Genomic DNA, 115,343 nt, shown 5'->3' with positions numbered 1-115,343 from the left:
CGTCATCGTCGCCGCCACCGAGCACCAGCTCGACCGCGACCTCTACGACGGCCGCAAGGAGTTCGTCGACTCGGATCTGGATACGGACGCCGAGCAGAATTCCGCGAAAGTACTGACCGGTATCAACGCGGCCGTAACGGCCGGCGGTGCCAAAGTAGCTGTAACCATTGGTGGAAGTGAAATTGATACGGCTACCAACGCACCTACCCAGCTCAACACAACACAGAACAATTCGGCCTCGCAATCCACCGTCAATGCGAAAGAAACCACGACTGCAAACGCCGCTGAAGTTCAGCCTTCAACCTCAGAGCAATCCACGGCCTCGAGCTCCGCAGCCTTCCCTTCCTCGCTGAACCTCTCCGAGGCCAGCAACCTGCTGAGCTTCTCCCCATCCGCCGCGCTGGACGGCCAAAGCGACGACACCTGCGGCCTGCGTTCGTCGAGCAATAAGGACGAAGGCAAATCCGAATAATCGGATATCACTAAATTCCATCAATTAACAGAAATGCCGTATCAGTGACGCTTATTTCAACGTCGCCGATACGGCATTCTATGTATTAATCATTATTTATATTTCTTGGTAAGCCAAGCAAGCTACCACCAACTCAGCCATGGGGCTGGGTTTCGGGCGGGATCACCGACTTGTAGGGCTTGTCCTTGAATTGCTTGGCGTAGGCGTCCTTTGCGGCCTGCAGAAGCTTGGGGTCGGTGAGGGCGTCATAGGCGGTCAGGGCGATGGTCTTGGCGGCCTGCACGAGGCCCTTGTGCGCCACGCTGGACTGGCCGTTAGCCACCCACTGCCAAGAGTGTGCGGGCGTGCCCAGCGGTTCGAAACCGCCGTAATACTGGGCGGTCGGGGTGCACCAGCTCACGTCGCCGACGTCGGTGGACGCCTGACCCTTGGTGTCGGTGGTGTAGATGAGCGGGAACTTCGGCAGCGCCATGCTGGAATGGGCCATCTTGCTCGCTTCTTCGTCACTCAGGGCAGGATTTGCAGCCTTCAGACGTTCGGCAAGCGGGCCTTCGAAGCCCTTGGGATTGTTGGCCTGAATCTCGCCCTCGAACTTGAGCTCGTCGGCCGTGAGCTTCAGCGGGCCAACCAGATCGAGGTTCTTGTCCATGTCCGCGCTCAGCGGGTGGTTCGGCACATAATTGGCGCAGGCGGAATCGAAGTCGATCTTGAGCTCGGTATCCGTCATCATCGCGGCGCCTTTGGCGATCTTGACCACGCGGTCGTAGATATCCTTGGCCTGCTCCAGATACGGGGCGCGCACAAAGAAGTAAAGGGTTGCCGTGGGGTGCACGACGTTGGCGGACTCGCCGCCCGCGTCGAGATAGGCGTAATGGATACGCGCGGCATCGATGATGTGCTCACGCAGGAACTGCACGCCCACCGTCATCAGCGTAGCGGCGTCAAGCGCATCGCGCCCCTGTTCGGGAGCGGCGGCGGCATGGGCGGCGACACCTTTGAAGCTGAAGTTGGCCTGCATCACGGCAAGGCCCGAACCGCCAGCGACAGCGGTGGTGTCGGAAGGATGCCAGGTAAATGCGGCGTCAACGTCGTCAAACACACCGGCACGGGCCATGAACGCCTTGCCATAGCCGCTTTCCTCTGCCGGACAGCCGAAGAGCTTCAGCGTGCCCTTAAGGTTCTTTTCTTCCATCAGCGTCTTCAACGCAACAGCCGCGCCCAGAGCACCGGTGCCGAGCACGTTGTGGCCGCAGCCCTGCCCTGCTCCGCCGGGAACCACCGGCTTGCGGTTTGGATTGCCGGCCTCCTGGCTCAGATTGCCCAAAGCATCGTACTCAGCGGTGATGCCGATGACCGGCTTGCCCGAACCGTACGTGGCGATGTAGGCATAGTCCATGCCAGCCACGCCCTTTTGAATGTCAAAGCCCTCTTTTTCGAGCACGTTGTAATGCTGCGCGACGGACTTCGGAACGGTGAAACGCGTTTCGGGCGTCTCCCAGATACGATCCGACGCCTCAATGAACTCGCCTTTCTTGTCATCGACGATATCCATGATGCGTTGTTTATTGCTGTCAATTGCCATAGAAACGCTTCCTTTCGGGACCATGATTGATTTCTATGAGATGGCATCTGTCGTATACGTGGGCACGAACCGAATCCCCTGACGCTGCCGTCGTCGACTATCACTCAAGTGAAACAATCGATTCTTACACGATAAGCGCGTTTAATTACGATTCGTTAACATGCCCACATGCCGGAACAGCAGAGGTGCAGATTCAGGTATTCGTGCAGATAGATTTGAAAGAATCGCACAAATGGGCGCAAATTATCAGGAACAAATACGCGAGAGAAGCTGAAAATCATTCGTCGGCTTCCACCGAACGTGCTGAAAATTTCCGCAACAATCCGGCAGATGGCGAATGGCGCAGGCCGGTTCTTCCCCAAACACATTGAACCGACAACGCAAAAAGGCCGACCGACAGGCCGCCGAAATTAGTGGGGTTGGCACCAATGCGGTTACCTGTCGGCCGACCTTATAGGGAAAACCGTTAAAGACCGTCGTTACCGACGATCAGCGTTATTGTCAGGCACGCTTGCGTTCGACAAGCTTGATCGCGACGGCAAGGCCAGCGAACAACGCCATGACAACAGCTACCACGGAGACAGCGGCGCCGGTCGTGGCCAATCCGGAGTTGCTGCCTGCAGCGGCTCCATTGGCCTGGGGCTGAGCAGCCGTCGGCTGAGCTTGGTTGTTCTGAGCCGCGGACGCATTGCGGACCAAAGCGGACTGCGCATCCTCGAGCTGGACATATTCATAGGTGTAATCGTCAACGTCGTTATCGCGCAGCAAATCAGACTGCTGCGGGTTAAGGGCATCCTTGGCGTACTTGAGGGCGCCAGCGAAGACCTTCCACGAATCAGCGGTGTAATCGCCCTGCTGAAGCTTGTCGGCCTGAGCAACCAAAGCGGTCAAATCGGCCTTGGTCTTCACGGTGGCGGGCACATCCGCACCGGTCTTCTGGCCGGCAACCGGGGTCTTCAAATCGGCAATATCCGCGCTCAGATAGATGTCGGCGTTATCGACTTCGGATTGTGCAGCGGCATTGTTACCCAGCACGGACTTGGCATAGGGCAAGGAGAAACTCGACATGAGATACCAAGAGAACTCGCCGTAATCGGAAGCCTTGAGCCCGGAAGCCTTGGCGACATCAGCCTTGAGCTTGGCGATGTTGACCAGAGCGCCGACCTTCGCGTTGAGGGTGTTCACTTCGGCATCAAGCTCGGCTTGGGTTGCGTCAGCCTTGTCGAGCAGGGTCTTGGCAGCGGTGCGCTCGGCGTCAAACGCAGGCCAGGCCACGGAAGCGAAATCGGCCTGATTGTAATCCTTCACCTTATCGTAGGCGGTGCGCAGCGCGGCCTTCTTATCGACCGGAGCAGGAGCGGGAGCCGCCGGCGCCGAAATGGTCGGCAGCAAGTTCTGGTCAAGATTGTATGTATCGGCATACAAATCATCAAACGCCCTGGTCATATCTATGTCGTCGCCACCCTCACCAAGAGTCCAGGAGGCATGGGTTCTTGAACCATCGAACCTATCCCACTGATCTTGCGTAGCCGACGGGTAACTTGCCTGAGCGACATCCTTTACCTTGTTATAAAAAGCCTGAAGATTTGCAGCATTCTGCATAGGCGCATCAGCCTTGAGTTCATTGGCCTTGGGCGACTGCAGCAATCCCAACTCCAAATCAGTCTTGATTGAGTTGGCAGTATCGGTGATGTCTTTTTGATCCTTGGCACCACCAATATTGAGCTGGCCATCCTTGGAGGGGTCCAGTTTGGGCTGGGCTTTATTGATATCGTTCAAAAGCGACAGCCAAGAATACTGACTATACTGGCCTAACTTGCCGGCGTTGCTATCGCGCAATGTAATCAGATTGTTATACTGCGTCTGCAGCTCAGAACGATCGTAATTGGCCTGCGCCGATACCACTGGGGCAGGGCCGGCAGGGGGCTCAGCCGCGTTGGCGAAACCGATGCCCGCGAACAATGTGCATACTGCTGCGAATGACGCAACGGCAATCTTCCTTGACTTCTTCATATTTCGTTCCTTTTTGCAGCGAACTCTCAACCATTAAATCTTATGCTTATCGATAATAATTTGTCCAATCGGAATAAAACATCTTCACATTATGGAATATTTTTTAATACCTTTAATTAAACATATGCCACAAAGCTTTCTCTTGACTAGCATTAGACGCCAAGCTCATTGTATGGAAAATGAATTGCAAACCACCCTTATTTCGCAGCGTTTCCCTATCGCCGCTATCGGCGTCGAGCAATTAACTCGATTCCGATGATCTTTAGACAGTCCTCTTAGGGTCCTGCAATAATGAGACAAATACGATACGTTTAACGATTTATATCAACTTCAGAAAACAATCCGGGAACCGACAACGACAACCTAGCCCAGCTTTGCCGCCAACGCAGCAAAACTATGTTACATAACGATATTGTGGGGTTTAAAGACCCCAAACGAAAGGCGGCCGACGATGCGCAACATCAGGATCGGAGTAGTAGAGGACGAACCCGCCGCATGCCAGAAAGTACTCGACTACCTCAACCGGTATCAAGATGAAAACAATGAAAACTTCACCGTCTCCGTCTTCGACGACGGAGCCAAAATCGTGGAGGGATACCGGCCGATCTACGATATCCTGCTTCTCGATATCGAAATGAAACAGATGGACGGCATGGAGGCGGCACGGCGGATACGCAAAATCGACAGCAGCGTTGTGATCGTCTTCATCACCAACGCTTCGCAATATGCCATCAACGGCTACGAGGTGCAGGCGCTTTCCTACCTCTTGAAACCGGTGCCGTACTTTGCGTTCAGCCAGGAAATCAAACGCTCGATCGAGACCGTGCAGCGGCAGGCCGACGATTCGATGCTCTTCGAGGCCGGGTCGCAGCGCACGCGCATTGAGCTCAAATCCATCGTCTACATCGAATCGATCCGACACACCATCATCATCCACACGCTCGACGGCAAGCTTTCCGTGACCTCGACGCTGAAGGAACTCGAAGCGCAACTTGCCGAGCACGATTTCTTCCGTTCCAATTCCTGCTACCTCGTCAATCTGCGGCACGTCACCGGCATCGAGGACCAGGACTGCATCATGAGCAACGGTGAGCGCCTGCGCGTCAGCCGGCCTCGCAAGAAGGCGTTCGTCGCCGCATTGGCGAACTATATCAATGGCGGTCTGCAATGAGCATGCCCGGCCACACCGCAAACCCAGACACCAGCGGCTGCTCTACCATGCGCCTTTCCGACGATAAAGTCAGAAATATGCAAACGCCATACAAGCTCGCGGGGCGCGACTGGAGAGGTAACAGATGAACACGATCACCAATGCATTGCCCAACATTCCACGGCTCTACACCGGCATTTGCGAATGGCTGGCCTGCGTGGTCTACCTGCTGGTCATCTACCGGCGCGCGCCGAAATGGCGGAGCATACTCGTGGCCGCGATTGGGCTGCCGGCGATCATCGGAATCCAATATTTTGACGGGGCGATGAGTCTTGATTTCTGGATTTTCGGCATGCTACTCGCGGTGGCGGGGATGTATCTGGTCATTTTCCTCGGTGCTCAAACCACGCCGCGCGAAGGCCTTTACGTCACCACACGCGCCTTTGTACTCGCGGAACTCGTGGCCTCGCTGCACTGGCAAATCGCCACGTTCATCGGTTTCAACAAACACAGCCGCGATCGCGGTTCCGTTTCGGGGCTCGACCTGCGCACGGCGATCTTGGCCACGGTGATCTATCTGATCGGATTCGGTCTGGCCTGGGCCATCGAACGGCACAATTTCGAACGGGACCGGCCGACGAATCCCAGCCGCACCGCCGTGGCCGGTTCCATCATCATCACCATCGTGACGTTTGCGATGAGCAACCTGAGTTTCGTCTCGACCAACACGCCCTTCTCCGGATCCGTGGGGCAGGAGATCTTCTATATTCGCACGCTCGTTGATTTGTGTGGCTATGTCATTCTCGGATCGCAGCAGGAACAATCGAGAGTGACACGTGCGAACGTCGAGCTCAATTCCATCGACGCCAAATTGCAAAGTGAGCACCAGGAATACCTGCAATCCAAGGAAAACATCGAGTCGTTGGGGCGCATTGCCCACGATTTGAAGCACCAAATCACCGCATTGCGAGCCGAAGTCGACCCCGATCATGCGGCTGCCGGCTTCGAACAGCTCGAGGCTTCGGTGCAGGAATACAGCGCACAGGAGCACACCGGCAATTCCGTGCTCGACGTCATTCTGACCTCGAAGGTGAAGGCGTGCGCACAGCAAGGTATTACACTTACGACAGTGGCAGACGGCAAGCTGCTAAGTGACATGAGCTCGATGGATATCGCCACGCTTTTCGGCAACGCGCTCGACAACGCCATCGAGGCGGCCTCGCAGGTCAAGGAACCGGAACGGCGGCTTATCAAGCTCGCGCTATACGCACATGGACAATTCACAGTCATCCGTGTCGAAAACTACTACGAATCCGCCTTGGAAACCGACGCCCAAGGCGAGCTGCGCACCACCAAAACCGATCAACGCGCCCACGGCTACGGCGTGAAATCAATCAAGCACATCGCCGGCCTCTACCACGGCAACGTCACCATCAAGGCCCGCGACCACTGGTTCATCCTGACCGTTTTGCTGCCGCGGTGAATCAGGCGTAAGTATCTGCACAGAATTCCGTGGAATCAGATCACGGTCATTTGACTGTGTGATGACAATGTTTGGGCGAAAAATCGCCAATCACGTTTTCTGTCGACCAGCCTTCGTAATCGGTAAAACCGAGATCAAAAATTTTGCAATCAACCATGCCGACGAATAATCAAATCCTCTTGTAAACCCGTTGGCGGCTTTTGGGCTTGCCGATGGGTTCGACCTTCTGTTCCTGAATCAACCTACGAAGTTCGCGGCGGACCGTTTCTACCGATTTGCCCGTCTGCCCTGCCAACTCACGGGTGGATATGGCGTCATTTTTAGGTATCAACGCCAGCAATTGACCATCAGCACGAATCTGCCGTTTTGTAGCGGACGGAACCGAAGTGTCTTGCGGCTCCGAGTCGGATTCGGAATCTATCGAGAACCTATTAAAGTAATCCTCCAGATCCTCCTTGCTTACTGGCTCTTGCACATCATCTACAGATAATCGCTGAGTTGCCGACGTAGATAACCGATGAGTCGGCGCTTTAGTAGGCCTTCGATGAATTGCCATGCGCTCAATCACGATATCCTGACGCCAGAATATGACCTTGAACCAATCCGCGGAGGCCCTGAACTCCAGCCTCAACCCATTCGTTTTCTTCGTTTCCCGCTTCACCAAAGGTATTCCCGCCCCTTGGCCTTCTACGGTCGTTCCGTCCCCACGGGAAAACGGCACATCCTGCATCAATTGAATCAACGCGGTATTGCGGCATTTCGATTGGCCATCATCGATGTTCTCAAGCGTTTTGCCGCCCCAAAGACCGCCCGGATTGGTGACTTCCACACGGTCAGGTGACTGTGTGAAATGACCGTCATCGTATGGTCAATGACCGTCACACTGCTCATCGACAGCGCCGACGGAATATCCCGATAACACACAAGTCGGCAAATAGGTTATCCACAATGGCGGAATTCCGCCAATCGTGTTTTCCTATCTACCGACTTGCATCGCTTTATAACGTCAGCACCGCACTTAGCGGCACCACGGCCCATTTACTTTTCAGCCTTGTCGCCCTTCTTGGCGGGGGCGATCCACCACTTCAGCAGCGGATAGCTGATGATGACGGCCAGCAGCGTGTTGACCACTGAGGCGAGGGTGGAGGAAATGGCGTCGTTCCAGCCAAAGCCCTTGCACAGCGTGGTGATGTAGCCGGGCAGAAGCAGGCCGCAGACCACGATGATGACGGCAAGAATCGCGTATTTCCAAGCCGCCGACTTGAAGCTGGCGTCAGACTTGAATACCCACTTCATCTGCACCACGAAGTTGACGGATTGCGCGAGGATTTCGGCGATGAGGAAGGTGAGGAAGCCGCCGAGGCCGTTGGAACTGGGCTTCGAGTAGTTGAAAATGAGGAAGCTGAACGGCTGGGTCATGTGCAGGGCGTGCACGAACAGGGCCGTCAGCACCCATACAGCCACGAAACGCGTGATGGTCGAGATGTTCGAAAGCACATTGAACTTGATGAATTCCCACAGGTTCGGATACTTGTTGATCAGGCGCTTGCAGGCGGCGATGAAGCCTGTGCCGTCGTTGGCCGCGGTCGCAGCAGTTTTATCAGATTGGGATACGTCCTTGGAGACCGACCTAAGGGTGCGGACGGAAGACTCAGTCACGCTTCCAGCAACCACAGAACCATTGACATCCCCAGCTTTATCAGCCCCTCCGCCAAGCTTGGCAAGGCCAGTGTCCCCCAGATTCTGTGCGTTGATTGGTGTCTGTGCAGATTGCTTGCTCATTTGTTTTCAAGCTCCTTCGCTATACGCTTGTTGGCCGAGATATTGCGGAAATAACCAGCGATGAACGAGCCGATACCGCGGAAGGTGTGGCCGTTCGCGATCTTGACGACGGCCTGAACCATCGCCGAATCAATCATGCCCTGCGTCATCTTGCACATCGCGCGCGGCGGCATGTTGAGGATGAAGAGCATATTGAGATCCGGCTGGCCGGTCTTCTGTCGGGTTTTGGCCTCGCGCCTGGCAAGCGTTTTGGCGACCGTGCGGGCTACGAATCCACGGGAATCCGCCCACGATGAGATCGGGTCGTTCTCGCCGAAAACGGTGGTCTTGCCGGGCGCGACAACGCCATGGCCGAAGAGAGCGGTCATTTCGTTGTCGGTGACGTCCTTGACCTGCCCCTTGAGATAGTGGCCAAGCACCGGATTCGGCGGGCACAAATCAATGTCGCCTTGAATCATCTGAGTGACGGAAAACGGCAGGTTCTCAACGCTGTCACCGACCAGAATCTCACGTTCGCCGGTCTCGGTTTTCCATGTGCCGGGCACGACGTCGTAATGACGGAACGTATAGCAATCGAATGGGATCGTGACCGTCTTGGTCTCATGAGCGTCAAGGAAGACCTTCCTAAAGCCTTTGAGCTCACGGTCGGGGCGCATCGCGCCTCCCTTCGGGCCGCGGACATACATCTGGGCGACGGTGGCGCCGGGGACATCAGAATCATTGGTGACGGTGAACGTGACGCCTTTTTCGTCGCTAGACAAGCCCGAATAGGTGAACGTGCTATAGCTCAGGCCATAACCGAACGGGAAGCGTACGGGCACGCCGGCGGTCTCGTAATAGCGATAGCCGACGAACGGGCCTTCGCGGTAGATGGCGTCGCGACCGATGGCCGGGTACCAGCCGGAGCTGGGGGCGTCCTCATATTTGAGCGGCCAGGTTTCGGCGAGATGGCCGGACGGATTGACCGCTCCGGTGAGCACACGCGCCGCGGCGGAAGCCCCGGCCTGGCCGGAAAGCCCTATATAAAGGAGCGCGGAAACGTCATCGAACCACGGCAATTCGACGGGGGAACCAGAGACCAGCACGATAACCACCGGCTTGCCAGTAGCTGTCAGCGCCTTCACCAGCTCGTTCTGGCCTTGCGGAATGGCCATGGTGGAACGATCGAGCCCCTCGGATTCGCTGCGTTCGTCAAGGCCGACGACGGCAATAATCACATCGGTGGTGTCGGCAGCGGCCAATGCGACGGCATCCTCGACCAGGACGCTGTTCTTGCCGCCGTGACGCTCGTAGCCCTGCTGGTAACCGGCGACTTCGACACCATCGATCTTCTTGAGCTCGTCAAGCAGGTTTTCTTCCCTCGTCGCGTTGACCTTAGATGAGCCAGAGCCTTGGAAACGCGCTGTTTTTGCCATGTCGCCGATCACCGCGACGCGAGTACCATGTTGCAACGGCAAAACGTGGGTGGAAGGCTCCACACCAGCCGCCAAAGTTGGATCAGCTGAATTAATCCGATTATCCGAATCCGATACGGAACCCATGGCCTTCCCGTCACTTGCAGCACTTGACGGTTTGACCTGCCTTTGAGTGTCAGCTTTCTGACCGGCGCCGCCCGCCACATCATCGGCTTGCGAAATACCATCGTTCGATTTGTTTGCATTACCAGTATTGGCACTTGACAAGCCGGATACCACATCGTTCTTGAGCAGCACAGCGGTATTTTCAGCGACATGACGGGCAACCTTGTGATGATCTTCGGCAATGTCATCGCTCAACAAATCATCGCGGCCGACACCGTTGAAACGCGTGCGTTCCGCAAGTTTGGCGACTTCATCAGCACGGACATTGAGATCAGCTTCGGACAACGTTCCGGCCTTGACCGCGCCGACCAGCTCGCGCACGGAAGTGTATCCAGGTGCCGGCATTTCCAGCGTTCCCCCGGCCTTCACCGCGGCGACGGCGGAGTTTGAACCGCCCCAATCGGAGATGACCGCACCATCGAATCCCCACTCCTGACGCAGGATTTCAGTGAGCAGATGCTTGTTTTCATGGGCGTATGTGCCGTTGATCTGATTGTACGAGGTCATGATGGCCCAGGGACGTGCCTCACGGATCATAATTTCGAAGCCAGTCAGGTACAGCTCGCGCAACGTACGTTCGTCGACCACAGAATTGGAGGCCTGCCGACGCAGCTCCTGACTGTTGGCCGCGAAATGCTTGGGGCAGGAGGCGATGCCGTTGCTTTGAATCCCCTTGACAAGGCCCGCCGCCATGTGCCCCGCAACCTGCGGATCTTCGGAATAATACTCGAAATTACGGCCGCAAAGCGGATTGCGCTTGATGTTCAGGCCGGGCCCAAGCAGCACATTGACATCGAGGTCGTGCGCCTCGCGCCCCAGCGCCTTCCCCACTTCCTCGGCGAGCGCCGGGTCCCAAGAATTGGCCACAGTACCGGAGGTAGGAAAACAGGTCGCAGGTTTAGACGCCCCGATACCAAGGTGATCGCCCGCACCGAGCTGACGACGCACGCCGTTGGGGCCATCGCTCATCACGAAACTCGGAATTCCGGCCCGTTCATTGCCGCGCGAGTCCCATTCGGACGCGCCGGAAAGCAACGCCGCCTTCTCCGTAACCGAAAGCTCTTCAAGTTTCATGATTCTCCTTACACAAAATTTTTATTATGCCGTCATCCCACTTTGGCTTTGAGCTCGCCCGCTTTTCAGCACAGCGCCAGTAGCACATATATGCTGCACCGCACAGCCTTTGCCGCACTGCATACGATCCACTACTGGCATTCCTATTAAATCAATAATTCAACTCACCCTACCTGTCGGTAACCTAAGTTGTCGTTTCGTTCGCACAAATGGCGTTCTCTCAATGTGTTGCGATTAAGATGCCTGAACAGAATGGGCAGTATCCGCATACATATAGGATATTCGCCCATCCCGTTCAGGTTTCTGTTCAATGTCGCTTATCAATCTGGTCGGCTGTTAACCGATCAGCCAGCTATCAGCCCCGGCGCCGTGAACGAGAAAGCGCCAAGCTGATTCCGGCAATGGCAACTGCAGCCACCACAACTGCGATAACACCCAGCACACCGGCACCGGTCCGGGCCAACGGAGTTTTCGACTCTGCAGCGGACTTCTGAGCCTGATCGCCATTGTTCTTCGCATTGTCCGATTCTCCAGGATTCTGTGAAGGAGCGGATACCGGGGCTTTATTGCCGCTATTGTCCGATCCCCCAGGCTCCTGGCCATTGCTATTGCTGACTGCAGGAGCAAGGACGAACTTGCTATACGGCATAAGGGTTACAGGCCCGACCAGTCCGTATGCCTGCGTATCTCCATTATGCTGCTCTGCGGTCACCTGATTACGCAACGTCGTCGCCACAGTGACATCGATGGAATTATCGCCCTTCGTCAACAGCTTGGTGACATCCCAAATGCGCCCTGCCACAGAGTCAGGAGCCACTTGCTTACCATTGACAGACACCGAGATGGCAGCATTGTCGACTTCTCCCAGATTCAGCCGAACACCACGATCAGAAGCTATCCAATCGTCGCCCAAGTTAAAGGTCGTATGATAGGTGCCCACACCGGAAACCGTCTGCAAACCGGAGATCTTACGCCAGTCACCCAACGGAGCCTTACCGTCGAATACCTGCTTCTTGCCATCTGACCCCCAACGTTCCACCTTGAGGTTCCAATCGGTCAACGAACGCGAAGCGGGGAGCTTGGCATCAGGTTGTGAACCTTGGCTGCCGTCGCTCAAGGTATACGACAGGGCCGTAACAGGCCCAGTCGGAGACTGAGGCTGGACATCACGCTCGAATTGGAGTGAACCGTCGCTCTGAGCTTCGACGCGATCGGCGTTGCTCTGCGTGACATGGCGGGTTGGCGCCGCGTGCTTGGCCACGGCGATGACTGCAGTCTCACGGCCAGACAATTTCACAGGCACTTCAGTACGGCCACTTTGCGTATGATAGCTGGCCATAGGAGCAATGTTGCCATCCCACAAATTGTAGGTATATGGAGAGCCGTTGCCGACGAATCCGGCATCGAATGAAACCGGGGAACCAGACGCATTGTAGAGATAGTAGTAGTCGGCTGCATCAGTGCTTCGACGTTGCGTATACACGCGGCTCGGAGTGGACCATTGTGCAGCAGGCTGTGCGCCAATAGCTCTCAAGCCATTGATCGTGGAAGCCTGGTTCGGTACCTGCGTCACATTCGGCAGGGCAAGCATGGAAGCAACCGCAGCCTTGACCCTTGCGTCATCAGAAGAGGCATTGGCATAGGAAATGCCAGCAGCAGGCGTGGAGCCTACGAAAACGACGCCTAAACCAGCCTTAGCATGTGCAAGAATGGACTCAGCCACATCGGCCGGCATCGAACGCTGATCAATCACCAAGGTCTTGTAGGAAGGGCCATTCGGATAGAGTGTAGCGGTGCCCTTTCCGGCAGCATTATCGCGAATGCCGTCCGGATCGACGTATTCAATGGTGAAGCCTTGATCTTCCATGGACTGTGCGTCATAGTAGGACTTCATCTTCGCCGGACGAGCAGGCGTTGCCGCTGACGGCAGGAATGCATCAGGCTCATACACCGCGACATCAACCTGCGGCTTTCCTGTTTGCAGAACCATCGTTCCACGGCCCCAATAATCATTGAGCGGCTTGAAGGAATTCCACTGTGGGAACGTCTTGGAATTCCAAGATTCGCCCACAAGCGACCCAAACGCAGCGTCACCAGGCCACTTAGCCGAATCAGTCTGATAGCTTGTGCCGTGCAGAATCGGACGAGTGGTACCAGCGGCCCATTCCTTGTCCATGATGCCCTTGTAGTCGGCCAGGGTACGCACATACGTACCAGGCTGGGCTCCAAGTTCGTCGGAGATCTCGTTGCTGCCGCCCTGATGCGAACCACTGGCGACGAAACGATGGTGATCAAGTGCAAACCGCCAAGTATCAGGCGTCGATTCGAGATCATAAGGCACCACATCGCCGGCGTTGAAGGACTCATCGTCAGCCAGGCCACCGTGCTCGGCCACACTACGTGCCGAACGAATGGTATTGAGATCCATACCGAACGCAGGCTGCGCACGATACTTCACTCCAAGCTGCTTAGCCAGATTAGACATAGGGGTGAGGTGCTCATCGATATAGAGGTCGGAAATCAGCTCATAGTAATCGTTACGCAGACGCTCGCCGTTGCCGTTCGAAAGATCGAAATCAGCAGTCGGACGCGTGTCGGGAACCCAGTAATGGTTCATACCCTGTTGATACATCAATGGCAGATACTTGGTAATGTCATAACCACGACGGGTCTTGAACTGTTGAGCCATGGCGTCATCCCAGAACAGGCCTTCGGCGTCGATTTCAAGCGAATCTTCAAAGGCCGAGTAGCCGACCTTCGCAAAATCAGCCTTGGCCTTCGGCGAGAACTGTTCCTTCTCGACATAGTCGATGGCCTTTTCAATCGCCTCATGGTTGAAGTGATCATGGGCCTTCTTCTTCGAACTCCGTTGCCAGAACCCGAACAGAATCCAGTTGCCGTCAGTCGGGGCAGTCCAGTCAATGGAGCCTGCAGATGCCTGTGAAGTCAGGTCGATCAGCGAATCCGGATCAAGAACAGTACTGGTGGTTGGAGGGGTGTTCACCGTCGTGACCGCAGGCCCTGGCTTGACTACCTTGGCCGCCGTGACGGCGACCAGCTTGCCACCACGGGTGTTGGTCGGGTCGTCATAAGGCTTCGGCACCGCAGCGTTAAACGTCGCACCAGCGGCCACATCCGTACGCCCATATTGCAGCTCCTGCAAATCAAGATTGGTACCCTTGGACGTATTCGGCGTGCTTAACGGCCATCCGGCACCGAGCGTAGTGTCCACTTGGATTCCAAGCTTTTGGCCTTCCTCAAGCGCGGCTTCAAAATTCTTGCGCTGCGTTTCAGTTGCCCAATACTGATCGCCATACGCAATTTCGACACGGCCGAAACCGGCCTTGGCAATGGCGTCAAGCTGCTGACGAGTCTGGTCCTCGCTCAGATTGCCATGCTTGTCATGCAGGAAAGAGAACTCCGAACCGAACCACCAACGTGTGCCCGGACGGGCATTTGCCGGAGGATTATTGAAATCCGCTTTGCTTATCATGCCGTTGGGCAATACAAACGTATTGTCAGAAGGCGCCGCAGTAGCCGATCCCCCCAAACCAAAAGCAGGCACGAACATCGCAACAGCCGCAACAGCCGCTGTCACGCTTTTCGGCACCCTGCCAGATTTCCGTGGCTTACGATGCACTACATTATGCATATCGTAACTTCTTTCTGTCTATTTTTGTTTCTAAAAAACCGACAGACCCTGCAACCCGGCATAAACACCAAGGAAGAATCGAATCTGTCGGCACACTTTCGATAGTGACGCTGCGGTAACTTGCACGGTTGCCGCAGACACCTGTAACAACAAATCAAATCAATAATCAGGATATTGAATTTGCCATCACGTTTTAGGAATTCACAACTCAAACATTTGAGATGTTGCTGGCGACGGGTGAAAATCCCAGCCCGTCACCAGCAATCACCAAATTTCACTAAGGTCAGCAATAAACCTCTCTGGCCTTATATCTCACCTCTATTCCTTATGATCGTCACTTGCGTCAACGGAGACAGTGGCCTCCCCGCTTTTACGACGACGCATGTACCGCATGATGGTAAGAACCTCGAGGCCGATAACCAAGACAGCCGTCACGGCCCAGACCACATACATGGCCACACGCCATGCAGGAACCGGATCCTTCGGCTCGCCCTTCTCATATACCCAGCTGTTAACCGTGGTGTAGAGGATGTTCTTGGTAGCCTGACGCATCGCGATGACCGAAGTCGCGGACTTGTCGGAGATGTGGTTATTGACATTCATGGTCGCAAGCATTGCGTCATTACCATTACGGATCTCGCGGTTGCCTTCCTGGAAGATCTCGGAGCTGCCGTAATAATCCGTGATGACAAAGCCGTGGAAGCCCCATTCATCGCGCAACACCTTATTCAGCAATGCCGAATTCGCGCCGCAATAGGTCGGGCCGATGTAATCGAATGCCGACATGGCACCGCTCGCTCCACCGTCCTTTACGCTCATTTCAAACACCTTGAGGTAGATCTCACGGATCGACTGCTCATTGGCCCATTCGCAAAGCATGTTCAGACGGTTGGTCTCCTGCTCGTTCATGGCAAAATGCTTCATGAAGGAATAGACACCATGCTGCTTCGCAGCCTTGATTTCCGTAGAAGCCAAGACACCCGAAATAAGCGGATCTTCCGAGAAGTACTCGAAGTCACGGCCGCCGAACGCGGAACGATGAATATTCATGGAAGGCCCATACCAACCGGAGATATGCATCTCACGAGCCATTTCACCGAATATATCACCATACTGGCGAGCCAGATCGCGATTCCATGTGCACGCCATAGAAGTGGCCGTCGGGAAACCGATCGATCCGGTCTTGGTGAAGTTGTTGTTCAAAGCGGCAGGACCATCGGCATCGGTCATTTGGACCTTGCCGATCGACTTAATCGCAGGGGTGTTGTAGCCAGCCATAGCGATGAGGTTGTCCATATCGCCAAACGTCAGCTGGTCAAGCAGCTTGTCCCATTGAGGATCGTCGTAGGACTTACCACGCAGAGCAGCCAGACGAATGTTGTTCTTCGCGCCGGTGGTAGGCATCTTGTCGCTGGACTTGTTGTGATCCGCGACCTTGTAATTGCCATTGTTGACGAACTTGGCCTTGTTCTTGTCGCTCATCGCCAATGACGCAGGACGAGCGGTCGCCTGGGCATAGTTCGCAAAGTGGCCGGCACGCGAAAGATAGTTGACATCGCTGGCCGCGTCATCGAACTGATTGGTCGCAGCAACCTTGTCACCGCTATGCGTATTCGACTTCGTATTATACGTAATGGTTGAAGGAATGTTCACCGTTTGAGAATCAACGACGTGATGGGAATCGGACTGCAGAGAAATGCCGTAGTCGCCCTTCTCCAACACATAAGACTTGGCCTTCTTCTGATCGTAGGAAGCCATATCGGAATCCTTGAAGGAAATCTTGACAGTTTGCGAGGCACCCGGCTTGATATCTTTCGTCTTCGCGAATGCAGCCAGATTCGTTGAGGCCTTCTCGATGCCACCTTCGGTGTACGGAGGATCGTAATAGACTTCGACGGCGTCCTTACCGGCCTTGTTGCCAGTGTTCTTCACCGTGACGTCGAACGAGATCTTGCCATCGCTATGGGAGACTTTGCCCATCTTCTGCTCGAACTTGGTGTAGCTCAGGCCATAGCCGAACGGATACTGCACCACGTCGTCGTAATTGATAAGGCCTTCTTTGGAAGCGGTCTCATAGAAGCGATAACCGACGTAAATGCCTTCCACATAGTTGACAAAACTCGGGGTCAGCGTCTGCTTGAACAGCGAGCTGGTCCTCTGGAATTCAGGTACGTTATTGTAGGTGAAGTCACCAAAGTTGTTGAAGTACGGAGTCTTCTTCAGATCCTTGACAAACGTATCCGGGGTCTTTCCGGAAGGATTGGTCTTACCGGCGAGAACATCACCAAGAGCTGTGAAACCGGTCTGACCGGCAGGAGGGCACCACACAACCGACTTGATTTGCGGGTATTCCTTCAGAAAATCAAACTGTAGCGCGTTGGCACCGTTATAGACGAAAGTGACCTTTGAGAAGTTCTTGGTAACCATTCCCAGCAGATCTTTTTCGGTCTTGCTGAGTTGCAGGAAATGCTGACCAGACTGGAAATCCTTGTAATCCTTGGAATTATCCTTATGGCTGGCGGTCTTCGCCGACATGTCGGTCGGCAGATCAGAACCCTCACCACCGGTTCGGGCGATGACTACAACGGCCTGATCGGAGAATTTCTTTGCGTTGTCAATGACTCCGCTGGGATATTGGGCAACAGGCACCTCAGGCAAAGACCAATCGGAATGGAACATACCGACTTCAGGCCGCTTCGTGCCATAGCTCGTATACAGCTTGGAAAGTTCGGAATTGGTCTTCAATCCAGCCTTTTGCATACCCTCAAGCATGGAGACCTTCGGATACTGCTTGGACATTGAACCTGAGCCCGAACCTCCATAGATCGGATTGGTCGACGACCAACCGAATACATTGACGTTCTTATTTGACATCGGCAGGTTGGAATCGTTGTTCTGCAGGAGTGTAACAGCTTCCTGCTCTACGGTTTCAGCCAGTTTATTGGCTTTTGTGACAGTGGCAGACGTCAACTCATATTTCTTGGCAGAAGTATTGTTGAGCAATGTCTGCATTGGCCCGACCAGCATCATCGAAACCGAAACGACGATACCGATCAACACAACAAGCCACGACTCGCTGTGTACCAGTTTCCGCGTCCCCACATTCTGCACGGTCTTTTTATTGACCGCAAAACTGATGATGATCGCAGCAACAAGCAGCACACCGATGACTACCAGATATGGTATTAACGAGTGCAAGACTGCGATAACATCAGACATCTGAATCTTCAGCATGTTTCAGTCCTCTCCTTTGTTTCCTCGTACATGAGATCTAGGCAATCGACAACTTTGCCGAAATGTCATATAATCTGCCGATTCTTCCGAAGCGAAGAACTGCCAAATCACTGGCTCATGTTCACTTTCATTGTGCCGAGGAACCTGTGAACTTTCCACAGTTCCACTTAGCCTGTCATTTTTTACGCACATTTTGCCGAGAATTATAGTATTGACTATTTTTTAAAAGTGCATGTCCCAATTTAGATTCAGTATGCCCAAAAAGATTCCAAGTTCTAGAAATAATTAAGCAGTTACGGCACAATCTCCTTAATGTTTAAAAAGGTCACTTATTTTTTTGAACAGGACTTTGTATTCTTTAAATAGGATAATTTATTACTATCAATAAAACGGCTTTCGCGAATATTGTAACGGCAACACCATTAGGTTACGCACTCCCTCCACCCAAGTAGTATTAGAAACATGAGCGACTTGAACGCGTTGGACCTGGAGCCTGGGGAAATTGTCGGCGGATACACGCTGATCTCTCGGCTGGGCGGCGGCGCGATGGGCTCGGTCTGGCGGGTACGCGACGACGGCGGGCAAGTCTACGCCATGAAGATTTTGCGGGATTCGCTCAAAGACGATAGCGAAACCGGCGGGGAAAATTACAACACCGGCGACGAAAACGGCAATTACAATAATACAAATAATCCTTATGCCAACAATTCCGGCGAAGAATCCAGCAACCCGGCAGCACAACACCATCACCACAGCCACGATCCGCACGTCACGGCCCGCGAGCGCATGCGGCGCGAGGCGGTGGCCATGCGCAAAATCCACCATCCAGGCGTCTGCGCCATCGTCGACATGGAGCTTGACGACTCCCTCGCCTTCATCGTCACGGAACTGATCGAGGGCAAGAACCTGCGCGACGATGTGGCGGCGAACGGTCGGTACGTCGGCGACGATTTGCAACGTCTGGCCGCCAAACTCATCGATGCCGTGCGAGCGGTGCACGCCCAAGGCATCATTCACCGCGACATCAAGCCGACGAACGTCATGGTTTCGGCCTCCGGTCCGGTTCTGGTAGATTTCGGCATCGCCATGACCGCCGGCGAAAGCCACGTCACGCGCACCGGCCTGGTGATGGGCACACCCGGCTTCATCGCCCCGGAAATCATCGATGGCGCGGAAAGCAACGAGGCCACCGACTGGTGGTCGCTCGCCAGCGTCATCGCCTTCGCCGCCACTGGCCGGCCCGTCTTCGGCAGCAAGCCGATGATGGCTGTGCTCGAGCGCGAGGCAAGCGGCAACGCCAATCTTTCCGGTCTTCCATCAAATACACGAGAGGCCCTAAGCCGTGCGTTGGACCCCGACCCGGCGAAACGTTGCAGCCCGGATGAATTGCTGAAAGCCATCACGCTCGATGCGCTGAATCCATTCGAAAACGGCGAGCTGGATGACGACGGAAGCGGCACTATCGGAATCATCAATAATGGTGCGACCGGGCTCAACAGCGGATTGGGCAATAGCTATGGCAACGGCGATAGCGGTAGCGACAACAACAGCTACGGCGGCAACAGCGCCAACAAAGCAAATAGAAACAACCACAACGGCATCGACAACAGCACTCAGGCGGCGATGCCCCCTTTTGGCCAAATCCTTCCGCGTAACCGGCAGTCGCAATTCCAAAGTTCTTCTTCCGCGACCAATACAGATATTCCCAGCAATCCGCGAGCTTCATGGACCGATGACATTCCTACGTTTGCCGCGCCGGACAGTCAGGCCGACGCAGAACCGGCGGCGCGACAACCCCGCCAAATCCGTGGTTCGACGCGAGCGATGCCGGTTGCCTCTGCCGCAAGCGCGCAAGCCGGAACGTCAAACGGCCTATGTGGCCATAACCAACCATCAACAAAGCCAGCGATCCGAGGTACCGCTGCTTCGAGTGAAGAAGCGACCGAAACTCTACCAGCCCCTTCGCTCCAAGACCTGACTGCGACTTCCGCAGTGACGCAAAACAGCAGAGACGACGGCGGCGCGACGGCCACATTGCCGCTCGACACCGCCCCAGCACAAAACCTCGATCCGACTTCACCGCTGCCCGCCTCGGCCTTATCAGCCACACAGGCCGCGGAAGATGGCACCATGCCGCTTGCCCTCGCCCCGACCACGCAGATGCAGCAACCCGGTTTATCCCGGCAACAGGCCCAGCCCACACCTTACGACGCAAACGCTCCTTATATATATGGTCAGTCGAGCGCGCAGGCAGAGTCCCTGCCACAATCCACACTCCAAGCGTCAGAACCGGCGGAGAACTTCGCAAATCTCGAAAGCCCAGCGAACGCAAGACGTGGCAAACTTCTGTCACGTTCCATACTGCCGCTGTGCCTTCTGACGATTCCACTTGCGCTGCTTTCAGCGACCATACCCGTGGTTTCGATATGCTGCGCGATCGTCCTGATTTGGTTCTTCCTGACGCTCGGATACAGCGAAGAAGCACAACTCGATCGCGAGGCTCGCCATAACGGTATCCGCAAAGGCGGCGACGTGGCCCTGCGCGCGGTAAGCCTGCCTTGGCACTTGGTTGAAGCGTTGCTTTTCACCATCCCGCGCGCATTACTGCTCTTCGTCATCGCCGGCGTGGGGCCGGTGGTGGTCAATCTCGTCTCAGGATTTCCTACGCACATGGTCACGTTGGCGATTGGCTCATGGCATATGCCTTTGCCCCTACCCGCCGACTTTTCGCTTTCGTATTCGAGCCTGTCGCTGGCGATATTCATGGTCGTCGCCTGGCTACTCACCGTTTTCGGCCCCAAAACAAAGGTGCTGCGCATCGGTGCCGGCCGCCTAAGAGGAGCCCATTACCCTGCTGAATCCCATACGCCACAACGAAAGACTTCCCTGCTCGGTCAAGGCGGCCAAGGGGGAAACGAATATCTTGGTTCAGCGGACGAAGCCGACGATACCGACGAGGCAGGGGACTTCGACGGCGGCAATGCCAAGAAGCGGCATCACACCGGTCGCTGGACGCTGTGGGCCATATGGGCGATTGTCACGATCCTGGCGCTGGTATTGTTGCTTTCCAATCATCAAATCAATTGGATTCCCCTCCCCACGCCACAGCTATGAACTTATGCGCGAAGGCACATATCCAAACCCGATCATTCAAAAAGTGCAACCCCGCAATTCCGCCATTCCCTGTTTAAATACCCTCGTTTGGGTGTGTGCGAATTTTGACATATGTTCCAAAAGCGCAAGACCTGTTCACCAGAAGACTATTTCATCCACCCATAAGGGCAAAATGTATTCAATATGAAGTTTGCTTGAGTACACTTGCTACTTTGGTCACCATAACGTCGGGAAACCGGCGATTGACATCATTTTGCAATACAAAGAGGGGCACATGGCACAGCAGGGCAATAAGAAAGCGCAAAAACGCCAGACACGGGCGAGACGCAGGGCTGAGGAAGAGGCGCTGCAAAAGGCACGTGAAGAAGCCGCGGCCAAGGAACGCAAGCAGCAGACCATCATCGGTGCCATCGTCGTCGCCGTCATCGTGGCACTTGTCGCCGTCATTGCCATAGTCGCCGTGCGGTCGATCCACAAAAAGGCGGAAGCCGACAAGGTTACCGCCGACGCCTCGTATACTGCATTGCAAAACGTGAAGGTCAAGCCCGAGTTCGCCGATGACAAGGGCGGCATCCTGATTTCCAAAGACGGTTACGGTAAGAAAATCGCCAAAGTGCCGACCGTCGAGTTCTATATGGATCCCCTTTGCCCCGGTTGCGGCTCGCTGCATCGCCAGGTCGACACTGACCTTGACAAGCTGGTGGACTCCGGCCAGATCAACCTTGTCTATCACTTCATGAACTTCCTTGATCCGGATTCGACCGACCAGTATTCCACCCGCGCCACAGGGGCCGTACTTTACGTTTCCAGCCACGACCCGAGCACCCAGCACCTGCTCGATTTCGTCAGCAATCTTTACAAGAAGGACTTCCAGCCCGGAGAAGGCCCTGATTACAAACCGACCAGCAACGCCCAGATCAAGGCACAGGCGATTGCCGCTGGCGTTCCCCAAGACGTCATCGACAAGGCGTTCGGCGGCACATACAACAAGTGGCTCGAAGCCACCTACAATTACACCATCAAGCGCAAGGATCTGCAGAACGATTCCGGGCAGATGAGCACTCCGACCGTCACCATCAACGGCAAGCTCATGAATATGTCCGAGGTCACCCAGTCGGGGCTCACCCAGCAGCAGGCGATCCTGAAATCGCTGGGCATCAGCGAATCGCAGGTCGGCAAAGAAGGTGTCTTGCCGAAGATCGGCACGGGGGCGCCAAAGCCTCTGAAGTAAAAACAGCGGGCTGATTCGCTGAAGGCCGGCGGCAGATTCGAACGTGATCTGTCGCCGGCCTTTTGCTATGCGAATATTGCCGAATGCCCTCTTCGTCGGGGATTCCTACCAGAAAGCTTCATTAGACCAACCTTGTTGGATAGCTCTGCCAAAAGGAATCAACACCAGATGTGTCAGGCGGAGGGTTGGGACTTGGGGAATGTAGGACTGCCGTTCGAACCGATGGCCGGCTGTGCGCCAACCCTGCCGATGGCTTCGTTGCTCAAACCGATCGACTGCAGAATCGCCACCTTATAGGTGAGTCCGATATCGCTGATCCCTGAAATATCAAGCATTTTGCCGTTGATGACGACGACGGGGGTCGTGAGTTTGCCTTTGAACTGACCGGCTATATCCTTGAGCTCCGGGCGGCGCAACGTATATTGCGCGGCGGCGGCAAGCCAAGGTTCGTATTCATTGCCGAACGCTTTGGCCGCAATACCTGCAGGCACGCCCGACGTAACGGCTTGCTGCTGGAGCTGTGCGTTGCTTACCGGCTTGTAGTTGGCTGCCTCTTCGGGCTGAAAACTATCAGAATGGATATTGGTAAGGAAATCCAAAAGATGATCTGGATTGGGATCGTAGCTTGAGATATAGGCAATGGCATTATCAGCACGTGACGAATAGTGATCGGTTGACATACTGTCGAGGAACGTCACCGGATGAACCTCAAGATTGATCTGACCGGAGTCCAGCAACGCGCGGAACGTCGAATCCATTTGCTGGTGAAGTACTGCGCATCCGGGACACATCGGGTCGGTATAGAGTTCAATGGTCGGGGCGTTCGGCGCCTTCTTGCCGTAACCGACTTTCGAGAAGAGGATACCACCCTTATCGTTAGTGTACTTGGGCTTCAGCTTGACTTTTTGCAGGCTGCTATACGCCTGATCCTCAGTGATGTTCTGCGCCGCATTGCGCTTGGCAATGGAATGATAACTAACCAATCCGATTACCACGATGAAAACCATGACGACAATGAAGGCAATAAACCCGACAATACGGCGCTGCCTGCGTTCCTTGGCTTGCTGGGCCTTGCGGGATTGGATCAGCAAGTCCCCCGCATCGGCACCACCATACCAAGAAGTGGCCGCCTGGGCGTAGCCATTGCCTGTATGCCGAGCCATACCCCATCCTCATCTGTCATTATTTGCGCTAGCAATGCTGTCCACTGGCCGACGCAATGAGTGTACCGACCTGTCACGTATTAACATTGCCACTCTCAACAAGTTGTATGGCATCCCCCCAAAAAGTGCAACACCAACCACAATGTGCGAGAAGCAGCTTTTAAAGGATATAACACTTGTTAAAATGCAGCCGAATTATGCATCGCTTAGCGGAATCGTTTTGCACAAAACGAAAGCATAATTCGTATGACGTAAAATTATTTTCTCCTGTTTAATTGTCTTTTATTAACAATCAGCAGCTATCAATATTCACTACAGGTAGCCAAACGATGTCTACGTATAACATTTCACCTTTTTAATTCTTCTCTCCTTTGTTTTTGGCCGTGATACATATCACACAACTGACCCTATTCTACATGCTTCCAACTTTTTAGCGAAATCGACACTTATGACTAAATTCTCACAGCTTTGCATATTGGCCTAATCGAGACATGCTGCTAAAATAAGAGTCTGTCTGGTTTTGTCGGATACGATTGAAGCCAACGCCTCCTTAGCTCAGATGGCCAGAGCGGCCGCCTTGTAAGCGGCAGGTCGTCGGTTCGATCCCGACAGGAGGCTCACCGGTACGATGTTGCGGTGACAGACGATGTAATTGTTTTGTAGTTGAAGTTGTTTGTGCAGTAGTTGTTCGCGGTTGAGGCGGGCAGTGCGCTTCAATCGAAGCAGTAATGAACTGATGTAAGGCCCACGAAGGTGGGTTGTGTGCGTTGTGGCGGTTCGTAAACCTTACGTCCACAACGTTTCCGGCGTGAAGGAGGCGCCGACGGTATTACTCTTGCTCGAGTAAGTAAGCGTTGTCTCCTCTTCTATATGAGGGCAACGTCCAAGGGCGAAACTTCCCCCAATTTGCTTCGCCCTTTAGGGGCGGGAATATCCCCTTCTCTCCCGCCCCTTTTCCCTTTTTCAAAGCCTTTAGCCCCAAGGGAGAAGCATCTTTTTTTTCGGTCTGCTTTAACGCTTTCCCTACGGCATTCATTGCGTGTGACAACTATCGATGCACTTTCTTTGCAAAATCTTGACTCTATAGCCTAATTACGTATTGCACCCTTTAAGGTTGACCCGATAGACTATAGACTTGGATCGAACACAGGCATGGTAAGCATGCCGGAATTGCTTCAGGGGGTTTGGATGGCACGTCGATGGACTCCACGACGTTTTGTCACTTTGCGCAGGATTCGCGTTGCGATTTGCGTGGCGGCGGTGTTGCTGGTCAGCATCATCTTTTTCGCGATCACCGCGCGTAAAACGGTGGCCTTGACGGTCAACGGGGAGACCAAAACCGTCACGACCTATTCCGCAAGCGTGCCCAGATTCCTTGAGTCGCAAGGCGTCAAAACGAAAACGCACGATTTCATCGATTCCTCAAACGACAAGGCCGGTCTCGTCAATCACGACGTGGTCACCGTGCACAGCGCCTACCAGACCACTATCAACATCGAAGGTCAGGATGTCCCCTTCTGGACCTACGCCACCAGCGCCGACCAACTCCTCGGCTTCTTCAAAGCGGGCGATCAGAACGCGGCGAAAGTCTCGGTGAACGTCGGCAACGTCTACAACCAGCTAACCGGCGGCTTCGTCATCAACAAGGCCGGTCCGGTTACGGTGATCGCCGATGGCAAAACCTCGATTGCACCAAACGGCAAGCTCACGGCTGCCTCGATCCTCGATTCCAAGAACATCACCATCGGCAAGGACGATCGCGTCAGCGTCAGCGAAGACAACGGGCAGACCATCCTGCGCGTCCAGCGCGTCACCCACGGCCAAGAAACGAAGAACGTCGTGTTGCCGTTCTCGACGCGAACCGTGGTCGATGCCAGCCTGCAGCCCGGACAAAGCGAGGTCCGCCAGGCCGGCCAAAACGGCAACAAGGAACAGATTTACGACGTCACCTACGTCGACGGTCAGGTCGAGACCTCAACGCTCAAGTCCGAGACCGTTACGCAAGTTCCCGTCGATCAGATTGTGGCTGTAGGGCCTGCGGCACCGGCCCCAACGCCTGCGCCCGCACCTTCGACAGGTACCGGTACCGGCGCGGACAGCGGTAATAGCGGCGATGATAATAACGGCGGGTCCAGCAGCAACAACGGTACCGGCTCTGAGGCAAACAGCGGATCAAGCAGCAGCAACGATTCAAGCAAAGACAAGACCGACAACTCGAACAAGAACCAGGACAAGGATTCCAGCAAGGATAATTCCAACAACCTGACGCCATCCATCCCAGCACCTTCAACTCCGTCGCAACAGCCCAGCCAGCCGACGACCCCGTCCAAGCCAGCACAGAAGCCGCAACAGCCCAGCCAACCATCGCAGCCTTCGGTCCCTGCCCCCGCTCCGACTCCCGCCCCAACGCCTGCACCTTCTCCCACACCTTCCGGTCTTTGGCATCCAACACCAGAAGCGGCACAAATCTATGCCCAGGGGGCAGCAGCGCAATATGGATGGACCGGGCAGCAGTGGAAGGATCTGGTAACTCTTTGGAATAAAGAGTCTGGCTGGCGCTGGAACGCAGGGAGTCCTTACGCACCATATGCTTATGGCATTCCGCAGTCCATGACGTACACCAATTACAACGGCATACCAAATTACAACTCGATGCAGGAATATGGCTCAGATTGGCGCGATAACGGAGCTACACAAATCGCATGGGGCTTGAACTATATCAAAACCCACCTCAACTACGGCAATCCTTCGCACACCTTAGAGATATGGTATTCAAGATGTCCCGCCAATACACCAGGCGTTGGCGGCTGGTATTAAATCATTGAAATTCAGGTCCGAACCGACATCAGCATTCAGGTCGGCGCAAACCCAAGGTACATTCAAGCTAGCTTCCAGTCATGTACTACGCATTCAAATCACCGGCAAACTGCCGCCGGCAATATGCTGCAGCACAGCCAACGATAATTGAAAATCTCGTGTTTTCATTACAAACGTCAGCTGCAGTTAACCTTCACCTTCCCGAATCCAAAAGTGTCAGATATAACTTACTTTCCCCTACTTATCATACGAAATGTAAGTTATACCTGACACTTTTGCTATTTTCATCATCAAATTTCAGGTGTAGCTAAAACTTATAGATATAAAACACAAAATATCAGTTATATCTTACGATTTCGTATTTATTCGCGAAAATATCAGTTATAACTTACACTTTAATGATTTTATGCTAAAGTGTCAGTTATAACTTACAGTTTGGAGCATCACTATGAACCATAAGACCGCCGTCCTCCGACCCCGATATCTCGCCGAGCTCAAACCCTTCATCGGAACGGAACAGGTCAAGGTGCTTCAAGGTGTCCGCCGTTGCGGCAAATCCACCATCCTCCGCATGATCTGCGACGAATTGGTCGCTAATGACGTGCCAAAAAGCAACATTTACTACAAGCGTTTCGACGAATTCGGCCTGCCTATGCGCAAGACCGGGGATGAGCTGACCCAAGAACTCTCGAAAGCCTTCGAACACAGCGACCCCAGCAAGACGATGTACGTCTTCCTCGATGAGATTCAGGAAGTCGACCAATGGGAAAAGGTCGTGCGTGGCCTGCATACGCGAGAGAACACCGACGTCTATATCACCGGTTCCAACGCGGCCCTACTTTCGAGCGATCTCGCGACGCTGCTTGCAGGACGAACCATCACTTTCAACATCTACCCGCTTTCATTCGCCGAATACCTTGATTTTGTCAACCATTTCAAAGAAACCAGCGCCAAAGCGCTCGCCGAAAAATCAACCGATGATCTGTTTTTGGAATACTTACGTTTCGGCGGCATGCCAAGCCTCTTCTCGCTTCAATCCTGGAACCCCGAAATCATCGCGCGCGAATTGGATTCGATTTACAACACGGTCATCCTGCGCGACGTAGCCGAACGGCTCGGCATCCGCGACATCGCACTGCTCAACCGCCTGGTTTCCTATCTGTTCTCCACCTCCGGCAACCTTTTCTCCACCCGCAAGATCGTAGGAGCACTGGTGAGCGCCGGAAGGAAAACTTCAGCGGAAACGGTGGAAAACTATATCGCCGCACTCAGCCAAGCGTTCATTATCAATGGAGTTTCACAAACCGGCCTTCGCGGCAAAAAAGCGCTAACCCCACTGCGCAAGTTCTATCCGGTCGATACCGGTTTGCGCAACATGGCCAATGATTTTTCAGCCAAACAAGACCTCGGTTTCCAACTCGAAAACGTGGTGTGCAACGAGCTGCTGCGTCGCGGCTGGAAGGTGGAAGTCGGCACCGACGGGAAAACCGAAGTCGATTTCGTGGCACGAAAACATGAAAGAATGGAATATTTCCAAGTTACGGAAACCATGCTCGGCTCTGATGTTCGCACCCGAGAGCTGGCGCCGTTGCAGGCTTTGCGCGACTCGTTCCCCAAGACGGTGCTGACGCTGGATCATTTCTCCACAAGTACCACCGAAGACGGCATCAATATCGTCAATATCATCGACTGGTTGACCAAAAGCAATAAGCCTCGCCATGCCTACGAGTAATTTAAGGAATATGAACAAGCAAGCAACGAGGAATATGCCTGCGGCATCTGAAACGTTTCCAGCAAACGGCAGCAAACACACAGCGGTAACAAGAAACAATGCGACGTCGGCTAGTCAGACGGATGACCAGTCTCATAACGGTCACTTGCTGGGAGCGGGAGATATCCGCCGCATCGCCGCCGAGGCCGGCATCAGCCCGACCAAGAAATTCGGGCAGAATTTCGTCATCGATCCGGGCACCGTGCGACGTATCGTGCGCGAGGCCGGCGTCACCGCGCAGACGCGAGTGCTCGAAGTCGGGCCGGGTCTGGGTTCGCTCACCTTGGCATTGCTGGAAACCGGCGCTGCCGTCACCGCCGTGGAAATCGATCCGGCGCTGGCCAAACGTCTGCCGGAAACCATTGCCGAATTCATGCCGGAGGCGTCCGACAGATTAACCGTGATCAACGCCGACGCGATGAGCCTAAGCCCGGGAACGCTGCCGAAGTTCGCGCCGGATTATGTGCCGAAAAACCACAACAACAATGATTTGCCTACCGTAATCGCGACAAATTCGAGTACAGAAAACGTCAACAATAATGCATCGGAATCCGCAGATGCACAGGCAAATACAAATACAAATGCAAATGCCACACATAACGACCAATCAGCGTCAACCACCACGGAACAGGCCGGGTCGGCATCAACCACCAACGATGAGTCGACATCAGATCACGCGCACAGTGCCGACAACAACAACCCCTTTACACTTGTTTCCAATTTGCCATACAACGTGGCGACGCCAATATTGCTGACGTTGCTCGAACGCTTCGAGAACCTCGATCATTTCCTGGTCATGGTGCAAAAGGAGGTGGCCGACCGGCTCGCCGCCAAGCCAGGCTCCAAGACCTACGGCACCCCAAGCGTGAAACTGGCGTGGTACGGCCAAGCCGAGCGCGTCGGGCTCGTCGGCCGCAATGTCTTCTGGCCCGCGCCGAACGTCGATTCCGCGCTGGTTTCGTTTACGCGCTACGCCGATAACGACGACAACGCTGCGACGCCACACAACGTTGAAGAGAACTCTGGCAGTCGTAAGTCCGACGAACCAGGCAACGAGAATCCGCAATCCAAGAGCATTTTGTCTCAGCCCGTTTCATCCAAACCTATTTCTCCTATACCCGCAAAAGCCAACCGCGAGAAGGTCTTCCAGCTTATTGATGCGGCTTTCGGCCAGCGACGCAAGACGTTGCATGCGGCACTGAAAAAGCTGGTTCCGGCGGAAACATTCGAGGCCGCGGGCATCGATCCGACCAGACGCGGCGAAACGCTGACCATCGAAGAATTCGCAGCCCTCGCAGAGGCAGTCGAGAGCTAACTGTTCTGCCTTCCATATTATTAATCGCTAAATATCACCACAAATAAACGGTTTACAAAGAACCGCTCGCGAGAAACCGACACAAATCGCGACGCCAGCGGCGAACGCCGACACCCGTTGCGCGTCACACTCTCACGGTAGAGTAAAAAGGTCGATATTTCGCCAAATCTTCCGCGCATCGCTTGAGTTTCATGCGCTTGCAGGAAACGGGCACGGGTTGACAGGAACGAACAATGCAGCAAATTAGTGATGAACGACAGGCACGCAAGCAGTATGTGCATCATCGTCAGATGCGCGTATTCTCAACGCTTGCAGTCATTCTGGTCATTGCTCTTATCGTCTCGTTCTTCGTCTTCTTCCACACCATCGGCAAAAGCAACGCCGGCGTGCCACAGGCCCAAACGAATTTCGGCGCCCCCTTGGTCTGCGCTTCCGACAACCCGGACAAAAGCCCGGCAACCTACGTACAGAACAATAAGGTAGAAGTTGCCGTGCTCAATGGCACCAATTCGGTCGGTTTCGCGAAGGCGGTCGGCGAGGCTCTGCAAAACCGCAATTTCAAGGTGACACAAGTCAGCAGTCTTACCACAACCGACAAGACCAATAAGACCGATAAAAAAGCCGGTAAAGCGGAACGGACCACCATTTATTACGGGAAGAGCAACATCCGCGGGGCTTACACCTTGTATGCCAACTTCCCGGACGCGAAATTGGTGATGGACAACAGGCAGGACGCGCTCGTAAGCGTGGTCCTCGGCTCGACATTCAACGATCTGACCAAAAAAGAATCCGTCCCTGCCGCCGACACCAAAATCAAAAACATCCAGGGCTGCACGCTACCCAGCAAAGTCGACGCCGCAAAGCTTCCGGCCGACATCACGCGCACCCAGCAATAGAATCAGGCGGTTAATCCCTCTTCCGCGGCCCAACGCTTGAGCTCGGCGACGGCCGTGGCGTGGTCGGCGGGGCCGTGATCCAGGCGGTAATCGAGCATGTGCTTGTAGGCTTGGCCGACTTGTGGACCAGGCTTGATGCCGAGGATTTCGATGATTTCGTTGCCGTTGACGTCCGGGCGAATCGCGTCGAAGTCCTCCTGCTCCTTAAGCTCCTTGACGCGGGCTTCCAGCTCGTCCATCGCATCCGAAAACATCAGCGCCTTGCGCTTGTTCTGCGTGGTGGCATCGGCGCGGGTCAGGCGGTTCAGGCGCTCGTACAAGTGTCCGGAATCCTTGACATACCGGCGAACGGCCGAGTCCGTCCAAGGTTCATCGACGTAGCCGTGGAAACGCAGGTGCAGGTTCACCAACTCGCTGACGTCAGAGACGATATGGTGGTCGAAACGCAGCGCTTTCAGGCGCTTGCGCACCATTTTGGCACCCACCGCGTCGTGATGGTGGAAGCTCACCTTGCCGTGCGGCTCGAAACGACGCGTGGCGGGCTTGCCGATGTCGTGCAACAGCGCGGCCAAACGCAACGTCAGGTCGGGGGCCGGCACAGGCCCGTCGGGCCCAGTTTCCAGCGCAATCGCACGGTCGAGCACCATCAGCGTGTGCTCGAACACATCCTTGTGACGGTGATGCTCGTCAATTTCCAACTTCAGCGCAGGAATCTCAGGTAATACAATATCGGCCAAGCCGGAATCGACCAGCGCCTCGATGCCCTCGTGCGGGCGCTCGGAAAGCAACAGCTTGGTGATCTCGTCACGCACGCGCTCGGCGGAGACGATGGAAATGCGGTCGACCATATCGGTGATGGCCTCGGCGGTGTCCGGCTCGATGCGGAAGCCAAGCTGGGCGACGAACCGCACCGCGCGCATCATACGCAATGGGTCGTCTTCGAAGGATTGGCGCGGGTCTACGGGCGTGCGCAAAATGCCTTTGGCCAAATCGTTGGCCCCGCCGAACGGGTCGACGAATTCAAGGTCAGGCACACGCAGAGCCATGGCGTTGACGGTGAAATCGCGCCGCGAAAGGTCACCTTCCAGCGAGTCCCCGTAACTCACTTCTGGTTTGCGGGAATCAGGGTCGTATTTGTCGGAGCGGTACGTGGTGACTTCCACCTTGACCTCGGTGCCATCCTTACGCCGCCGCATCGCGCCCAACGTGCCGAATTTGCGACCCATATCCCAAAAGCCATCGTGGCCGAAACGTTTCAGGATCGGCTCGAACTGCTCAGGCCGCGCGGAAGTGCAGAAATCGAGGTCGTGGCTTTTGCGGTGCAGCAGCAGGTCACGCACGGGCCCGCCCACCAGCGAAAGCTCATACCCCTGCTCGGCGAACATGCGCCCCAGCTCAATGGCCTCAGGCCACACCTCAAACTCCACGATTTGCCTCCAACGTTCGAATTTCACGCGCCTTCCAGCATACCGTCACCGTTGCCCCCGCAATTAGCCGCATCATTTATTCGTTTTCACCTATTCGACAATAATATCAAATTTACTTAAAAGTATCGAGAAACAATAAGGAAAAGACTAAATTCATATCCATGTTGCATTGTATTATATGGTTTAAGTGTGGGTTTCCGGCAAGGTATAGAGCAGTACACCGGTTGACCGATGGCGGGAATCACTATGCACCAGTAAGTAGAGATATGAGAGACAACAACCGTATACGGAGACGAATGATGCGTGCAGCTTTTAGGGCTATAGTTATTGGCATTGCTTGTGCACTTGCCTTTAGCCCCGTATTGACGCAGGCGGCACAACCCGGCACGAACGTCTCCGAAACGGACAATCCGGAAAAAACAATACAGACAGCGCCACAAACCCAACCGGCGATACCGCCGCATCCGCAAACGCAGACAACCACATCAACGCCCCTACCAGCGACGCTTCAAAACCAGCTTCCGGCACCTCAAAGTCTTCAAACACCGAAGCATCTGGGCAAGACACAGAAAACAGCACCAAACCGTCCCCCTGTATCGGCCAGCCAGCCCCAAGACGATCAACTAGACAAGTCCAATGACGCCGCTACCGCAATACCCACCCCCCAAGAAGATTCCACCGAGCAACCCACTGTCGGCCCGCAAACCTCATGCACAGCCACAACTCCAGCGACATGGGGCACCGCAACATGGTTCATTGACTCAAGTTGCATCCTCCACATCTCCGGCGGCAAATCGCCAGACATCCGTCCAGCCACAGGAACAGCCAATATCCCTTGGGACCAACATAACCTAAACCACAGGAACATCACAAAAATTAGCATTGAAGGTAATCTGACCATAACCGCCACAAAAGAAGCAGAACCTGACCGTTCCAACAGCGACGGAGTGTTCAGCGCGATGGGTAACTTAAGCCAGTTTTCGATTGTCCCCGGCAAGACCCTCTCATTGGAAGACACAGCTGCATCATGTATGTTTTACTACTGTGACAAGCTCACCAGCATTGATGCATCAAACTTCAACACCAGCAACGCCACCACCATGAGCAACATGTTCTTCAACGTCACCGGACTCACCAACCTTGACGTCTCCAACTTCAACACCAGCAGCGCCACCAACATGAGCCGCATGTTCGGCAGCTGCAGCAGACTCACCAGCCTCAACCTCTCCAACTTCAACACCACAAAAGTCACGAACATGAACCGCATGTTCATTAACATGGGCGGACTCACCAACCTTGACGTCTCCAGCTTCGACACCAGCAGCGTCACCGACATGAACAGCATATTCGGCAACTGCAGCCGACTCACCAGCCTTGACGTCTCCAGCTTCGACACCAGCAGCGTCACCGACATGAACAGCATATTCTACGGCTGCAGCGGACTCACCAGCCTCAACCTCTCCAACTTCGACACCAGCAGCGTCACCGACATGGGCTACATGTTCAGCGGCTGCAGCGGACTCACCAGCCTCAACCTCTCCAACTTCGACACCAGCAGCGTCACCGACATGGGCTACATGTTCTACGGCTGCAGCGGACTCACCAGCCTCAACCTCTCCAACTTCGACACCAGCAGCGTCACCAACATGGGCAACATGTTCCAAGACTGCAGCGGACTCACCAGCCTCAACCTCTCCAACTTCGACACTAGCAGCGTCACCAACATGGGCAGCATGTTCAGCGGCTGCAGCGGACTCACCAGCCTCAACCTCTCCAACTTCGACACCAGCAGCGCAACCAACATGAACAGCATGTTCAGCGGCTGCAGCGGACTCACCAGCCTCAACCTCTCCAACTTCGACACCAGCAAGATTTATACTAAATTTTATAAGATGGACGGGGTTTTTAATGGCGCAAATAATCTCATTCGTTTAGAGCTCGGTCCGAATACGATGCTGCCGAGCAACAACAAAACCAATTTGCGAAGCGGCACTTGGACGCGATTGCCGGGAGGGGTAAACCCTACATGGAGAGGCACCGAAGAACAGCTCGCCGCCGAAACGACGAACGGGCGCGCTCAGGGTGTTTATGTGTTGCAAACAGGGACGTTCACATTTACCTACAATCTCAATGATGCCACCGCCGGAACGACACCGCCTACAGCTAACGGGACAGCAGGAGTCAACGCAATCATAATCCCACTACTTAGGGGAATAACCAGGACTGGTTACAAGGCCATCGGATGGAATACAGCGGCGGACGGAAACGGCACAGATTATACTCCTGGGATTTCAATATACCCGCAAGCGGGCGACACCACCCTATATGTGAAGTGGAAAGATGCCACCGTACCTGTCATCGATATGCAAGGTAAGACGTTATTCCTCATCAATACTCCGGTTTCCGGCATCGTCTATAAAAAGCAAGGCGGACCAGCGGAGCAAGGCGTCACCATTAAGGCTGTATGGTCTGATGGCAGCGCATCCAGCCTCACCACCACCGATTCTGATGGCAAGTGGTCAATTAACAATACAGGACATGCTTCAGGCACCACGGTGATCATTACCGCTACCGACTCCGCAGGCAACGTCAGTAGCCCCGTCACTGTCACCGTCACTGATCACATAGCACCGCCGACAGTCGCAAGTATCCCGCTCACGGGCGGGCACTGGCAAGACTTCCTGGCGGCGCTTATCGTCCTTGGCATCATCGCCTCGTGCATTACTTCCGTTTTACTCAATCGCAACAGGTACAGGAACCGTTAATTTTAAGCAATACACTCCGTTTCCTGATGCCTCTAATGGGTCACCCCTGCCACTCTTCGCATGTTTTTAATCGGAATTATGTATGTCTGGAGGCAGGATTGACCCGTTAGAGGGATCAACGAAGCACAAATAATGAAGTAACGGTCATCTCTTAATGGCAGCAAACGACAGCAACCGTTGCTGTCGCCGAATACACGTAAAGCCACACCAATCCCGTCAACCCGATTCAGGCCGGTTTTGTGCCCTTTGTAATCCCGTTACCCTACCTGCACATCCTTCTGAGTAAGCTGGAGTGTATGATAACGCCCGCAGACCTGGCTCGCATGATAGCCAATGCCTCGGGTGACCATGCCCAAAACGGGCACAAAGAAGACAAACTGCTTTATACCTCCCAGTCCGAGGAACATATCGTCCGTTTCATCGAACCGGACGGGGCGCCGACGCCGAGGATGATGCCGCATCACCGCAGCGTCCACGGCCCGACCAAATTCGCCACGCTCGACGCCCAGGAACTGCCGGTGGCCCGCGAGTATTCAGCCGGCGGCTTGATTTTCGACGACCGCAACCGCGTCGCGCTCATCGCCCGCCATTCGCGCAGCGGTCACCTTGAGTGGTGCCTGCCGAAAGGGCATATCGAAAAGGGCGAGACACCGGAGGAAACCGCAGTACGCGAGGTACACGAGGAGACCGGTATATTGGGCGAGGTCGTCGATTCCATCGCCACCATCGACTATTGGTTCACCGGCCAGTCCGAGCGCGTCCACAAGCTGGTCCATCACTTTGCATTACGCCAGATTGGCGGCCACCTGACAGTGGAGGGCGACCCTGATCATGAGGCCGAAGACGCCATTTGGGTGGATTTCGATGACCTTGACAATGTGCTGAGCTATCCTAACGAACGTAAAATCGCGTGGCTTTACGCCAAGAAACTGAACAGGCAGGCAGAAGGTTGAACCACTGGCACTCCTGCGTCCCCGACGGCAATACGCACCACGAGCAATCGCCCATCTCCACCCGGATTTCGGCGATTGTTTCGTCCGTCGTCGCCTTGGTGTGCGCGTGCGCGCTGATGTTCTCGCCGAACGCAGCGATCGCGGTGGATTCCACGGCAACCAATCCGCCTACCGATACCACTACGAATACGACGCCAGCCAATCCAGGGAATTCAGGCACATCACCTACTCCGGCCAACCCTTCCACGCCAAGTGATTCTTCCAACACCGAACCGGCCAAGCCGGCGACGCCAGCCCAGCCTGCGCCTACACAGCAGAATACGCCGGGCAAAACCGGAACCACGCTTCAGCAGACTTCCCCTTCAACGCGATCCTCAAACCCCAGTACCTCGTCTTCGTCATCTTCCTCAAATTCGTCGTCCTCGTCTTCTTCTTCGTCGTCTCGAAAGTCAACGCAGTCCAACAACAGCAGCAATAACAATGACAACAGCAATTCCCAAAGCGACACGACCTCCGCTACCGCTGCCAAAAACAGCAAAAAGGCGCGAGACGACGCCGAAGTCACCATTATCGCTTCGACGCCCGTAGTCACGGCCACTTCGGGCTACCACCTCAAGGCCACCATCAAAAACACCAGCAACGACACCATCGTCCAAGGCACGTTTACGGTAAGCGCCAACGATTATTACACGTTCGCCTCCCGCTCGGAGTTACAGCAATGGGCCCAGGGAAATTCGCGGATCCAAGTTCCCAACCAGCTGGGTCAGGTCCCGGTACCGCAAATCGAGAAAGACGAGAAGGTCAGCGTTTCCATCGACATGAACTCTGACCAGCCAAGCTTGAAAAACATGCTTTCCTGGGGTCCGAAACCGGTGCGCATCGATTATTCGTTCCCCGAAAATACGACCAGCGATGACGGAACGAAATCGAATTCCCAGACAACGTACGTCAACACCACCCACACGTTCCTCACCCGTTCCAGCGATGGCCTTAACACCGCCAACACCCCGCCAATGGACATCACGATGGTCATGCCGCTGACCGGTGACAACTGGCAGGTCGACAACGATAAACTCAATAAATTCTTGACCACGGGGGATAGCGACGTCGCAAAAACCCCTACGACCACAAGCGGCACCGCGCAAAACGGCAATGACAACAGCGCTGGCAACGATGCCATCGTCAATTCCATGCTGACCAACGCCACCGGTGGCAACGACAAAAAAAATTCAGGTACGCACAAACTTTCCCAGACCGCCGAGCAATTGGTGACCAAGCATCCGGGACTGCAGGTCATCGCCGATCCGACGTTGGCGCAAAACCTTGCCATACCGCCGAAATCTGCCGGCATTATGCAACCCGGCAATTTCGATATCACCACATACTCCGCATTGAACGACGAGTCCTCGTATGAAAAAGCCGGGGCCGCCACCAAAACGTGGACTGCTGATGCTTCGATCAAACAATACCGTAAGGCGCTGGGAGACCCGAACGCGAATCCGACCGCCTACGCTTGGCCCGGACGCGGACAATGGACCATGGATTCATTGCAAACGGCCAAGCAGCAGGGGTATTCCACCGTCATCGCCCCCGAACCCAGCAGCACCGCCGACAGCACCAATTCCACCATCCACACGGGCAAATACACCATCCGCACTTCCGCCGGCGACGTCACTGTGTTCACCGCGCAGGACGAGCTGAGCAGGCTGGCCGAGGGCAAGGCCACCGATAAAAGCGTGGACGGCGAATCGAGCGCAGCCGGCAGATTGGCGCGGTTCATGGCACAAAGCGCGTTCTATCAGATGGAAAGCCCCTACGCCACGCGCAACCTGCTGGTCTGCTTCGGCACTTCCGCCGTCAATTCCGAAAACAATGCCCAGGAAGCCGACACCCTGATGCAGACGCTGGAACAGGCACCTTGGCTCAGCCTGCGCAACCTCAGTGAACTCGACCAGGCCAAAACCTACCTTTCCGGCCAACGTGCCGCGAACATGGTGCCGGATTCGTCTGACATCCACGCCTCGTCGTTGCGGCTCATCAAGCAGACGCTTTCCAGCCTCGTTGCCAGCAAAAACGACGTCGACCGGTTCAATTCCTCCATTCTTGACCAGTCCTCAGAGGACTCGTCCACAGAAGCGGGGACGTCAGGAAAGTCGAACAAATCGGATAAATCCGGCGATTCCAACAAGTTCGGCGGTGCGGGAGATTTTGGTGGAGGGGGCGCATCGGGAGATTTCAATAACACTGACAAACCCGGTACATCAACCGATGCCAATGGAACCAATGGCGCTTCGACACCGCAAAATCAAAAGAGCAATCAATCCGGCAATACAAGTAACCCGGGAAAATCGTCGCCGTCGTCATCCTCAAATACCAATAACGGCAGCGGCGGGGCCAATGGCAACTCCAATAACCCCAAAGGCAGCAAGACGGACACCGGCGACGCGCAGGCCCTCGCCCGCCAAGACGCGGACGCCACCGCGAAACGCTCGAAAGACGGCTGCGATTGGATCGACGCCATCACCTCATTGCACAACGCCATCGCGCTACATGCGCTTTCCGCCAGCGACGCCCTCGCCAAAAACATGAGCGCGAGCGCCCAAAACCTGGCCAACCAGCTGATGAACGGCGTCGCGATCACGCCTTCGGAATCCATTACCGTTTTAAGCGAGTCTGCGAAAATGCCGGTGACGGTAAGCAACAATCACCCTTACCCCGTCACGGTGAAAATCTCGTCGCTTTCTAACTCAATGGAAATCGTCACGACGCGATTCGTCACCCTTTCCATCCCCGCCCGAAGCGAAGCGCAAACCACGTTCAACGTGCGCGTTTCGACGTCCGGCACAGCCATAGCGCACCTGACGCTCACCGACCGCAAGGGAGACGCGTTCTCCACCCCGCAGTCGACACGCATCACCAGCACCTTGCGCTTGAGCGACATGAGCGGCATCATTTTCATAGCCATCGCGCTGGTCCTGGGGGTTATCGGCCTTTGGCGCCAATTCAACCGTAAGAAAGATCCTGACGAATGAGTTCTTCTGTAGGTCACAATTCCATGGTCATGGCCGTGGGCACCGCGGCAAGCCGCGTCACCGGCCAGATCCGCACGATTCTGCTGGCGGCCGCCCTCGGCACCACAGGTCTTGCGGCGAACGCCTACCAGGCGGGTTCCACCATTCCGCAGGTCGTCTTCACGCTGGTTTCCGGCGGCATCTTCAACGCCGTGCTCGTTCCGCAGATCGTGCGGACGCTCAAGGCCAAGGACGCCGAAGACCGGCTCAACAAGCTCATCACCTTCGCCATCGTGCTGCTGGCCGGCATCACCGCCCTGGTCGCGGCGCTCACCCCCCTGCTCGTGAAGCTTTACGTGCACGCGGGGCCGGATATGATGGCACTTTCCACCTCGTTCACCTTCTGGTGCGTCCCGCAGATCTTCTTCTACGGGCTTTACACGGTCATCGGCCAGATTCTGGCGGCGAAAGACCACTTCGGCACCTACGCCTGGAGCTCGGTGGGCGCCAACGTCATCAGCTGCATCGGCTTCACCGTGTTCATTCTGATGTTCGGCCGCGCAAGCCACCAGCCGCTGGGCTATTGGACGCCGGACAAGATGGCCCTGACCGCCGGCACATGGACGCTCGGCGTGGCCTTCCAAGCGCTGATCCTGTTCGTTCCGCTTTTCCGCATCGGCATCCATTACCGCCCGAGCTGGGGCGTCCGCGGCATCGGCCTGCGCTCGATGGGTCCGGTGGCGGCATGGAGCCTCGGCATCGTCCTCGTCGGCCAGATCGCCAACATCATCAATACCCGTCAGCTGACCAGCGCCCCCGAAAAGGCCGCCGCGGCGCAGCATATCAGCCAGTTCGATATCGCCGGCAACGCCTCGTACCAGAACGCCTACACCATTTACATCCTGCCGTATTCGCTGATCGCCGTCTCGGTGGCCACGGCCGTCTTCCCGAAAATCGCCAAGGCCATCGCCGATCACGACATTCCCGGCGCACGCAACGACCTGAGCGAATCACTGCGCAACGTGTGGCTGATGATGGCGTTCTTCACGGCCGTCTTCGTGGTCATACCCACGCCGATCGCCCTGGCGCTGCTGCCGAGCGTAAGCGTCAAAGAAGCCATACTGATGGCCGGACCGATGAGCCTTTTGTCGCTGAGCCTGCCGATTTCCTCGGCCTACCTGCTCATCCAGCGCACGTTCTACGCCTTCGAGGACGGCTATCACCCGTTCCTCTTCATTGTATTACAGAACGGCATCCAGGTCGCGATCCTGCTGATCGGCGGGCTGTTCATCTCGCCGTTCAACTGGGCCTCGCTGATGGCGTTCTCGATCTCGTTCAGCTACGTCGGCGCGTTCCCTCTGCTGCTGGTGATGATTCGCAAACGTTTCAACGACGACATCGACGGCAAACGTATTACGGCAACCTATACCAAAGGCATCGTCGCCGCGCTGGTCGCCATTGCCGGCGGCCTGCTCCTGCGCTACCCGGTCTACGCGCTGTTCCACGCCGATATCGACCCCGGTTCGGGCGTGCGCGGCGGCCACATGAACTGGTTCCAGGCCGTGGGCGTCTGCTGCGTGCTCGCCATCGTGATCGTCGTGCTCTATATCGGTACACTGTGGGTGCTTCGCACGCGCGAACTGATGCCGATCGCCCGCTCATTGGCCGGCAAGCTCGGCATCAAGCTCCCCGGCGGCGCAAACGCCGGAAATACGGAACACACAGCCGACGACACCAACGCCACCGACAGCACCGAAGCGATCGAAGACGCCGGAATCCCCGAAAACTTCGGCATACCCGATCCGCCAGATACGCCCGAAACCGGTGATTCCACAACGGATGGCTCCGAAACGGACGATTCTGAAACCGACAGGTCCAAATCGGATAGCACTGGAATGCCGGCAAGCGTTGAAAACCAGAAGCCTAACAATCACAACCTATTCCCGGATTCCGAAATACCCGACGATCTGACGTTCCCGACTCTTCCTGAAGATCGCGAAACCAAGAACTAAGAAACCTTGCGATATTCAGTCAAGCGGCCGGAATGTGCCAAATCGACACGAAATCTTGCCAAAAAACTTTTGCCCCGGCTACGGCCATGGATAGAATGAAACAGGCGGTTTGTACCGTCTGATAATTATTTGTGTTCGTTGCGTAGGGTCGGGGATATTATGAAGCCACAGCTGGGAGATATCGTCATCAGCAGATATACGTTGGTGTCGCCGCTGCGTAGCGTACCCGGCCTTGAAGCGTGGAAGGCCAACGACCGCATCCTCGCGCGGGATTGCCAGCTGCTCATCGTCACCGACAAGGCCGCGATCCCCAGTTTCGAAGCCATCGCCTCGACGCTCACTCTTTCACGCAACCCGCACTTCACGCAGGTCATCCAGATGCAGCATGTCGGCGACATTCCCGTGCTGATCACGCGCCTTGATCAGGGGCTTTCGCTCAATAATTTCATCGGCCACGGCACCCGCAAACTCGGCTATGAAGCCATGCGTTCCATCCTTGCGGAAACCGCCGATGGACTCGAAACCCTGCTTCACGACGACCTGAAAATGAGCGCCTTGAGCACCGACATCGTGCGCATCACCTCAAAGGGCGTGCAAATCGCCGATGCCCCCGTCGAGGCCATGTTCGTCAGCAATCCGGACACACGGAACCTAAGCCCTGAAATGCTGGCGGTGCATGAGCTGGCGGCGCTGCTTTACTCGATGCTCACGGGGGAATGGACCGCCGAGGTCAAGAACTTCGATCTTTCGCGGCTTCCCGAAGACACTCCGGAAGAGTTCCACATCATCTGCGAGCGCGGGCTGACCATCAAGGACGCCGACAGCAGACCGAGCCTTTCCATGGTTTCGCTGGCCGAACTTGTGGCCCTGCTAGGGTCGGTCAAACCACTGACCGAACTTCCCGGAAGCGAGCTGAAACGGCCCACTTCCGATGGCGAGGCTTCGATTTTGCGACTTGCGCTACGCAGGCCGCGGAACGGCAATATCCTTGATTTTCCGCAAAATCTTTCGACCAACCAATTGCAATTCCGTGCACGTCAGGCGGCCAGTGCAGCCGAATCGGCAGTAGCGGTGGCAGGAGCGGCCGGAGCGGCCGGAGCTGGTGCCAGCGCCTTGGCTGCCGCCGCGGCGCAAAAGCCCACTGCTGCTGCGGCGGCTTCCGCCAACGGTTCGAAAGCAACGTCTTCACTTTCCGTTCCGGCATCACCCAATGCGGGTAAAGCGGATTCTTCCGACCAGCCAAAGAGCGACGGCACAGACGACAACCAGCCTTCTGGTAATACATCTGACGAAACGACAGTGATGCCTCCGCAAAAGGGTTCAGCGGCTTCGCCGGCATCACAATCGTCGTTAGTATCTCCGGTATCTCCGGTATCTCCGGCATCGTCAGCCAGTAGCAATCCTTCAGGCGCCACGGTCGTAATCCAACCGAATGCATCAGCGAACACCAATGCCAATCCCGCCTCCCAGACCGCAAATCCGGAAGAATCCGTGGACGACAAGGCCGCGAAGTGGTGGCGTCAGCGCAACAAGACCCGCAACGACGGCTCAGGCAATTCGCCCGACGATATCAGCAACGCCGCAGCCCCCCGCATGGATTTGCACGACCTGACGGCCGCGGAAATGGCAGATGCCTTTAAGTCGTTCGATTCGACGGCCGACGATTCTATTTTCCCGGATTTCGATCCGAATGCCGTCCAGACCACCAACCCGACGATGCAATTCGACTTTGCCATGAAGGGCAATAACGCCACCAGCCTGCGCGACGGCACCCCCGGCAACCATACCGAGGCCACAGGCCGTATCCCGCTGCTCGACACCAATGGAAATTTCATCGAGCCCGGACATGAATCCGCACAGGCGCTTCAGGCGGAGCAGGAAGCCATCAACGCCGCCAATCCGGTGATTACCCCTCCCAGCTTCACACCGCAGCAAAAGGCCGAGCAGACAACCAACACATCCAGCGACGACATCGCCGACACCCCGCTTTTGGGCAAGCTGACCACCAAAGCCGTGGCCATTATCGCCGTCATCGTGCTGATTATCGCGGCCGCAGGCATCGCCGCATACGAACTTATCGGCCACAGCAGCAGCGGTGGATCCTACCAGCAGTCCAGCTCCGACCCGTGGCCCAACATGAATCTGAACAAAGTGCCGTTCGGGGCCCAAGGCAACGGAAGCACTGCCGAAGAGCAGAACAATGGCTCAAGCAAGCAAAACGGGGGCACTTCGTCGCAGCAGTCTTCCGGAAGCACTTCATCGCAATCCGGGGCGACGCCGAAGGTGACCAACGCCGACAAGATCGCCAACGCCGTGCCCGCACCTTCGATTCCGGTGAACAATACCCCGCTGATCATCGACAAGCAGGAGTTCTACCGTCAACCCGCAGGCCAGAACGGCCTTGCGTATTACATGCACGTAAGCCAGCCGTCCACCGTCACCCGCTTCGTCGTCCAGATCCGCACGTCCGGCGGCACCGGCTACCTGATCGCCAACACCACCCAGGACCCGAGCGCCGGCCAGCAGGTCGCGCAGTTCACCTTCGACCAAAGCGGCACCACCGAAGTCAAGTTCTCCAAGCCCGTCAATTCGCAGGACTTCCTGCTTTGGGTCCCGATGGACTCCCTGCCCAACCACTCCCTCTACATCAACCACGTCCAGCTGTTCTAGAAGTTTGCTCGTGAAACATTTACCTTTCGAATCTCGGATATCTTCAAGTAAGGCATGGCCACATATAACAACTATCTGACCAAAATAAAATGCGAAGAACTTAAGAGAATTCCAGTTGTTGCAAAATTCGCAGCAACTGTCACAAACAACCGTTTGTTGGATACTGTTGGTCGCACATCGGCCGGATACGTCCAATTACCGGTCGCATATCGGACTCTAGCGGACGCAGCTTGGTCAAAAACGTCCGATGTCAGACGCAAATTTCTACCTGTCGGTCGCGAACATCCGATACACTTAATATTTATATGATAAATCGGTCGCGCCCGAAGCCTTTACTTCGGCCGCGACCGATAAGCGGCCGACGCAAGGATGGCAGTCATGTTCGATTCTAAATCGTTGAGCCACTCAGACAAAGGCAACGGGACCACCGCGCTGGATCAGATGCCGCTGGAAAAATTCTCGTTGGACGACCTCGACAAAGGCACCATCAACGCGTATCGCAACACCATGAGCGCCGCACGTCCCAACCACCCTTGGCTTTCGCTCGATACCGACGAGTTCCTGCTACGGCTGGGAACGAGCGCCAAAGGCGAGGACAATAAACCGCACCCAACCCGCGCAGGCCTTCTGATGTTCGGCAAGGAATGGATGATCACACGTGAATTCCCGTACTTTTTCCTCGACTACAGGGAGCAGTTGGGCGGAACCAGCCGTTGGGACCACAGAATAGTCAGTGGCGACGGGGAATGGAGCGGTAATCTCTATGATTTCTGGCTGCGCGTCTGGCAAAGGCTGACCCAATCCGTGCCAAGGCCCTTCATGGTCGATACCGAGTTGCGCCGGGTCGACGACACCCCTCTGCACCTTGCCTTGCGCGAGGCGTTTGCCAACACCCTCATCCACGCCGATTATTACATGCGCGGCAACACCGTCATCGTTTTGCAAAAAGACAAGATCACATTCGCCAATCCCGGCGGCCTGCGAATCCCGGCCGATGTGGCCATGGCCGGCGGTATTTCGGATTCCCGCAACCCCACGCTGCTGAAGATGTTCTCACTCATTTCCATCGCCGAACGCGCAGGCAGCGGCTTCGACGCCATGCGCGCAGGCTGCGATTGGGCTGGCCTTCCCCACCCACGATTGACGGAATCGTTCGACCCGGACCGCACCGAACTTGCGTTCACGCTGAAAACGGTCGGAAATAATAGCCACGCTCTAGGCAAGAGTAAAGCTGAAAATCTTAATATCGAAAAATCCACGGCCGACGCTGATATCCATACCCAACCATCCCACCTTGATGGCGATTCCCCGACTCCTATCTCCGCAGCAGCCAGCGCTCAGATACAAAAGGGCAATGAACAGGACACCATTCTTGCCTATCTCAGTGCGCACAACGACATCACCCGTGCCCAGACACAGCAATTAATCGGTTCAGGGCCGACAAAAGCCAAGGGAATCCTACGCAAGCTCGTCACAGACGGCGTTCTGCTCCGCACCGGTAAAGGAGCAACCACACGCTACACATTGAGCACCAGTCTCTAAGCCATTTCGCCGTTGTCATCACTTGTTACCGGGCGCAAAACAATCATCGGCGCCACAGACACGAACACTATCGTTGGCGATTCCGAAATCTCACTCATTCGAACCGGGCAAAAGTGCCGCCTAGCCCCGGACGCCGTATTCATCGGTATAAATCGTCCACGGCGACGAACCTGAACCAATAGGCAATACAGTTGCGCTATTCTTCTCATCGAGAAGGGCATTGGCACAAAGACTCACGAGGCTTCAGACCAGGCACCAAATCCCTTCATTCTGAGGCATTTTTAACGCAGTTAAGCATATGGTGATAATTCCTTGGCGTAAGACATAGTTGTATTGCTGAAACGGTATTCTTGATTCTGTATGGTTTATTAGACGCAGTGTTGGGTGTGGCTTTACAAAAGGGGTATCAGGATGTCGTCGTGGCGCAACGGTATTACAAGCAAGATCGCGGTCGTGCTCACCGCGCTCGCGCTTCTCTCCGCCAATGCCCCCGCGCCTGAATCCAGCATCCCCGACACCCAGATCGACTCAGCTCAATCCACAACCCCTGCAACCCCGGCGCCCTCCCAGCCGCAGGAACCGCCGCAGACTGCGGAGCACTCAAAGACTCCGAACACCACGGCGCCCGGCACAAAACCGGCAAAGCCCGCTCCGGCCAATGAGCCGCAACCTTCCAAGAAGCACCACGTTGAGACCCGCGACAGTATAGGCCCGCAGGACGGAACCTGCAGCGCAACGCCAGGTGACCATAAATGGCCAGAAAGTGGCGGCACTGACCCACTTCATTGGAACGAAACGGTCGTAGGCAACGACTGTGTGCTTACTTTTACGAGTGGCACTGTGCCCTATCATGCAGACACGTCGACTTCGACCGCGGTCCCGTGGGACCATGACAACAGCGTCACCACCGTCAACGTGAACAATGGCGTCAGCGTCTCCGAACGAGGCGGACGCTATCTGTTCGCCAGGATGAGCAAGCTCAAGACCGCCAACGTCGCCAACCTCGACACCAGCCAGACCAAAGACATGTTTGCGCTGTTCTGGCAGGACCCCGCCCTCACCACCATCAACGGACTCGACCAATGGAACACCAGCAACGTCATCAACATGGACAGCATGTTCAGCGGCACGACTGTTCTCAAGACCATCGGCAACCCAGGACTCGACATCCCTGCCTCCGCGACCCAGGCCAACATGTACGCCGGTTCGGGTCTCACCTGCCACCAGGCCGGCCGGCATCACTGGACCGACAACACCTACACCCTCGACTGGCAGGAGGCACCAGACGAGAGCGACAGCACACAATGCACCATGACCTTCACCGGCGGGACCGCACCCTATCATGCAGACACGTCGACTTCGACCGCGGTCCCGTGGGACCATGACAACAGCGTCACCACCGTCAACGTGAACAATGGCGTCAGCGTCTCCGAACGAGGCGGACGCTATCTGTTCGCCAGGATGAGCAAGCTCAAGACCGCCAACGTCGCCAACCTCGACACCAGCCAGACCAAAGACATGTTTGCGCTGTTCTGGCAGGACCCCGCCCTCACCACCATCAACGGACTCGACCAATGGAACACCAGCAACGTCACCAACATGCGCTATCTTTTCTCCAGCGTCCCCAACGTCACCGCCATCACTGGCATCAACGGCTGGAACACCTCCCAAGTCACCGACATGGGTTACATGTTTGACAGGGACACCAAACTCACCACGCTTGATCTCATCTACTGGGACACTACTCAGATCACATACATGGACCAGATGCTCCCGGCGAACCTGAATGCCCTCCGCCTCGGCAAGAAGACCACGCTCAAGAACGCCGCCGGCAACAATGCCTTCGCCAACGTTGGTACATACACTTGGGCCGACAAGAGCGGGATAAGCAGCCCGACATGGAGCGGCAACACCGCTCAACTGGCCACTCGCGCCGCGGGCACCAGCCCCGCCGGAGAATACATCGTTAACGGCTTTAGCTACACGTTCCCGACCGCCTGCACCCAGCCCGGCAGCCACACCTGGGGCACGCTCACCTGGAGCGAGACGTTCGAGGGCGAGGGCGAGAACGTGGAATGCGTGCTCAGCCTCGACTCCGGCACCGTGCCCAACCACAACGGAGGCATCCTGAACACCTACGTCCCATGGACCGGCGACAACGTCACCAAGGCCACCGTCAAGACCGGCGTCAAGCTCGCGCCCAACACCGGCCAGACCACCAACACCAGCGGCAGCTACCTTTTTGCCAATATGCCAAAACTCAAAAGCGCCGACGTCGGTAATCTGACAACCACAGGCAACACCAGCATGGAAGGCATGTTCTACAAAACCCCAAATCTTGAAACCCTCACGGGAACGGAAAACTGGGACACTTCCAGCGTCAAAAACATGAAAAGCACCTTCAACAACACTAATCTCGCCAAGATCAATGTCTCGAATTGGAACACTCACAACGTCACCAGCATGAACGTTATGTTCACTAACTGCAGCGAACTCACACAAATAACCGGCATAGGCGACTTGGACACTTCTTCTGTCCGCAACATGGGCGCTATGTTCTCCAGCGACTACAAACTCACCAGCCTGGACCTCAACAACTGGAACACCACACAGGTCAACAACATGAGCTACATGTTCTACGGCGACTACAAACTCACCAGTCTGGACCTCAACAACTGGAACACAGCAAGCATCACAAACACCGCAGCTGTGAACATGATGCTCCCGCAGAACCTGCAGGCCCTCCGCCTCGGCAAGAAGACCAAACTCAAGAAGGACCCATCGAACTCCGCATTCTCCTCCGTGAGCCAGCCCGGCACATGGGTGGACAAGAGCGGGAGCCACAACGATCCCTGGACCCTCAACCCGGCCTGGAGCGGCAGCACTGACCAGTTGGCCGCACGCGCCGCGACCGACAGCCCGATGGGCGAGTACGTCATCTCCAGCGTCACCTACTCGTTCCCAACCGCGTGCACGCAGCCCGGCAGCCACACCTGGGACACGCACACCGGCAACACGCTGACCTGGAGTGAGACGCTCACCGGCGAGGGCGAGAACGCCGAATGCGTACTCAGCCTCGACTCCGGCACCGTGCCTGAAAACTCCGCGGGCACCACCGTGACCACCGGGGTTCCCTGGAGCGACGACAGCGTCACCAAGGCCACCGTCAAGACCGGCGTCAAGCTCGCCCCCAACACCAGCGAGACCACCTACGCCGGAGGCGCCTTCCTGTTCGGCAGGCTCCCCAGGGTCAAGACCATCGACGTCACCAACCTCGCCACCGCCGGCAACACTAGCATGCAGGGCATGTTCTGGGAAGACCCGGCGCTCACCACCATCACCGGGCTCAAAGGCTTCGACACCAGCAAGGTCACCAACATGAACAGCACTTTCAACGTCACCAGCCTCGCCAGCCTCGATGTCAGTGATTGGCACACCGGCAACGTCACCGACATGAACGGCATCTTCGGCAACAACCCCAACCTCTCCACCATCACGGGCATCGACAGATGGGACACCGACAAATGGGACACCGAGAAGGTCACCGACATGGGCAACATGTTCGCCAACGACACCAGGCTCAGCACCCTCGACCTCAACAGCTGGGACACCACCAGCGTCACCAGCATGGACGGCATGCTTCCGCCGAACCTCAAGGCTCTGCGCCTCGGCAAGAAGACCACGCTCTCCAACACCACAAACAACAAGGCCTTCGCCAACGTCAGCCAGTCCGGCACTTGGGCCGACAAAAGCGGGATGAGCAGCCCAGCATGGAGCGGCAACACCGACGCACTGGCCACACGCGCCGCAACCGCCGACCCAGCGGGAGCGTACATCATCAGCACCTTCAACTACACGTTCCCTCCGCTACCCTTCACCGCGCTGCCTTTCACCGGCCTCACGCGCCGGCAGCTCCTACGCGGACTGCTCATCCTCGCAGCCGGCGTACTCGCCCTTGTGCTCGCGGCGGCCGTCCACCGCGCACGCGATCGCCGCGCCGACAGCCACTGACAAGACCATGAAGTCAATTAGCTCAAACCCGTAAACAACAACTCAATCGACTTCCGAATTTTAAAGTTCATAACATAGGCACAACAACGCTCCGCTTCCAGAAAGAAAACCAGAGTATTCATGACGATTCGTTGCAATAAAGTAACTATATAAATTCCAGAGCACCAAGGAGGTAGCATGGACACTGTAACGATGAACATGACGTTCGACGCCAGCACCTACAACCGCGCTGTCGAGCAAAAGAACCACGCCAGAGAGGATCTTCTTGCTGAAATCCGCGAATACGTGCAGGAATTTGTCACCCGCTCCGCCGAAGGTGGCGACATGCGCACCGACACGATATGCAAGACGCCTGACGAGACTCGTGACTTTTTCAACAACATTTTCGCAGAGGAATCCGGAAAATCTCGAAGTCAAGAAAATGAATTACGATAGTTTTTATTCTAAAATACAGTATTTACGATTACAGTAATCGTGATTACAGTATTTTTAGATTAAGGTAATCACGATTAAGGTAATCTGGGTTACCCTATTTTTTATCCCATGCCTAGCAATGTATATATCCAATTCCAAAACGCCGCTAAACCAGCTCAGGACTTCATACAACGCCCACTGCCGCGAACCGCCGAAAGCGTGTTGAAGCGGTGCTGTTTTTAGGCGGACGATTGCGCGGTGACGGATGGCGACTAAAGTTTTCTCTTATATTCGTTAGTCGCGCGAAATCTGTTTGGAAGGCGGCGCTCGTTTGAGGCGGGGCCGCAACCGAAGAAAGGGATGGTTGATGTCCGAAACCAAGAACATTTCCGGAAAACCGAACGAAGGCAAGGGTGACGGGTTCAAGGCGACCACGAGCGCTGCAGCCGACGCCGCGAAAGTCGCGAACGCCAAAGCGATGAAGCCGACAGGCCAAGCGGCACAGACGGCAAGCGGCTCAACGACCGACGGAACAAAGACAACCAGCGCAACGGCTTCGGGAGCGAAATCGGCAGACGCAAAAGCCACCGAATCCAAGGTCTTCAAGAACGATCCGTGGTACGGTTCCTACGCGGCCCGCGCCGACAACATGCGCGCCTCCGAAATCCGTGCGCTTTTCGCCACGGCCTCGCGTCCGGACGTGGTCTCGCTGGCCGGCGGCATGCCCTACCTCGAATACCTGCCGTTCAAAGAACTTTCGCAGCTTATCGCCAAGATGCTTGTGGACAAGGGCGACGTGGCCTGGCAGTACGGCTCGGCGCAGGGCGACCCGCATCTGCGCGAGGACGTATTGCAAATTATGGCACTTGAGGGCATCAAGGACGTGCAGCCCGACGACGTGGTGATCTCCAACGGTTCGCAGAACGCCATCGATTTGGTCACGCGCATCATGTGCGACCCGGGCGACGTCGTGATTGCCGAAGCCCCGAATTACGTGGGCGCGCTCGGCGTCTTCTCGTCCTTCCAGGTCGACGTGGTCAACGCGCAGACCGACAAAGACGGGCTTATCCCCGAATCGTTCGAAGAGACCATCAAGGCCCAACGCAAGGCCGGCAAAAAGGTCAAGTTCCTCTATACCGTCCCCAATTTCCATAATCCCGCCGGCGTGACCATGAGCGTCGAGCGCCGCCCACGCATCATCGAGATCGCGCGCAAATACCACGTGCTTATCGTCGAAGACAACCCTTACGGCCTGCTCGGTTTCGACGGCCAGACCTACCCCGCGCTGCGTTCGATGGATTCCGAAAACGTCGTCTATCTTTCCAGCTTCTCCAAGATCATCGCGCCGGGCATGCGCATCGCGTGGATCGTGGCGCCTCCGGGAATCCGCAAGAAGCTCATCCTGGCCAACGAGGCGTCGATCCTCTGCCCGCCGAACATGAGCCAGATGACCATCACCACCTACCTCGACAACTTCGACTGGAAGAACCAGATCAGCCAGTACCGCGGCATGTACAAGGAACGTTGCGACACCATGGACGCGGCGCTGCGCGAGTACTTGCCGTACTGCTCGTGGAACAAGCCCAAGGGCGGCTTCTACATCTGGCTGAAGATCCCCGAGGGCCTCAATTCCAAGGAAATGCTGCCTCGAGCCATCACCGCGAAAGTCGCCTACGTGGCCGGCACCGGCTTCTATCTCGACGGCAGCGGCACGCACCACATGCGCCTTTCGTTCTGCTATCCGACGCCGGACAAGATCACGCTTGGCATCAAGCGTCTCGCGGGCGTGATGAACAACGAGCTCAAGACCGCCGAACTCTTCGGCACCGCCAAGGCCGACGCAGATGCACGCCGCGCCGACAGCACCACCGAGAAAGACTGAAGGAGCGTTAATCATGGCAAAGCACATCAAGACCACGAAACATACAGCCGCAACGCAAGACCGTGCTTCCATCGACCGCGCCGCAACCAAGGTGCTTGTCATCTGCGGCGGTATGAGCCACGAGCGCGACGTCTCGCTTTCCAGCGGCCATCGCGTCGGCGGCTACCTTGAGGAAGCCGGCTGGAATGTTGCCATACACGACATGGACAGCGAGTTGCTGCCATACCTGAGCAATCCCGAAACCCGCCCCGACATCGTCTGGCCGCTGCTGCACGGGGCCAACGGCGAGGACGGCTCGATCCGCGACATCCTTGAAATGGAAGGCCTGCCCTACATCGGCTCGCGCGCGAAAGCCTCGCGCACCGCCTGGAGCAAGCCCATCGCCAAGAATGTGGTGCGCAAGCTCGGCGGGCTTTCAACCCCCGTTTCGGTGGCGCTCCCCGAATCGACATTCCGCGAGCTTGGTGCAAAGAAAGTGGTTGATCTGCTGGTCGATTCGCTGAAGTTGCCGCTGTTCGTCAAGCCGACGCAGGGCGGCTCGGCGATGGGTTGCACCCGCGTCGACAAGGCCTCGGAACTGCCGCAGGCGATGGTCAACAGCTTCGCATATGGCGACGTCGCGCTGGTGGAGAAGGCCGTCACCGGCACTGAGATTTCGGTATCCGTGCTGGAAATCGACGGGGAACCGCTCGTCCTGCCGCCGCTGGAAGTGGCCACGCCCGACGGCGAATACGATTATGAGGCCCGTGTGACCCCCGGCCCCACGGATTTCTACGTTCCCGCGCGCCTGCCGCAAGACGTTCTCGAAGCGGCACAGGAAGCGGCGCTCACCGCGCACAACACCTTGAGCCTGCGCGACATCTCCCGCACCGACTTCATCGTCGACGAATCCGGCACCCCGCAGTTCCTCGAATCGAACGTGGCCCCCGGCATGACCGCGACCTCGCAGCTTCCGCAGGCCGCCATCGCCGCCGGTTACAGCCTGGCCGACCTCTACTCGCAGCTGGTCGAGTCTGTTCTGTGCCAGCATCGCGCGGATAAGTAGGGGATACGCGGCTCAACGACAAAAGGAATACGTAACTTTTCGGTGGCAGGTATCAGTGTCCCACCACCGAAATGAGTAAGTCTCAGCAAGCAGAAACAATCTCCTGACAACCGGCATAGATAGGTCAGTCCCTACTGGCGGGCTTATGTCGTTTTCCGCCGACAAACCCACGGCAATATGTGCAACTTGAATATGTCTGAAGACATCCAGGTTGCACATATTTGCGTATTACGTTAGAAATATACGCTTTATCACTTCATAAATGCGCCTATACGAAAACCGCGGAATCCAGCTGCCCCGTCTGGCGGAGCAATTGAATCAGCCATTGCGGCGTCAACAGCACCGCCAACGCAATGAGCACCACGACGATAATCCCGCCATAGACCAGCATCCGCACCCACAACGGACGGCGACGCAGCGCAGGCACCCCGTCCAACAGCAGCCACGTGAGCAACAGACCGGTGATGAATCCGCCGACATGCGCCTGCCATGCCACATGCGGCACGAACAGCGGCATCGCCAAATCGACGACGATCCACACCACCATCGCACGGATATCGGTGTGCGTGCGACGAAAAACAAGTAGCATCATCGCGAAAAGCCCAAACAGTGCACCGGATGCGCCGTATGCGGACATCGCCCAATTATTGGCGAAATGGCTGTAGACGATCAGGCCCTCGGACGCGCCAAGCCCGCAAATCATATAGACCGCGAGGAAGCACCAGTGGCCGAGCAGCCCCTCCAGATACGGCCCTATGGCGATGAGCGTGAGCATATTGCCCAACACATGCAGGACGTTCGGGTCGTGCATGAACATCGAGGTGAACCACATCCAAGGCTTCATGAGCGCCAAGCCGGATGTGAACGACCCGTTAAAGATCATATCGGCGAACAGACTTGGCGAGATGTATTTTAAAAGCACTTCGACAAGCCATACCGCGGCACAAGCAATGACAATCGCCCACGTGATCACTGGGCCGCCGGATTGCCATTGGTATCTGACTTTCTGGTACCAGTGCCCGGCGCCGCCATGTTCATTGCTCATTTTTCCATTTTATCGATTGAAGCATACAAAGACAGCCAAGCCGACGTTCGTTTTCGTTGAGTTTTCAAGCTTTATCGAAGCTCACCATTTACTTTTCGCTGCGGATAAGTATTGCTCGGTATCGATGCTATACGCCATTGGTATCGGCTTTTTCTCTGTTTCCGCTTCAACTTTCGCGTCAGTGACCTTGATTCCGTTCCACACAAACCGGCAGGCCCAACGTTCCAAAATCGTGGCGGCGATATCAAGAAACCTTGATTCCACCTTCGCAAAACCTCGATTGCCATATCAAGAAACCTTGAAGTTTTCGTTTTTCGTGGGTTTTCCACTCAATTGTCACAAAACATCGGCTAGGATAGAAACAACGTTGGCTTGGACGCGCAAGCCGGCACATATGAAAGGAGCCGTCATGGAGAACAAGTCTTCTAACGGTTGGAAGTTCTTTGCGCTGCTCTTCGGCGGTCTGCTTGCTGCAGTCGTCGGTCTGTATATGTATAAGCAGCAGAACCCCGACTATGATCCGTGGGAAGAGCCGTGGGAAAACAGCTCTTCGCCAGTCGATTTGGGTCTTGATAAGGAAGCCGATCCGAAGCCTGAAGAGGGCCCGGAAGCCACTACCGCCTGATTTATAACGAATAAAAGGGGGTCGATTATGGTCGGCTCCCTTTTTTCTATGCCTTTTATCGGTGCAGCGAACAGGCTCACGTTTTTTCGCAGGGTCGTATTTTTACGAGTCTATTACGATAATACGAATATATTTGAATCCAACAAACCTTACCATTCCAACGGTTAATGCTATCCGCAAATCATTTATGATTATCGCAAATTAATAGCCAAAATCATATTTTCCCGACGTTCTAAAAAATATGAGCCGGCCCTATATACAATGACGCTATGGCAGCAATACGGGAACAGGACATTTCGAAGGGTATGGCAGCGCTCGATCAATGGCGCAAAGCGGCGGAAGCACGTCGGGGCGAGCCGCTTGAGGCACGACTTGCGTTTTCACCCAATGATCTGCCGCGCAACACTTGGGCGATGGCCGTGCGATATTCGCTGTATTTATTGGAGAACAAGGCCCCTGGCCCTGGCGTCGAAGTGCGCGTGGCACCATGGGGGGCAGTGAAAATCCTCGACGGCCCTAAATCAGACCCGCACAATCTCACCCCGCCCGACGTCATCGAACTTGACCCAGACGTGTGGCTGCGGCTTGCGTGCGGCCTGACCTCATGGACCGAGGAGAAGGACGCCGGCCGTATCAGCGCGATAGGCGAGCGCGATGATTTAACCGCGCTGTTGCCGCTGGACTGAGAATCGCGTGGCCGTTTTTGCCCCCCACCCAAAAAGTGGCCGCATAAACGCACTGCTCACGTATATATGCATTAAAGGGATTCGCAAAATTCCGATATTTTTACCAGCTGAGCAAAAATCGCCTGCATAAATATATGGACACTTTTCTGGTGAGGCCCCAAAAGTGTCCACGACATCAAGCATCAAACCTGGAAATCGAGGCCAATCCGGTCGGAAAGCCAGCGCGCGAACCACGAAATCACGTAATTGATGAGCACATAGATAATCGAGGTCACCAAATAGACCGGCAGCAGGCTGTTGTAGTTGGCAATGAGCACTTTCGTGTTCTGCATCATCTCGGGATAGGTGACCACGTAGCCGAAGGTCGTGTCCTTGACCACGACGACGAGCTGGGCGACCATAGTCGGCACCACAATGCGGAACATCTGCGGCAGGACGATGGATTGGTACATCTGCCAGCGGGTGAGGCCCAGCGAAAGCGCGGCCTCCTTCTGGCCAATCGGCACAGCCTCAACGCCCGAACGGAAGACCTCGGCGAGCACGGCTGAGGCGTAGCTGGCCACGGGAATGACGACCATCCAGTAGGTGCTCATATGGATGCCGAACTGCGCCGGCACGAGGAAGAAGAAGTAAATGAAGAGCAGGGTCGGGGTTCCGCGCACGAACTCGATGACGGCGGTGGAAAGCCAGCGGATCGGCGCGAAGCCGGACAGGCGCCCGAACGTCAGCACCAGGCCGCACACCAACCCGATCGCGCCTGCGCCAAACGCCGCACGCAACGTGCCGACGAGACCCATTCCGAGGAATCTCCAGACCTTCGGGTCGCCGAAAAGACTCCAATACATGGGCTCGAATTGCCCATTGATATACAACCGATAAACCACCCACGCAAGCAGTGCCGCCAGCGCGACGGCAGCCACGGCGGTGCCCACGGCGATGCGGCGCTTGGTACGCGGCCCACCAGCCTCGAACAGCGCGGCCTCGGTGGGACTCAACGATTTCGATTTCACCGACATAGCGCCACCTTCTTCTCGAGGAACCGGCCGAACGCGGCAATCACCAAGCCCGTGCACACATAGAACATCGCGGCGACGAAGAAGGTGGGGATGCCGAGCGCATCTTTGGTGTTGATCTGGTTGACCAGGCCCGTGAGCTCAGTGTGGGCCAGGGGCACCATCGCGCCGGTCGAAGAGCTGACAATCACCGAGATGAAGAGAGTGACCATCGGCTGCACCACCGTGCGCAGCGCCTGTGGCATGATGATGGAGGTGACGATATCGAAAAACGTGAGGCCCAGCGACCGGGCGGCCTCCACTTGGCCTGGATCGATGGCGTTGATGCCGCTGCGCAGGGCGTCGCAGCCGAACGCAGAGGCCACGAGAATGAGCGTGACGATGACGCTGGGCTCATAGTCGATCACCACGCCGACCTCGGGCAACGCGAAGACGATGAAGATAAGCAGCGAAAGCACCGGGATGTTGCGAAAGACCTCGACGTAGAACGAGACCGCGGCGCGCAGCGGGGGAATGGGGCTGACGCGCAGCATGGTGAGCACGAACGCGAGCGCCAGGCCGCCGACGAACGAAAGCACGCCGATGCGCAGCGCGACCCCGTAGCTGGAGACGTACTGCCAGCCGTAGTGGACGAGGAGGTAAACCAGCGACCCCCATAACGATTGATGTGTGGCCATATCCGCCCTTCTTCACCGTGCCCGGCACGACGTCGGCGATGTTTCGGTTCGCGCGTGAACCTGTTCCCACATATTGTCTTCACGTATCGAGCCACTTATTCCATTATGCGCCGACGCGCACCCGAGCCTGCGCTCACTCCTTGGCGATGGCGGGAGGCGTCGGCACCTTGGTGACGCCGGTGCGCTCGCCCACGGTGAGCTTCCAGAGTTTGGCCCATGTGCCATCAGCCTCGATCTTCTGCAGCCAGGCGTTGACGAACGCGGCGCCGTCGGAGCCCTTGGGCAGGCCGATGCCGTACTCGTCCTTGTCGCCGAAGGGCTTGCCGGCGAGCTTCAAAGCCTGCGGTTCCTTCGCGATATCGCCGAGCACAAGCGACTGGTCGACCACGTAGGCGTCGATGCGGCCCTGCTTGAGGGCCTGCACAAGCTCGGCGTCGGTCTGGAACTCCTGTGCGCTGGCCTTGGGCACCAACTTCTTGACGATGGCCGGGCCGGTGGAACCGGCCTGCACGCCGACCTTCTTGCCCGCCAAGTCGGAGACGGAATTGATGGTCTTATTGGTGGACTTGACGAGGATCGCCTGTTGGCTGGTGAGGTAGGGGCCGGCAAAATCGATCTTCTGCTGGCGAGCCGGATTGATCGAATACGTGGCGAAAACCGTGTTGACGGTGCCGTTCTGCAAGACGGCCTCGCGAGTGGAGGAGTCGACCACACTCACCGAGGTCTTCGCGTCACCCAGGATGTAGCGGGCAAGCAGCTGGGAGAGGCCCGCGTCGAAGCCGCGCACCTTGTTGTCGTCGGGACTTTGCAACGAGAACAGCGCCGAGGACTTCACACCGCCGACCTTCAGCACACCCTGATCCTTGACGGCCTTGGCCCACTTGTTGGCATTGACGGTAGAGCCGCTTGCTACCTCGCCGGAATTCACGAGCTTGTCATAGGCCTTGGTATCGAGCGGCTTGCCCGTGGTCTGCGCCGGCGCCGAACTCTTGGCCGGCGCGGAACTGGTGCCACCGCAGCCCGAAAGCGCGATGCCCAACGCGGCCACTGCCGCCAACAAGCCAATCGTTGCCTTTTTCCTGGATTTCGAAAGCACCATGTGCCCTCCCCCATTCTTCCTTATCGCTTATCGTCGCGGATCCGGCGCAACCACACCAGACCGCCACATATACCCCTTCGGGGCGCGACGCCCGCCACCCGCTCGTCTCCAACTCGGCTCCACTGTGCTTCACTTCGCTTGGATTGGCTCGGTTCCGCTGGATTTGGGGAAAAGATGGCTGATGTCGCACACCGGTCGTGGCTCAAGTCTAAACGCCGCGGCCGCATCAATCTAGGAGAAATTATCGCAAAGGATATCGCGAATAGTTATGACGCTTCATCGAATGGTTGCAATCACAGTCAAACCCGCGTACGATCGCGTCCGCAACGCAAGTCACGGCGCTTAGCCATCAGCGAATTACAGAGACGCGACAGGGTCGGTTAGAGGCTGAACGAGTCCGATAAGAGGATATCCAGGCACTCCCGATAACGCTGGTATCCTCGACATCCCAGATTTCCCCGACATCGCTAAAGTCCCTCGAATACAAAAATCCGCGCGCCAACGAAAATGTGGTCACGCGGAAATACCAAGTCTACTGTTGCTGTTTCAGCTCTGCCTTTAGGCCTTGCCTTCCTTGGGCTTCGGCTTACGCAAAGCGCTCGGGACAGGCATATGAATCGGCTTGTGCGGCTTGGGCATAGCGACTTTCTTTGCGGCCGAACCGGACTTGTCATCGCTGGAAGCCTTGGCTGCAGCTTCGGCGGCCCACTTGGCGTAATCGTCCAAATCGTCATCGGCAACCGGCAAATCCTCATGCTGATCCACGTCATCTGTATGCGCGTTTTCGCCGGCCTCGTCATGAGTGCGCGAATATTCCTTCTCGACCTCATCGAACGGGTCCGCCGAACCACTGCCCGGCTCCTGCGCACCTAACTCTTTGGCCAGCTCGTCATAATCGGTATCGGTTGTCAAATACTTCAGCTTACGGGCCATTTTCTTTTGTTTAGCCTTTTGACGTCCGCGGCCCATTTGACCCCCCGAATTATTTTCAGTCGCAATTAATCCATCAATATGTAGGATACCACCCCATCCGTCACGTTTCATTGTCGGCTCAGACTTTTACCATAAAAACAAGATTTCAAGCCATTTTCAAAACACGGTAAACGATTGAGGGCGGGCCATGGCGGACACAGCGAACAGCGCGGAAACCGAACAAGTGACGGCAGCGGGCAATGAGATAAGCGCAAGCTTTCTCGAGGCGAAGAAGCGTTCCGACGCGGTTCTGGCCAAGCTTGAGAAGGATCCGGGCAAGTTCACCATGCTCACCGGCGACCGCCCGACCGGACGCCTGCACCTTGGCCACTATTTCGGCTCGATCCGCGAGCGCGTCGCGATGCAGAACAAGGGCGTGCACACCAACGTGCTCATCGCCGATTACCAGGTCATCACCGACCGCGACACCACTGAGCATATCCAAGACAACACACTGAACATGGTGTTGGATTATCTCGCCGCCGGCATCGATCCGAACAAGACCATGATTTTCGCACATTCCGCAATTCCGTGCGAAAACCAGCTGATGCTGCCGTTCCTTTCATTGGTCACCGAGGCCGAACTGCTGCGCAACCCGACCGTCAAGGCCGAGGCCGAGGCGAGCGGCCACGCGCTGACCGGACTTTTGCTGACCTACCCTGTCCATCAGGCCTGCGACATCCTCTTCTGCAAGGCCAACGTCGTGCCGATCGGCAAAGACAATCTACCGCACGTCGAGATCACACGCACCATCGCGCGCCGCTTCAACGAGCGTTACGCCAAGAAGAACCCGGTATTCCCTGAACCGACGGCCATTCTTTCCGATGCGCCCGAAATTCCAGGGCTCGACGGCCGCAAGATGAGCAAGTCCTACGGCAATTCCATCATGCTCGGCGCCACCGCGGAGGAAACCGCCAAGCTCATCAAGAAGAGCCCGACCGATTCCGAGCGCCGTATTACATTTGATCCGGTCAACCGTCCGCAGGTTTCCGCGCTGCTGACCACCGCAGGCCTCGTCACCGACCGCGATCCGAAGGATATCGCCGAGGAAATCGGCGACGCCGGAGCTGGGGCCTTGAAGCAGTATGTCATCAAGTCCGTCAACGAGTTCCTTGCTCCGCACCGCGAGCGCCGCGCCGAACTGGCCAAAGACATGGATTCAATCCGCGATATCATCCACGACGGCAACAGGCGCGCCAACGCCATCGCCGAGGAAACCCTCGACCAGGTCCGCGAGGCCATGGGCATGAAATACTGAGCGGTTTACTGACTGATAACTCGTCAACTGTCAAAAGGTCGGTCGATACGAAATCCGTCAATGGCGGAAACGGCCATTCGCCAAATCGTATCGACCGACCTTTTGACAAAGTTGCAGACGCACAAGTCGGTAAATAGGAAATCAGGAATGGCGGAAAATGGCCGCTCTCAAAAACCTATCTGCCGACTTGTGGTTTCCCAACAAACCCGTCACACGTCGTAGCGCCAGGATTTGTCGGTGATCACGCGGGCCATCGCCAGGCCGATGGGCAGGCAGAGGATGACCATAAAGGCGCGGAAAGTCCAGTCGAGAGCGTTTGCAGTGTCGAACTGGCCGAGGTAGAACATCGCGCGGTACATATAGAGGCCGGGCACCATGATGACGATGGCCGGCACGGTCAGGCAGATACGCGGGTAGCCGAGGTAGGGTGGCAGGAAGCCGTGGCGAACCGACGAGCGCCAAAGTGAGGCGAGCAGGCCGGCGAGCATCGCGCCCAGGAACGCGGCGGCCTCCGGCGGCATGCCCATATCGACCACCGTCAGGCGCAGGGTGTCGGTGATCGCGCCGATGACGGCCGCGGTGAAGCACATGCGTTGCGGGGAATTGAAGAGCACCGAGAAGCCCCAAACCCCGCCGAACGCGGTGAGCGCGCGCAGGCCGGCGTTGACCCACGGATTGAGGCCGAGCGGCTCGAAACCTTGCGGATTCAAGTGGACGATAGCCGCGACCATCCAGCCGGCGAGCGTGGCCATCAGGATGAGCGCCATCGTGTAGACCAAGCGCTGGATGCCGCTTGGGAGGTCCATTTTGGCGATGTCAAGACCGCCGGTGATCAGCGGGAAACCGGGGATGACGAAGAGCATGGCGCCGATGTAGGCGGTGTCGTGCCGAAGCGCAACCGGGTCGATGAAACCGATCAGTCGTAACGTGCCGATGCAGGCGAACGCGGCCGCAGCGACGGCGACGAACGTGACGAAGAACTGATTGAGATGATAGGCGAAAAGCCGCCTGCGAACCCACTGGCCGATGCCCGCGCCCACGAACGCGCCGATCATATCGAACGGGCCGCCGCCGAGCAGGAAAACGAAGGACGCGCACGCCACAGCCGCCGCGAGTCCCGAGAACCACGGCGCGTACAGCGGTTTACGGTGCTGGATAAGGCTCAGCCTCTCGTGCGCCTGCCGTACGGTGATGCCGTGGCTGGCCTTTGCCTTTGCTGCTGCTTTGGATTTTGCCGCAACTTGAGGCTTGGAACTTGCCGATTCCGTTGTGGCAGAAGGGCTGGCAGCAGCAACCTGCTCGGCGGCGACGTCCTCGCGCGTCTTGCCGATATGCTCGAAATGCTCTGCGTACTGGCCTTTCGGCGGGCGGAAACCGCGCTTTTTGACGCGCTTGACGGCCTTGTCGTGAACGCGCCTGCGCTTTTCAAGTTCGCGATGGGCCTTTTGCGTGGCCAGCAGCACCGAACGCCGGGCCTCCGGGTTGTCGAGCTGCTGCACCACTTCGGCGGAAACCGTGGGCTGGGCATGATACATCGTTCCCGGCTCGCCGATATTGACGCTGAACCAATCCGCGAAATGCTCAAGGAGCCAGATACGCTCCGTATTGACTCCGGTCGTCGGCAAATCGACAACCTGCGTGATCCTGCTGACGCCGTCGCTGCACGAGGCTTCCATGTCGGTCAGGTTGACATTGGCCCGAACATGCACACCAAGCGGGAAACCGATGCGGTGCATCATCTCGTGGACGCGAAAACTTCCGGTGCCTGCGCCGAGATCGAGCAGCCCGACCCGCACGATGATGCTCGCCTTCGCCGCGATGCCCGCGTCGACCACCGGAGTATCCCAATCCCGCTCGATGTCGGCGGTATCCAACGGCATGTAATGCGTCAGCCGGTCGTGCACCTTGGCCCGATGGTCGGCGCGAGCGCCGGAACCAGCAGCACCGCCTCTGCCGCCGCTTTCGTCAATGGAAGCCACCGCCTCGGCCACACGCCGGTATTCCTCGGAATCGGATTCATCCAGATCGCCAAAGATGTCTTCAAGCCTGGAATCACCTTCGTCCTCATCGTCGCCGCTGTTCACCGTTTTCTCGATATCCTCGGCCACCACTTGCATGCCGTCCTGCCGGCCATCAGATTCAAAGAAACCACCGCGATCATCCGCGTCTGCCACATTATTTTCCTTAACCACTTCACCTTTCGCGTTACTGACGGCATTTACGCTGACCACGGTTCCGGGTTTACCATTTGCACCGGCGTTGTCGTCAATCGAGTCTGCATCCTTCATTGCCATACCGCTTCCCCCATCGTTCTTCTCATGTCTTCCCAGGCGTCTTTCACGCCCAATAAGCCGAGTTCTCTACGCTCATGCTTCATTGGAATTTAACAGATGTTGACAAACCACATAAAATTTGGCATATCTCGATACATCATTTTTAGCACGCTCGCCCTAAATTTATTCACGGCATCAATGCACGATAATCATTGTCAAACGGACTAAATTCTTTATTTTGTGACGATGATTGATAATCCCCAAACCGGCTTCATACCAATGATTTTAAAACCTGAACCACGCCAGACGACCAACGACAAAATAAAATCAACGCCAGAAGCGCGATGTCAGGACTCCTGCCGCAAACCGCAAGATGGCTGGAACTCTGACAGACGTTCCAATAACGAAGATAATCCGTCCGAAATATGGCTATTGTCGACTTTCACTACAGAAATGTCGGTCAGGTCGCCCTACAATCAAGTCGTACTCGCCAAGCAATGGCTTTGGGTTCGCAACAGATGGCACCACAACCGCGGAGGAGCCGCGGAATGCCGACAGATCGAACAACCGGACGCTTGGTTTGAAGGAGGTCTGAATGGCTAAAAGTACCAAAAATAATCAGCCAGACAACAATCAACCGATCACGCAGCCCGATGCCGCACTGTTCACTTCCGGAGTAGGAACCAAAGGCCCCGAGGAACGTGATCTTCCCCAAACGTTGAAAGACGATCTCGCACTCTGCCTTGAGATTCTGCGCACCGTGCTCGGGGAATACGACAAGGATCTGCTCTCCACGTTCGATACCGTCCGCGGCTACGCCGTCAAGGCGAGCGCCGAACACTATGCGGAGACCATCGGCAAGGAACACCCCAAGGAAGACAACCTCGAGAAGGCCGAAAAGGTCATCGACGCGCTGAACGTGCATCAGGCGCAACTGCTTGCGCGCGCGCTCACCACCTACTTCCATCTGGCGAATCTGTGCGAGGAGAACTACCGTGTCTCCGTGCTGCACAAGCGCGAGGCGAACGTAAGCGAAGACGCCGCGACCGATCCCGTCAATGAACTGACGGGCGCCTACCACCAGCTCATCAACGAAATGGGCCCGGCCAAGGCCAAGAAGCTTTTGAACAAGCTCGAGTTCCACCCCGTCTTCACCGCGCACCCCACCGAGGCCCGTCGCAAGGCCGTCGAGGGCAAGATCCGCCGCATCGCAACGCTTCTGAGCGCCGGCAAGCTCTTGGGCGGGTCCGACAAGAAGGAAAACTACCGTCGTCTGTACAACGAGATCGACGCGCTCTTCCGCACCTCGCCGATCGGCGCCAAAAAGCCGACACCGGTGGAGGAAGCCGATACCATCATCGACATCTTCGACAACACGCTGTTCGACACCATCCCGCAGGTCTATCGCCGCTTCGACGATTGGATCCTGGGCGACCAGGCCGGAATCGCGGAACCGCAGTGCCCCGCGTTCTTCCATCCAGGCTCCTGGATCGGCACCGACCGCGACGGCAACCCGAACGTCACCGCCAAAGTCAGCCGCGCCGTGGCCCGCAAGTTCAGCGACCACGCCATCGAAGCGCTTGAAAAGGCGACACGCACGGCAGGCACCAACCTCACGATGGAAACCGTCACCACGCCTCCGAGCGACGAACTCGTCAACCTCTGGAGCCACCAAAAGGAAATGAGCGAGCGCCTGACCGACAAGGCCGCCGCCACTTCCTCGAACGAGCTGCACCGCGCGGTCATGCTGGTCATGGCCGACCGTCTGCATTACACCGTGGTGCGCGACGCCGACCTGATGTACAAGAGCTGCGATGACTTCATCGCCGACCTCAAGATCGTCCAGCGTTCGCTGGCGGCCGCCGGCGACAAACGTGCGGCCTACGGCCCCATTCAGGACGTCATCTGGAAGGCACAGACCTTCGGATTCCACCTCGTGGAGACCGAATTCCGCCAGCACTCGCTCGTCCATTCCCGCGCTTTGGAGGACATCCGCGAGCACGGCCTGCACGGCGAACGCGGCGAACTGCAGCCGATGACGCACGAAGTGCTCGACACCTTCCGCGCACTCGGCGCCATCCAGAAGCGCAACGGCCAGAAGGCCGCCCGCCGCTATATCATCTCCTTCACCAAGTCCGCGCAGAACATCCGCGACGTCTACGAACTCAACCGCATGGCGTTCTCGAATCCTGAGGACGTGCCGACCATCGACGTCATCCCGCTGTTTGAGCAGCTGCAGGATCTACAGAACTGCGTCGACGTGCTTGACGAAATGATCAAGATTCCCGAAGTTCAGGCTCGTTTGAAGGCCACCGGTGGCAAGCTCGAGGTCATGCTCGGCTACTCCGATTCCTCCAAGGACGCCGGCCCCACCACCGCGACGCTCGCGCTGCATTCGGCGCAAGGACGCATCGCGGAATGGGCCAAGAAGAACAACATCGATCTGACACTCTTCCACGGACGCGGTGGCGCTGTCGGTCGTGGTGGCGGCCCCGCAAACCGTGCGGTACTCGCGCAGCCTGCCGGCTCCGTCAACTGCCGTTTCAAGCTCACCGAACAAGGCGAAAGCATTTTCGCCCGCTACGGCAATCAGGCACTGGCCATTCGCCACGTCGAATCCGTGGCCGCGGCGACACTGCTGCAGTCGGCTCCGAGCATGGAGAAGACGAACACCGAAATGACCAAGAAGTACTGGGGCATGGCAGAGAAGCTCGACGAATCGGCGCATAACCGCTTCCTCGATCTGCTCAACACCCCCGACTTCACGCCGTGGTTCTCCACTGTCACGCCGCTCACCGAAATCGGCCTGCTGCCAATCGGTTCCCGCCCTGCCAAGCGTGGTCTCGGCGCCAAGTCGCTTGATGACCTGCGCACGATTCCGTGGGTATTCTCCTGGGCTCAGGCGCGCATCAACCTCGCCGCCTGGTACGGTCTGGGAACCGCATGCGAAGATTTTGGCGATCTCAAGACACTGCGCAATGCCTACAAGGAATGGCCGGTATTCTCCACGTTCATCGACAACATCGAGATGTCGCTGGCCAAGACCGACGAGCGCATCGCCAAGATGTACTTGGCACTCGGCGACCGCGACGACCTGCGCGACAAGGTGTTGAACGAGATGGAGCTCACCCGCAAGTGGGTGCTCGCCATCGTCGGCGACCAATGGCCACTGCAGCACCGCCACGTGCTCGGTCAGGCTGTCCGCGTGCGTTCGCCGTACGTCGACATCCTTTCCGTCATTCAGGTGCTCGCCCTGCGCAGCCAGCGCGAACTGCAGAAGAAGCATGATGCGGAGGCCGCCAAGGCGAGGGCGAACGGCGAGGCTCCCGCGAACGCAGGTGCCGTTGCCCCGAAGAAGACGGACAACGATGAGCTGGCCCGCGATCAACAGCGCGGCGGCTTCACCTATCTCATCCTCTGCACGGTCTCCGGCGTCGCCGCCGGCCTGCAGAACACCGGCTGAGTTTTGTAGCTACTTTAGTTAAGAGAGCGCCGCAGACGTTTGTGAATCATTATTGGTTCGATATTCGTCCGCGACGTTTTCTTATGTTCTGTTTCTCTCCCAAATCAGTGAAAATGTGTAAGAAACTGCCCAAAATAGCAGTGAAAGCGTGCACAAATAGCTATATTACCTTATGAAAGTGTGCATAATTTAAGTTATTACTGTCTGGAAACGTGTAGAATATAGATAGATTTTGGCATAAAAACGTGCAATGGTCACGCAGAAACGTTGGAACGATGCGGAAACAGCATGAAACGACAATTGATGACAAAATTGGCTGAGTGGAAAGACAGCCCACAGCGCAAGCCGCTGGTACTTGACGGCGCCCGCCAGACCGGCAAAACATGGCTTGCCCAGGAATTCGGACACACTCATTTCAAGCATCTTGCCTACGTTTCACTCCAAGATAACGAAGCAATGGAAACACTATTCGAAGGCTCATTGCTTCCGGAACGTCTCATTCCCGGCATCGCACTGGCCGCCGGCACGAAAATCGACCCGAGCGATACCTTAATCGTGCTTGATGAGGTTCAGGAAGTGCCGCGCGCGGTGGAATCGTTGAAATACTTCGCCGAGCAAGCACCAGAATATCCAATCATCGCGACCGGTTCGACGCTTGGTATCACCATCCATCGCAACGTCTCGTTCCCCGTGGGCAAAGTCGATATGCTGCGTCTCTATCCACTCACGTTCCGAGAGTTTCTCGATGCCTGTGGCCAAGTCGAGCTGTTGCAGATTCTCGACAATGCCGACACCGATATGATGACGGTATTCCACGAGAAGTTCATGGAGTTTCTGAAATATTATGTGGTCGTTGGCGGCATGCCTGAAGCCGTACAGACTTTCGTCAATACTTATCCGGGGGTTGATTTCGCTGCCATTACACGAATCCAAGCCGCGATTGAACACGGTTACCGAAGCGATTTCTCGAAATATCCTGACGATATGCCACAAGGTTTTCCGCTGCGGCTGACGCAATTGTGGGATTCTCTGCCTCGCCAACTTTCGCACGAAAACAAGAAATTCGCGTATAGCGCCATCAAGAAGGGTGCGCGAGGACGTGAATATGATCTTGCGATTCAGCGTCTACAGGATTCGTCACTTGTCACGAAAATCCCGCGAGTGCAAAACGTCGAATACCCTCTCGCCATGTTCGAGGACCAATCCGCCTTCAAACTGTTCGTGCTTGACGTAGGTCTATTACGAGAAATGAGCGGCATCGCACCGCAAGTCATCCTCAACGGCGATGAGGTGTTCCGCACTGCCAAAGGCGCACTGGCCGAGCAACTTGTCTGCCAGGAACTCGTCACGGCCGGGTTCACGCCATATTACTGGACCGACACCAACGCCACTCACAAGCTCGACTTCATCATCCAACTTGCCGACAAAGTCGTACCCATCGAAGTAAAAGCCGGCACGAACCTCACCGCCGCCAGCCTCAAATACGCAATGAAAAAATTCGGTTTGCCGTCCGCCATCTGTTTCTCGTCTCTCGCCCCGCGTCACGACGGTGCTATCTACGACCTGCCGCTTTACGCAGTGAGTACCATTAAACAAACAACTCTATAAATTATGCAATCACATCGCCGTAAAAATCGTATCCCAATACGGATGATCAAGGAGAGAACCGAATGGCAATGAAGCAAACGAATCAGCTCATAGTTTTAGGGAATGGTTTCGACATAGCTTGCGGTTTAAATTCTGCATATGCCAATTTCTTTCATGATCGATATAGCCTCCATAAATGGAACCTACAAAAAGACGATGATGAGACCGAAGCCGAAATGAATTTAGTTGATGGAATGATTTCCCTTGATAATGAAGGATTAAACGAAAGTTTCTGGGATATCGACGGGCAACCCACGATATGGGATATTCTTTTCCTTCTTGATTACAAATCAAATTACAAAAACAATAAAAAACTTACAGATATCAACTGGGATGACATCGAAAGTTCCATTGATCGTTTTCTGAATTTTTGGATTTCAAGTCACGAAGATTTTTTGACTAGTGCAAATAACAAATCTGGAATAAATTGGACCGTTGCTAACTGGATTAATGCAATTCAAGCCAACCTGATTAATTTGATTCAAGCCAACCAGTTTAACCCATTTCAAAATAAATCTAATTTTTTTATATTTGAATCTCAACTAGCTTCATGTCTTAAAGACTTTATCCTAGAACACAGCTCTATTTCTGATTGCTCGTTTACAGATTTTCTTAAAGAGCTGAAGCACGAGCTTAATCAATTGGAATCCGACTTTGGCAAGTATCTTACGACGTACGCCTTCACAAATCATCCGGGCCAATATAGCGAAAATTCAAGTGCCATACTTCAACATATTTTTACTACGAATCATCAAAAATACATTAATACAGCTAAAAAATTGTTGGCCGAACTTATAGAGGAAGACACCAAAACATTATACTTGCTTAATAATTCAATTCTATCGTTTAATTACACAACGCCATTTGACGAATCCGATACGATTCGCAATATTCATGGGTCAACAAAAGAACCTATTTTTGGTATTGATTCAATAGATTCAAGCACAGATACAGATAAGACCATAACTGATGAAAGAAACATGTTCACTAAAAACTTTCGCGTATTAGAGCTGCACACAAGTCAACGATACGAAAAGATTCTTCACCCAGATGGAGGCAATCAGCCCCTTGATTTCATTAAATTCTTTGGACATTCTCTAGGTGACGCTGATTACTCGTATTTCCGTACACTATTTGACGATGTAGATTTATATGACGGCAACACTGCACTTATGTTCTTATACACTAAAGGTGCCAATGCGGCTGAACTCAATGCCAACGTTGCACATCTCATCAACAAATACGCGTTAAGTCTTCCAGAACCAAAACAACAAGTAAACCTTATGACCAAATTAACTATAGAAGGAAGGCTTAATATCAGGGAAATTCCTCAACCCTAGCTCTACGAACGGTAAAAGTATCTGCGTTACTGAATCAGCCTGTTTTACACGACAAGCTGAGCAGCGTCATCCAGCGTAAGCAAGCGGCCAAAACGGGTGTTGAGAGGTTGGTCGCCGCCGTAAACGACGATGCGGCGGTCGGTCGGGAGGCCGATGGTTTCACCTAGCTCGTCGCCCCTTGCGAAGGCATGCAAATCGTAGGTGGCAGAAGCCTTGACCTCGACCAGATACTGGACTTCGCCGCCTTTTTCGATAATCAGGTCGATTTCTTTTTGGTTGGCGTCACGCCAGAAATAGAGGGTCGGCTTGCGGCCACGCACATAATATTCCTTGGCGACTGCGTTGATCACCGTGTTCTCGAAGAGCGGCCCACGGTACTTGCTCAGCGCGAGGCTTTCCGGCGAATCGATGCCCAACAGGTAGGCGGCCAGCCCGGTGTCGTAGAAGTACAATTTCGGGGTCTTGACCAAACGTTTGCCATAATTCTTGTAATACGGATAAATTCGATAGACAATGAAACTGGATTCGAGCACGGAAAGCCAGTCCTCGACCGTTTTTCTGTCAATCTCGCAAGCCTTGGCCAACGCCGAGTAATTAAGCAGCTCGCCGTCGCGCACCGCGCATTGCACCAAGAAGTTCTCGAATGCCGCCAACTTGCGCACGCCGAGCTCGGCCCGGACGTCGCGCTCAAGGTAGGTGTTGATATAGTTCGGAAAATAATCGGCCGGCTTGATTTTGGAATCGTAGAGCCGTGGATATCCGCCTCGCCACATCCATTCGTCCATCGGACCAGGGTCTCTGCCCGCGTCCTTGAGTTCCGCTCGGGAGAACGGCATAAGGTAAAGCAGCGCGACACGACCGGCAAGCGATTGCGAAATGGAGTTCATCAACAGGAAATTTTGCGAGCCGGAAAGAATGAATTGCCCAGGTTCCTGCTGACGTTCGTCGACGATGCCCTGAAGGTACGAGAAAAGTTGCGGCACACGTTGAGCTTCGTCGAAAATGACGTGATTGCCATACTGGCTGAAGAACGTGTCGGGATCGGTCTGCGCGAGTGCCCGTAGTTTCGGGTTTTCAAGCGAAACGTATGTGTAGTCGCTGAAGACCTCGCGCAGCAAAGTAGTTTTACCTGTTTGCCGCGCACCCGTAAGAGAAATGACGGGAAATTGTTCGGCAAGTTCCCGCATTTTCGTCGTAATTTTCCGAGGAACCATCTCCGTACTGACTTTACTCATAATCGGCCTATTCTCAACGATTACTAGCACCTATTCCATAATTAGCATAGGTACTACTACCCAATTAACATAGACCCTACTCCACAATTAACACAAAGTCTATTCCACAATTAGCATAGGTACTACTACCCAATTAACATAGACCCTACTCCACAATTAATACAAAAAGACCTCCGCCGGAATCAGCCGGGGAGGTCTTGAGAATGGTCAGACGAAATCCGGTGAACGGACTTCGCAAGTCAAAGTAAGATAATCGATCACGCTTCGTCGATGAGATCCAGCATTTGTGGGACCGTCTTCTTGCCGAACTCGACCTTTTGGGTGGTCGTGCCATCGGCGGAAGTTTTGTTGACGACGATGCAGGGAACGCTCATGGCGCCGTACTGGCTCTGCAGCTCAGGGAAGTGCGAAATGTCATACGCTTCGGCCTTCACCGCAGGGTTGTCGGCGGCGATGCGCTGCGACGAGAGCACCGTGGTCGGGCACATCGTGCAGGTCAACGAGACGAGCACCATCACATCGGTGGTACCGCCGTCAGCGTCGAGCTTTTCGATACGCTGCTGGGTGTCATTATCGACGGACTGGCCAGGACCGGCCGCGTTGTAGAGTCCGAGCACGAACGAGTTGAACTCGTGGCCACTCGGCACACCATGGAATGCAAGGCCCGTGGGCTGCAGTTTGCCGTCAGCGCCAACCTTGCACATCCGCACACACGGGCGAGCCATCGGCATCAGACCATTGGCATCGAACTTCGCGCGGCCTTCCGCGTCTTCCTCACCCTCACCCGGTTCAGGCGCGAGAACCGAAGAAAGCTTGCCGTTGCTCAATCCGACCAGCTCATCGATGAAGCCCTTGAGCTCCTGCGAAAGCTTGGTCTTGTCAAGCGAAAGCTCAAGTACCAGAGGCTGGCTCATGCGGCCGAAGACCACGTCGAGCTGCTTGCGAATCGCGTCATCGAAGAACCCAGAGGTCTTGACAGGGCCGTTTTGCCCTGCGGTTGCGTCACCACTCGCTGCGGCAGGAGCCGGAGAAGTGCCGGAATTGGCGGCTTTCTCGGCAGCTTCAGCCTCACGCTGCTCGTAATTCGAGCTGGTAGGGCGAGGCGGCACGAGGCCAGTCTTCTCGCTCAGATCCTTGGCGTAACGCTCAAGCTCCACGCCCGCGACGGCACCATCGGAAACCGCGGTGACCACCTGGCGAAGGTTTTTCTCACGCAAATCTCCAGCAGCGTACACACCGGCAGCGGAAGTCTCAAGATAGTCATGCGTGATAACGTATCCATGGTCGTCAAGATCGATGACGCCTTTAAGAATGCCGGTCTGCGGCACATAGCCCGCAAAGACGAAAACGCCGAAATTCTTGCTCTTGGTGGGTGTCCACTCGATGTCCTCGCCGGTTTTACGGTTATGGAAAACGGCACTTACCAAGCCACCTTCGCCGGCGGAAACCGACTTCATCTCGGTGTTGTATCGAATCTCGATATTCGGATCGTTTTTGGCCTCGTTGGAGACGGAAGCGTCGCAAGTGAAATCGTTGCCACGTACCAAAATGGTGACTTTACTCGCGTATTTGGTGAGGAACACCGATTCTTCGGCCGCGGAAAAACCGCCGCCGACAACGACGACCTCCTTGCCGTTGAAGAACTCGCCATCGCAGGTCGCGCAATAGGAAATGCCGCGGCCGGCGTATTCGGCCTCACCCTGGAACCCGATCTTGCGCGGGTTCGCGCCCGTAGCCACCAAAATACCGAAGGTCTTCAGGTCGCCGCGGTTGGTATGCACGGTTTTGATATCGCCCTCAACGTCAAGTCCGGTGGCATCGGCTGCCATGAACTCCGCTCCGAAGTCCTCGGCCTGCTGACGCATGGTTTCGGTCAGCGTACGACCGTCAATCCTGGCGATGCCCGGGTAGTTCACAACCTCGTTGGTGATGGTGATCTGGCCGCCGTACTCTTCTTTTTCGAGAATGAGCACGCGGTAGCGCGCACGCGCCAAATAGAGGCCGGCAGTAAGCCCTGCAGGCCCTCCACCAATCACCACAACGTCATACAAATCGTCTTGTCGCTTCATAGCATCCTTAAGTACGTCAGTACAGGAAAGATCAGAGCTGGCCGACGAGGTCGAGACTCGGGGCGATGGTCTCGTCGCCCGGCTCCCACTTCGCAGGGCAGACCTGATCGCCGTGCTCGTAAACGAACTGCGAGGCTTCGACACGGCGCAGAATCTCTTCCGCATTGCGGCCGACGTTGGAGGAAATGACCTCATAGGCCACGACTTTGCCTTCAGGGCTCAGGATGAAGTCACCACGCTCAGCCTGACCGTGGACCTCATCATAGGTGTCGAGATCGCGGGAAAGCTGGTTGGTTGGGTCAGCGACCATCGGAAACTGAATCTTCGCAATCTTCTCGTTGGCCTCATGCCAAGCCTTGTGAACAAATTCAGTGTCGTGGGAGACGCCGTAAACCTCGCAACCGGCCTTCTTGAAGTCCTCATAATGGTCGGCGAGGTCCTCAAGTTCGGTGGGGCACACAAAGCTGAAATCGTTCGGATAGAAGAAGAAAAGTGACCAGTGGCCGAGCACATCCGCCTTGGTAAGCGTGCTGAATTTATTGTCCTGATAAATATTGGCCGTAAAATCGGTCAGCTCATGATGAAGCATGGTCATAATGTGTACCTCTTTACCTCGAAAAACCAAATGCTGTATGCACGCACGATTCAGGCCTCTATATACGTTCCCTCTAACGTCCTTACGAACGCCTGCAAATCATAAATCCCAGCACCCAAAAGCACCTATGGAACCAGTTATCGGCGTGGCTCAATCATGCTAACGCGGTAAGAGGCAATTCCGGCAGCCGGCATGCGCGTGAAGCCACATATTTTCGTGAACCGCAATAAAAAGCCATATCTAAACACTTTCTTGACTAATAAATACGCAATAAATAGGCGGACTATTATTAATCGATATGATAATAAAATGAATTATGAACATTTAATTTGTTCTATTTATTTACAATAAGCGTAAATATATCTATTTATAATAATATAAATGTAATTCCTGTCCGACAGTTCGAAAATTCCGTAAATCATGAAAGTGACGCGGCAGGAGGGTAACGTTAGGCGAAACGGCCTTTACCATTGGCCACTTTCACACGCGGAGGGAAACCTCAAATGACAGACGATTCAAAACCCAACGACGACCCGAATTCCGCCGAGTCCACGGCAAACGCAACCTGGAGCCGCATGCTTCAAGGCAACGCACGTTTCGCTTCAGGTCAGGCCGAGCATCCTTGGCAGGATAAGGAGACGCGGGAATCGCTGATCGACGGGCAGCATCCGGACGCGGCAGTGCTGTCGTGCTCGGATTCGCGCGTTCCTCCGGAAATCATTTTCGACCAGGGCCTAGGCGATATGTTCACCGTACGCACAGCCGGTCAGACGCTGGATGACGCGGTTATCGCCTCGCTGGAATACGCCGTGACGCATCTGGGTGTGAGCGTTCTCGTTGTGCTCGGGCACCAGCATTGCGGCGCGGTCGCAAGCGCCGTTGCCGAACTCGACGCCATCGCTTCCGGCGAAGGTATCGATTTGGGTGCCGCTTTCGCCGCGGAAGTCACGGATTCCGAAATGGTTGACCCAGCTGCAGACGATGACAGCGGAGACCTTTCGGAAAATGATGATGTCGACGATGCTGGCACTGTTGAAACAAGCGGCACAGAAGACGGTTCCGATTCAACCGATTCCGATTCAACCGATTCCGATTCGGAAAGCGCAGACGCCCCTCGATTCGGCGAGGCCTCTGCAGCCCCACGCACCGGTATGGATGCCGACGATGTCTTCGACAAGATGGAGGAGCTGGTCGCCGCCTCACAGTCCGTGCTCGTGCGTTCGGTCGGCGCCTCCGTTTTGGCCGCGCAGGAGGCCGCCTTAAGCGATACCGACGATTTCGAGCGCGTGCATATCGCCCGCACCATCGAGGATCTGGTCGACCGTTCACCGGTTATCCAAGAGGCGTTGGCAGCCGAACATCTTTCCATCGTCGGCGCACGCTACCAGCTAGCCACGGGCAAAGTCGAGGTGCTCTCGTTCTAGCTCGGCAAAGTTGGGTTCAGCCCGCCGAAGTCCAAACACTGCTGGCCTTGCAACACACCTGCTGAGCATGCACTTCCCGGCACTCCGCACACATTTATTCCGGAAAAGACGTAAATAAAAGCTAACTAAATGCGTCATTCCCAACACAAAACCTTGAGGGATGCTGGAAATGACGCATTTATCATCCTCATCATGACCAACCAATAATCCTATGGCCAATTCAGCGACTAAGGCCAGAACAATAAAGTCCATTGGTTTGCCGAAGTAACTATTGGAAACACCAATGAGTTACGTTCAGATTCCAATGGACTTTTGCCATGTGGACGGCTATTGCTTTACGACTTCGAAGATGCGCTCGGTCTCGGGACGGCAGCGCGGCATACGCACGCCGATCGTCATCAGGTATTGGCCGGAAACGGGGACGTCGCCCAGCGGCCCGTAGGCGTCGAAGGACTCAAGAGACGCCTCAAGCTGCACAGGGGCCGTCCAACGAACCTTATATCGGGCGTTCGCATCAAGCCCCGGAATACGCAAATAGACACCGCGATTCGAACGGGACTCGTCGTATTGCACGTGCTCGATGATGGCGCGGGAACCGTCATCGGCAACCACACCGTATCCCAAAACCGCGGAATCCGCGAGATCCAAACGCACGAATTTTCCGGAATGCAGGAAATCACGATTGTCTTTATACCAGGCAATCCACGTGGAAAGATCGTTCAGATCGGCTTCCTCCGTCTGCGTCAAATCCCATTCAACGCCGAAGGAGAAGAACACTGCGGTGGCAGCACGGAAAGCAAGGCTCAGTGTGCGCCCGGTCTGCTGGGAAGTCGGTTGCGAGATGTGCGCCCCGATGTATTCAGGAGCAACGGTCTGCACCGTCCAACGCTGGATTTTCTGCCGGCTCATGGCGTCGGTCATGTCCGAACACCAGAAACGCGACACCTTCTCGACGATTCCCGTGTCGATGCGCCCGCCGCCCGCAGCACAGGACTCCCATTCGATACCAGGAAATTCGGCGCGCAACTTATCAAACAAACGGTAGTAAGCCCGTACCTGCCCATGCACGGCAGGGGCGCCGCCGCGAAGATTTGAGCCGGCCTCAAGGAGAAAACGATTATGATCCCACTTGATATAGTCGACCCCGGTCTGCGAAAGAACCTTGGAAATCGAGCTGAATACATAATCGAAAGCCTCAGGGTTTGTCAGATCAAGTACCAGTTGATGACGCTGCTCAATCGGCGTACGGCTGCTGGCCTGCATAATCCAATCCGGATGTTTGCGATAAAGGTCGGAATCACGGTTAATCATCTCCAGCTCAACCCATAAGCCAAATTCCATACCAAGCCCATGCACATAATCGGAAAGCGGCTTGAGCCCATTGGGCCAGACATCCGGATCGACCCACCAATCGCCGAGGCCAGCGTAATCATCACGCCGCGAATGGAACCATCCGTCATCCAAAACATAGCGTTCGACGCCGATGCGTGAAGCAATTTGTGCCAATTGCTTCAACTTGGAAAAGTCTTGGTGGAACGTTACCGCTTCCCAAACATTCAGTGTCACAGGTTGGGTCTTCGGATGCGCATCGAGCGAACGTTCCCATGTGTGGACGCTTTGCGCGGCACCGTCCAGCCCCTCGTTCGAAGCCGTTACCATCACCCACGGCGTCGTATAGCTTTCACCTTTTGCCAGCACGATTTCGCCGGGAAGCAACAGCTCCCCCGCGTTGATGCCGGCACTCTGATCGTCATCACGGTCGACGGCGATGGTGGAATTGCCGCTCCACGAGACCTGAACCATCAAAACGGAACCATGATGGAAATCAAATCCCCTGGTTCCGGCGACAATCAACGGGCCGGCATACCCCGGCTTGCCCTTTCGGAATTCACGCAGCCACATTCCGTCGGCTATTTGATGCCGCTGCGGCTGACGCTCTCGCTCGTGACGTCCGCAAAAGTCCAGAAACTCGGTCATGTCATCGCCAAACGGGACATGAACATCAAGGCCTTCCAACATATAGGAGCCAGACGCGGTGTTGGTAAGTGTATGACGTATACGAAGCGAACCGCCCTTCAGCGCCTCCACTTCGGTGGCAAGTTCCAGCCCCGCATCATCGTCACGGGCTTCGTAACGCAACCCGTCACCGGAAACCACAGCCGGTTCGCTCACCTTGAAGCGTGGAGACCAAGCGCGCCCGACTGTTAGCCCATCCGCCCCAGCAGCCTTACTGTCATCGCTCACCCGCTGACCCCGCAGACCGGGACGAGTGAACACATCCAATGCATGCTCAACCAGCAACGCACGCGGTCGCGGATCTTGGTCAATCAGATTATTGAACGAAGAGGGATCACTCGTACTGAAGAAACCAATGACATCGGGCAAATCTTCACCGACGCTCGCATCTGTCATCGCCAGACACGTCACTGGTAGCTGGCCTAAGGCAATGGATGGAAACAACATATTCTTTCCCCTATAAATGAAATTCTAATAAAGCCTCAACAATTGGCGACGGAACCATAAATCCAGTATCCGCCGCCAATGTAATCATCGTTATGATTTGTTGAAAACACTAAGACACCGATAATCAACCTTGTAATGCGTCATTACTTATTTCACCGACCCTGCGACCATTCCAGCAATGAAATACTTCTGCAGGAACACATAGGCAATGACCATCGGAACTGCGGCGATAAGGGCAGCAGCTGCAGCGATTCCAAGGTTGTTGGTGTTTTCGGAGAAGAATGACGCCACTCGTGTGGCGATTGTCTGCTTGGACGGATCCGTCAGAATATAGTTGGAAAGCGCATATTCGTTCCAGACCTGGGAACCAGTCATGATAATCACCGTTGAAGTCACCGGCTTGAGCATCGGCATGATGAGCTTCGAAAACACTTGGAACCTATTCGCCCCATCTATCGTTCCGGCTTCATCGATGGCCGGAGGTATGGCCCTGATGAATGCAGTATAGAGGAACACGGAAAGCGGCAAATGGGTAGCCGTAAGCACCAGCGTAATGCCCCAGTAAGTATTCGCCCCACCGATATTGACCAGGAACGTGTACAGCGGCACCAGAATCGAAAGCGGCGGAACCATCATCATGGAAAGAATGAAGGCTGAAACGAAATTGTTCATCTTCGTGGGTCGACGCGCCAACGGATAAGCCGCCATAGCGCCCAGAACGCAAACCAGCAATGTTGCGAAACCGGTCACGATAACGGTATTGAGAACCGCTTTGAGAATTCCTCCTTGCTGAATGGCGAGCGTCCAATTGTTCCAATCCAAATCGTGGGTTCGGGGAATCAGCGCGGAAGTCATATCACTTGCCGGTTTCAGGGAAGTGGTGATCGCCAAGTAGAACGGCAGCAACTGGCAGATGACAACGATGCCGAGAAACAGGTAGATCGCCCACCTGCCGCGTTGGTATTGCTTGCGCTCTTTACGGGCGTCCCTCATTTCACGTGTCTCGTGGGCGCGAGAAACCGATTTCGTTGCAATGGCATGTGAATTATTTCTACTCATAATCACTCCCATTCCAATTTTGCGAGGCCCTTATTCACGAAATAGGTAACCACCGCAATGATCACAAACAAGACCACTCCAACGGCAGACGCATACCCTGCGGTCTGATTGTCAAAGTAGAGGATGCCGATATATGTCGAAAGCGAGTTGGTCGAATACCCTGGCCCGCCTCCGGTCAGCACTCTGACGATGTCGTAGATCTTCAAACCACCGATGAGGTTGTAGACGACACTGGTGGTGAACGACGGAGCCAGCAGCGGCAGCTGCACATACAGGAATTTCTTCCAACCATAGGCACCATCAACCTCAGCGGCCTCGATGACTTCCTGATCCATCGTCTGCAAACCGGACAGATAGATGATCATCGAAACACCCATGAACTGCAGCGAATTGACGATAACGACAATCGCAACAGAGAAATGAGCATTATTGAACCACGCGACCTTGGGCAATCCCATCCAAACAAGAATCTGGTTGAGCGCGCCTTGCTGGTACTGGAAGATGAAGTAATACATAATGCCCATGACTACAGGCGCCACCAACGCAGGCAAATAGATGATGGCACGGATAAGCGTCCTGCCATGTATTTTCGCGTTGAGCAGCAAAGCCAGAGCCAAGCCAAGGACCTGCTGGATCGCGGTCCCGACAATTCCGTACATAAACGTATTGATGAGAATCGTGCCAAAGTTGCGATCCCTGAAAATCTGCTTATAGTTCGCCAAACCGACGAACACTTTGGAAGGACTGAATCCATCCCAATTCATCAGGGATAAGCCGATACCGGAAATCAACGGGTAGATGATGAATACCACCATGATGATGATTACCGGAACATAGAAGAGATTCACCGCCGCCCCACGGAAGCGGTGAAGCTTCCGGGAGCGAGACGGCTGCGCTTTACTGCCAGCCAAAATTTACTCTTTTCAGGACTGCTGGCTGCGCTTGGCTTCGTATGCGGACTTTACCTGATCGGCAGCCGCCTGCGGGGTCAATTGTCCAGTGAGCAGACCATCAGTGGACTTACTGAGCATCTGGAAAATGCCAGTCATATACGAACGATCGAACAGCGGAATCGTCTTGGTCTTCTTCTGCGTAACCCAATAATCATAGGTGTCTTGGAACTGACCAAGCGCGGAATCAACATTGCTCAGCGCCGAATTGTTCATGCTGGTCTTCACCAGTTTCTTCATATTCGCCGGCTCAGCCATGAAATCGACAAACTTCAATGCTTGTTCCTTGTGCTTGCTGGTCTTTGAGACGCCGAACGCCAAATCCTCACCGAGCGAGAAGTACGGCTTGCCGACTTCTGCGGGCACCGGCATCATGCCGAGCTTGACGTTGGGATTGTACGATTCGACAAGCTGGCCCTTGCTGTTCGAACGGAAGTAGAAGGCGGCCTTGTCGGAAGCCAGGGCGCGGGCGGTATCGTCGTTGGTCGCAGAGCTGTAATCGACGTTGAAGTACTTGGCGTCGACCCACTTCTTGACCAAAGAGGCGAACTTCACGTAAGTATCGGTGTCGAACTTGCCGGCCTTCAGATCCTTGAGCTGGCTCTGGGTATACATACCCGGAAGAATGTAATCCGCCAGGTCACCGGGGGCTCCGGCATCCTTCGCGTTGTTGACGATTGGGGTCATGCCTGCGGCCTTGATCTTGTCGCAAGCCTTTTCGAAATCGTCCCAAGTGGCGATGCCCTTTGGATCGACGCCGGCTTTCTGAAGTACCGTCTTGTTGTACATGATTCCGGAAACCTGAATATCAACAGGCAGCGTGTAGAAATGCCCCTTGGAATCCTTGAAGATGGAATCTCCGACCGACCTGAGGTTCTTGGCCCAAGGGCGATTTTGCATGGGCTCAAGGAAGTTGCTGTAACGATCCCTCGACCATCCATGCGTTGCCCACATATCCGGTGGATTGTGGCCGGCCAAGCGCACCTTGATGTCATTCTCATTCGAATTGGATCCGGGAAGAATCTTGATCTTGATGTTGGGATTCTTGGCCTCGAAATCCTTGGCCACCGCCTGTATCGCGGCCAGCTGGCTGGTTCCTTGCGACTGCATCGTCATGAATTCAATCGTGGCCGGTGCCGATGATTTGCTGCCAGTCGATTGCTGATTGTTGTTTCCGCAAGCCGAAAGCGACGTCATTGCCAAAGCCGCTGCAACCGCTGCAGCCGCTATTTTAACTTTCTTCATTGTTGCTCCTCTTTGTAGTGGGCTATTAACCGGATATCAGACAGCTACGTCCATTCCGGTTCAACAACAATTCGAATACTACTCGTGTAGATTCTATTTTGCAAATTGTTGCGATTTGTCCAGATGCACTCAGAAAACGCCTGTATTCCAATAAACATTCAGTCTTTCTGCAGGTCTATTCTTTCTTTATCTCGTGTAAATTTTGAATCGGTCTTATAATGAGTGCCGATTACCCTTAGTACGGAACTGACATATCACCGATGGAGGATGTCATGGCCAAAGCGACCCGTAACGACGTAGCCCGCCTCGCAGGTGTTTCCACAGCAGTAGTGAGCTATGTCTTCAACAACGGTCCTCGCCATGTTTCGGAAGGTACAACGCAAAAAGTCCTCGTGGCCGCCAAAAAGCTGCATTACAAACCCAACTCGATCGCCCGCGCGCTGCGAACCGGCAATTCCAACACCTTCGGCGCCATCATCAACGATCTGACCAACCCTTTTAACGCCGGGGTATACGAGGAACTTGAGATGCTCGCGGCAGAGCACGGATATTCAACATTGTTCGCCACCTCGCATGCTAGTCCCAAAAGGGAACAAGCGGTGATTGAGCAACTCGTCAATCGCAACGTGGAGGCGCTGTTCATCTCCCCATGCGAAAACATCGAACTCATTCCCCTGAATCCGGAAACGTGCAAATTCATCGTGTTCGATATCGACAGGAAGATAAACAACATAACGACTATTTCCGCGGACTACAAACAAGCCGTTCAGATCGGAATGAACCACCTTTTCAACCATGGCCATACCAATATCGCAATGATCATCGGAAAATCGAAAAACGGCATCACCGACAGTCGAATCGACGGATGGAACCTGGCCTACGCGCAACGCGGCATCCCGGCAGGACATATAGAATACAGCGAATTCACACGCGTCGGCGGCTACGAGGCGATGCTGAGAATTCTTGACTCCCCCAACCGTCCAACCGCCATATTCGCCGGCTCCGACCTCATCGCAATGGGGGCCTTGCGGGCCCTGCACGAACGCGGAATCAACGTTCCTGACGACATGGCGATCATTTCATTCGACGGCACCGTCGATTCTCAATACACCTACCCGGAATTAACCACGTTGGAGCAAAACCCTCAGGAAATCGCGCGGCTGGCATTCGAAGCGGCAACCAACGACGATGGCGAGCCCACGCTTCATCTTCTCAAGGCAAAGCTGGTGATTCGACAGTCCTGCGGGTGCAACCGGTGAAACCCGATAAATGGCCATCGGGAAATACTCAATATGGATCAGTCGCAAAACGTTCAATACAGCAATTATAATAACTACACGAGTAACTTTATCGAAATCAGAACGATAAGACCTCAGAACAGAGAAAGTACCATCAATGATTGATGAAATAATCTTGCTGCGTCATGGCAGGACACCATATAATCTCACTCATCACCTACAGGGACAGGTCGATGTCCCTTTGGATATCATCGGCCAATGGCAAGTCGACCAATCGGCTTTAGCCTTGGCCCAACAATATTATTGGGCCAAAGTAAGCAACATCAGGCGCCACCCAGAGCAACTCCCGCAGCCAAGCCCTGGGGCTGACAGGCGCAGCGATATTTCAGAATATCAAAACGCCCCCGCAGGCAAACGCGCCATGAAAGTAATTTCAAGCGATCTGTACCGAGCGGTTCAAACAGCCCATGCTTTTGCCGATATTCTAGGGCTTCCAGTCAAATTGGATTCACGTTTACGAGAGCAGAATTTCGGTACCTGGGACGGCAAAACCGAAGCGGAAATAAGGCAGATCGACTCCGAGGCTTTCGACGCATGGCAAACGCATCGGGCGGATCCTGAACGACTCGCCAGGCAATACGGCATTGAATCCCGTACCACGCTGGGACAGCGGGGCGCCGAAACGTTAACATCTTTCGTTCTTGACGCGGTCGAAGACCCGACACCCACAACGTTGATGCTCGTTGGGCACGGCGGTTTCATCACCGCGACGCTTGAAACCCTGCTCGGCATGGAAACTGAGAAGACTCCTCTCGGCGGAATATCCAACGCTTTCTGGTCGAAGCTCACTCCTGTCTATACAGCCTCCTCTACAGTGGAATGGAAATTGGCAGCATTTAATTGCGGTCCGGACATCGCTGCAGTAGTCGATTGGGACAACGGGCCCGAAGAACTGCGTACCGCCGACATGCCTCTGACTACACCGGGAATATAAAACAACATAATCAATAGAGGCTCTGACTCCCAGCTCTTCTAAACTGGGAGCATGTCTTCGGCCCTAGATATCGGGGCCCTTCCCTATCTTCCTAATTACTAACGGCACGTTTCCGCAACAACCCAGTGGACAAAGCCAAACCCAACACGATAACGGCAAGTCCGACGAGCCACAAATCGTCCTTGTAGGAAGCCCCAGTAAACGGTATCGCAACCGCCAACTCCTCCCACTTGGCGGCCAACGTCACGTCTTTGGTCACCGCGGTATTGGCGAAATCGAAGGTGTCCCCCTGCTGGCACATCCCTGCAACAGTGGCGGCACAGGTCCAACCCATGAAACGATAGCTGTCCCGAGAAGGCTCAGAAGTCGGAGCCGCGATCTTGTAGCCGCTATACACCTGCACCGACGACGGCTGCCCAGCCGGCAACGCGCCCTCACCGGGGTCGAACGCGACCGTGTGCTTCGCGACTTTGTACGGTTCGGTGATGGTGCCCGAAAACTTTCCAGTGGTATTGGGCAATTGCGCTTGTGCGGAGAACCTCTGCTTCAAGGAACTCGGAGAATCATCGGCGTTGAACGGCATCGGGCCAGCCCACATCAGCCGCTGGTGGTCGGCGTCGAATTGAGCCCCGCTGGGCGAGGTGTCTGGGTTGGACGTCGAATCGACGGCGGCCGCAATCACCGAGCCGCCCGACTTCTTCATCGTCACCGCCGTCGGCATCGACAGCCCTGGATCGGCCGTCAGGGTATCCTGCAAGGTCACGCTCTGGTTGTCAGCGCAGAAACTGGAAGTTCCGACATCGCAACTGTCTGGTTTGCCCCAGTTCAACCCCGTCAAGCCGCTCAGTGACGAGATATCTCGAATATGGTTGCTGCCGATATAGAGCGTGTCCAGTCCAGCCAGCCCCGCCAAAGGCGATACATCCGAGATGTCGTTGTGATGCAACCACAATTTAGCGAGAGTGTCTACGTCGCGCAGGGAACTGATGTTACTAATCTTATTGGAGGATAGCCCAAGCGTGTTCAAATACGCAAAATTCGCATGATCGATGACGCTGATATCGTCAATCTTGTTGTTGTCCAGATACAGCGCATACATTCCTGTGAACGACGTCCATGAAGCGATGGATTGGATCTTATTGTTCTGGAGTCGTACCGTATTCAATGCAGACAGGTGTGCCAAAGGCGAGACATCGACAATAGCATTGTTGTTCAGATTCAGAGTCTGCAAATCCACCAATCCGGAAAGACTGCGCAAATCAGAAATGCTATTGTCGGCAAGATACAAGGTTGTCAGATTCGTCAATCCGGAAAGATTGCTCAGGTCGGTTACCCCGTCGCCGTTCGCGAAGAGGTTCTTCAGCTTATTCAGATGTTTCAGCTGGTGCAGATCACGGCTGTGCTCATTAAGCACGTGTCCGGAAACGTTGCTGATATGCAATTGCCCCAAGCCTGTGAGTGTCTGCAAGCCGTCCAGCTCGGAGATGCTCAGCGGATTATCGTCCGTTTCATGCCCCTGAGTCGCGTTGTAATTCAGACTTCCGAAGTTCAATGCGTCCCGCAGCGTCCAAGTATCCGAAACCTGCAAACCGACGTTCGCTTGTGCCTCATGAATCAACGTTTGTTGCAACGTCTCGTCGGGGAAACACGCAGCGACCGTATCAATACCCATAGCGCACCTGTGTCCGGCCGAAGCGTCCTCATAACCCCACAGGGCCCATACCGTCTCATCGCCGTGGACTTGCGCCGTGGTGTCGAATGAAGTCATCGCACCTTCGCCGGTGGCGTCCCCGGGGTCTTTGCTCACGCCCCAACCCATGAACTTGATGCCCTGATTATAGGGCTCCGGATCCGGCGGGGGCGAAGGCTGCCCGCCATCAGGCACGGAATCGGCCTTCAACGTGATCGCCCAACCGGCAATGCCGCTGGAATCCATCTGCGTCTTGAACGTCACCGTATAGTTCGTCCTCACCCATACCGCATACACCGTCTGAGGGCTTTCCGGCATCGTCATCGTACCCACCACGTGGGCTTCGGCATCCGAAAGCGTGTCGAACGGGGCCAGTTTCGTCGTCGACCAGCCCACGAACTTCATGCCGTTCCGGGTTGGCTCGCTGGCTTGACAATCTCCTGCGGAACCGGCCGGCAAGGTAACCGTCTCGCCGGAAACGTGTGGTGACGAGCAAGCTTGGGCCCCGTGCTCGGATTCTGCTTTGGCCTGTAACGTTCCGGTCGGCGATGTTCCGATGCCGCCGTTCGCATCGTAGGTCAGCGGATAGGTTACGTTGAAACCGGCATTATCGGCGGCATGCTCCTGCAAATCGACACCTACGGACGGAGCGTGGTTCCCTGTCTGTGAAACCTGTCGCTGCAAATCCCGGGAAACGCTATGTTGTAAGTCCTGACGCCGCAAGTTTCCGAAACCAACATGTTGTACGTTTTTTGCCGCGGAATCGGCATTGGATATGTCCCCGGCTTCCCGAAAGGCCGATGACGCATCATTCCTCCGTGAAAACGAAACCGATGACGTGTTCTTCACAGCCGCACTGTTCGCGTACCTACCCAAAACAGACTTCTGCTGAAAAACGACGACGACCACGCCGAGGCATAGAGCCAGCAGCGTCAAAACCATGGCAATCCACAGCCACTTATGCGTCCGCATCCGCACGATAACCCCCTTCCAGCGGCATGGCATATCGCGCCCCAATTTGCGTGTTCAAACGCACACTACTACTCGCGATACCAGCATTCACTGAAATCATGCAGTCATACAATTGTTCTTAGAAAACAATCCCCCAATGGCAAATATTGTATTATATGCCGACGCAATATTCAACAATTTCATAATTTTTAAATAAAAAATGTACCATAAATATACAAAATATGGAGCAACAAACGCATTACATCGAGACCTCTGGCGATATACTTTGAGCACGATACTGCACATGGCCGCTTAAAGACACAGCAATGACCCGCCGCTCTTCTAGACTGAAAGCATGTCTTTGGCCCTGGATATCGTCCTTGTTTTCGTCTTTCTGATCATCGGTGGCGTGTTTTCGTGCACCGAGCTCGCGCTGGTGAGCCTGCGCGGCTCGCAGCTCGACGAGATGGAGCAGGAAGACGCGCGCGGGCAGAAAGTCGCTCACATCGCGCGCGACCCGAACACTTTCCTTTCCACCGTGCAAATTGGCGTGACACTTTCTGGCTTCTTCTCGGCATCGTTCGGCGAATCAGCCATCGCGCCCTGGGTCGAGCCGGTCGTGGAAAGCTGGGGGATTCCGCACCATATCGCTTCGCCAGGCACCACCATCGTCTTGACGCTCATCATTTCCTTCTGCGACATCGTCATCGCGGAAATGGTGCCGAAGCGCATCGCCATGCAACGCACCGAGCAGATCGCGCGCGCCGCGGTGCCGGCCATCGATATCTTCGCTCGTATCTGCCGGCCGATCATCTGGCTCATCGGCAAAAGCACTAACGGCATTGTGCGGCTTCTGGGCTTCGACCCGAGCCAGACCGAAACCGAGGTCAGCGACAAGGAACTGCGCGTGCTGGTCAATTCCAACACCAACCTCAGCAAGGACGAACGCACCATTTTGGACGACGTGTTCGACGCCTCGGAAACCATTGTGGCTGAGGTGATGCGGCCCCGCGCTGATGTCGTTTTCTTGGAAGGTTCGCAGCCGATCGAGGAGGCCGCGAAATATGTGCGCGAGATGCCATATTCCCGCTACCCTGTCACCGGCAAGGACTTTGACGACGTGCTCGGTTTTGTGCACGTCCGCGATTTGCTCGACGTGCGCGACCCGAACGCGAAAACCGTCGCCGACGTAACCCGTGAAGGGATTTCGCTGCCCGGCACTTCGAAGATTCTGCCAAGTTTGGCTTTGTTGCGCAAGCGGGGGATTCACTTGGCCGTAGTCATCGACGAATACGGCGGCACCGACGGCATCGTCACGCTGGAGGATATGACCGAGGAACTGGTCGGCGATATCCGCGACGAATACGATTTGCCAGAAGATAATAACGGCGCTGCGGCAAACGGCGTAGGCGACGGCCGCAACGGCGAAACCGCATTCGTCGACGGCGTAGTCACGGTCGACGGCGGCATGACCATCGAGGACTTCGCCGACCTCACCGGCATCGAGCTGGAAGACGGACCTTACGAAACGGTCGCCGGCTACTTCCTCGCGCACACCGGCCGCATGGGCGAGGTAGGCGAAACCCTCCACTCCGACGACGGCTACGACATGGTGGTCACCAAGGTCGACGGTCGACGCATCGAAACCATTGAAGTCCGCAAGAGTGGGCTGGATGATGCGGACGCGGCCGAAACAAGTAAGTAGCACAATACCAAGCCACCAATTGCCCACAGCAACGGCACTCAGCGGCCTAAAAATGGCGAAGCTCCAAATTTGCGCCATAAATAAGCCACCGAGAGTTAGTCAACGGCACATTTATGTCGTGAATCTATTTTTGCGCCATAAATAAGCCACTGACGCATACTCAGCAGGCTTTTTATGGCGGAAATTTAATTTACTGCCATAAAAGGGCCACTGACGTGTGCTCAGCGACTTAAAACTGGCGATACCGAGAACAAAAAGCTGCAACCCAGCATCGCTTTCTGCATCATCCAACATTTTTCTGCATCACTTTGCTATAATATGATGCAGAAAAATAATTATTGATCCAGAAAATGGTGCAGATAACATGCATACTTTCGACTATGAGAAATCTGGACACGAGTTGCTGACGACGCAGACCGTGAATCTGCTCAATGCGGTTCACGAAGCTAAAGGGCGACAGAATGTGCAGCTGCAAGTTAGTCCTGAGCTCGCAGAGCCACTTGCCAACGTCGCACGCATCCAAAGCACTGACGCGTCAAATCGCATCGAGGGAATCTCGACTACCAACAAACGCTTAGCCGGTATCGTCAGTGAAAAAGTGGCGCCGCGAAACCGCGACGAGGAGGAAATCGCCGGTTATCGCGACGTCCTCAAGACCATCCACGAAAATTATGCGTATATACCGCTGAAACCGAACGTCATTTTGCAGCTGCACCGCGATCTCTTCAAGCACACACCACTTGCTTTCGCCGGCCACTGGAAAGATAGCGACAATATGATCGTCGAAACAGATGGAACCGGCCACGCGAAGGTTAGGTTCAGGCCGCCATCGGCGCTTCAGACGCCGGAACTCGTGGCGAAGACTTGCGACGATTACAACAAAACGAACGAAGCCGGCGACATTGATCCCTTACTGCTGACCTGCATGTTCGTCTTCGATTTCACCTGCATCCACCCGTTCAATGACGGCAATGGCCGCATGAGCCGGCTACTGACGCTGCTTCTGCTCTACCGTTCCGGTTATGAAATCGGAAAATATATCAGCATCGAGCACCTTATCGAGCAAAGCAGAGCCACCTACTATGAGGCTTTGGCCGCAAGCACCGTCGGCTGGAACGAAAATACCAATAATCACACGCCATTCGTCAACTATCTGCTCGGCATCATTCTGACGGCCTACCGTGAGTTTGACGAACGCGCCGCAATCGTAAGCACTCCAACTCCCGCGCGCCATTCGATAACAAAAAAGCAACGCATCACCGACGTTCTCAATCAAAGTCTTAGTCCGCTCTCCAAAGCCGATATCCAGCAAACACTTCCCGATATCAGTACTTCGACCATCGAACGCACGCTTAAAACCCTGCTCAACGACAACCAAATCCAAAAGCTCGGCACAGGTCGATCCACCAGATATGTGAGTTTGCACCGCTAAAACGTACTGAATTCACTACGACACTGAACGCGCTTAAGAGCATTCCGCTGACACCAGAAAGGCATTTCTGGAATATCGCGAACTTCTAAAAATAAGGCTGATTGTGACACTGCCAAAATACCGAAATAGCAACGAAGCCGACATCAATGTTCAAAAAACAAATGGTCGACTACCAAGTTTGCAAATGCTTGATGTTCAAAAAAGCAAATGATCAACTCTCAAGTTTGCGAATAATCCCGCCATTCGAAAATAGAACAGAAGTGAAATCAAAATACTGCCCAGAACGCCGGAATAACTGGAAAGATTGGCATCAACTTTAAAAAAGCAAGCAGCTAACCTTTAAGTTTGCAAACGCACAACCTTCAAAAAAGCAAATGCTCAACCTTTAAGTTTGCAAATTGCTAATTGATAAAACATGTACGGAATGAAGAATTGTCCTCAAAAAAGAACGAGCGGACTTCATATTTGAGATATCGATTCTGTCCGATTTTGACATATACCGATAATGCGATACTATTTACTCTCAGTAAGAGTACTAATAGTTAGAGTAGGGGTGTACCATGGCACTGCCTTCCATCGAACTCATGACGCTCGGGGCGTTGAAAGACCACCCGATGAGCGCTTATGACATCAACAAATTCCTTGCCTCGCGCGGCGTAAACAACTGGGTTCAGGTCAGTGAGCAATCCGTCTACCGAATCGCCATCAAACTTTGCGATGACGGCTATACCGCGATCGACACCGACGATTCTGAAGCTTCCTCGCAAAAGCGCGTCTACTCCATAACGTCAAAAGGTACGCAGCATTTCGATGATCTTATGGACGAAATCGCCTCGGCACCGCCACACATCACTTTCGACTTTGTGGCAATGGTTGCGAATCTTTATCAGACCGACGAAGCCACCGGTCGTCGTTTGCTTACGACACTCGAAACGAACCATCGCAGCGTGGCCGAATGGATGCGAAACTCCGTCGCTGATCTGCCGTTCAGCGAGGCGAGCGAGACCGTGCTGCTTTGCGCCGATACCTATGCCCTCATCGCACACTGGGCACATCATTTTCAAGAAAATTTCTATCATGATTCGACATCTGTCGAAACCAGCAATCCTGCTGATGAGAACGATAGCACTACAGAAAATACAAATTCCCAAAGCAAATCAACAGATTTCATCATCGCCAATCCGCAACAAACCCAAACCTTGAATGATTCAATAAGAAACGAAACCGAAATGCAGAAACAAAACAGCCCAACCGTCATTGTGAAAAACCAACGGTTCACCGGCTCACTGCCGATTACAAAACTTGATTTCCACTTGCATTCGATGGCTGGCCGAATCACCACCCAACCGAGCGATTCCGGCGCGTTCGAAATCAAATTCCACCATTGCAAGGCCTCCGACTTTCAGATCGCGAACACGGCTGGTACGTTACACATCGCCAATACCGGAACACCCTGGGACCATATGTCTCTGATGAACGTCTTCAATCCCGCCCAATGGAACGCCTATGTCGAAGTGATCATTCCAGTCTCACAGCCGATGGCACAAACGACCGCCGCCCTCAACAGCTCAAGTCTCGTCATCGCCGGACTGGAAAGTCATGACTTTGACCTCAATCTGCATAGCAGTTCCGCTAAAATCAACGACATCTCGGTTGACGCCGCCTCTTTGACGACCCATGGCGGAAGCGTGAAATGGAACGGAAACGTGCGCAATAATCTTGATATCAATTGTCACAACAGCAGTGCTCGCATATCTGGCTTACCGCGGAATTTCGGTTATCTGGCGGAACTCCACAGCAGCACCCTGACAGTCGACGGCCAGCCGATTATCGCCAACAGGCACTCCGCCAGCCGACCGGGAACACCGATGGTGGATGTCAACCTACATTCCAGCAGCATTTCGCTTGATTGATGAGGAATATGCAACCGTCAATACGGTCATTGACGAAAACAGAATGAAGTTACGTCGAAATAATTTTCAACTGAACCCACAACAGCCATAACACAAAGCAAAAATCCATAACACATTTTACATAATCGAGATAAACAACAGTGCAGCAAGGCCTCAGAACACCGCACAACGCAAAGGAAAACCATAGAGCGCAACGCGAATCTGGACGTTGGGCGGCGTTTTGTCAGACAATCTTGCAGATGACGTGGCGAACCCTTCAATACACGCAAACTTTGGGCTCGATAACTAGCAACAACCCAGCCTCGTTACCTCAAAAACCGCGACATTTCAAGGTTTTCGGCGCGATTGGGCTAATGATGAACCGCTGAGATGCACACTACTAATCATTAGAATAGTAATTAGCAATATTCACCAAAGGAAGGAAAACAACTATGGCAAATGAATTTTTGAGCCCTGGTATTGATCAGGCAGCATCCGATAAGATCGTCTCGATTCTGCAGAATCGTTTGGCGCAGGAGGAAGAGGCCTCGTTGATCCTGAAGCACGCGCACTGGAACGTTTCCGGTCCAAGCTTCATCGGCGTGCACGAAATGATCGATCCTGAGGTCGACGCCGTGCGCAACATGGCCGACGAGACCGCAGAGCGCATCGCCACCCTTGGCGGCAGCGCCGAAGGCACTCCGGAGTCCATCATCAGCAACCGCACCTGGAGTGAATTCAAGCTCATGGGCCGCCAGAACACCCAGGATTATCTGAAGGCACTGGTCGACTACTACGCCGACTTCATCGTCGCCGAGCGCAAGGCCTACGAAGAGCTCGATCCGATCGACGTCATCAGCTCCAACATCATGCAGGATCACGTGCAGGAACTCGAGCACTTCAACTGGTTCATGAACAGCCACCTGATCGAAGAGCAGGCCCACGCCTGAGCTTTAGGGCTGTCCGGTTCCGCCGAGTAATGTCGAGTAATCACATTCGCGTGAAACCTTATGAACTCTAATAACCATAAGTGCGCCGTCACCCATTCAAATATGGGTGGCGGCGCACTTTTATATCAAGCTATATCAGTTCTATTCAGTCCTCGCGATAGACCCGCTGGGCCGAAGCCTGCGCGCGCGGGCGGACCACGATCGAATCGATATCAACGCTATCGGGCAAGTCGAGCGCCCATTCGATGCACTCGGCAATGTCGTCGCCTGTCAACGGACTCGGCACGCCCCGGTAGACGGCATCGGCCTTGGCTTTGTCGCCATGGAAGCGGTTGAGCGAGAATTCCTTGGTCCGCACCATGCCGGGCGAGACGTCGATGACTCGCAGTGGCTCACCGACCTGCTCGAAACGGAGCGTCTGGGCCAGTACACGCTCGGCGGACTTCACACCGCAATATCCGCCGCCGCCTTCGTAAGGTTCGATACCAGCCGTCGAGGAAACGACCACGACGGTGCCGCCGCCTGGCGCCTTCTTCAGGGCCGGCAGCAGTTTCTGGGTGATGCGCAACGTACCGAGCACATTGACGTCATACATTTTGCGCCAGTCATCGACGTTGCACTCTTCAATCGGATCTTGTCCGATGGCCCCGCCGGCACAATTGACCAGCGCCTTCACCGGTCCACCGCGCAAAATCCTCGCGACTGCAGCCTGCGTCGACATCTCATTGGTCACGTCGCACACCACGTATTCGCAGGCGTCGCCAAGCTGGTCAGAAAGCTTGATAAGCTTGTCTTTCCGCCGTGCAAGCGCCACAACCTTCCAGCCGACCGACGCCAGCTGCAACGCCGTCGCGCGCCCGATGCCGCTGGATGCGCCAGTGACCACCACACGCTTGGACGTCACGGTATTGCCGAGCCTGATTTCCGATTTTCCTTCATTTTCCGACGTATCGCCGGCCAATGTTCCCGCCATTCAAGAAACCTCCTCGCTGCCCTTTCGAGCACGCTATGTAGATGCCACCGCGTCACCGAGGCGGCAATACTTCAATAGTAACGCTACCGCAAAATCCGTCGTTTAACCCTCGGCAAGACACATAAAAATGCATAGATATCCATAACTTCCCTTTTAAGAGCTGGGTCGAGCTCGCAAATTCGGAAAAATGGGGGTCATCATTGGTCGATGCTCACACTAGCCCAGGGTTACCAAAAGATGCTGTATGTATTTCCATCTTTCTTTTGGCAACCATGGGTTAGTGTGAGCGAGAATTTTGTTACCACACCATTTCGCGGTTGAGATCGCGCCGCAACACCCGCCAGTTCGGCAGATATCGGCTCATCCGCCGCTGGAATTCGGTTCCATGGCCACTCGCCCAAAGATGCGTCATCTCGTGGACGAGCACATATTCGAGAAATCGTGAATCCATCAGTCCGAGCTGCAGGTTGAGGCGGATACGCCCGGTCGCGGGCGTGCAGGACCCCCAGCGCGAGGTCATCAACCGCAGCGTGATATGCGTCGGCTTCCGCCCAATGACTGACCCCCACCGCTCCAACAACGTGGGAAGTTGCGCGTTGATATTGGCCTGTGCCAAACGCTTGCGCTCATCCGTCCATTGGAACCCAGCACTATGGCTTTGCCCGTTGCCGCCGGCGGCAAGGCGCCCACTGGTACCGACACCCCCGATTGCATTACCATCGAAATCAGGTTGGGTCCCTCGCGTTCCAAGATCCTGTAAGCCATCGAAATCATATGGGATACGACGCTGAGCCTCCTGGAGTCTCCGGCGTTGCTCATCGATCCAGTTCCGGCGTTGCCGCACGAAATCGGCAATCCGCTCGTCGCTCATCCTCGCCGGCGCGCTTACTTCGATTTTCCCGGCCGGCGGCTTGACGCGCAGATACATATTCCGCATGGTCTTGCGAGTCACGCTGACATCCAAATCATCTACGCGCAGTATGGCGCTGGAAACGGTTCTGGCTTTCGACCGGCGACGATAAGGCATGCCTGCATTGTCTCGCACGCGATTGACCTGTACCAAGGGCAAACGATTCGCCGACTCCCCCGGCGTCCAACAAAATACAGGCCAAAATTCCAGCGCATTGGGGGCTGAAACGATGCTTATACCTCCAAACCGTCAGCAAAACCTTACGTCGCACCTGGATTGGAGGCAGAACCCACCGTTTACTGCCCCTAACCCTAAGACAACGGAGCATATTCTTCGTGATAGAGGCGGTAGCACCCATCCCCTAAATTTACATAGCAAATGGCCTCGAAACTTTAACGGCACAAAATCCGAGCTACATTTGACATCGCTGACGCTTGTTCTCGCCAAAGCCGTGATAGACATCGGCCATTCTGCAATCGCTCATTGTAAACGGCATATCTTCAACAAACGTTCACGACACGCAAGGACGTTGGGTTGACTATCAACGTCTAGATGGTAAACTAATCCTTTGTACGTCTTAAAGCGTGCTGATTGGGCCCGTAGCTCAGCTGGTTAGAGCGCATCCCTGATAAGGATGAGGTCGGAGGTTCAAGTCCTCCCGGGCCCACGCAAGGTTCTCAAAGTTCAAATCCCGAAGGTTTCACTTAAGAATCGTTGTGTTTCTGGGGCTATGGCGCAGCTGGTAGCGCATCTGCTTTGCAAGCAGAGGGTCGCCGGTTCGAACCCGGCTAGCTCCACTCCCAAAGCATTGAAGCAGGATACCTATTATCTTATTAATAACAGGAAAAACAACAATATTAAAAAGAATTTAATATTCTCTCAACTCTGTTTGTCGTAAATCTGTTCTGCAGACGGCTTTACACGCCGAATAAAATCTGCCATCCCAGGCACGGTAAACGCAACTTTTCCACGTTCCGGAGAATAGATTAGTCCAAGTTCGATTAATTTTCCTCTCATTTTTGATAGTTCACGCGGATCTCGATTCATACATTCCGCAATTTTACCTGTTGCGTAACCATTTTCCTCATCTTCACGATCATTCATCGAAGCCATGGCCATAAGATATGTACGGCCTGCAGGGGTTGCCCGTTGCCATCTAGAAGCATATAATCCCTCATCAAGTGATCTGCGAGCTTCTGCCTCCCCTCGTTCTACAGCTTCAAGCGGAATGGGGGAAATGGTCGACTGGTTCCAAGCAGCTGCTCCATAAGCCTGTACAAAATAGGGATAACCCTGCGAGTCTTCCACCAACCTTTCAAGTGCCTCATCATTGAATTTTCTACCTCCCTTCGCGACAGTGTTTTGGAACCCTAGTGCGGTGTCCTCATACGATAGCCTGCCCACCTTTCGATAATCAAAAAGCCGCTCAGCGTATGATCGTGATTTTGTAAGCGCTTCTGGCAAATCCGGCAAGCCAACGCCGACAATATAGAACGGCAGATTCTCTTGCCCCATACGATGCTGTAATGTAATCAACGTGCCCATGAGCTCAGAGGACATTTCCTGAAATTCATCAATAAAAACAAATAGTCCAAGGTCAGAGTCTTGAGCAGCTTGCGAAATCTCTTCAATCAACAATTCAAGCTGATACGCATTGGAATGAGGCATGTTACCATACATGTCGCCAGTGGATTTCATAACACTCATCCCGTTGCCTAAAACATTAACCGACATGGATTGGACGTTCTCAAAAATATTAAGAATTCTTTGACGAAACTTCGTATTGACTACATTTCTACTAACTTTCGCAAGACCTTTGAACAATTCAACATAATCATCAGTATCATTACCGGTAGCTTCGATACGCACAGTCGGCATATGCATTTTTTGGGCCATATTTTGGAGTCTAATCAATAAAACAGTTTTACCAACACCGCGCAAACCGCGATAGATAATACCTTGAGACGTTCGTTTGGCTTTAGTCCGTGCCAACAATAAATCCATAAGCTCAAGCTCATGTTCTCTGCCAACCAATGTAGCTGGTTGACGTCCCGCGCCAGGAGAAAATGGATTCAAGGCTTTCAGCAGTGAGATTTCTACAGGACTTTCAATGTGTTCCACCATAAGCCACACCATTTTTGTCTTTTTATTATCATTTATTCTATATTATGCCATATTTCAAAAATATTTAGCATAATATGGAATAAATTTATTAGACAGAACGCTAACGAATTTTTCTTTAATCACATTTCCTTAGTAAAAAGTTAAGATTTTCAAGAAAAAGTCTTTACTCGGCACGCGCAATGAACTATTCTCCGAAGTATGACCGAATCGTTGCGAACCTGCCCGCTTGGCGTGGATATGGAAATATGCAGGATGGACTTTGAGGCCCGTAACCGCTTCAGGCTCAACGAGCTCGGATTCCGCATGCACGAACCGATTCGCGTCATTCAAAAAGCGATGTTCGGCGGATGCGTGGTGGCACATGGCGGCGAGCGCATCGCCATCGACGGCGCCACTGCACGGCATATTTTCGTAGCCCCACAGACGCAACGTTTATAGTACCGAATACCCATATCAACAAGATCTGGCGGGCAAATTATGGACAAAACAACTACGGCCGCATCACCCGCCGAAACGCTCGATGGCACTGATCCCAACGACCCTGACCTGATGCCGGAACCTGCGGATTGCTGCGGCGGGGGAGCTGTCAGCGGACCCGAAGGCGGGCATGGCATGGAGGGTTCGGACGAAGAGGGCCATTCCGGCCACGGCGGCCACGGCGGGCACCACCATCGGCGCGGACTTGCGGTGCTGCTGCCGCAACGCCACGGCCACCATCATCACAGCGAATCCGACCACATGGCCGGTATGCAAGGTATGGCCGACAACACCGGCGAACCGGTGCACGCCAACCCTCGTATCGTCTTCGTCGGCAATCCCAACGTCGGCAAATCAACACTCTTCAACGCGGTGCTCGGAGCAAGCGCGACCGTGATGAACGCTCCCGGCACCACGGTTTTGGTGGAATCGGGGAGCTTGGAGCGCGACGGCGAACGCTGGGACTTCATCGACACCCCCGGCACGGCCTCGCTCGACGCTTACAGCCCGGACGAGCAGGTCGCGGGAGAGGCGGCGATGGGTCGTCGCAGCTACGCGCGTCCCGACGTCATCGTCTTCACGTTCAACGCCACTTCGCCTTCGAAATCGTATTACCTATTGAGTCAGCTGATGGATCTGGGCCTTCCGATCATCATTGCGGTCACCATGCTCGATCTGGCCGAAAGGCAGGATTCGCCCGTCACACTGAAACGGCTCAAACATACGCTTCCGGGCATTCCGATGGTCCGTGTCGACGGCCGCACCGGTCAAGGCAAGGTGGAATTATTAGACACCATCGCGGCGACACTCACCGAGATCAGAGCGCAGAAAGCTGAAAGTGAATCCAAGCATGCCGATTTGCCAGCAAACAAAACAGCCCGATCGGATGTAGTCGACAGTGGCGAACAATCACAAGTTTCGTTGACAATAAAGGATTTTCGACCAGAATCTGCTCAAGCAGATGCCGATAACGGCATATCAGCAAACATAAACCGAAACGAAACCAAGCAACGGCCCGCCGCAGAGAAATTAGGCAATGATGATGACGCTTACCGAGCCTCTGCCGAGCCTGCTCAACAAACCCTGCCGAATACCGCCAAACAGTCGTCGGGCACGAAACCGCACCAACAAACCGCAAAAAAACCAGACGACAATATAGATACGTATCTTGCCGACGGCAAAGCTACCCAGCAAACGCTGCCAGATGTCGCCAAAGAGGCGGTGACCGAGGCCGCGCACAAGGCTTCAGAAGTCGTGGAAACCACGATGGAAAAAGCGGAAAATACAACACCGGCCTTAGACAAGGGTGGAGCGTATGTTTCCCGCGAAATTCATGTGCAACTCAAGCCAATGCCGGTCACCAGCATTCCGGCACCTCCTGCGAGCGCCTCGCAGGAGGAAGTCTCGCAATGGGTGCGGGCGACCTCGGACCAGCGCTTCGAATGGATTGCCAAGAAACTCAAGGAAATCAACAAGGGACTGCCGCAAGGCGCGGTGACCACGGCGCACCGCGAAACCTTTTCCGACAAGCTCGACCATGTGCTGCTGCACCCGGCAATCGGCCTCGTGGTCTTCCTCATCACGATGTTCCTCGTTTTCGAGGCGACCACCACGCTGGCTGGACCCCTGCAGGACTGGTTCGACGTCACGTTGCGCGGCTGGTGCACCGACGGCATCGCCTGGATCTTCACCGCTGTCGCCGGCAAGGGCTCGCTTGACGGGTGGTTCTATTCGCTTTTGGTCGACGGGTTCCTGAACGGCGCGATCACGGTGTGCACCTTCATCCCGCCGATGGGCATCATGTTCATCATCCTCTCGCTGCTTGAGGATTCGGGCTATCTGGCCCGCGCAGCGTTCGTGATGGACCGCGCGATGCGCATGGTCGGCCTCGACGGACGCGCCTTCCTGCCGCTGGTGGTCGGCTTCGGCTGCAACCTGCCGGCACTGGCCTCCACCCGCACGCTGCCGGATTCGCGGCAACGCCTGCTCACCGGCCTACTGATTCCGTTCACTTCCTGCTCCGCCCGCCTGAGCGTCTACGTGGTGCTGGCCTATGCGTTCTTCGGCAAATACGCTGGCGCGGCCATTTTCCTGATGTATGTCAGCTCCATCGCCATCATCCTGGCCGTCGGCTTCGCGCTGCGCAAGACGCAGTTCAAAGACCTTAAGACCCAGCCGTTCGCCATGGAATTGCCACCTTACCAGATGCCACGGCTGCTGCAACTGCTGAAGTCCGTGCTGCAGCGTCTCTGGTCGTTCATCACCGGCGCAAGCTCCGTCATCGTCACCATGCTCATCATCGTGTGGGTGCTTTCCGCCATCCCGATTTCGGCGGGCGCGGCCGGCACCAATTCCTTCGGCCATGTCGACAAAGTCGAGAATTCCGTGTTCGGTGCGGCTTCCTCGGCCATCGCACCAGTCTTTGAGCCGGCCGGTTTCAACGACTGGCATGCCTCGGCCGCGCTCGTCACCGGTTTCGTGGCCAAAGAGGTCGTCGTCGGTTCGCTTTCGCAGAGCTACGCCATCAACGATTCCGGCAACCAATCCGAACAGGCGGAAGGTCAGGGGAGCCTCGGCCAGGCGGTACACAAAAGCTTCGAAAAATCAAGCCACGGCCATCCCAACGCTGCGGCCGCGGCGTTCATGATCTTCATCCTCGCCTACACACCATGCCTGGCGACCGTCGCGGAAATGAAGCGGCAATACGGCATGAAAACCGCGCTGCAATCGGTGGCGACAGGGCTGATAGTCGCCTATATATTGGCCATTATCGTCTTCCAAGTCGGGCGATTGCTATGACGACCGCACATATCGGCAACGAAAACGATGGTTTCCGTAAAGTATCGAATCAGACTAATCCTGACGATTTTCGCCCCACAGGTCGCAACAAAAACGTAAAGGCCAATGCCGTTTCAGCGGAAACATTTGGCGAACGCAATGACATATTCCGTAATGTCAAAGATACCAACAACACCAACGATTCGAACGCTGACAACGATCCAAACAAAACTCTGCCGGCAAAAACGGCAGCGATAACGAAACCCTCCAATCGGCAGAATCCCTCATCTTCCATAGCCGAAGAAATCATTGCCGGCCTCACCAACGGCCGGACTCCGCGCATGATTGCCACTGAGCTCAGTCTGCCGCTGGATTTCGTCGACCTCGTTATCGAGCAGGAACGCACCGCTGGCCGCCTCAACGTCTACGATCTGCGCTCGTGCAACTCCACCACCGGCGAGGGCTGCGACCCCGACCCGGAATCCCTGGTCTGCGCCGGCTGCCCGATCCTCCCCAAGGCCATCCGCCAGCGCCAGTCCGTCTTCGGCCGGCTCAAGGCGAAGCTCGAAAAGTAAATTTCTAAGAAACAGAAAAAGTCAGGGCAACAAGAGATAGATTCTTGTCGCCCCGCTTTTATCGGCACATATCTGCCGGTACCTGACTTAGTCTTTACCGATAATTTCCGAGAAAGCCAAGACCGGTATCCGTCTATTAGGCATTATCTTGACGGTGGCTATAACGCCTGACGGCTGCGGAGAGAGCCAAGCCCAGCAAAAGCGTGGCTACGACAGTGACGGCGACCAACGTCACCGTGGAGCCGGAAGCGGAGAGAACGCCGTTGCCTTTGGCTGCGTTGGACGGATTTGCGTTGTCGGTGGCATTCGTACCATTGGCCGCATTGGCACCATTGGCATTGGCATTCGTGCCATTGGCAGCGTTCGCGCCGCTGCCACCGTTGGAGACGCCGGTGCCATTGGTATTTGTGCCGTTGGCATTATTCGCACCATTGGAGCTGTTGCCGGTATTACCGTTCGCGCCATTGGAGCCGTTGCCGGTGTTACCGCCGTTTGCGCCGGAATTCCCGGAACCACCGGAATTACTGTTATTGCCAGAATTGCCGTTACTCCCGGAATTCCCCGAATGCGACGGCCCGACCGGCGGCTTGCCTTCATGGAAGGCGACGAACGGGGAAAGCCCGTCGGCATCCTGGCCAGATCCAAGCGTCAAAGCGAAAGGCGGCGAGAGCTGGTAGCCAACAGGCGCCTTGGTCTCAGTGATAGTCCATTTGCCCCATTTGAGGCCGGTGACCTCGAACTTGCCGGCCGCCGGGTCGCGATCGGGTCCGGTGCAGGTTTCGGCGGTGCAATCGGGGACGTCAAGGCTTTGCGCATCAGGCCCGTCCAAACGCCATTCGGAACCGGACAATAATGTATTGCCGTTTGGGTCGGTGCGCGAGAAGGAAAGTTCGGCGGGTTCGTCCACGTTCTTAAGCATGACCACCACATCGGCATCCTGCGACACGGCGAAGGTGCCGTTGGCGGCATTGACCGCAACCGGCGTGCCATCCGCAAGTTTCACCGTCAAATCGCTCTGCTTGTAGCCCGCGTTGAGCAGCTGACGCACGGAATACGTGCCAGAGGTGACGAACTTGGCCTGGTCTGCCGTCAAATCAATCCCGGAACCGCTTGCCGGAACCAGCGTTACCTTCGAGCCGTCGCCCGCAGCCGTGCCGCCGTAGCGATAGTCGCGGTCGATCTTCGCGGTGACCTTGGGTCGATGCCCCTTCACCGTGCGGACGCCGGTGACGCTCAAACCGTTGCGCAGCGACTGCTGTGCCTGGGCGAGCGTAAGCGGATGCGCGCGGGCAGTGTCGGTGTTGAGGTAGTAGACGATGTCGCCCACCTGCTCGTAATCAGGCTTGGAAGTGCCTGAAACCGTGAAATCGGTGGTACTCGGCACTTGCGCCGTACCTTGCTGATATGTCTGCGAAGGTCCGCCGCCAGCGCTTGGCGTGATGGTGACGTCGAAATCGGACGGCTTGGCATCGCCGTTGCCGCTGACATTCGTCTCGAAGGTAAGCGTCTCGTCGGTCTGCGGCGCCACAGTCTGCTCGCAAACCAGGCTCTGATCGTTGGGGAGAGTGGCCTTGAAATCGGTGATGGTGACATCGTCGGAATCATTGACCACGCAGCTTAAGTCGCGGGAGACCTTGTAGCCAGGCTCACGCGAATGGTCGGTGGTGATCCGGTACGTGCTCGCCGGCACATCCACCTTTGTGCTATCCGGCAGGGAACGCGCGGGACCGCTGGTCGGCGTAATCGTTATCGGGAAGTCGGCGACGGTCGCGTTGCCGTTGCCGACGATGTGCGTAATCATCTCGATTTTCGCCGGCTTCGAACGCACCGTGCGCACGCCGGTGACGCTGTCGCCGTTGGGAATGATGATCTGCTCGTTGACAGGCGTAATCATATTGCCAGTGGTGTTATCAGTATATGATATTTCGCCATCCTGCGCATATCCGGCGGGCAAATCCGCGCCCTTGATGGTGTATTTGCCGGCGTCGATGGTCTGCTGCGCGCCTTCGTTGAACACCGTCCGGTCGACGGGGTCCCTGCCGTCAAGCGTCACGGAGAAGTTGAAATCACTGGGGCGCGCCGAACCGCCCTCGGAATTGTCGACCACCGTTTTCAACGTGAGCTGGCTCGGGAGGTCTTCCACCACGCGCGTGCCGATGATGTGCTCATTGGAGCTGAATTGCGGCTTGCCATCGACCATGGGTACCGGCACTCCGGTATCGTCATTGACGTAGGTAATGTCGCCATCCTGCTTGTATCCGTGCGGCAACGCCGACGGAGTGACGGTGTAGCTGCCGTCGACCACAACGTGCGAATCACCTCCGGCCGAGTTCCGGAAGGTGTAGACGTGCGAAGGATTATTGTCGGTGTTGGCTGCGGTGAAGCCGAAATCTTGCGCTGCCTGCGTACCGCCATGCCGGTTGTGCACCACGGTAATCATTGTCAGCGCGGGGTCGGGGAACGCCTTCTCGCGGAAGGTGCATTGCACGTTGGCGTCATAATTATTGGGGATGGTCAGCACCCCGCTGGAATCCACGTTCACAGGCGCATCATTGTTATTGGCATCGACGCATTTGACCGTCTGCCCATAATCGGCAGGATTGCTGGCCGAGCCACTCGCCAGACTGGAAGAAATCTCAAATTGGTTGCCTGGAAACGTGCTTTGCGGCTCGATCTGTGCGGTTTGGATGCCGTTTTCGTTGCCGCTCGTGGTCATGGTGAGTTCACTTGCGCTGGAGGAAAGGGACTGAGCAATCATGTCGAATTGGTCAGTGCCGTCCTTGCGGCCGCCGACGATGTTGGTGAGCACACTCAGGGTGGGCACATGCACGTCGGCCTTGTAATCCTCGACTTCGCCGTCGCCACCTGCCAAGCCGGTCGGCATCATGTTCGAGCCCCTATCACTTGTAATACGCAAACGCAGATATGAGGGGTTGCCATTGGCAGAAATCTGGTTTTGCGCATCGTCGGGCACCTGCCAGTTCAGCGTCGCCGTGTTGGAGGAGGGGGAGCAGGCCACCTGGTTGCTGGCCTCGGCGTTCGTGTTCACGCCGCCGAAAGTCGCCTGCGTGGGACTGAATGTCCCGTCGTGGTTCCAGTCGATCCATCCGCGCACGTCGCCCGTGCCATGACAATTCACGGTCAGTTGGTAAATAGTGGAATCGGGGGTGACGTTGATGGCCTTGGTATCGCTCGGAATAGCGATGCCGTCCTCGTCGTTGATCACATGGCCGTCAGGCCCGATGTCGCCGTGGGCATCGTCCCAGTTTGCCCCGGAACTGAAATGCGGTTCGGCCTCGGAGTCCTCGTGGTCACCCAGCCTCGGAGTGGGTTGCGAGAAATTGGCAACATTATTGGGATTGGTGGATGCGTTATCGCGCGCCGCCGAAAGATTGAACGCGGTACCACCGAGCATGGAAATGTCAGGATCATTGGGATCAGGGAAGATATAAGGGCTTCCGGAAATATCGGTACCGAGCGCACCGCCCTGCCAAGAGGGCTGGAAAAGCGAGCCTGCGGCACCGTAACTTACGGGAGCGTCTCCAAAATCGGAGGCGATGATGCTGCCCAACGCCACGGCCGTCACGCCGCCGCCGCGAAGCGTCACCTGGGCGCCCGTGGAACCTTGCAGGAACATGACCGACGAGGGACCGGTACCACCCCAGTTCGCACACTGCGGACCATCGGAACGGAAGCGCAAAGTGTTGCCATTGAGCTCGGCAATGGAATTCGTATTGCATCCGGGGGTGCGGTAGCTGTCGAGCAGACGCCAGGTCGGGCTGCCGCCGCTTGGCGTCGCTTTGATGTATTCCTGCTGGTGCCGCGTCCAGTTGTTGGATTCGGCGTCGGCGAAAACAAGCCCTTGCAGGGGAACAGGCTGGAAGGAACTGGTGACCGTGCTGCCATCAAGCGTCGGGGAAGCACCCGAATCGATCAGATATGCCGCGCAACTGAAGCTGAAACTCACGGTTTCCTCGTTGTTGACATTGGCCAGTCCGGCGGTCATCTTGTTGGCATAGCCGGATCCACCTTCGTAATACATCTGTGCCAATGCGTCGCCGCTATACACGCCAGTCCTGTACGCCTGAATCGGCAAAGAAGCCGACATTGCGGTACTGGGGTCGCCCGCAGGGGCCAAGGCGCAACGGGTCGAAAGCCAGTGGCCTGTACCCATTTCGACCGGCGAGGTCCACGTGATCTTCGGGCCGGTGATCTGGTCGCCGGCATTGCCCCATTCGACCCAATTGATGTCGGGAAGCATACGCCCGTTGCCGCCGGTTGCGGAAGTCGCGTTCGCCGGCATGGCGACCGCCAATCCCGCGAGCGCCATGGCCGCAGCACTTGCGATTGCGGCGATCTCGCCGAAAATTCCGTGTGCCATTCGATGTTTCGACACTTCGTTGTCCCCTATCTTCCCCGTCTTGAAATACGCATGCAAAAACAAGTCTTATCCGATTTCAAGCCTTCTTATCCTTTTCTACTTTCGCATGTGTCAGACAAAGATTCTAGGTTTACGCGAGAGGCGAAGCCGGAAAAGTGATGATTGCATAATTAACATGTCGCATACATAAAAAGTGCATAGCACTTGCAACAATTCAGCAATATCGATGAATTATCCAGTAAATATACATTTTGAAATAATTGCATCAATATCTAATATCTGCAAATATATTATGAAACTCTATTCAAAAACAAAAATACGTCAGCTTAACTTATTTGAGGAAAACAATTCGGAGGTTTAGTGGCCTGCTCACGATAAAATAATCCAAAGATTTCAATGACGGATCGGAACATCATGACAAATGCAAAAAATGCTACCGCCTCAATAAACGGCGACGTATTTACAACGGTCTCCTCGCTGCTCCGCGAAACCTCCAGAGTTCCATTTCTCTTTATCGGATCCGGAATTTCACGAAGATATACCCACTCCGAAAGTTGGGAAGCATTACTTCAGTGGGTATGCGACAGCGTGGGAAACCCCATAAAAGAATGGCCTTATTACCCTCAACAAGCTGAAAGCCAAAGCATAGATCCCTCGGCACCCATTTTGCCAATCGCTGCACGCCTTATGGAATCGGATTTTCTGGAGGCCGTTTATGGATCAAAACCTGAATGGAAGCAATGGCGACAGGAACATGATTCGGAGCTGTCTCATTCTGTTTCTCCGTTAAAAATATATATATCGGAACATCTGCGAACATTCAAAATTTGTGATAATCTGCGTGAACTTAGCATTCTCGAACGTGCATCCAATCACGTTTCAGGCATCATCACCACAAATTATGATGGGTTTGTCAATGAAATATTTCCTCACTACCAACAATACATTCGACAAGATGATTTGCTTTTTCAACCAATCACCGGCGTCGGAGAAATATACAAGATCCATGGATCAATAGACGATCCCAACTCACTCGTTCTCACCGATCGTGACTATAACATCTTCAATGAGCAACAAGCCTATCTTGTAGCTAAAATCATGACCATTTTTGGAGAATATCCAGTCATCTTTCTCGGCTATTCATTAAACGATCCAGAAATTCTTGGCATACTCCGCGCAATAGCCGATTGCGCAGGCGCAAAACGAGCCGCAGAATTCGCAAAACGTTTTATTTTTGTTTCCCATCAACGTGATAAAAGCAAACAGCATATTGATTTCAATCATGTGATATTAACGAATCAAAACAAACCCTTGCATATGACCACCATCTATACCGATGATTTTTCACCTCTATATCGGGCAATTGCATCGGCCAAACAAACCTACACGCCAAAACTGTTGAACCAGTTACGTCGCCAAGTGTATTCGATAGCATATTCAAAGCAAGCAACAGAAACAATTCTTACGAAAGACCTTGACCATCTCAATGAATTCCCTCAAGATGCAAGAATAGTCGTAGGAATCAGCGCTGATTCATATGGCAAACAGATAAACGGGGACGACCTTTATAAAGATGTACTGTTCCATGGCGAAGATCCACAACTCTCAATCAGACTGGTGGTCAACGATTATCTGCCTAAATTAGTAAAAGGCAGCCACGTATTGCCGATATTCGCATATCTGTCCAAATATGATGAGATTCTCAAGCCTGAAGTCCGTAAGGCGCTTGATAAGCAAAGCGATTTTGAAACGTACCCCAGTAAAACGGAAAAAGAGTATCGCAAAAAGCTCCGGCCAAAACTCGGTACGCATCCTGATCTTACTTCTCTCCAGCGCGTCTTCCGCGAAGATGCATATAAGCATCTAACGCTGTTAAAACAAAACGAAATCAATAGTCAAGAATTAGAGGACTTTCTCAAGCCTCTTACAAAGGATATGCTAGAGAAAGACGGACAACTTGATTCCCAAATTAGAAAAGACATAGGAATACTTGATTTTCTTAAATTTGGTATCCCTTACTTGAAAAAGGTTAGAACCCCTACAGTCGCTCACTTAGGTTCCTCCTCTCAATAGGAGAAGCCCGAGAGCTCAGCAGGGGTCCCTACATCCTCAGCTCAGCATCGACCAAGCTATCTTCAGTATAGGCAAGCGGGCGCCCAAAAGAAAGAGAATTTTTACTTTTCCTAAACAGCGTAATGGATAAAGGCTCAGCAGCAATCATGGAATTACACCATCTGCTGCTTCCTCAATGCACAATAGGATATATGTACAACCACATATAAAAATACGTACTACGGAAATACCTCGTTCTCGACAACTACCACGGATAAACATTCGGCCGGTTCCCAATTTGCGGGAACCGGCCGAATATCGTCAACTATTCATCGTCGTTGTTATGACGTCACTTTTTCTCTCACTGCTCGCGGCGTCTCAACGCCTCAGACGAAACCGCTGCGAGCGCAAGACCAAGCGCCAATGTAGCGAGAGCGATCATCACCACGATGGCGATGTCGGAACCGCTGGCGGAAAGCTGTTTGGGCTTGGACGCAGACTCGGCATTAGGCTGGAGCTGCGAACCGGACTGAGATACGGAGTTGGAACCAATCGTCGATCCCGGTGCGGGCTTAAGATCGGGACCCGGCTTGGCCCCCGGAGTCGGCTCAGGCTTGGGATTGGGCTCCACAGTCTCCTTGCCGTTCTGGAACTGGGTCTGCTGGAGCAACCCATTCTGGCCCTCGGCGGGATTCAGCGTCAACACGGCAGGCGTGGAAAGCTCATGACCAGCCGGGGCGACCGTCTCGGTGACCGTCCACTTGCCCCACCTGAGGCCGGTGACGCTGAACTTGCCGGGCGTCGGGTCCTTGTCGAGGCCGGCGCAGACTTCGGCGGTGCAATCCTCAATGTCAAGTTTCTCGCCGTTGGGACCATTAAGCCGCCATTTCGAACCGGGAAGCAGCGTCTTGCCGTCCTTATCAAAGCGGGACCACTGCAACGTGCCGGGCTCGTCCACGTTCTTCAGCGTGACCACAACCTCGTCACCTAGATTGACGGCAAAGGAGCCATCAGCATTGAGCGTGACGGGAGCACCGTTTGCGGTGACCTTGATATCGCTCAACTTGTAGCCCGCGTTGAGGAATTGACGTACCGAGAAAGTTCCGGGCGCGATGTCCTCCTGCGCGTCAAGAGCCAAATCGAACGAGGTGCCACTCGGCGGGTTGACAGTGATCTTGGAACCATCACCAGCCGCAGTGCCGCCATAACGGTAGTCGCGGTCGACATGGACCTTGATGCTCGTCGGCTTGACCTGACGCACGCCGGTCACGCTGCGACCGTTGCGCAACGCCTGCTGGGCTTGGGCCAGGGTCATCGGATGGGCACGGGCGATGTCGTCGTTGGCGTAGTAGACGATGTCGCCCACCTGGGCATAGCCCGCCTTGTTGGAGCCGGTCACCGTGAAATCGGTCGATCCCGGAACCTGGGCTTTGCCTTGCGTGTAGGTGGTCGCGGAACCGCCGGAAGGCGTCACCGCGAAGTTGAAGTCGCCGGGCTTGGCCTTGCCGCCGCCGAGCACCTCGGTTTCGAAGGTCAGGGTCGGGTTGCTCTTCGGAGCCACGGTCTGCTCGCAAACCACGTTCTGGCCGCTAAGCAGCGCGATATGCCCTTTAACGACATCGACCGGAGCCGAGTTGTGGACCACACAAGTCAATGGATTGGTCACTTGGTATCCGGGTTGAGCACTCATGTCCGTTGTTACGGCGTAGGTGCCCGAAGCGACGGGCTTTTGCGCACTGTCCGGCATCACAGTCGAGGCACCACCTGAATGCGTTGCGGTCACCTTGAAATCGGCAGGCTTGGCATTGCCGCCGCCCGTAACGTGGGTTATCACCGTCAGATCCGCTGGGTTGGAGCGCACCGTACGCACGCCGATGATGGACTTGCCGTTCGCGAGCGCCAGCTGCAGCGCCGTGCCAGAAAGTGGGGTATGCGTGGGATCGGCATCATCGGTATAGACGATGTTGCCCACCTGCGAATATCCAGGCCTATCGGAACCGGTAATCGTATACTTGCCGGCAGCAGTTTCCTGCTGCGCACCTTGCGTATATTTCACACCGTCAGCGGTGCTCTTGCCGTCAGGAACCACCGTGAAGTCGAAGTCAGCCGACGTCGCCGTACCGCCGTAGGTATTGTCCACCACGGTCTTGAGCGTCAGCTTCGCCGGCTCATCCTCAATGACTCGTGTCACCACCACGTGCTTGTGTGTGCCAATGTAAACACCAGCAGCAGACGGGGTAAGCGCTGCCCCCGAATCGGAATCCTTATAGACAAGATTGCCGACCTGATGGTAACCAGTTCCCGTAGCTGCCGGAAGAACTTGATAAGTTCCCGTATCTGTGAGTGTCTTGGAGATACTTCCAGACTTATCATTACTTTGGTAAACCTGGTTGTAATTGCTGTTATTCGTAACGGTAGTGGAGAAGTCGTCTCCAGTCTTTTGGCCACCATGATTGTTGTTGACAATGGTGTTTACCGTGATGGACTGGGCGGTCGCCACGTTCTTGGTAAACGTGCACTGCACATTCGCGTCGTAATCAGACGGCATGGTCATTACACCTGCGGTGACAGTAACAGATTGAGCCGGAGTCTTGGAAATGTTTAAACATGTAGGCTTTGAAGTGTAGTCGCCCGGACTGCTAGTACCCGTTACATCAGCGCTGATATTGAACGTTTGACCCGGTCCGACGCTGACAGGACCATTCGTCACCGGCTGCAAACCGGAAACAGTGCCCGTCGTCAGTACATCAGGAATGTCGCTGATTGGATCGTTGCTTGAATCTTTGATGGACTGCTGGAACTGGTCATTCGGATAGATGCGTATACCACCGATGCTCGTCAGAATCGTCAGTGACGGCGTGTGCACGTCGGCCTTGTAGTCCTCGACCTCGCCGGAACCCACAGTCAAACCGGTTGGCTTCAAACCACCGACAGCACTGATGGCGTCAGCATCATTGGTGATGCGAATACGCATATAGGAAGGCTTGCCATCAGCGGAAATCTGCCGCTTGGAATCATAGGGAACCTTCCATGTCAACGTGGCCGAACCTGCAGTGCAAGCAACCTGATCACTGGCTTCGGCATTGGTGGTCTTGCTACTAAGTGCATCAAACTGATCCGGATCGAATTTGCCGTTGTGATTCCAATCAATCCAGCCGCGTACAGTACCGGGACCGTTGCAACGAACGTTCTGGGTGAACTGGCCACCAGTCGGCAGCACCTTTACCGCACCCGTATCCGCAGGAATATCGATACTGTCCTCATCGTTGATATCCGGTGCGCCAACGGTGGTGTTCGAGTCGCCGTTCTTGTCGTCCCAGTCGGCGTTATCTTCGAAATCGGTCAGATCACCGCCGGTGGGGTGCGAACGCACCTCCGAATCCTCGGTGGCGCCCAAACGTGGCGTCGGTTGATCAAACGAGGCAAGAGTCGGCTTTGTCGAGGAGAAATCATCCTTGGCCTTGGAAAGATTGAACAGCGTGCCGCCGACCATGCTGGTGTCCGGATCGAGCGGGTCCTTGGAATAGGTGGTGCCGGTCACGTCCGTTCCCAGTTTGCCGCCCTTCCAATTCGGCTGAAGCAGCGAACCCGCGATTCCATAATTCACAGCGGGATTGTCAATGCCAGCAGGGGCATCGCCGAAATCGGTCGCCGCAATGCTGCCCAAAGCAACAGCGGTCTTGCCGCCGCCCTTAAGTGTGACGCGGGCACTTTCGGAATTCTCTAGGAACATGACCGAAGACGGGCCTGTTCCTCCCGAATTACCGCACTGGCCGCCGTCGGAACGGAAGCGCACGGTATTGCCCTTCATCTCCGCCACTGAATTGGTGGAGCAGCCTGCAGTCCGGTGGCTGTCAAGCACACGCCAAGCCGGATTCTTGCCAGGAAGGCTGCTCTGCGGAGTGGCCTTGATGTATTCCTGCTGGTAATAGGTCCAGTTGTTGGACTCGGCGTCCGCGAAAACCAGTCCCTGCAGCTTAATATTGGTGAAGTTGGAGGCACCAACATTGGTCGATGCATCAAGCGAAGGCGCGGTAGAAGGCCCTTCAATCTTGTATGCGGCGCAGCTGAAGTCGAAGGTGACCTTCTCGCCGTCATCTTTGTTGGCCAGGCCGATGTTCATGGTATTGCCCGAACCGCTGCCACTCGTGTAATACATTTGGGAAAGGCCATCGCCATACCAGCTGCCGGGCCGATACACGGTGACCGCGTGGTCACCTGCCAGCGAGTCGGGGTCACCGCTAACCGGAGTGAGACCGCACCGCGTCGCGAGCCATGTCGTGTCGCCGGCCTTGACCGGTGTGGTCCAAGTCACCTTTGAAGTGGTAATTGCTTCGTTCGCATTACCCCATTCCACCCAGTTGATGCTGGGGCTCATACGTCCGTTGCCGTCCGTAGCGGAAACGGCGTTGGCCGTGTTGGTAACTGCAATAAATCCGGTCAGCGCCATAGCCACAGCGCCAATGACACCGGTGAATTTCGCCAATCCCTTATGTCTTAACATCGTTGTCTCCTCTCAAAGAGACGAATATCGTAAAGTGAGTAACCGCTGTACCAAAACTCGCCTTTGAATCACGTATGCGATATCTTTATAATGCCACAAAATAACAATCAACGATTAATTATGCAGATGATGAAACTTCATATGCGCAATACGAACTGCTGAGACAACACTGTCAAGCGATACAAACTCGCAAAAATGAAGGAATTCGCCGATATCTTTTAATACCAGCAAACGAAATATATCGGATTTATCAACGAGCCGACAAAAATTCGAAACTAGACATACATAAAAATAAAGACTAAAATATAGCTCGGTTTTCGAATTTTATTATGCTTTTCGGCTACTTGCCAGCATTCTTCGCTGCACCTCAGCTATTCCCCCTCAATGATTTCGGCACCAGCGGCATGGCCACGCCCTTAAAGCGGCAGTAAAAAACATTATCGGCAATTCGGTTAAAGCTGTAATCAAAAAAGCCGGCCGGACCATGAAGTAGATCAAGGGCCGGCCGGTAAAGTGGCGGAAATGTTCCGCTCAATCACCGATCACTGATGACGCACATGGCGTGCCTTCCGTGAGGTGGCGACCGACATGATGCCGAGTGCCAGCAGCAACAGCGCCAGAGCGAATGCGGCGATACCGGTTACCGCGGACCCGGTCGACGTAAGCTTCGGCGCGGCGGCGGGCTGGGACGCAGCTTGCGGTTGCGCCTGAGGCAGCTGGGGCTGTGCCTGGACCTGCGAGGCTGGCTGAGGCTGCAACTGTGGTTGAGCCGGAAGCTGCGGCTTCGGCGACTCGGGTGCCGGCTGAGGCTCAGAAGGCTGCTGACCTTCCTGTGGAGGTACCACCACCGGCTTCTTGCCGTCCTGGAACTCGGCGTGCTGCAGCAGCCCGTCGGTCGGGTTCAGCGGCAGCTTCGCGGGCTTGGTGAGCTCGTGGCCGGCCGGAGGAGTGACCTCGGTGATCGTCCATTGCCCCCACGGAAGGTTCGGCACCTTGAACTTGCCGGGTGTCGGATCCTGGTCGACGCCGGTGCAGACCGCAGCCGTGCAATCGGTGACGTCGATGCTGGCGTTGTTCGGGCCGCTCAGGTGCCAGGTCGAGCCCGGCAGCAGCGTCTTGCCGTCCTCGTCGAAGCGCGACCATTCCACCGTTCCCGGCTCGTCCTCGTTCATCACGGTAACGATGACGTTCTTGTCTTGCGGGACGGTGAACGTGCCGTCGGCGGCGACCGTGACCGGCGTGCCGTCGTCAAGTTTGACCGCAATGTCGGTCTGCTTGTAGCCCGCGTTCAGAAGCTGCTTGATTGAGTACGTGCCGGAAGCGACATGCTTGGCCGCGTCAAGCGTGACGTCCTGTGCGGAGCCGGTTTGCGGGACCAGGCTGATCTTCGAACCATCGCCCGCCGCGGTGCCGCCGTAACGGTAGTTGCGCACGAGTTTGACGGTCAGAACGGGCTGGTGGCTTTTGACGGTACGCACCCCGGAGACGCTCTCGCCGTTGGCAATCGCCGCTTGTGCCTGGGCCAAGGTCAGCGTAACGCTGGGGTCGCTGTCCTTGTGGTAAACGATGTCGCCGACCTGCTCGTAATCGGGCTTGCTGCTGCCGACCACGGTGAAGTTACCGGTGGGCGCGTCCTGCGAGATGCCTTCCTTATAGTTCTGACCGCTACCGCCGGCCGGAGTGACGGTGAAGTCGAAGTCGTTCGGGGTGGCGGTGCCGTCGCCCTGCACCACCGTCGAGAGAGTCAGGTGGGCCTGGCCCGGCGTCAGTTCCTGAGTGCAGACGACATTCTGGCCGTAGTTAAGCGGCACCTTGCCACTGACCAAAGGCAGCTGCACCGAATCATTCAGCACGCAGCTCAGAGGGCTCGAAATCGAGTAACCGGGCCGTGCGCTCAGATCGGTGGCGACCGCGTAATGGTTGCCAGGGAAGTCGTGGGAAACGCTGTCGGGCATGGAAACCGCAGAGCCGCCGGTCGGGGTGGCCGTCACGGGGAAGTCAGCAGGAACCGCGCTGCCGCCGCGAACCACGGTCTTGATGGTCAGGCTCGCGGGCGTGCTGGCCACCTTGCGTACACCGGTGACGGACTGGCCGTTGGCGATGGCGATCTGCGCGGCGACAGGCGTCAGCGGCAGATGGGTGACGTCGTCGGTATACGTGATGTCGCCTATTTGGACGTAGTTGGGAAGTGCGGAGCCGGCGACCGTGTACTTGGTCGCGGAGACCTCTTTCTGGTCGCCCTGGTTGTAGATGACCGTATCGGTCTCGTTGCCGCCGTCCGGCGTCACGCCGAAGTGGAAATCGTTGGGGGTGGCGGTGCCGCCGTTGGTGTTGTCGACCTCCGTCTTGAGTGTCAGCTTGCCAGGCATATCGCGCACGATGCGCTTGCCGGTGACGTGCTGACCGGGGGCGAGGGTGATTTTCCCGGAGGAATCAGGGGTTATCGTATTGCCATTGGAATCATCGGTATAGACGATATCGCCGACCTGCTCGTAACCCGCGGGAAGCCCGGAAGGTGTGACCTGGTAGTTATCATTGCCCAACGAATGGGAAACGCTGCCAGTACCATCGGTGCTTTGGAAATTGTTGGTCGTACCCGGCATGAGGTCGCCGACCACGCCGAAACCGAAATCATCGGGGGTCTTCGTGCCGCCATGGCTGTTTTGCACGACCGTGGTCAACGTCAGCGACGGGTCACTGAGACGTGTCAAAAGATACGTACATTGCACGTTCGTGTCGAAACCGCTTGGCATGGTCACGTTTCCGCTGGAATCTATCGGAACGTCAGCGTTGCCATGGGCCAGATCGACACATTTTGCTGTCTTATCGTAATACGAAGGACCACTGCCGGAGCCGTAACTGACCGGCGCGGTGACAGTATAGTCATAGCTCGGGTGCACACTGCGAGGCGCGATGCTCACCGGCTGCAAACCGCTGATATTGCCCGAAGTGGCCGCGTTGCTGATTTCCCGGCCGCCGCTGCTGCTGTTGCCCACATTGATGGCCATACGCAGCTGGTCGTCCGCACTCTTGCGGTCGCCGGCGATCTTGACGCGAACGCCCAACGTAGGGATGTGCACATCGGCTTTATAGTCCTCGACTTCGCCGGAACCGCTGGTCATGCCGGTCGGTTGCATATCCATGATGTTGTTGGAACCCGGAGCCTTCTGATTCGTAATACGAAGGCGCATATAGGAGGGATGACCATCGGCCGAAATCTGGCGCTTGGCGTCGCCGGGCAGATACCAGTGCAATGTCGCCGAGTAGCCGGTGGACGAACCGGAATCGGCGGTACAGGCCACCTGATCGCTGGCCTCGGCCTCCCTTTCGGCTGCTGCGGTCGCCTGAGCTGCCTCAAACGTGCCGTCATGGTTCCAATCGATCCAACCGCGCACGTCACCGGTGCCAGCACAGCGCACTTTCTGGGTGAATGTGCCGTCTGCGGCGGGCATCACGTCGATGGCGTGAGTGGAGCTCGGGATATCGAGGCCGTCCTCGTCGTTGACCACGTCGCCAGGGGCCGAGGCGAAGGCAGAATCGCCATTGAGGTCATCCCAATCGGCGTCGGCATCGAAGTGCGGCGCCGTCTCGCCATCCTCATGGGCACCCAATCTTGGAGTCGGTGCGGCGGTGTCGGCAAGCAGGCTTGGATTGCTACCCGCCCCGTCTTTGGCTGCGGAAAGGTTGAAAACCTTGCCACCGACCATGCTGGTGTCGGGATCGTTCGAATCGTGGGTGGTGTAATCGGTGCTGGGAATGTCGCCATTGCCAAGTTCGCCACCCTGCCAAGTGGGCTGGAACATCGAGCCGGCCACGCCGAAACTTTCCGGTGCGTCGCCGAAATCGGAGGAGACGATGCTGCCCAAGGCCACGGCCGTCTTGCCGCCGCCCTTGAGCGTCACCGTCGCGCTGGTGGAACCTTGCAGGAACATCGACGAGGACGGGCCGGTGCCGCCGGAGTTGGAGCACTGGCCGCCGTCGGAGCGGAAACGCATCGTACTGCCCTTGAGTTCGGCCACGGAGTTGGTGGTGCAGCCGGGGGTGCGATAGCTGTCGAGCAGACGCCACTTGGGATCGGTGCCGTTCTGCGGGGTGGCCTTGATGTATTCGCTTTGGTAATACGTCCAGTTGTTGGATTCGGCATCGGCGAAGACCAGACCTTGCAGCGGGATGTTGAGGAAATCGCTGCCGCTGGTATCGGTGGAATCGTTAAGATTGCTGCCCGGGTCGGTGGAAGAATCAATCAAATAGGCGGAGCAGCTGAAGTCAAATGTCACCTTTTCGGCGTCGCGGGTAGTGGCCAGGCCGATGTCCATGGTGTTGCCGTAACCGGGACCGCCGTTGAAGTACATCTGCCCCAAACCATCACCGCCGTAGCTACCCGGCCTGTAGACCGACACCGTTTTGGACGGCGAAAGCGCGTCGGAGGCGCCGGCGGTCGGCTCAAGCGAACATCTGGTCGACATCCACTTGCTGGGGCCTGCCTGAACGGGCTTGGTCCAGGTGACCTTCGAGCCGGAGATGACGGCGTCTTTCACCCCCCATTCCACCCAGTTGATGGCCGTGCCCATACGTCCGTTGCCGCCAGTCGCGGAAAGCGCGTTGGCATGGTTCGTAAATGCCACGAATCCAGTCAAAAGCATGGCTATCGTAGCGACAATAGCGGCAATTTTAATGAATAATTTATTGTATATATTATGAGAAGTACAATGATTAGACACTTCTTCGTCTCCCGTTGCTTTTAGGAACTTCATGAGAAGTACGCTGTTTCCAGTATTTTCAGCTACTTTTAACCTTGTCACAAGAAATTTCTCAGTATTATAGAAAACGAATATTATGCGTTCAGTGAAGTCATATATACATTAAATGTATAACGAAATGCTTCTACACAACGCATTGCGCAATACAATAGACAGTTCGAGATTATGAACTAAATAACATTTTGAAACGACACGCCGTCAGCAATGACAGACCAACACAAAATAACATAAGCAATTAGAAAAAATCAATAGGCAACATGCCGCTCAAATGTCAACGACTACTCTTCGTCGCCGTCGTCTTCCATTTCCTCATGGATCTTCAAAGCGCGGCGCAACGACGAAACCGAGCCGAAGCCGCAGCGATCGCCGATCTCCACCAAGGTGAGTGAGGGCTGGCTCTTGCGCAATTCAAGGGCAGCTTCGGTGCGGGCACGGCGTACGAGCGCAGTGAAATTGGTGTCCGCCTCCTGCAGCGCCAGCTGAACGGTGCGCACGGAAACGTTCTCATGTTCGGCGGTTTTGGTGACGCTCAATGCGGAATCGGTGTAGTTTTCAGCGACATATTTGCGTACGCGCTCGATCAACGGCATCACGCTCATGCCCTGCCCGAAGCAGGCGATCAGAAGCGAGCGCGCGACGTCGTTGGCCACGGTTTCCAGCGTATTGACCATCTGCACATGCTGGTTGTTCAAGTTGCAGGCGCTCACCACAAAAGCGAGCAGTGGCTGCAGCGAGACGACATCAAGTTTCGAATTCTGCCCCATCATCGAATAGGTCTTGTAATCCGGCAGAATCGTGGCGAACAGACGTGAGGAAAGACTTACCCCGATCAGTTCGTTGGTGGGCGCGCTGGTTTTGAAAACGACGTCGCCGGTATCAGGGGGGATCAGGAAGACGCCCGGACGACGCTTGAGGATCTTGTTGTTGGCTGTACTGATTTCGACATGACCATGCAGCAGGAAGACCATCGTGGCCATCGCCACCGTCGGCTGGTCCCGCTTCCAATTCATCACGGTGGCCGACAACGTCATGTGTGTGAAACTGACTTCAGGGAATTGCGCAGAACGGGCGACGACCTTGCCATGCTCGGGAAGGTCGTGAACCTGCGCACCGCCTGCAAGCCGGGTTTCGTTGCCGTTGTTATGATTCGCATCGGCAGGGGAATAATTGGGAAGATTGCGGCTGGCGGGATTCTGAGCGGCGGAACGCAACGGGTTTGCACCTTGACGCGCGAAACGCACATTATTGCGGTCTTCGCCCCTCAACGAATCGTTGCGATCAAACATATCTGAATTTTACCGTTCCCTTACTCGATAATCGCGCTGCGCTTGTTTAACGCAAGCATAGTAGGCATCCCTGCCAAGCCATTCCTTATTATTGAAGATCATTGTATTGCAAAAAATCAAATTACGACTCTGTTTTCGGCGCAATCGGGTCAGCATCGGCATTGTTTGCCTTGATGTCCTTGAGCTCGTCGGAAATCTCCTTCAAGAGGTCGACGGTCTGCTGATCGGTACTGATTTCCTTTTCCTTGTCCGCATCATCCTGCTTTTTGAACAGCTTCTCGGACATGTCGCGGAACTTGTTGATTGGCACGAGGATGCAGAAATAGACGGCGATGGCGATCAGCAGGAAGTTGAGCAAAGACCCAAGGATCGCGCCGATGGAGATGACGGCGTTGTGGTTCAAAGTGAATTTGAGGACGTTGTCGAGGTCAGGCTTGCCGAAAATCGCGGCCACCAAAGGATTGATGAGGTT

At 55.2% G+C, this 115,343-nt stretch carries 70 protein-coding genes, 3 tRNA genes and 1 pseudogene (2 of these 74 running past the window's edge); 41 read left to right on the top strand and 33 right to left on the bottom strand.

All coding sequences use genetic code 11. The annotated features are described in order from the left end of the window. Positions 1-472: the 3' portion of a dicarboxylate/amino acid:cation symporter gene (locus PT275_RS08000; protein ID WP_277153855.1), read on the top strand. Its footprint begins 1,250 nt before the window's first position; only the last 472 of its 1,722 coding nucleotides appear in the window; the start codon falls outside the window, past its left edge; its stop codon occupies positions 470-472. Between the two features lie 133 nt (positions 473-605). On the opposite strand, the gene PT275_RS07995 is transcribed toward PT275_RS08000, so the two are convergent. Then, positions 606-2,054 (bottom strand): amidohydrolase, encoded by a 1,449-nt coding sequence (locus PT275_RS07995; RefSeq protein WP_277153854.1) that lies wholly within the window; start codon positions 2,052-2,054, stop codon positions 606-608. Between the two features lie 35 nt (positions 2,055-2,089). Here PT275_RS07995 and PT275_RS07990 point away from each other — a divergent pair, with 35 nt between their 5' ends. After that, the gene (locus tag PT275_RS07990; RefSeq protein ID WP_277153853.1) at positions 2,090-2,425 is read left to right on the top strand and encodes a hypothetical protein; all 336 of its coding nucleotides are present in this window, start codon (positions 2,090-2,092) and stop codon (positions 2,423-2,425) included. 130 nt (positions 2,426-2,555) lie between these two features. Here the strand turns inward: PT275_RS07990 and PT275_RS07985 are convergent, their stop codons facing one another. Further along, positions 2,556-4,067, bottom strand: coding sequence for a hypothetical protein (locus tag PT275_RS07985; RefSeq protein WP_277153852.1), 1,512 nt, complete (start codon positions 4,065-4,067; stop codon positions 2,556-2,558). A 451-nt stretch (positions 4,068-4,518) separates the two neighbouring features. Here PT275_RS07985 and PT275_RS07980 point away from each other — a divergent pair, with 451 nt between their 5' ends. Together PT275_RS07980 and PT275_RS07975 are read left to right on the top strand one after the other, a co-directional pair. Further along, a complete protein-coding gene (locus PT275_RS07980) occupies positions 4,519-5,238 on the top strand; it encodes a LytTR family DNA-binding domain-containing protein (RefSeq protein ID WP_277153851.1) in 720 nt (239 codons plus the stop codon). 124 nt (positions 5,239-5,362) lie between these two features. Further along, positions 5,363-6,700, top strand: coding sequence for a sensor histidine kinase (locus tag PT275_RS07975; protein ID WP_277153850.1), 1,338 nt, complete (start codon positions 5,363-5,365; stop codon positions 6,698-6,700). A 169-nt stretch (positions 6,701-6,869) separates the two neighbouring features. Here PT275_RS07975 and PT275_RS09245 read toward each other — a convergent pair whose 3' ends face one another. The 5 genes from PT275_RS09245 to PT275_RS07950 all read right to left on the bottom strand — a co-directional run bounded on the left by PT275_RS09245 (position 6,870) and on the right by PT275_RS07950 (position 18,022). Then, positions 6,870-7,529, bottom strand: coding sequence for an ATP-binding protein (locus PT275_RS09245; protein ID WP_277153849.1), 660 nt, complete (start codon positions 7,527-7,529; stop codon positions 6,870-6,872). Between the two features lie 209 nt (positions 7,530-7,738). Continuing rightward, complete coding sequence (locus PT275_RS07965; RefSeq protein ID WP_277153891.1) at positions 7,739-8,260, bottom strand: GtrA family protein; 522 nt, start codon at positions 8,258-8,260, stop codon at positions 7,739-7,741. 218 nt (positions 8,261-8,478) lie between these two features. Continuing rightward, positions 8,479-11,136, bottom strand: a complete 2,658-nt coding sequence (locus PT275_RS07960) for a glycoside hydrolase family 3 C-terminal domain-containing protein (RefSeq protein ID WP_277153848.1) — start codon at positions 11,134-11,136, stop codon at positions 8,479-8,481. Positions 11,137-11,491: 355 nt separating this feature from the next. Beyond that, positions 11,492-14,788 (bottom strand): glycosyl hydrolase, encoded by a 3,297-nt coding sequence (locus PT275_RS07955; RefSeq protein WP_277153847.1) that lies wholly within the window; start codon positions 14,786-14,788, stop codon positions 11,492-11,494. Between the two features lie 318 nt (positions 14,789-15,106). Next, a complete protein-coding gene (locus PT275_RS07950) occupies positions 15,107-18,022 on the bottom strand; it encodes a glycoside hydrolase family 3 N-terminal domain-containing protein (protein ID WP_277153846.1) in 2,916 nt (971 codons plus the stop codon). Positions 18,023-18,484: 462 nt separating this feature from the next. On the opposite strand from PT275_RS07950, the gene PT275_RS07945 reads away from it, so the two are divergent. Beyond that, on the top strand, positions 18,485-21,136 hold the full coding sequence (locus PT275_RS07945) for a serine/threonine protein kinase (protein WP_277153845.1): 2,652 nt from the start codon (positions 18,485-18,487) through the stop codon (positions 21,134-21,136). A 274-nt stretch (positions 21,137-21,410) separates the two neighbouring features. Beyond that, a complete protein-coding gene (locus PT275_RS07940; protein ID WP_277153844.1) occupies positions 21,411-22,367 on the top strand; it encodes a thioredoxin domain-containing protein in 957 nt (318 codons plus the stop codon). A gap of 173 nt (positions 22,368-22,540) precedes the next feature. Here PT275_RS07940 and PT275_RS07935 read toward each other — a convergent pair whose 3' ends face one another. Then, the gene (locus PT275_RS07935; RefSeq protein ID WP_277153843.1) at positions 22,541-23,530 is read right to left on the bottom strand and encodes a thioredoxin domain-containing protein; all 990 of its coding nucleotides are present in this window, start codon (positions 23,528-23,530) and stop codon (positions 22,541-22,543) included. Positions 23,531-24,074: 544 nt separating this feature from the next. On the opposite strand from PT275_RS07935, the gene PT275_RS07930 reads away from it, so the two are divergent. The 5 genes from PT275_RS07930 (at position 24,075) to PT275_RS07910 (ending at position 30,329) form a co-directional block, all read left to right on the top strand. Then, positions 24,075-24,148, top strand: a tRNA-Thr gene (locus PT275_RS07930). Positions 24,149-24,718: 570 nt separating this feature from the next. Next, positions 24,719-26,347: a G5 domain-containing protein gene (locus tag PT275_RS07925; protein WP_277153842.1), complete on the top strand. Its 1,629-nt coding sequence runs from the start codon at positions 24,719-24,721 to the stop codon at positions 26,345-26,347. Between the two features lie 448 nt (positions 26,348-26,795). After that, positions 26,796-28,079: an ATP-binding protein gene (locus PT275_RS07920; protein WP_277153841.1), complete on the top strand. Its 1,284-nt coding sequence runs from the start codon at positions 26,796-26,798 to the stop codon at positions 28,077-28,079. A gap of 34 nt (positions 28,080-28,113) precedes the next feature. Continuing rightward, complete coding sequence (locus tag PT275_RS07915; protein WP_277153890.1) at positions 28,114-29,433, top strand: rRNA adenine dimethyltransferase family protein; 1,320 nt, start codon at positions 28,114-28,116, stop codon at positions 29,431-29,433. 233 nt (positions 29,434-29,666) lie between these two features. Continuing rightward, positions 29,667-30,329 carry a LytR C-terminal domain-containing protein gene (locus PT275_RS07910; RefSeq protein WP_277153840.1) on the top strand — a complete coding sequence of 221 codons (663 nt, stop codon included), beginning with the start codon at positions 29,667-29,669 and terminating at the stop codon, positions 30,327-30,329. A gap of 2 nt (positions 30,330-30,331) precedes the next feature. Here PT275_RS07910 and PT275_RS07905 read toward each other — a convergent pair whose 3' ends face one another. Further along, a complete protein-coding gene (locus PT275_RS07905) occupies positions 30,332-31,756 on the bottom strand; it encodes a CCA tRNA nucleotidyltransferase (RefSeq protein WP_277153839.1) in 1,425 nt (474 codons plus the stop codon). Positions 31,757-32,107: 351 nt separating this feature from the next. Continuing rightward, positions 32,108-32,338 (bottom strand): hypothetical protein, encoded by a 231-nt coding sequence (locus tag PT275_RS07900; RefSeq protein ID WP_277153838.1) that lies wholly within the window; start codon positions 32,336-32,338, stop codon positions 32,108-32,110. 377 nt (positions 32,339-32,715) lie between these two features. On the opposite strand from PT275_RS07900, the gene PT275_RS07895 reads away from it, so the two are divergent. The 10 genes from PT275_RS07895 (at position 32,716) to PT275_RS07850 (ending at position 52,061) form a co-directional block, all read left to right on the top strand. Continuing rightward, the gene (locus tag PT275_RS07895) at positions 32,716-34,521 is read left to right on the top strand and encodes a BspA family leucine-rich repeat surface protein (protein ID WP_277153837.1); all 1,806 of its coding nucleotides are present in this window, start codon (positions 32,716-32,718) and stop codon (positions 34,519-34,521) included. A 296-nt stretch (positions 34,522-34,817) separates the two neighbouring features. Beyond that, positions 34,818-35,474, top strand: a complete 657-nt coding sequence (locus PT275_RS07890; protein ID WP_277153836.1) for an NUDIX hydrolase — start codon at positions 34,818-34,820, stop codon at positions 35,472-35,474. Next, positions 35,432-38,506: a DUF6049 family protein gene (locus PT275_RS07885; RefSeq protein WP_277153835.1), complete on the top strand. Its 3,075-nt coding sequence runs from the start codon at positions 35,432-35,434 to the stop codon at positions 38,504-38,506. Before PT275_RS07890 ends, PT275_RS07885 begins: the two co-directional genes overlap by 43 nt. Beyond that, complete coding sequence (murJ, locus tag PT275_RS07880) at positions 38,503-40,497, top strand: murein biosynthesis integral membrane protein MurJ (RefSeq protein WP_277153834.1); 1,995 nt, start codon at positions 38,503-38,505, stop codon at positions 40,495-40,497. Before PT275_RS07885 ends, murJ begins: the two co-directional genes overlap by 4 nt. 159 nt (positions 40,498-40,656) lie before the next feature. Further along, the gene (locus tag PT275_RS07875) at positions 40,657-43,167 is read left to right on the top strand and encodes a hypothetical protein (protein WP_277153833.1); all 2,511 of its coding nucleotides are present in this window, start codon (positions 40,657-40,659) and stop codon (positions 43,165-43,167) included. Between the two features lie 378 nt (positions 43,168-43,545). Then, on the top strand, positions 43,546-44,709 hold the full coding sequence (locus PT275_RS07870; protein WP_277153832.1) for an ATP-binding protein: 1,164 nt from the start codon (positions 43,546-43,548) through the stop codon (positions 44,707-44,709). Positions 44,710-45,120: 411 nt separating this feature from the next. Further along, a complete protein-coding gene (locus tag PT275_RS07865) occupies positions 45,121-48,720 on the top strand; it encodes a BspA family leucine-rich repeat surface protein (protein WP_277153831.1) in 3,600 nt (1,199 codons plus the stop codon). 177 nt (positions 48,721-48,897) lie between these two features. After that, positions 48,898-49,155 carry a hypothetical protein gene (locus PT275_RS07860; protein ID WP_277153830.1) on the top strand — a complete coding sequence of 86 codons (258 nt, stop codon included), beginning with the start codon at positions 48,898-48,900 and terminating at the stop codon, positions 49,153-49,155. Between the two features lie 346 nt (positions 49,156-49,501). Next, complete coding sequence (locus PT275_RS07855) at positions 49,502-51,016, top strand: PLP-dependent aminotransferase family protein (protein ID WP_277153829.1); 1,515 nt, start codon at positions 49,502-49,504, stop codon at positions 51,014-51,016. Positions 51,017-51,029: 13 nt separating this feature from the next. After that, positions 51,030-52,061 (top strand): D-alanine--D-alanine ligase, encoded by a 1,032-nt coding sequence (locus PT275_RS07850; RefSeq protein WP_277153828.1) that lies wholly within the window; start codon positions 51,030-51,032, stop codon positions 52,059-52,061. 268 nt (positions 52,062-52,329) lie between these two features. Here the strand turns inward: PT275_RS07850 and PT275_RS07845 are convergent, their stop codons facing one another. After that, positions 52,330-53,106: a rhomboid family intramembrane serine protease gene (locus PT275_RS07845; RefSeq protein ID WP_277153827.1), complete on the bottom strand. Its 777-nt coding sequence runs from the start codon at positions 53,104-53,106 to the stop codon at positions 52,330-52,332. 409 nt (positions 53,107-53,515) lie between these two features. On the opposite strand from PT275_RS07845, the gene PT275_RS07840 reads away from it, so the two are divergent. Both PT275_RS07840 and PT275_RS07835 read left to right on the top strand, forming a co-directional pair. Continuing rightward, a complete protein-coding gene (locus PT275_RS07840) occupies positions 53,516-53,731 on the top strand; it encodes a hypothetical protein (RefSeq protein WP_277153826.1) in 216 nt (71 codons plus the stop codon). Between the two features lie 269 nt (positions 53,732-54,000). Then, entirely contained in the window at positions 54,001-54,417 is a 417-nt protein-coding gene (locus PT275_RS07835) for a sterol carrier family protein (protein ID WP_277153825.1), read from the top strand. A 182-nt stretch (positions 54,418-54,599) separates the two neighbouring features. Here the strand turns inward: PT275_RS07835 and PT275_RS07830 are convergent, their stop codons facing one another. From PT275_RS07830 to PT275_RS07815, 4 genes are all read right to left on the bottom strand, one after another. Beyond that, a complete protein-coding gene (locus tag PT275_RS07830; protein ID WP_277153824.1) occupies positions 54,600-55,433 on the bottom strand; it encodes an amino acid ABC transporter permease in 834 nt (277 codons plus the stop codon). Beyond that, positions 55,424-56,107 (bottom strand): amino acid ABC transporter permease, encoded by a 684-nt coding sequence (locus PT275_RS07825; protein ID WP_277153823.1) that lies wholly within the window; start codon positions 56,105-56,107, stop codon positions 55,424-55,426. Before PT275_RS07825 ends, PT275_RS07830 begins: the two co-directional genes overlap by 10 nt. Before the next feature lie 133 nt (positions 56,108-56,240). Continuing rightward, positions 56,241-57,206, bottom strand: a complete 966-nt coding sequence (locus PT275_RS07820) for a glutamate ABC transporter substrate-binding protein (protein ID WP_277153822.1) — start codon at positions 57,204-57,206, stop codon at positions 56,241-56,243. A gap of 558 nt (positions 57,207-57,764) precedes the next feature. Continuing rightward, positions 57,765-58,175 (bottom strand): DUF3073 domain-containing protein, encoded by a 411-nt coding sequence (locus PT275_RS07815; RefSeq protein WP_277153821.1) that lies wholly within the window; start codon positions 58,173-58,175, stop codon positions 57,765-57,767. Between the two features lie 151 nt (positions 58,176-58,326). On the opposite strand from PT275_RS07815, the gene trpS reads away from it, so the two are divergent. Next, positions 58,327-59,436, top strand: a complete 1,110-nt coding sequence (trpS, locus tag PT275_RS07810) for a tryptophan--tRNA ligase (protein ID WP_277153820.1) — start codon at positions 58,327-58,329, stop codon at positions 59,434-59,436. Positions 59,437-59,645: 209 nt separating this feature from the next. On the opposite strand, the gene PT275_RS07805 is transcribed toward trpS, so the two are convergent. Continuing rightward, positions 59,646-61,730, bottom strand: a complete 2,085-nt coding sequence (locus tag PT275_RS07805; RefSeq protein WP_348519518.1) for a threonine/serine exporter family protein — start codon at positions 61,728-61,730, stop codon at positions 59,646-59,648. 225 nt (positions 61,731-61,955) lie between these two features. Here PT275_RS07805 and PT275_RS07800 point away from each other — a divergent pair, with 225 nt between their 5' ends. From PT275_RS07800 to PT275_RS07785, 4 genes are all read left to right on the top strand, one after another. Continuing rightward, entirely contained in the window at positions 61,956-62,312 is a 357-nt protein-coding gene (locus PT275_RS07800; protein WP_277153819.1) for a hypothetical protein, read from the top strand. After that, entirely contained in the window at positions 62,305-65,172 is a 2,868-nt protein-coding gene (locus tag PT275_RS07795; protein WP_277153818.1) for a phosphoenolpyruvate carboxylase, read from the top strand. Before PT275_RS07800 ends, PT275_RS07795 begins: the two co-directional genes overlap by 8 nt. Positions 65,173-65,475: 303 nt before the next feature. Then, positions 65,476-66,780 carry an ATP-binding protein gene (locus PT275_RS07790; protein WP_277153817.1) on the top strand — a complete coding sequence of 435 codons (1,305 nt, stop codon included), beginning with the start codon at positions 65,476-65,478 and terminating at the stop codon, positions 66,778-66,780. A 62-nt stretch (positions 66,781-66,842) separates the two neighbouring features. Continuing rightward, complete coding sequence (locus PT275_RS07785; RefSeq protein ID WP_277153816.1) at positions 66,843-68,159, top strand: AbiH family protein; 1,317 nt, start codon at positions 66,843-66,845, stop codon at positions 68,157-68,159. Positions 68,160-68,203: 44 nt separating this feature from the next. Here PT275_RS07785 and PT275_RS07780 read toward each other — a convergent pair whose 3' ends face one another. From PT275_RS07780 to PT275_RS07770, 3 genes are all read right to left on the bottom strand, one after another. Beyond that, on the bottom strand, positions 68,204-69,394 hold the full coding sequence (locus PT275_RS07780) for an ATP-binding protein (RefSeq protein WP_277153815.1): 1,191 nt from the start codon (positions 69,392-69,394) through the stop codon (positions 68,204-68,206). Between the two features lie 257 nt (positions 69,395-69,651). Next, the gene (locus PT275_RS07775; RefSeq protein ID WP_277153814.1) at positions 69,652-71,463 is read right to left on the bottom strand and encodes an FAD-dependent oxidoreductase; all 1,812 of its coding nucleotides are present in this window, start codon (positions 71,461-71,463) and stop codon (positions 69,652-69,654) included. A 31-nt stretch (positions 71,464-71,494) separates the two neighbouring features. Then, positions 71,495-72,058, bottom strand: a complete 564-nt coding sequence (locus PT275_RS07770) for a redoxin domain-containing protein (RefSeq protein ID WP_277153813.1) — start codon at positions 72,056-72,058, stop codon at positions 71,495-71,497. Positions 72,059-72,633: 575 nt separating this feature from the next. Between PT275_RS07770 and PT275_RS07765 the strand changes: the two are divergent. Beyond that, positions 72,634-72,951: pseudogene (locus PT275_RS07765) on the top strand (carbonic anhydrase); the annotation flags it as partial. An 858-nt stretch (positions 72,952-73,809) separates the two neighbouring features. Here PT275_RS07765 and PT275_RS07755 read toward each other — a convergent pair. The 4 genes from PT275_RS07755 to PT275_RS07740 all read right to left on the bottom strand — a co-directional run bounded on the left by PT275_RS07755 (position 73,810) and on the right by PT275_RS07740 (position 79,199). Further along, entirely contained in the window at positions 73,810-75,894 is a 2,085-nt protein-coding gene (locus tag PT275_RS07755; RefSeq protein ID WP_277153812.1) for an alpha-galactosidase, read from the bottom strand. Positions 75,895-76,092: 198 nt separating this feature from the next. Next, a complete protein-coding gene (locus PT275_RS07750; RefSeq protein ID WP_277153811.1) occupies positions 76,093-77,004 on the bottom strand; it encodes a carbohydrate ABC transporter permease in 912 nt (303 codons plus the stop codon). A 2-nt stretch (positions 77,005-77,006) separates the two neighbouring features. Then, a complete protein-coding gene (locus tag PT275_RS07745) occupies positions 77,007-77,915 on the bottom strand; it encodes a sugar ABC transporter permease (RefSeq protein WP_277153810.1) in 909 nt (302 codons plus the stop codon). A gap of 12 nt (positions 77,916-77,927) precedes the next feature. Next, entirely contained in the window at positions 77,928-79,199 is a 1,272-nt protein-coding gene (locus PT275_RS07740) for an ABC transporter substrate-binding protein (RefSeq protein ID WP_277153809.1), read from the bottom strand. Positions 79,200-79,471: 272 nt separating this feature from the next. Here PT275_RS07740 and PT275_RS07735 point away from each other — a divergent pair, with 272 nt between their 5' ends. Both PT275_RS07735 and PT275_RS07730 read left to right on the top strand, forming a co-directional pair. Continuing rightward, entirely contained in the window at positions 79,472-80,458 is a 987-nt protein-coding gene (locus tag PT275_RS07735) for a LacI family DNA-binding transcriptional regulator (protein ID WP_277153808.1), read from the top strand. Positions 80,459-80,594: 136 nt separating this feature from the next. Then, positions 80,595-81,431, top strand: a complete 837-nt coding sequence (locus PT275_RS07730; RefSeq protein WP_277153807.1) for a histidine phosphatase family protein — start codon at positions 80,595-80,597, stop codon at positions 81,429-81,431. Between the two features lie 91 nt (positions 81,432-81,522). Here PT275_RS07730 and PT275_RS07725 read toward each other — a convergent pair whose 3' ends face one another. Beyond that, entirely contained in the window at positions 81,523-83,751 is a 2,229-nt protein-coding gene (locus PT275_RS07725; RefSeq protein ID WP_277153806.1) for a leucine-rich repeat domain-containing protein, read from the bottom strand. A 676-nt stretch (positions 83,752-84,427) separates the two neighbouring features. On the opposite strand from PT275_RS07725, the gene PT275_RS07720 reads away from it, so the two are divergent. Beyond that, a complete protein-coding gene (locus PT275_RS07720) occupies positions 84,428-85,777 on the top strand; it encodes a hemolysin family protein (protein WP_277153805.1) in 1,350 nt (449 codons plus the stop codon). Positions 85,778-85,888: 111 nt separating this feature from the next. On the opposite strand, the gene PT275_RS07715 is transcribed toward PT275_RS07720, so the two are convergent. Continuing rightward, positions 85,889-86,071: a hypothetical protein gene (locus tag PT275_RS07715; protein WP_277153804.1), complete on the bottom strand. Its 183-nt coding sequence runs from the start codon at positions 86,069-86,071 to the stop codon at positions 85,889-85,891. Positions 86,072-86,141: 70 nt separating this feature from the next. Between PT275_RS07715 and PT275_RS07710 the strand changes: the two genes are divergently transcribed. The 3 genes from PT275_RS07710 to PT275_RS07700 all read left to right on the top strand — a co-directional run bounded on the left by PT275_RS07710 (position 86,142) and on the right by PT275_RS07700 (position 90,051). Further along, positions 86,142-87,209: a Fic family protein gene (locus PT275_RS07710; protein ID WP_277153803.1), complete on the top strand. Its 1,068-nt coding sequence runs from the start codon at positions 86,142-86,144 to the stop codon at positions 87,207-87,209. A gap of 560 nt (positions 87,210-87,769) precedes the next feature. Beyond that, the gene (locus tag PT275_RS07705) at positions 87,770-89,122 is read left to right on the top strand and encodes a PadR family transcriptional regulator (protein ID WP_277153802.1); all 1,353 of its coding nucleotides are present in this window, start codon (positions 87,770-87,772) and stop codon (positions 89,120-89,122) included. Between the two features lie 431 nt (positions 89,123-89,553). Continuing rightward, positions 89,554-90,051: a DNA starvation/stationary phase protection protein gene (locus PT275_RS07700; protein ID WP_277153801.1), complete on the top strand. Its 498-nt coding sequence runs from the start codon at positions 89,554-89,556 to the stop codon at positions 90,049-90,051. A 145-nt stretch (positions 90,052-90,196) separates the two neighbouring features. Here the strand turns inward: PT275_RS07700 and PT275_RS07695 are convergent, their stop codons facing one another. Beyond that, positions 90,197-91,024, bottom strand: a complete 828-nt coding sequence (locus PT275_RS07695) for an SDR family NAD(P)-dependent oxidoreductase (protein WP_277153800.1) — start codon at positions 91,022-91,024, stop codon at positions 90,197-90,199. A 298-nt stretch (positions 91,025-91,322) separates the two neighbouring features. Then, complete coding sequence (locus PT275_RS07690) at positions 91,323-92,051, bottom strand: SprT family zinc-dependent metalloprotease (RefSeq protein ID WP_277153799.1); 729 nt, start codon at positions 92,049-92,051, stop codon at positions 91,323-91,325. 476 nt (positions 92,052-92,527) lie between these two features. Here PT275_RS07690 and PT275_RS07685 point away from each other — a divergent pair. After that, positions 92,528-92,601 (top strand) — tRNA-Ile (locus PT275_RS07685). 57 nt (positions 92,602-92,658) lie between these two features. Further along, positions 92,659-92,731, top strand: a tRNA-Ala gene (locus PT275_RS07680). An 82-nt stretch (positions 92,732-92,813) separates the two neighbouring features. On the opposite strand, the gene PT275_RS07675 is transcribed toward PT275_RS07680, so the two are convergent. Then, positions 92,814-94,058: an ATP-binding protein gene (locus PT275_RS07675; RefSeq protein ID WP_277153798.1), complete on the bottom strand. Its 1,245-nt coding sequence runs from the start codon at positions 94,056-94,058 to the stop codon at positions 92,814-92,816. A gap of 198 nt (positions 94,059-94,256) precedes the next feature. Between PT275_RS07675 and PT275_RS07670 the strand changes: the two genes are divergently transcribed. From PT275_RS07670 to PT275_RS07660, 3 genes are read left to right on the top strand one after another with little or no spacing between them, the layout of a single operon-like run. Next, positions 94,257-94,496, top strand: a complete 240-nt coding sequence (locus PT275_RS07670) for a ferrous iron transport protein A (RefSeq protein WP_277153797.1) — start codon at positions 94,257-94,259, stop codon at positions 94,494-94,496. Between the two features lie 39 nt (positions 94,497-94,535). Further along, complete coding sequence (gene feoB, locus PT275_RS07665) at positions 94,536-97,334, top strand: ferrous iron transport protein B (RefSeq protein WP_348519517.1); 2,799 nt, start codon at positions 94,536-94,538, stop codon at positions 97,332-97,334. Next, the gene (locus tag PT275_RS07660) at positions 97,331-97,888 is read left to right on the top strand and encodes a hypothetical protein (RefSeq protein WP_277153796.1); all 558 of its coding nucleotides are present in this window, start codon (positions 97,331-97,333) and stop codon (positions 97,886-97,888) included. The genes feoB and PT275_RS07660 overlap by 4 nt, the downstream gene beginning before the upstream one ends. A 136-nt stretch (positions 97,889-98,024) precedes the next feature. Here the strand turns inward: PT275_RS07660 and PT275_RS07655 are convergent, their stop codons facing one another. Further along, positions 98,025-102,269: a CshA/CshB family fibrillar adhesin-related protein gene (locus PT275_RS07655; RefSeq protein WP_277153795.1), complete on the bottom strand. Its 4,245-nt coding sequence runs from the start codon at positions 102,267-102,269 to the stop codon at positions 98,025-98,027. Between the two features lie 414 nt (positions 102,270-102,683). Here PT275_RS07655 and PT275_RS07650 point away from each other — a divergent pair, with 414 nt between their 5' ends. Continuing rightward, positions 102,684-104,342 (top strand): SIR2 family protein, encoded by a 1,659-nt coding sequence (locus tag PT275_RS07650; protein ID WP_277153794.1) that lies wholly within the window; start codon positions 102,684-102,686, stop codon positions 104,340-104,342. Between the two features lie 340 nt (positions 104,343-104,682). On the opposite strand, the gene PT275_RS07645 is transcribed toward PT275_RS07650, so the two are convergent. From PT275_RS07645 to mscL, 4 genes are all read right to left on the bottom strand, one after another. After that, positions 104,683-108,825, bottom strand: a complete 4,143-nt coding sequence (locus PT275_RS07645; protein WP_277153793.1) for a CshA/CshB family fibrillar adhesin-related protein — start codon at positions 108,823-108,825, stop codon at positions 104,683-104,685. A gap of 542 nt (positions 108,826-109,367) precedes the next feature. Further along, positions 109,368-113,450, bottom strand: a complete 4,083-nt coding sequence (locus PT275_RS07640; protein ID WP_277153792.1) for a CshA/CshB family fibrillar adhesin-related protein — start codon at positions 113,448-113,450, stop codon at positions 109,368-109,370. Between the two features lie 413 nt (positions 113,451-113,863). After that, positions 113,864-114,871 (bottom strand): helix-turn-helix domain-containing protein, encoded by a 1,008-nt coding sequence (locus PT275_RS07635; protein WP_277153791.1) that lies wholly within the window; start codon positions 114,869-114,871, stop codon positions 113,864-113,866. Positions 114,872-114,992: 121 nt separating this feature from the next. Continuing rightward, positions 114,993-115,343, bottom strand: partial view of a large conductance mechanosensitive channel protein MscL gene (mscL, locus tag PT275_RS07630; RefSeq protein ID WP_277153790.1) — the 3' portion only. 108 nt of this gene lie beyond the right edge of the window; only the last 351 of its 459 coding nucleotides appear in the window; the start codon falls outside the window, past its right edge; its stop codon occupies positions 114,993-114,995.

This window comes from Bifidobacterium sp. ESL0745, assembly GCF_029433335.1.
Classification (GTDB): Bacteria; Actinomycetota; Actinomycetes; order Actinomycetales; family Bifidobacteriaceae; genus Bifidobacterium.
Note: the sequence above shows the minus strand (reverse complement) of the source record. Positions and strands in the feature narration are given on the sequence as shown.

Excerpts from the sequence above, each read along its gene's own strand:
- PT275_RS07995 (WP_277153854.1), bottom strand. The coding sequence starts at position 2,054 with ATGGCAATTGACAGCAATAAACAACGCATCATGGATATCGTCGATGAC.
- PT275_RS07990 (WP_277153853.1), top strand. The coding sequence starts at position 2,090 with ATGAGATGGCATCTGTCGTATACGTGGGCACGAACCGAATCCCCTGAC.
- PT275_RS07985 (WP_277153852.1), bottom strand. The coding sequence starts at position 4,067 with ATGAAGAAGTCAAGGAAGATTGCCGTTGCGTCATTCGCAGCAGTATGC.
- PT275_RS07980 (WP_277153851.1), top strand. The coding sequence starts at position 4,519 with ATGCGCAACATCAGGATCGGAGTAGTAGAGGACGAACCCGCCGCATGC.
- PT275_RS07975 (WP_277153850.1), top strand. The coding sequence starts at position 5,363 with ATGAACACGATCACCAATGCATTGCCCAACATTCCACGGCTCTACACC.
- PT275_RS07960 (WP_277153848.1), bottom strand. The coding sequence starts at position 11,136 with ATGAAACTTGAAGAGCTTTCGGTTACGGAGAAGGCGGCGTTGCTTTCC.
- PT275_RS07955 (WP_277153847.1), bottom strand. The coding sequence starts at position 14,788 with ATGCATAATGTAGTGCATCGTAAGCCACGGAAATCTGGCAGGGTGCCG.
- PT275_RS07950 (WP_277153846.1), bottom strand. The coding sequence starts at position 18,022 with ATGCTGAAGATTCAGATGTCTGATGTTATCGCAGTCTTGCACTCGTTA.
- PT275_RS07945 (WP_277153845.1), top strand. The coding sequence starts at position 18,485 with ATGAGCGACTTGAACGCGTTGGACCTGGAGCCTGGGGAAATTGTCGGC.
- PT275_RS07940 (WP_277153844.1), top strand. The coding sequence starts at position 21,411 with ATGGCACAGCAGGGCAATAAGAAAGCGCAAAAACGCCAGACACGGGCG.
- PT275_RS07935 (WP_277153843.1), bottom strand. The coding sequence starts at position 23,530 with ATGGCTCGGCATACAGGCAATGGCTACGCCCAGGCGGCCACTTCTTGG.
- PT275_RS07925 (WP_277153842.1), top strand. The coding sequence starts at position 24,719 with ATGGCACGTCGATGGACTCCACGACGTTTTGTCACTTTGCGCAGGATT.
- PT275_RS07920 (WP_277153841.1), top strand. The coding sequence starts at position 26,796 with ATGAACCATAAGACCGCCGTCCTCCGACCCCGATATCTCGCCGAGCTC.
- PT275_RS07915 (WP_277153890.1), top strand. The coding sequence starts at position 28,114 with ATGCCTGCGGCATCTGAAACGTTTCCAGCAAACGGCAGCAAACACACA.
- PT275_RS07910 (WP_277153840.1), top strand. The coding sequence starts at position 29,667 with ATGCAGCAAATTAGTGATGAACGACAGGCACGCAAGCAGTATGTGCAT.
- PT275_RS07895 (WP_277153837.1), top strand. The coding sequence starts at position 32,716 with ATGGGTAACTTAAGCCAGTTTTCGATTGTCCCCGGCAAGACCCTCTCA.
- PT275_RS07890 (WP_277153836.1), top strand. The coding sequence starts at position 34,818 with ATGATAACGCCCGCAGACCTGGCTCGCATGATAGCCAATGCCTCGGGT.
- murJ (WP_277153834.1), top strand. The coding sequence starts at position 38,503 with ATGAGTTCTTCTGTAGGTCACAATTCCATGGTCATGGCCGTGGGCACC.
- PT275_RS07875 (WP_277153833.1), top strand. The coding sequence starts at position 40,657 with ATGAAGCCACAGCTGGGAGATATCGTCATCAGCAGATATACGTTGGTG.
- PT275_RS07870 (WP_277153832.1), top strand. The coding sequence starts at position 43,546 with ATGTTCGATTCTAAATCGTTGAGCCACTCAGACAAAGGCAACGGGACC.
- PT275_RS07865 (WP_277153831.1), top strand. The coding sequence starts at position 45,121 with ATGTCGTCGTGGCGCAACGGTATTACAAGCAAGATCGCGGTCGTGCTC.
- PT275_RS07860 (WP_277153830.1), top strand. The coding sequence starts at position 48,898 with ATGGACACTGTAACGATGAACATGACGTTCGACGCCAGCACCTACAAC.
- PT275_RS07855 (WP_277153829.1), top strand. The coding sequence starts at position 49,502 with ATGTCCGAAACCAAGAACATTTCCGGAAAACCGAACGAAGGCAAGGGT.
- PT275_RS07850 (WP_277153828.1), top strand. The coding sequence starts at position 51,030 with ATGGCAAAGCACATCAAGACCACGAAACATACAGCCGCAACGCAAGAC.
- PT275_RS07845 (WP_277153827.1), bottom strand. The coding sequence starts at position 53,106 with ATGAGCAATGAACATGGCGGCGCCGGGCACTGGTACCAGAAAGTCAGA.
- PT275_RS07840 (WP_277153826.1), top strand. The coding sequence starts at position 53,516 with ATGGAGAACAAGTCTTCTAACGGTTGGAAGTTCTTTGCGCTGCTCTTC.
- PT275_RS07835 (WP_277153825.1), top strand. The coding sequence starts at position 54,001 with ATGGCAGCAATACGGGAACAGGACATTTCGAAGGGTATGGCAGCGCTC.
- PT275_RS07830 (WP_277153824.1), bottom strand. The coding sequence starts at position 55,433 with ATGTCGGTGAAATCGAAATCGTTGAGTCCCACCGAGGCCGCGCTGTTC.
- PT275_RS07825 (WP_277153823.1), bottom strand. The coding sequence starts at position 56,107 with ATGGCCACACATCAATCGTTATGGGGGTCGCTGGTTTACCTCCTCGTC.
- PT275_RS07820 (WP_277153822.1), bottom strand. The coding sequence starts at position 57,206 with ATGGTGCTTTCGAAATCCAGGAAAAAGGCAACGATTGGCTTGTTGGCG.
- PT275_RS07815 (WP_277153821.1), bottom strand. The coding sequence starts at position 58,175 with ATGGGCCGCGGACGTCAAAAGGCTAAACAAAAGAAAATGGCCCGTAAG.
- trpS (WP_277153820.1), top strand. The coding sequence starts at position 58,327 with ATGGCGGACACAGCGAACAGCGCGGAAACCGAACAAGTGACGGCAGCG.
- PT275_RS07805 (WP_348519518.1), bottom strand. The coding sequence starts at position 61,730 with ATGGCAATGAAGGATGCAGACTCGATTGACGACAACGCCGGTGCAAAT.
- PT275_RS07800 (WP_277153819.1), top strand. The coding sequence starts at position 61,956 with ATGATTGATAATCCCCAAACCGGCTTCATACCAATGATTTTAAAACCT.
- PT275_RS07795 (WP_277153818.1), top strand. The coding sequence starts at position 62,305 with ATGGCTAAAAGTACCAAAAATAATCAGCCAGACAACAATCAACCGATC.
- PT275_RS07790 (WP_277153817.1), top strand. The coding sequence starts at position 65,476 with ATGACAAAATTGGCTGAGTGGAAAGACAGCCCACAGCGCAAGCCGCTG.
- PT275_RS07785 (WP_277153816.1), top strand. The coding sequence starts at position 66,843 with ATGGCAATGAAGCAAACGAATCAGCTCATAGTTTTAGGGAATGGTTTC.
- PT275_RS07780 (WP_277153815.1), bottom strand. The coding sequence starts at position 69,394 with ATGAGTAAAGTCAGTACGGAGATGGTTCCTCGGAAAATTACGACGAAA.
- PT275_RS07775 (WP_277153814.1), bottom strand. The coding sequence starts at position 71,463 with ATGAAGCGACAAGACGATTTGTATGACGTTGTGGTGATTGGTGGAGGG.
- PT275_RS07770 (WP_277153813.1), bottom strand. The coding sequence starts at position 72,058 with ATGACCATGCTTCATCATGAGCTGACCGATTTTACGGCCAATATTTAT.
- PT275_RS07755 (WP_277153812.1), bottom strand. The coding sequence starts at position 75,894 with ATGACAGATGCGAGCGTCGGTGAAGATTTGCCCGATGTCATTGGTTTC.
- PT275_RS07750 (WP_277153811.1), bottom strand. The coding sequence starts at position 77,004 with ATGAGTAGAAATAATTCACATGCCATTGCAACGAAATCGGTTTCTCGC.
- PT275_RS07740 (WP_277153809.1), bottom strand. The coding sequence starts at position 79,199 with ATGAAGAAAGTTAAAATAGCGGCTGCAGCGGTTGCAGCGGCTTTGGCA.
- PT275_RS07735 (WP_277153808.1), top strand. The coding sequence starts at position 79,472 with ATGGCCAAAGCGACCCGTAACGACGTAGCCCGCCTCGCAGGTGTTTCC.
- PT275_RS07730 (WP_277153807.1), top strand. The coding sequence starts at position 80,595 with ATGATTGATGAAATAATCTTGCTGCGTCATGGCAGGACACCATATAAT.
- PT275_RS07720 (WP_277153805.1), top strand. The coding sequence starts at position 84,428 with ATGTCTTTGGCCCTGGATATCGTCCTTGTTTTCGTCTTTCTGATCATC.
- PT275_RS07715 (WP_277153804.1), bottom strand. The coding sequence starts at position 86,071 with ATGTTGGATGATGCAGAAAGCGATGCTGGGTTGCAGCTTTTTGTTCTC.
- PT275_RS07710 (WP_277153803.1), top strand. The coding sequence starts at position 86,142 with ATGCATACTTTCGACTATGAGAAATCTGGACACGAGTTGCTGACGACG.
- PT275_RS07705 (WP_277153802.1), top strand. The coding sequence starts at position 87,770 with ATGGCACTGCCTTCCATCGAACTCATGACGCTCGGGGCGTTGAAAGAC.
- PT275_RS07700 (WP_277153801.1), top strand. The coding sequence starts at position 89,554 with ATGGCAAATGAATTTTTGAGCCCTGGTATTGATCAGGCAGCATCCGAT.
- PT275_RS07695 (WP_277153800.1), bottom strand. The coding sequence starts at position 91,024 with ATGGCGGGAACATTGGCCGGCGATACGTCGGAAAATGAAGGAAAATCG.
- PT275_RS07690 (WP_277153799.1), bottom strand. The coding sequence starts at position 92,051 with ATGCCTTATCGTCGCCGGTCGAAAGCCAGAACCGTTTCCAGCGCCATA.
- PT275_RS07675 (WP_277153798.1), bottom strand. The coding sequence starts at position 94,058 with ATGGTGGAACACATTGAAAGTCCTGTAGAAATCTCACTGCTGAAAGCC.
- PT275_RS07670 (WP_277153797.1), top strand. The coding sequence starts at position 94,257 with ATGACCGAATCGTTGCGAACCTGCCCGCTTGGCGTGGATATGGAAATA.
- feoB (WP_348519517.1), top strand. The coding sequence starts at position 94,536 with ATGGACAAAACAACTACGGCCGCATCACCCGCCGAAACGCTCGATGGC.
- PT275_RS07660 (WP_277153796.1), top strand. The coding sequence starts at position 97,331 with ATGACGACCGCACATATCGGCAACGAAAACGATGGTTTCCGTAAAGTA.
- PT275_RS07655 (WP_277153795.1), bottom strand. The coding sequence starts at position 102,269 with ATGGCACACGGAATTTTCGGCGAGATCGCCGCAATCGCAAGTGCTGCG.
- PT275_RS07650 (WP_277153794.1), top strand. The coding sequence starts at position 102,684 with ATGACAAATGCAAAAAATGCTACCGCCTCAATAAACGGCGACGTATTT.
- PT275_RS07645 (WP_277153793.1), bottom strand. The coding sequence starts at position 108,825 with ATGTTAAGACATAAGGGATTGGCGAAATTCACCGGTGTCATTGGCGCT.
- PT275_RS07635 (WP_277153791.1), bottom strand. The coding sequence starts at position 114,871 with ATGTTTGATCGCAACGATTCGTTGAGGGGCGAAGACCGCAATAATGTG.